Raw genomic sequence first — 111,205 nt, forward strand, 5'->3', positions numbered from 1 at the left:
CGACGCCCAGGTCACGCTGATCGTCAGGGACGGCCGGACGTTCGTGCCCACCGACACCACCAGGATCAAGGTGGACGACCAGCTCCTGGTCGTGACCACCGCCGCCTGCCGCGACCCGGTCGAGCGGCGGATCAGGGCGATCAGCCGCCGGGGCAAGCTGGCGGGCTGGTTCGGCGAGCTCGGGCACTGACGGGCCGACGCCTTCCCTGACCAGTCGGCACCTCCATGACCGGCCGACGCCTTCCCTGTTCGAATGACGCCTTCCCTGGCCGGCCGATGCCTTCCCTGGCCGGCCGATGCCTTCGCTGACCAGTCGGCACCTTCGCCGACCGGCTGGCGCCTTCGTGGCCGGCGGGTGCTTCGCTGACCGGCCGACGCCTTCCCTGACCAGCGGGTGCCTTCGCTGACCGACGGAATGGCAAGGGCCCGACTCGCGTTCACCCCTGTCAGCCGAATACCATTAGCAGTCGCGTCTGTAGAGTGCCAACCGGCGTGAACCAACGAGGAGGAGCGCGTGCCCACTTACCAGTACGCCTGCAACACGTGCGGCAACGAGTTCGAGATCGTCCAGAAGTTCTCGGATGACGCCCTGACCGAGTGCCCGTCCTGCTCCGGCCAGCTCCGCAAGGTGTTCTCGGCGGTCGGCATCGTCTTCAAGGGCTCCGGCTTCTACCGGACCGACAGCCGGTCCTCCTCCTCCAGCACCGTGGGTTCCTCCAGTTCGTCGAGCTCCTCCGGGTCGTCGAACTCCTCGGACTCCTCGGGGTCGTCGAGCTCGTCCGGCGAGTCGAAGCCGTCCGGCTCCTCGTCCGAGTCGAAGAGCACCGCCTCCACCCCGGCGAGCAGCTCGGCCCCCGCCGCCTGAGCCCGTCCGCTCCCACCCGGGAGCGGACCCGCGGCAGTCGTCCACAGGCGCGGCTCGGCGCCCGCCCGTTGTCCACAGGCACGGTCCGGCCTCATCGCCGGGCCGCCGGCCGCGCTAGTCTCGGCGCCATGGTCACTCGCGCGGAAATCGGGGTCATCGGCGGCTCCGGCTTCTACTCCCTGCTCGACGACGCCACCGAGGTCGAGGTCTCCACGCCCTACGGCCCGCCCAGCGACGTCATCACCGTCGGCCGCATCGGCTCCCGCACGGTCGCCTTCCTCCCCCGCCACGGTCGCGACCACCGTTTCGCTCCCCACCTCATTCCCTACCGCGCCAATCTGTGGGCCCTGCGCTCCCTCGGCGTCCGCCAGGTCCTGGCCCCCAGTGCGGTCGGCTCCCTGCGCCCCGAGGTGGGTCCCGGCGCCCTGGTCGTCCCCGACCAGCTCGTCGACCGCACCTCTGGCCGCGTCCAGACGTACTACGACGCCGACGGCGTCGTGCACGTCGCCTTCGCCGACCCCTACTGCCCGGCCGGGCGCGCGGCGGCCGTCTCCACCGCCCGCTCCGCCCAGTGGGATCTGGTCGACGGCGGCACCCTCGTGGTCATCGAGGGCCCCCGGTTCTCCACCCGCGCGGAGTCCCGCTGGTTCAGCTCCAACGGGTGGACGATCGTCGGCATGACCGGCTTCCCCGAGTCGATCCTCGCCCGCGAGCTGGCCATGTGCTACACCTCGCTGTCCCTGGTCACCGACCATGACGCCGGGGTCGAAGCAGGCGAGGGCGTCACCCACGAGGAGGTCCTGGCCTTCTTCGCCGCCAACGTCGAGCGCATGCGCTCCCTCGTCACCGAGGTCGTCACCGCCCTCCCGGAGGAGCGCGCCTGCCCGTGCTCCAGCGCCCTCGACGGCCTCAAACTCCCCTTCGACCTCCCCGAGTGACCATCGCCGCCGTGCGGTGACGGCCGAGAGGTCGCCGGAACCGCACGGTGCCGGCGGAAAACACCGTCTCCGCCGTACGGCCCCGCTGTACGGCGGGACGCTGCCATCACGGGTACCGCGCCACCCGGCTCTTCCAACTCTCACGATGGAGTCCGTCATGCGCGCGTTCCGCCGCCTTCTCGGCCGCTACCACCGCCTCGCCGCCACCGCCGTCGCCGCCCTGGCCGCCGCCTGCGCCGTCGTCGCGCTGCGGCCGGAGACCGCCTCGGTGACCGTCCTGGTGGCGGCCAAGAACCTTTCCGGAGGCGTGCTGACGGCGCGCGACGTCACCACGGCCGCCTTCCGGCCGGGGACGGTCCCCGACGGCGCGCTCCGGCCCGGCGTTCCGGTCGCCGGGAAGGTGCTGGCCGGGCCGGCCCGCCGGGGGGAGCCCATCACCGACGTCCGCCTCCTCGGTCCGGGCCTGCTCGCCGCGCACGGCCCGGGAACGGTCGCCACGCCGGTCCGCGTCGCCGACTCCGAGGCTGCCCGGCTGCTGTCGACCGGCGATGTCGTCAACGTCCTCGCCGCCTCCGCCACCTGGGAGGGCGCGGTCCCGGCCCGGGTCGTGGCCGAAGGGGTCACCGTCCTGGCCGGTCTCGGCGACCGGTCAGATCACGGTGCACTGGTCGTGCTGGCCACCACCGCCGAGCAGGCCGTCAGGCTGGCCTCGGCTCAGGCGGGCGGCCACCTGTCGATCACCATCGGCCCGCGCGGATGACAGGGCCGGCCCAGACCGGCCGGTCCTCCGCCCAGCCCGGGAGAGCCGGGAAAACCGAGGAAGACGGGAGGGCCGGGGAGGACGTCACAGCAGCGACCCGAGCTTGGGGTCGTACTCCCAGTGCCAGGGCTCGAAGGGGCTCACGTAGGCCCACTTCGGGTGGAACCACCCGTACTTCTTGCTGTTGGCCTCCACCCAGTTGAACTGGGGCGACCGGAACTGCTGCACCCCGCCGCACAGGTCGACGGCGAGGCCGAGACCGTGGTTGCTCCGCCCCGGGACGGCCGCGAAGCCCGGGCGGCGGTAGTAGACCGACTGCTGCTCGGCGAGGCTCCGGTAGCTGTCGGTCACGCACATCGGCTTGCCGAACTGCTTCTTGTACGCCTCGTTCATGCTGATGAACGCGAGCGCCGCGTCCCCGCGCAGCTCGCTGCCGGGCTGCGGGAGCGGGCAGAGGTATGCCTTGGGGATCAGCCCGTTGGAGAACTGGTCCGACATGCCCACCTGGACCGGGTTGCATCCCTGGGCCGGCTGGCCCGACTTGTCGACCTTGACGCCCAGCTTCACCAGCGCCTGGGTCAGCGACTTCACGATCTTTCCGGACCGGGCCCGGAGCGCCTCGATCTCGGCGTTCGCCTGCGCCTCGGACAGCAGCCTGTCGGCCCGCAGCTCCTGGGCCTGGGCGGCCAGCTTCTCGCGCTCGGCCTGCAGGCGGCTGCTCTCCGCCAGAATGAGATCCCGTTCGGCCACGATCTGGGTGACGTCGGCCATGGCCTGCAACGTCGCGTCGTTCGTCTCCCCGGACAGGAAACCGGCCAGGTCCCCGCCGGTGGGCTGCTGGTAGAGCAGGCCGACGATGTCCGACAGCGGCTGCCGCATCTGGGCGAAGGCGCGGTCGGCGGCCTGGAGCTCGCGCAGCTTGTTCGACAGCTCCTTCTCCGAGGCCCGGATCTTGGCCTGCCGGTCCCGGAGCGCCTTCGTGGCGTCTTCCAGCTCCTTGGTCGCCTTCTCGGCCTCGCGGCGCAGCTCCAGGAGGCTCGTCGGGTCACGGCGCAGTTCGGCGGAGGCCGGGAATCCCGCCTGGGCCTGGGCGGAGACCAGGGACCCAGACTGGGCCTGAGCGTAAACCGGAGAACCCGGCTGGGCCTGGGCGGAGATCGGGGACCTCGACTGCTCCTGGGCGGAGGCCGGCGGTCCGGATCGTGCCTCGGCGGCCCCGGGGATGAGGGAGGTCATGGTCGCGACAACGGCGATCAGACCCGCTGATCGACGAGGTGGCACTTTACGACCCCTCCGTTTGCGAACTCGTGACCTGGGTCAGGCACGCACGTTACTACAGCTCCCCAAGTGTCCGAGCCAGAGACGGTGCAGCCGTTATGCGCGGAACTCACCTTTTGTCAGCCTGCTGCCTCAAGCACCCTCCCGCTCCTGTTCCTCGCACACCTCCCACAACCAGGTCCCCCACCACTCCTTCGGACACTCGAACACGGCGTCCGCGCTCTCCGGCCGCGGCGTCCCCGACACCTCGGGCGTCGGCTCGGCCTCCGGCCGCGGCGTCTCGGTGGGCTCCGCCGTACGCTCGTCCCTCGGAACGGCCACCCTGGGGGCCGTCAGACGCGTCCTGGGCTCCCTGGCGACCTCCACCGGGCGGCGCGGCCGGGCCACCACGACCCCCGGCATCCACCCCTCGTACACCCGGTCGGGCCGAGGTGGAGGAGGCACCCACCTCGGCCCGAAGGCCGCGTCCGGAACGGGGACGACCACGTACGGCAGAGCCGCGATGACGCCCCCCTCAGGCACCCCGCCGACGCCGGCGTCCCGGACGGCCTCGCCGTACCCGGTGAGGTCGGCCACCAGCAGCCCGGTGGCGAGAAGCGCGGGAGCCAGCATCGCCCCGCAGAGCACCAACGGCCGCAGCGCGCGACGCTCCCGGCTGCGAACAGGTCGCCGTTCGATCACGCAGCGTGACAATAGCCAGGCCCGCCACGCGGCCACGCCGCCACTTGCCACGCTTTTACCGCAGCTCAGCGAAGGGATGACGCGCCCTTCGCCCGCCACCCGCCCACCCGGCGCGCACGCACGCCGAACTTTCGCTACCCTTGGAGGGAGTCCCTGCCTCCGTAGCTCAGGGGATAGAGCACCGCTCTCCTAAAGCGGGTGTCGCATGTTCGAATCATGCCGGGGGCACTCTTCTGACCAGCGATCACGCCCTTGACCTGGGCGTTCGCGTCTTCCCTCCATCCGGTTCCATGCAGCCGTGTGCCACGGTGGGCAGCCGTATGTCAGCGGCTGTGGGATATGCGTGGGATGGATCTTGGAGCGTTTCCGCAGGTCGTCTCTCTTCCCAGTGGGCCGCGGCACCGATCCCACAGCATCGGCCGGCGGCCGGAGCACGGGGCTACAGGGCGAAGCCGGCCCCGCCTAGGATCGGGCCTCGTGCAGCGATTGGCGCTCTTCGACCTGGACAACACACTCATCGACCTGGACGCCGCCTTCCTGCTGTGGGCGGAGGAGTTCGCCGAGGAGCATCGGCTCAGCCGGAAGGCCGTCGACCACCTGGTCAAGCTGGACCGCAACGGCCTGCCCCACCGCGAGCTGTTCTTCACCAAGGTGCGCGAGCGGTTCAAGCTGTCCGCTCCGGCAACGGAGCTGTGGGCCGCCTACCGCCGGCGGATGCCCCATCTCGTCGAGTGCCGCCCCGAGGTCAAGGCCACGCTGGCAGGTCTACGCGCGTCTGGATGGCGCGTTGGAATCGTCACCAACGGTACGGCGGACAACCAGCTCGGCAAGATCCAGCGGACAGGCCTGGTCGATGTCGTCGACGGCTACGCGCTCTCAGGCGTCGAGGGCATCCGCAAGCCCGACGTCGGCCTGTTCGAGATCGCCGCCAGACGATGCGGGATGAGCCTTGCCGATGGGGGTTGGATGGTGGGAGACCACCCTGTCGCGGATATCGACGGAGGACGGGCAGCCGGCCTGCGTACGGTCTGGATCGACCGCGGGACGCACGCCGACCATGAATGCTCCCCGGACCATGTAGTCAGCGATGTGATCCAAGCGGCGGACGTCTTGCGCGACATCGACGGACGACTTCCCAAGAAGCATCGGTAGCCGCGAACACACCAGTAGAGTCCTGACCATGGGCCGCCGGATCGACTTCTACGATGACCCCGCCGCGCCCAGGCCTAACAGCCTGGTTCCCTCGGTGAACGTCGTGGTCACCAACGAGGCAGGCGACATCCTGATGATCCGCCGCAGTGACAACGGCAACTGGGCCGTTCCCGGCGGTGCGATCGACCTCGGGGAGTCCCTGCCCGACGCGGCGGTCCGCGAGACGCTGGAGGAGACCGGGATCAAGTGCGAGATCACCGACCTCGTCGGGACGTACACCGACCCCAGGCACGTGATCCTCTACACCAGCGACGGCGAGGCCCGGCAGGAGTTCTCCATCGTGCTGGCCGGCCGAGCCGTCGACGGCGAGCCGACGCCGAGCGAGGAGTCCCGTGAGGTGCGTTGGATACCGCGGGACGAGGTGCTCTCCCTGCCGATGGACCGGTCAATGCGCCTGCGGATCGGCCACTTCCTCGAAGGCGCGAGCAAGCCGTACATAGGCTGAGGCCCCGGCGTGTGCCGGGGCCTGGAGCCGAGTCTCTATGAGGATCACTCGTCGAGGGCGCTGCTGATCTTCCCGTTCATCCGTTCCTGCTGGCCCTCCATGCACTTGGCGTAGACCCGGTGGAGGACCTCCACGCTGTGCCCGGCGCGCTTGGCCACCTCGGTGGCCGGCACTCCCGCGTTGAGCCAGAGGGACAGGGCGGCATGCCGCAGGTCGTAGGGGCGGGCGGCGAGCGGTGACCTCACCTGCTCGTCGGTGAGGGCGAGTGATCGAGCTTCCTGCCAGACGTAGGAGTATGCCGAGCTGGAGTAGGAGCCACCGTTGGCTGTCCGGAACAGCCGGCCGTCACTTTCGATGCCGTAGGCGTCGATGTGCTCTCGAAGGAGGACGACCAGAGCCGGCGGGATGGGGATCTCCCTGGTCTCCTTCTTCGCCCGGTGCTTGAGGCTGCGCGACTCGTGGGTCTCCCCCGAGTCGGTCCACCGCTTGTTCGCCTGCGGCCGTGCCTTCTCCAGGATGATCTGACCCCATCCCGATTCGGGCAAGGTGCAGTTCTTTAAACGGAGGTCCGCCGCTTCCTCCGGCCGTAGACCCGCGTAGTAGATGCAGGCGAACATGGCCTTGAGTCGAGCGCCCCGGGTACGGCCGACCTTCGGCATGGCGGCCAGGAGCTGCCTCGCCTGAGCCGGATTGATGACCGTACGGGGGTCGACGACGGTGACGGCCTTGGGCGGCTTCCACTTGATCTCGTGCAAGGGGTTGGTCGGGAAGATCTTCTGTTCCACCGCCAGCTCCAGGAGATGGTGAAGGATCGCCCGCTTCCGCCGTACGGTGTTGGCAGCGGCTTCCCCACCGTCGAAAGTGACCGAGATGGCGTCGAGTGCCATCCTGACGATCCGCGCCTCCTGGAGATCCGCCAGCGGAAGGGACGCCTTCTCCAGCCAGCGCAGCGCCATGGTCTGCGCGCGGGTCAGCGTCCCCCGCCGGCTCTCGGGAAGCAGCACGTGGTTACGTAGCACCTGCCGCAGCTCGTCGTCCTCCGGCCGGCCCAGAACGTCGACTACCAGCGCCGGAGTCAGCGACAGCAGCGCGTACGCCTCGGTTTCCCGCGTTCGGGGAGCCGTCGTGCGCCACCGGTTGACCACGTACGACTGCGCGAACTGCATGAAGGACGGCCCCGAAGGCTCGACATCCGCCAGCATCGAGACCGGCAACCCCGTGGCGACGTCGAACGCCTCTCCCTTTCTCGCCGCCTGGCGAAGGTCGGACAGGAAGTTCTCGGCCAGCGCCTTGGTCCTGAAGGTCTTGGATCGCGACTTGCTGCCGACCTTCCAGCGCGCTTCGAAGGACGGCGCCTTGCTGGACTGGTTCCGGCGGACTTCCCAGATGCGCACTTCATAGGTGACGGTCACGACGCCTCCCGCAGCGAGTCGAGCCACGCTTCCAGGTCGCTGCGCCGGACACGCAGCTCATCATTGGGGTACTGGATGCAGACCGGCGCCTTGCCGAGCTCCCGCCACCGGTAGAAGGTGCGGCGAGAGATTCCGTTCAGCACGGTGAGCACTTCGGGCACGGTGAGGAGCGAGTCATCAGACCGACGCATCGTGCACCTCCTCGGGCGCCGGAGACGCGGGTAGCGATCTCCCGGTCAGCGCCGCGGCGAGAACGGCGTCCCCGAGGGAGTAGCCCTGTCCGGCGTACTCCCAGTGGGAGATGACGAGGACGGTGTCCTCGTCGAAGAGCGGGAGCCGGCCGGTGTTGACGGCCTCGTCGCGCATGTAGTCGGCGCGTTCGGCGCGGATGTCGCCGAGGGTGGTGGAGTAGCGGCGGCTCTTGGTGGAGAAGTGGCCGCGGAAGCCGAGCATGTGCGCCCACTGGGCAAGACGGAGGTCGGCCAGCTCGTCGAGGGCGCCCAGGCGCAGGCACTCGGCGATGAGCCGCCGGGCGTGCTCCCGCAGCGGCAGGGCCGCCAGGTCGTCGAGGGGACTGACGCGCCGGTCGAGGGTGCCGACGCATTCGGCGGCCTTGGTGGCGTACTTGGCGATGTAGCCGGCCACCGCCTGATCGGTGAGGTCGCCGTCCAGGGTGATCGGGCGGACGTCGAGCTGAGTGCCCCAGCGCAGTACCCGCGCCGGTTCGTCCCCTGCGGCCGGGGCGGTGACCGTCACTGCCGAGACGGCGTGCCGTACGGCGTCGGCCAGGACGTCGGCGCTCGCCCAGGCCGAAGGCAATGAGGCGGGTCCGTCGGGGCCGTCGAGGCGGATGACGGCGTGGAAGTGGACGACGCCGCGCCGCTGGTACTCGGCGACCTTGGCGAAGGAGACCACGGCCTGCTCGCGCAGCTCCCGCACGGTCAGGCCCGCGGCCCTGGCGACGTTGCGGCGGAGCGCCAGGGTGAAGCGTCGCCACAGCTCCGGCGACAGGGCGTTGAAGAGGACCGAGCCCGCGTAGTCGTAGCAGTCCGGGCACAGCGGCTCACCGAGGCACGTCTCATCGGTGCCGTGCCGGGCGATGCAGGACATGACCCGCCCGTGCGGACAGGTCGGGGCGTCGCGGCGAGCGTGGCAGGGCAGAGGTTTGCCATTGCTTTCCCGCCGGGTGTGGACGGTGCCGAAGGAGGGGGCGGTGAGGGTGACGAACAGGCACGGGTGGCCGGTGACCGTCTGCGGGACGCCCTTGCCGCCCACCAGGCCGGCGCGGATGAGCTGGTAGGTGTCGGCCCGGTAGGTCTCGGCGCAGGCCGGGCAGCGGGAGGCCCGGCGGGTCTTGCACGGGACACGCAGGACGCCGTCCGGTTCGGTGGCGGTGGTGTAGGAGTGGAGCCGCTCACCGGTGGCGGGGTCGAGGTGATGGACGTGGCCGCGCAGGTGGATCGGCTGACGGCAGCCGCCGGTGGCGCGGATCTGGGCGGCCCAGCGGGCGTAGTGGGGATCGTGGAGCCGGGTGATGAGTCCGGCTATCGCGTGGGTGCTTGGCATGATGGGGTGCGTCCCTTCCGGGTCGAGAGGTTCGGTTCGGGATGGCCCCCGACGTGACAGACGTCTTGGCGGATGTGTGGTCACGCCGGGGGCGCCAAGGGCTCAGCAGAAGCCGAGGCCCTCGCAGTGCTCGCAGGTCTCGCCGTAGCCGTCGACGCCGGTCCCGCCGCAGTGGCAGCACTGCCAGCGCTGGGGAGCGATGCCGGGGAGTTCGGCGGTCGGGGCGTTGGGGTCGTCGGTCATGTGATCCATCTCCCGGTGTCGCGTCTGGGGGCGGTGTTGAGGAACACCCGCCAGGTATGAGGCCGCTCGCGCAGCTTCATGAGCGGCGATATCTGCTGGATCGGCAGGAGCGTGCGGATGGTGTTGGCGGCGTGGACGACTTCGGCGTAGGTGCCGTCGATGCGGATGCGCATGGGGGTTCTCCTTCAGGGGTTCAGGCGGGGTCGGGTTGCTCGTGTAGGGCGTGGAGCAGGTCTGCGGCGAGCTGGTTGGACACGCCGAGGCGGGCGCGCAGGGTGTCGCGGGTGATAGGCCGGCCGTGCCGGGCGTGGTGTTCGGCGGCCACCCGGCGGGCGTAGTCGACGAGTTCACCGGTCGGCCCGCTGTCACCGCGGTCGCTGGGCGGTTCGGTCCGGGCCGGTACGGCGGGGCCGGGTGAGGGGACGAGCGCGGCGGGTTCGGCCGCGGGTTCCGGGGTCGGTTCGGGTCGAGGGGCCGAAGCGCGCCGTTCGAGCATGGAGACGGCGATGAGGAAGGCGCCGGCCGGGGTCGCGGCGCAGATCCATCCCCAGGGGGTCGGCTCGGCCTGGGCGAGGTTGGCGGCCAGGGACAGGGTGATTCCGCCGACGAGGACGAGGGTGGGCCAGGAGATCCAGCCGTCCGGGCGGCGGCCGGTCTTGCGGTCGCGCTGGCGTTCCCAGGCGGCCATGACGCAGGTGAGATCGACGCAGACGGCCACGGCCCACGCCATCGGCCCGTTCTGGCCGTGTTCGGTGGCGGTGTCGCGGATGTGGGTGAAGCTGCCCGCTCCGGCGATGAGCGCGAGGATCAGCACCGGTCCGGCGTCGGCGAGCCGTACGGCCAGCCGGGGCCTGCTCGTGGTCATCGTTACCTCCTTCCGGTGGGGTCGAGGGGGTTCAGGCGGCGAGTTCGGGGGTGTCGTCGGTGGCGGGCAGCTCGTGGCCGAGGCCGGAGGCGGCCACCTGGCTCCAGGAAGGGGTCAGATGGGCGTAGGCGGTGGCCGCGTTCTCGGCGGCGTCGGTGGATACGTAGCCGGACCGCGCCCGGTACCAGCGGCCATCGCTGCCGGTGATGACGGCGACGCCAGGCAGCTCCGGCGCGATGGAGCGGGCGGCTACCAGCGCGTCGGGATCGAGGTCGCCGAGGGTCATCACCGCGGTCTCGGGGTCGTTGACCCGGTGGCAGACGCGTCCGCCGATCTGGGCGCGGAGTGCGGTGACGCCGGGGCCGAGGTCGGAGCCGATGCGCTGGCCGGACAGCACGAGGTGGATGCCGAAGGCGCGGCCGAGCTGGGCGATGCGCAGCAGCACGGTAGCCGTCCGGGTGACCTGGTCCTTTTCGGCCTTGTCGGCGGTGAGGTACAGCTCTGCCAGCTCATCGACCAGGACCACGACCGGGATGGGCCTGCATGCGTCGGGGAGTTGCCAGATGTCGCGGACGCCGTAGCGGCGGCAGGCGAGCATTCGGGTGCCCATGACCGCGATGAGGTCGCTGAGCAGGTTGAGGCATTCCTCGCGGGTGGTGGCCAGGGCCGTGAGGCGGTCGGCGTAGGCCGACAGCTCCACTCCGCCCTTGAGGTCGAAGCCGACCAGGGCGACCGGTTGCGGGGCCAGGCCGACGATGAGCGCGTTGATCAGGTTGGACTTGCCCGACTGGGTGGCGCCGGCGTTCATCCAGTGCGGGATGAGCCGGAAGTCCATCCGCCAGGCCGCGCCGGTCTCCAGCACCCCGACGACGGGGCGAAGCAGGTCCTCAGCCCGCCAGCCGTCTCGGGGCTCCGTCGGGGGTACGGCCGACGCGACGTGGGCCAAAGGGTCGCGGGTGATCCCTTGGAGGGTGACGCGGCCGGGCCGGGAGCCGACGACGCGCACGGCCTCGATGCGCCAGGCGTGCGCGAGCCGTTCGCAGACCTTGGCGTAGTCGTCGGGTACCTGTCCGTCGAGGAGGTGGAAGGTGACGCGGAAGCCATTGCGGGTGGGGTAGGGCAGGCCCATCCAGGGCTTGGTGTCGACCTCGACCCGCTGGAAGCGCCGCCGGACCCGGACGACACCGGTCGAGGCGACGAGGTTGGGGATGACGGTGAACCACCAGCGGCGGCGCTTCTTGGTCAGCCCGCAGCCGGAGGCCACGTGCCGCCAGGACCAGCGCAGCCATAGGGCTTTGCGCGGGAAGACCAGGACGTACCAGTAGGAGACCGGCGCCCAGCGCCGCCAGAGGATCAGGACGAGCAGGGCGGCGAGGACCTTGAGCAGGGGGTGGCCGAGGTCGATCACAGGTCCGCCCCCGTTCTGACCGGAGCCACCGGAGCGGCCGGGGCGCTGTAGCCGGCGGAGGTGGCGGGCAGGAAGGAGGCGGCCCGGTAGGCGATGCCCCAGCGGCCGGCCTGCTCCCAGACGTAGCCGACCAGGTTGACCGGGATGATCTCCTCGCCCGCGGTGATCTGCGGTTCGGGGGTGGTGGTGACCTTGACCAGCTCCATGCGGTTGAACTCGTCCTCGATGAGGAGGGTGAGTTCGTACATGACGTTGCCGTCCTTGTCGCGCTTGATCTCGCCGGTGTCCCTGCTGACGAGGCGGGGCTTGGGCGGCTTGACGCAGGTGATCTGGAGCTTGGAGACGTCGACGGGGATGGGGATGGTGCGCATGGCTGATGTCCTTTGCTCGGGTGAGATGGTGGAACTCTTAGAATACATGGAACGCTTGGAATTCTAAGTTGTCAAGGAGTGCTTTGGCGTCCTGGTTGGTTTCTTTGCCGGGCTGTGCTCAACTGGAGATGAAGCAAAGTGGAGCAAGACGAAGCACTGTGAAGCGCGACGAAGCGAGACGAACGCCGATGGTGGAGAAGACCGGCCGACCGGCCTACCTGCAGATCGTCGACGAGCTGCGCGGGCAGATCCGCGCCGGCTCTCTGCAACCCGGTGCCGCTCTGCCGTCCACCGCTCAGCTCTGCGAGCGCTTCGACGTCTCCGCCAGCGTGATCAAAGCCGCGATCAGCGTCCTAAGGACCGAAGGGCTCGTAATCGGCCAGCAGGGCAAGGGGGTGTTCGTCCGCCAGGCCCCCGCCGAGCCGTCCGAGCCGGTCGCCCCGGAAGTGGCGTCGGAGATCCTGGAGCAGCTCACCCAGATGCGCCACTCGCTCAAGCAGATGGGGGACCGTCTCTCCGCTCTGGAGGCGAGAGTCTTCGAAGAGCGAGGCTGATCTCGCCGAGCCGGCACGCCAGCTCATCCAGCTCCGCCCGGATCGCGTTCAACTCCCAGACGATGCGCTGAGGGTCCGGAATCATCGCTTCCTCCCCTTGGTCGGTGGTGTCCTTACCGCCTTGCGGCGTGACCTAATTCCACCGTGAGCTGCGGCTTCCCGGTATCACGTCGAGCTGGTTAAGCTTCTTCAGCTGCTCTCAACGTCCATTTACACGAGCGTTTTCACATGCACGACCGCACACCGCGCACGACCCTCCATAGCGTGAAGGCGAAGGTATGCAATGAAGACGACCCAGCGCCCCGGCTGGACCCCTTCCCGCCTGCGGGAACACCGTGAAGCCCACGGCCTGACCCTAGAGGCCGCAGGCGAACGGCTCCGCCAGGCGGCCGGCCGTCACGGCCTCGCCGTACCGGCCGCCAACTTCCAGACCATCTGGTCACACGAGCAAGGCGCCGTCTATCCAGGCCCGCATTACCGGCGCGCATATTGCCTGCTTTACCAGGCCACCGAGCCCGAACTTGGCTTTCGACCCCCCTTGCCCGGTGAATCCCAGAAAGCGGAAATCATGATTTCCGATTTGCCCGCGCCCGCCGACCCCGCCGCGGACAACGCCGCCGCCCAGGTCATCGAGGAAGCCTTCACCAAGGTCTCCGTCGACGACATCGCGGCCGGCTCCCCGCAGGCCCTACTTCGCAACCGGGTGGTCGACGCCTGGCGGCGGCGCCACGGCGGCGGCAGCCCCAAGCCCATCCTCGTCCTCGTCGGCGGATACGCCGGATCGGGCAAGACCGAGTTCTCCCGCTTCCTGTCCGACATCACCGGCTGGGCGTTCCTGGACAAGGACTCCCTGACCCGCTGCATCGTGGAACGGCTGCTCATCTCCCTCGGCGGCGACCCCCACGACCGCCACACCGAGCTGTATCTCAAGGAGGTCCGCCCGTTCGAGTACCGGTGCCTGATGGAGACCGCATGGGACAACCTCAAGGTCGGCACCTCGGCCATCCTGTCGGCCCCCTTCATCGCCGAACTCAAGGACGCGGAGTGGTTCGCCCGGCTGGAGAACCGGTGCGCGGCCAAGGGCGTGGACGTGGCCGCGATCTGGGTCCGCTGCGATCCCGAGTCGATGCGGGAGTACATCGAGTTCCGCGGCGCCGCCCGGGACGCCTGGAAGCTGGAGAACTGGGAGCAGTACGTAGCCGGCCTGGACGTCGAGACCAGTCCGCCCACCGCCCACGTCACCGTCGACAACCGGCTCGGGTCAGCAATCAGTCTCGCCGACCAGACCCGCGAAGCCCTCAAGCGGATCTTGTCGTGAGCCCGGCCGGAGTCGTTCTGTACGGCCCGCCGGCCAGCGGCAAGGACACCATCACCACCGCCCTCACCCGAGCCGATCCGCGGTTCGTATTGCTGCCCAAGCTCAAGGTCGGCACCGGCCGCGCCCAGGGGTACGAGTTCATCACCGCCGAACGCCTCACCGAGCTGCGCGCCGCCGGGCGGCTACTGGCCGAGACGCACCGCTACGGCAACGTCTACGCCGTCGACCGGCAGACGATCGCCGAGCTGACCGCCGCCGGAGCCGTACCGGTCACGCACATGGGCAACCTCGCCGACCTGCGCCGCCTCGTCGGCCGCGAGCCGGACGGATGGCTTCGCGTACTGCTGTGGGTACCGCGCGAGGTCACCGCCCAGCGCTCCCGGGACCGCGGCGACGCCGACACCGAGCGGCGCCTTGCCGCGTGGGACGAGACCCTCACCGACCTTGAGACCGCCGCGGACGCGGGATTCTTTCACCTGCGCCTCCACACCGACCGCATCAGCGCCGAGGCCGCCGCCAAGGGGATCATGGGCGCCTATGACCGGTTGCGCACGGCCGGGCGCTCTCGCGAGGAGGCGCACCCCCGGTGAGCCGCGCCGCCACCTCCGGCGGGATCAGGTCCAGCCGCCACCAGGTCCCGCAGCCGGCGCACCGCGCGCCGGTCCATACCCCGTCCGGGGTCGACGTCCACGACACCGAGCCGTGCGGGCAGCCGTCGGAGGAGAGCCGGTCCGTCACCCCTCCGTCTCCTCTCACGGTGGCCGCCTGACCGCCAGATGTCTCGCGCTTCCCCCGCCCCTGCCGGGCCGGCGGTGTCTCCTCGGATGGTCGGCCCCGTCTACGGGGAACGCGCAGAGCGGTGACCGACGGGGGCGACGGACACCGCTCCCGGGGCCGACATCGAGACCGAGTCACCATTGGGGACGGCCGACGAGGGGCGGGGGAAGTCTGGGGGCCGGGAGCCGTGTGGGACGGGTTCCCGGCAGGCGGGGCGGCGAGATCCCCTCCGTTCTCGCCGCCCCGCCCGTCTTTCAGCAGGCGTGCCCGGACAGCAGCGCCGTCCAGGTGGCCTGAGCTTCCGCGATCGAAACGGGCGTGGTCTCCTGGATATGGGGCGCGCCGTCGAGCTGGACCGTCCGGCGCAGGAACGCCCGCCCACCACCGACGCACAACTCGTAAACCGTCGCCCGGCATGAGCAAGTCCAGGCCACCGGCCGCACCCGCACCAGCGACCGGCACGGCGCCCGCCACACCAACCGCTCACAGCCGTGCTGCGGCCTTGCCGCGTGCGGGCTCAGGCAGTGGCTCACTGCGGGCATGCGCTGCGCTCTTCCGGCCGCGCCGGGTGCTCGCGGCGCAGGTCGGCATAGCGGAGGGCGACCCGTTGGGCGGCCTGGACGGGTTCCAGCGCCGAGTGCCAGGCGTAGATCGGGCGGCGCTGGCGGGCGTTCCATTCGGTGCGCCACCAGAAGCGCCGTCCATCGCACCAGACGAGCAGATCGGCCCACACCGACACCACCGCCAGGCCGTATCCATCGTGAACATCTGCGGTGATCTCATGCTCGGCCAGGGCGGTGCGGAGCGCCTCGGCGGCATCCACCGGCCCTACCTCACCCACGAAAAGCGCGGTCACGCCTCACCTCCTGTCGCTCACTGACTCACCATGCGGCGGCATGGGCAGACTCATTCACGGCCCCAGATCCGGCCGCCGCATGACACGACAGTAGGTCAACCTGTCCTATCCTGTCTACACCATTCCTAGGAATTGCTGTTCTATGTTCGCAGGTAGAGGCATACCTAGAGTCGTCTTGTGATCGAATGGGACCCCAGGCTCTACAAGTGGGAGCAGATAGCGAAGATTGTTGCCGAGCGCATCGAAGACGGCACCTATCCGCCCCTGACCCTGATCTCCGAGGTGAAGCTTCAGGAGGAGTTCGACGTCGCCCGGGTCACCGTCCGCAAGGCGATGGAGGCCCTGCGCGAGCAAGGGCTGATCACGACCAAACCGGGCAAGGGATCGATCGTCACCCCGGCCGACGGTTCATAGGCGCGCGAGCACCGATGCTCCTTCACGTTCTTGATGACCCCTCCGGACTCTCGCCACGAGCGCAACGGTTCCTCCGGGAGAAAGGCCGGCGTGAATGGGGACCGACTGCCGAGGAGCTGCGTAAGCACTGGGAACGGCACGGCAGGACCGGCCCCTTGGTCGACCTGATGGTGGACTACCAGGCCCGGTGGGGTGGTCTCGCCCTCCCTGAACTGGCTGTGCCTCTCTATGACGGTGGTATAGCCGTCATGTCCACAGACGACCCGGGTGACATCGAGGGCGTGGATCCGTGCTTCAGCGCGGGCACGGATCACTACTCCGTCGCTCACTGGTTCTGTGTCGACCTTCAGGGCCGGTTCGGCATCCTGTACGAGGACTGGGTACCGCTGCACTCCTCCGTGTCCGGATGGATCGAGGCGTACGCCCTCGCCGATGCAGCACAGAGGATGCACAGGGTCGAAGTGTGGAAGGGCGGGGAAGCCGCTAACCGAGCACGGGCTCTCATAGACGCTCTGCCAGAGCTGACCGCGGTTTCCGAGGTCGAAGGACTTGCCGACAACTGGTGGCAGGGTGACGGAGCGTTACTCGCCGTCTATGAGGGTGAGGCCAAGGTGTTCCGGAACGAAGAGGCAGCCTTCGCCGCCCTGTATGCCGAGACAGCGCAACGAGCCGAAGAACTCCGAGTCACGCTCCACAGCATCGATCCCTGACCCCTCGACCCACAGGCCTGTCATGCAGCAGGCCGACACGGACAACCCGATCAGATCAAGATCGTCAAGGTCTCGGTTCGCGGATGAGAACTTTCTCTACGTCTTCAAGGGCGGTCCGCTTCGCGGCCCGCCGCGCGTGGACGGTCACCGGCCGCGCTGCGGCTCTTCGGCCGGTCGCGACCGGCGCCGCCCACGCGCCAGGTCCATCAGAGAACGCCTTGAGACAAAGGTCTTTCGGCAGTCATGGCGATCCCCGTAAGGCTGCCGCACCGCTTCCGTTCCTCGGGCCTTGACGGCCCTGCGGTACGGGTCGGTTTGCCATCGAACAAGCTTGCGATCTGGCCGTAAGACCTCCGGAGGATGGAGACGCTCAACCATCGAGTGACCGTCCGGCGCGCGTGTAGCGCAGTGTCGTTGTAACGATCGCCATCATTTTCCCGGAGTAGCCGACCGGTCCCTGCTGCACCATTCATCATGAGGCTGTGACCAATGGATGGCCACCGAATGGCGCACGGTAGGATGCCCCATGCCCGAAGTCGTTCATCGCTGGCCACCAGCCGGGGGCTCCAGCATGGCTAAACCCTGGCCGTCCACTGACGACATTGCCGCCCGCCTCGGCGTCATGAAGGACATGATCTACCAGATCTCAGACAAGGGGATGGCGGCCCACGGGGTCGGACGACTCTGGAAGTTCCAAGCAAGCGGGGTCGACGCCTGGGCACTCAGCGGTAGCCCGGTACCTGGAAGCTCACAGGGCGAAGTGGAGTGAGCCCAGATGCGGATCATCGACAACGTCAACGAACTGCTCGGGGATGACCTCAAGGCCGAAATCGGCCCGGGAACGAAACTGCGGATCGCGGCGTCAACCTTCTCGATCTTCGCGTTCGAGGCGCTACGCAAGGAGTTGGAACGGATCGAGGAGTTGGAATTCATCTTCACCTCCCCCTCGTTCGTGACTACAAAAGCCACCGACCGGCTACCCAAGGAGCGACGAGAGTTCTTCATCCCGCATGGGCGGAACGGGGAGTCAATCTTGTACGGCTCCGAATTCGAGATCCGCCTACGTAATAAGATGACCCAGCGGGCAATTGCGCGCGAGTGTGCGGAGTGGGTGCGCCGCAAGGTCCGCTTCCGATCAAACAAGACCGGTGCGCCGATGCAGCAATTTGCGATCCTTGGCGACAAGGCGGCTTACCTGCCGCTCCAAGGATTCACTTCGGCCGACCTCGGTTACGAGCGCGGCAATGCCGTGTCGAACATGGTCACCAAGGTTGACGACGCACCAATGACGTCACAGTACGTCCAGCTCTTCGATCAAATCTGGCACAACGCTGACCAGCTCGACGACGTGACGGATGCCGTATATGACCACATTGCCTCCGTGTATGCAGAGAACTCTCCTGCTCGCATCTACTTTTTGATCCTTTATAATCTATTCGCCGAGTTTCTCGACGACGTCAGCGAGGACACGCTGCCCAATAACCTAACCGGTTACCAGGACAGTGCGATTTGGAAGAGTCTCTACAACTTCCAACGAGACGCCGCGACGGGCATCATTAACAAGCTTGAGACGTACAACGGCTGCATCCTCGCCGACAGCGTAGGGTTGGGGAAGACGTTCACTGCGCTGGCCGTTATCAAGTACTACGAGCTGCGCAACAAGTCTGTCCTGGTGCTGGCCCCGAAAAAGCTGGCGGAGAACTGGACGAACTATAACGCGAACCTGACAACGAACATCTTCGCATCCGACCGGTTCAACTATGACGTGCTCGCCCACACCGATCTGTCACGCACGAAGGGCGAGTCGCTGGGCATCCCCCTGGACCGCGTGAACTGGGGCAACTATGACCTCGTCGTCATCGACGAGAGCCACAACTTCCGCAATGCGGACTTCACCACCGAGAAGGAGACCCGCTACCAGCGGCTGATGCGGCAGGTCATTCAGCAGGGCGTGAAGACCAAGGTGCTGATGCTCTCCGCGACGCCCGTGAACAACCACTTCACCGACCTGCGCAACCAGCTCGCGCTCGCCTACGAGGGCGAGTCCCAGAACCTCTCGGCGAAGCTCGACATCTCCACGAGCGTCGAAGAGGTGTTTCGCCAGGCGCAACGGGTGTTCAATGAGTGGTCTAAGCTGCCCGCTGAGCAGCGCACCACCGACACGATCCTTGCCAAGTTGGACTTCGACTTCTTCGAGTTGCTCGACGCGGTAACAATCGCACGGTCCCGCAAGCACATCCAGGCGTTCTACGACACCTCAGACATCGGCGCGTTCCCCAAGCGGCTCTCGCCTGAGTCGATCCGACCACCGCTGACGGACCTGCCCGGCGTGCCGTCGTTCAACGAGATGTTCGAGCAACTGTCGTCGCTCACCCTTGCCGTATATGCGCCGCTGGCCTATGTGTTCCCGAGCCGGCGCGAGAAGTACGAGCTGCTGTATGATAAGGCAGACAGTGGGAGCCTGGGGAACCTCGGCCACGCGAACCGTGAGCTCGGCATCCAGAAGCTCATGACGGTGAACCTGCTCAAGCGGCTTGAGAGTTCAGTCGAGGCCTTCCGGATCACCCTCACCAAGCTCGCCTCCACTGTCGAACAGGCGATCCAGGCGATCGACAATCATTCCGCTTCTGTCGCAGACCTGACTGCGCAGATTGGTGACCTGGAAGCCGACGACGATGACTTTGAGTTGCCGACCAGCAACACGGTCGGCACAAGGGTGCAGATCGAGCTTGACGACATCGATATCGAGTCCTGGCATCGCGACCTTGTCCACGACGCTGGTGTCATCGACGAACTGCTCACCGGGGTCAGCGTCATCACCCCACAGGACGACCTAAAGCTCCAAGCATTGAGGCAGCGCATCCAGGACAAGATTGCCATGCCGATCAATGCCGGCAATCGCAAGGTGCTCATCTTCTCGGCGTTCGCTGACACTGCCGCCTACCTCTACCGCGAACTCGCTCCGGAACTCGAACGTGCCGGTCTGCACTCTGCGGTGGTGACCGGCAGCGGTGCACCTCGCACCACCCTCGGTAAGGGCTTTGCCTTCCAACAGGTCCTGACGCTGTTCTCACCAAGGTCGAAGTCCCGTGACCTTGTGCTACCTAACGAGAAACGCGACATCGATGTGCTAATCGGCACCGACTGTATCAGCGAAGGCCAGAACCTCCAGGACTGCGACTACTTGATCAACTACGACATCCACTGGAACCCGGTCCGTATTATCCAGCGGTTCGGCCGCATCGACCGCATCGGCTCGACGAACGCGCAGATCCAACTCGTGAACTTCTGGCCCGATATCTCGCTGGACGAGTACATCAACCTCAAGGACCGCGTCGAGAACCGCATGGTCATCGCCGACCTCGCCGCGACTGCTGACGACAACGTGCTCACCCAGGAGTCCAGCGACACGGCTTTCCGCAAGGAGCAGCTGCGTAAGCTCCAGGAAGAGGTCATCGAGCTGGAGGACGTGCGTACCGGCGTGTCCATCACTGACCTTGGCCTCAACGACTTCCGCATGGACCTCCTCGGCTACGTCAAGGAGTACGGCGACCTGGCCGCGTCGCCCAAGGGACTCCATGCCGTCGTGCCAGCGCGACCAGACATGGGGCTGCGACCCGGCGTGCTCTTCGCGCTTCGCAACGTCAATGCCGATGAGACCATCAACCGAGGAAACCGCCTGCACCCGCATTACCTCGTGTATCTCGACAACGACGGCAACGTCATCGCCGACCATACGGAGGTCAAGCATCTGCTGGACCTTATCCGCGCCGGCTGCCGCCTCTACGACGAGCCCGTTATCGAGGTCTGCCGCATCTTCAATTCCGCAACCCATGAAGGTGCGGACATGGACCATTATTCCGACCTGCTCACCGCTGCTATCAGGTCAATGATCGACATCACCGAGGAACGCGATCTCGACAGCCTCTTCAGCGCCGGGCCTACCACTGCCCTCACTCAGACCATCCGCGGGCTCGACGACTTCGAACTGATCGCGTTCCTTGCCGTCGTTGATCCGGCCGCCGGAGTCGTTGGATGAGCGGGCCTCTGTACCGTTGGCCAGCGGCTGCCAAGTTCGGTCGCGTCATCCCCAAAACCAAGTTCTACGAGCACGCCACCATCTCGACCATGGTGCGTGAGAAGTTCGTCAATGAGGTCCAGCGGATCACCTGGGCGTACAAGCTCGCCGACGAGACGATCCACCTCCGCGGCAGCAGTATCCTGCCCGAGATCCAGGTCTTCACTGTCGACGCCAAGGACAACGGCGTGAGTGAAACCGTGCTTACCGCTATCGACAAGGCCGTGCCGTTCCCGATCATCTTCGAAGTCAACCGAGGCACGGGCGGCTACGCCCGAACGTGCATGATTGCCGCTCACAAACAGCTCGAGAGTACGCCGCCACGGTTGAGTACGTACTTCGCGACAGACTGGCTTCCCTCGGACACGCCCCGCGCACCGTTGCCTCCAGCTATCGACCTACCGGGCCTTTACGCAGGTCTCCTGACCCCAATCCTCCCGTTCGCAACCCGTCCTGGGGAGAAAATGTCGGAGGTGATCGACAGGATGGACCAGGCACGCAAGCTCGAACGCGAGATTGCCGACCTGGAGAGGCGAATCCGAAGCGAACCACAACTCAACCGCAAGGTCGAGCTGCGCCGACAGCTTCGCGACCGGATCACTGCGCTTGCCGCACTGACTTGACCCCTGCAGCACCGACGACTGAGGACGCCCCATGGAGAAGCTGAGGATGCATTCGCCTGACCTGACCGAACAGAATATCGACAAGATCGCCGGCCTGTTCCCGACGGTTATCACTGAGGGCCTTGATAAAGAGGGAAACCCCAAGAAGGTCATCGACTTCGACCTGCTTCGCCAGGAGCTGTCAGACCATGTGATCGAAGGTCCGCAGGAGCGCTACCAGCTCGACTGGCCGGGCAAGCGCGAGGCACTCTTCGCGGCGAACGCGCCGATCGCCAAGACGCTGCGTCCCGTCCGCGAGGAGTCCGTTGACTTCGATACCACCCAAAACCTCTTCATCGAAGGAGACAACCTCGACGCCCTCAAGCTCCTCCAGGAGTCCTACCTCGGTAAGGTCAAGCTCATCTATATCGATCCACCCTACAACACCGGCAATGACTTCGTATATGACGATGACTTCGCTGAGTCGACCGAGGAATACCTAGCAAAGTCTGGTCAGGTCGACGACTCGGGGAACCGGCTCGTAGCCAACACGGAGTCCAATGGGAGGTTCCATTCTGACTGGCTCAGCATGATGTACCCGCGACTTAAGCTCGCGCGGAACCTGCTGGCCGAAGATGGCGTGATCGCAATAAGCATCGATGACAATGAGGTCGCTGGCCTTCGATTGCTGTGCGATGAGGTGCTGGGCTCCGCCTCCTTCCTTGGCGTCCTCACCTGGCGGCGGCGCCCGACATCGGACAGTCGGAACTACAGTCGTATCTCCGTGGATCACGAGTACGTATTGATATACGGCCGGACGCAAGCAGCCAGATTCCGAGGTCGCAACATCGACGAGTCCAAGTACAAGAACCCGGATAATGACCCACGGGGACCGTGGACTAGCGAAAATCTCACAGGCTTGGCAAGTGCAGATGCTCGCCCCAACCTTCACTATGACATTGTCAACCCTGTAACAGGATTGAGCTACCCGCCGAGCCCAAGCCGCGGATGGGCGAAAAGTCGCGAAACTGTAGAGCGACTGATATGTGAGGGTCGAATCCTCTGGCCCTCGTCACCAGACGGTCGCCCACGGGAGAAGAAGTTCCTGCGAGAGCTTCAGTCCAACGTGACTGGATTCTCAACCTGGCTGAGTTCAGAAGACATTGGCTTTAACTACATGGCCACACGCGATGTCCGAGACTTGCTCGGGGCGAAGGTCTTTGACTTCCCCAAGCCGGTCGCCCTGATCGAACAACTATGTGCGCAAGTCACTGCCGACGATGACCTCGTGCTCGACTTCTTCGCCGGTGCTTCTACCACCGCTCAAGCAGTCTTGCGAAGCAATGCCAACGACGGAGGCGACCGTCGCTTCATCATGGTCCAGCTCGCTGAGCCGTGCGCGCCGGGATCGGAGGCGGCCAAGGCTGGCTACGCCAACATCGCTGATCTCTCGAAAGAACGAATTCGTCGTTGTGCGCGGAGAGTCGCTGAGGACGCTGGCCTTGTTTCACAAGAGCTTGACTTGGGTTTCCGCGTACTGCGGGTTGACTCCACGAACCTAACGGACGTCTTGCGCACCCCCGATGCGCTTGGTCAGAGCGAACTGGACCTCTACGTGGACAGCGTGAAGCCTGACCGCACGGGCGAGGATCTTTTGTTCCAGGTGCTTCTGGATTGGGGGCTCGAGTTGACGATGCCGATCATCATCGAGCAAATTGACGGTTACGAGGCATTTGTCGTCGAGGACGGCGCTCTGATCGCGTGCTTCGACACCGAGGTGAGTCCTGCCGCCGTGCGCGAGGTTGCGAGCAGGGAGCCGTTGCGTGTGGTCTTCCGCGACTCGGGTTTCGCTACGGACGCTGACCGCATCAACGTCGAACAGGTGTTCAAGGAGGTTTCGCCCGCGACTGATGTGAAGGCGATTTGAGCCCGATGAAGCTCCAGTTCAAGATTCAGCAGTACCAGACCGAGGCCGTGGACGCGGTCGTCGGCTGCTTCGCTGGTCAGCAGCGTGACGCTGGCGTGTCCTATCGGATCGATCCTGGCCGTCGTGCGAAATCTGTTCAGCCGACGCTTGAGTTTCCTGAAACGTCGGACTCGGGGCTGCGGAACGCAGAGATTACACTAAGCTCTGCCCGATTGCTGGAGAACATCCAGTCCGTGCAGCAGAGTCGGAACTTACCGCTGTCGAAAGCGCTCGTTCCGAGCAAGGCTGCGTCGACCCCGAACACACCGAATCTCGACATCGAGATGGAGACGGGGACTGGTAAGACCTACGTCTACATCAAGACCATCATGGAGCTAAAAAAGCGCTACGGCTGGTCGAAGTTCATCGTCGTGGTCCCGAGCGTGGCGATTCGCGAGGGTGTGAAGAAGTCGTTCGACATCACCGCGGAGCACTTCCAGAAGATCTACGGCACCAAACCGCGCTCCTTCATCTACAACTCGTCACAGTTGCACGAGCTGGAACGATTTAGCTCCGACGCCGGTGTGCAGGTGATGATTATCAACATTCAGGCGTTCAATGCCACAGGCAAGGACAACCGGCGTATCTATGACGTACTGGACGACTTCCAGTCGCGTCGGCCGATCGACGTGATCAGCGCGAACCGTCCGATCGTTATTATCGATGAACCACAGAAAATTGGAGCAGTCAAGTCGCTGGAGGCGCTGTCGCGGTTTAACGCTCTGATGGTGCTCCGGTACTCGGCCACCCACAAGGTGGAGCACAACAAGGTCTACCGGCTCGACGCCCTCGACGCATACAACCAGAAGCTTGTAAAGAAGATCTCGGTGCGCGGCATCACCGTAAAGGGTCTAGCCGGCAGCAGCGCCTACCTATACCTGGACGCCATCGAGATCGCCAAGGGCGCCAAGCCGCGTGCTCGGGTCGAACTGGAGGTGCAGACGAAGTCGGGGATCAAACGACAGGTCAAGCGGCTCGACCAGGGAGCGAACCTCCACGACGTCTCTGGCGGCATCGAAGCGTACAAGGGCTTGTTCATCACCGATATCGACGCCAACCGCGACGTGATCGAGCTGAGCAACGGCGACATCGTGATCGCCGGCCAGGTTACTGCGGACGTGACCGAGGAGGCCAAACGGCGTATCCAGATCCGCGAAGTCATCCGTGCCCACCTGGACAAAGAGCGCGAGCTCTTCTCCCAGGGCATCAAGGTGCTGTCGCTGTTTTTCATCGACGAGGTCGCCAAGTACCGCGACTACGACCGCGAGGACACTCTCGGCGACTACGCACGCGTGTTCGTTGAGGAGTACCAGCAGCTGGTAGCCGACGAACTCAGCCAGTTGGCCCTCGACGAGGACACCGAGGTGTACCGACGCCACCTCGAGGCAATCGCGGTCGAGGCGACCCACCAGGGGTACTTCTCGATCGACAAGAAGACCAAGCGCCAGGTCGACGGCGAGGTGAAGAAGACCGGCGACGAGAAGGGGCAGTCCATCGATGTCGATGCCTACGACCTGATCCTGCGCGATAAAGAGCGCTTGCTGTCGTTCGCCGAGCCAGTGCGGTTCATCTTCTCCCACTCCGCTCTGCGAGAGGGATGGGACAACCCCAACGTGTTCGTCATGGGGATGCTCAAGAAGAGCGACAACACGGCCTCCCGCCGACAGGAGATCGGCCGCGGCCTGCGCCTTGCCGTCGACCAACACGGCGAGCGGATGGACAACCCGGTGACCGTGCACGACATCAACGAGCTCACCGTCGTAACCGACGAATCCTACACCGACTTCGTCGCCGGGCTTCAGAAGGAGATCAGCGAGTCTCTCACCGCGCGTCCCCGCAAGGCGAGCGTCAATTATTTCGTCGGCAAGACGTTCACCACCGAGTCCGGAGAAAGCGTCGTCGAGGAAACGCTGGCGAACGCCTTGTACAAGTATCTCGTCAAGAACGACTACATTAATGACGACGACACCATCTCCGACGCTTACAAGGCGGCACGTGACGCGGGCACCCTTGCCGAACCGACGTCGGATGTGCTCAAGCCCGTCATCGACTTCGTCTGGCCGCTCGTCGACGCGCTCTACCTGAACGTCGACTTCATCACCGACGGACGCAAGCCGAAGCGGATCCCACTGAACGAAGAGAACTTCGCCAAGAAGGAGTTCAAGGAGCTGTGGGCCCGCATCAACCACAAAGCGGTCTACCAGGTCGAGTTCGATTCGACGGAGCTGATCGGCAAGTGCGTGACTGCCCTCGACGCCCATCTGAACGTCGCTGCGATGCAGTACGTCGTTCAGTCAGGCCAGCAGCGAGCAGCGCTCGATGCCGACGAGCTGGCGGCCGGGGAAGGGTTTGCGGTGAGTTCCACGAGCACGCACACGGAGACCGTTTCGGCGTCGTCGCAGGTAGAATACGACCTGCTCGGTGAGATCGCCGAAAAGACCCAGCTCACGCGGCGAACAGCCGGCGCGATCCTCAGCCGCATCAAGCCGACGACCTTCGCGAAGTACCGGCAGAACCCTGAACAGTTCATCGCCGAGGGTGCGCGTCTGATTAACGAACAGAAGGCCGCCGTCGTCATAGAGCACCTGACCTACGACACCCTTGCTGAGCGGCACGACACGGCGATCTTTACCGAGAACCAGACCAAGCAGGACTTCACCAAGGTCGGAGAGAAGCTGAAGAAGCACATCTACGACTACGTGGTGACCGACTCCAAGGTCGAGCGCGCGTTCGTGACCGAACTGGACGCCAGCAACGAGGTCGTTGTGTACGCCAAGCTGCCTCGCGGCTTCTTCATCCCGACCCCGGTCGGTGATTACAACCCGGACTGGGCCATCGCGTTCAATGAGGGCACCGTCAAGCACGTTTACTTCGTTGCGGAGACCAAGGGCTCATTGTCCTCGATGCAACTCCGCGGCATCGAGAAAGCCAAGATCGAGTGTGCTCGCAAGTTCTTCGCTGAACTGAACCACAAAAACGACGGGAACGTCACGTACGACGTTGTCAGCGACTACAGCCAGCTCATGCAGCTAGTTGGCACGTAGTCCCTGGGCGCAGAGCGGCCTCCGAATCACCCGTAGGCTGCTCTGCGTCACTGAGCGACCACGCCTCTGCACCATTGATTAAAGGGAGCGGATGTCGATGACCTCACGGGCATGGCTGGTCCGACTCGGCGAGACCGGGCAGCGAGAAAACATCGCCTTGGACGAGGGGCGAGCAATCTTGGGCTGGTCGAAGTTGGGTGATCTTAGCGCCTGCGAGAGCCGGACCGATATCGCAGCGATAGTCAAGGAGAACTACCCCAGCGAGGGAAAAGCAACTCTGTCCAACTGGACGGGACAGTTATGGCGGTTCCTTCACGAAATCCGTGAAGGTGACCTTATCGTGTGCCCATTGAAGACACGGACGGCCGTTGCCGTGGGACGGGTCACCGGGCCATACCACTACCAGAGCGACGCCGATCCCGGTTTCCGCCAGGTACGACCGGTGGAATGGCTGCGTACGGACATCCCTAAAAACGCCATCGAGCAAGACCTACGCAACAGCATGAGTTCCCTGTTGACGGTCTGCGCTCTCAGCCGCTTCGGCGCTCCCCGCCGAATCGCTCATCTCGCTGAGAACGGCGTTGACCCTGGTCCTACGTCGGACGAGATGGCCATGCTGGAAGGCTTCGCTACCCCGCATGAGCTTCTTGACGGAGTGATCGCCAACAGTACAGGGGATCCCATCCGGCTCACCATCCGCGAGTTTCTCAAGCGATGGGGGGTCACCCGTCGTACATCCGAATCAGTGGCCCGCATCGAGGCGGACCTTGTCGCCAAGGGGGTGACGACGCGGCCATCGTTTACCGAAGGATGGTTCGACAACGTTATCGAACTCCTCCCTGTTGGCGAAGAACCCGACAGTACGGCCCAGGTTCTCAGCCAGTCATTGCAGCCCGATGTCGAGGATGCCCCGGATCTGCCCGCAATCACCTTGCAGGTCGGCGTCCTGGAGTCCGCGAACAAAGGTGTGGCCTCCGTTCATTTGGAGGATAAGCTAAGCATCGCCCACACCAAGATGCTGAGCGGTAAGTACTCACAGCTCGCCGTGGTTGACGAGAATGGGACACTGCGCGGAGCGGTGAGCTGGGAGTCCATCGGCAAAGCCTCAATGCGGAAGCAGGAACTCTTCACCGTCTCCGACGTGGTCGATCGGACCGTCCGCTCCGTCGATCATCATGAAGACCTGCTGAGCCAGGTGACCGAGATCTACGAAAAGGGGTACGTCTTTGTCTGTGACTCGGACAAGAAGGTGATCGGGATCATCACCGCGGCCGACCTGACACAGCAGTTCGGCCATCTGGCCCGGCCCTTCGTCCTGGTGGAGGAGGCCGAGCGGCGACTGCGGAGGCGTGCGAACGAGGTCTTCACTGTCGATGAACTCCGACAGGCCGCGCCTAAACACCTGGCCGCCAAGGTCAGCTCAGCGAACGACCTGATGCTTGGGGCGTACAAGTATCTGCTCGCGCCTCCCCCGCACTGGGACCGTCTGGAATGGCCACTCGACCATAAGCTCTTCCTCGACCTGCTGAAACTCATCCAGAATGTTCGTAACGAGCTTATGCACTTCGCTCCCGATCCACTGGACGGAGAGACCCTCACGAGGGTCGAGGGCTTCATCGAGATGCTCCGCATCGTAGATCCACGTCCTTGATGGATTGGCCCCTCGCGTCCGGTCCCGAGTGTTCCGGCATCGACGGAAGCTCAGGTGCGTTTCGAGAACCGCTTGGAGGCCTCGTGTGGCCGTCTCGGCGGGCGCGGGACATACGCGGGATGATCATACAAACGGCGAGTGCCGCGCAGGGTGTTTTTGCAGGTCAATCTTGGTGAGCAAGCAGTACCGTCCGCGCTCTCCTAAAGCGGGTGTCGCATGTTCGAATCATGCCGGGGGCACCATCTTGGCCTTGGCGTCCACTGCCTGACCTGGGGTTCTCCCTAGGTGCGACGTGCGCCCCTGTGCAGCCACAGGCCACCGGATGCAGCTCCGACTCACTGGTCGCGATCCGTTCACGGGATGATCTTTGAGCTGTCCGGCCAGGTTGAGCTGGACAGGGACGCCTCGAACCGTCAGCTCAGGGAACCAGCCGAGGTCCGGATCTCAGTCGCGGCCGACGAGCAGCATGTTCAACGGTTGACGATTCGCAGGAACACGTCGCACACTGGCGGCAGCAGAAGGAGGGGAGTATCCCTTCGCGGCGATGTCGTCATCACGGGCGGATCTTCGGAGACCCTGGTAATTCCGAAGATACGCATTCCCGGCGTCGTTGGCCCCTGTATCAGGGGCGGGAGAGACCTCCAGCCATCGGGACGCCCGTCCCCCGAGGAAAACCGTATGGGATTCACAATCCCGTCTGAGAACCCAGCCAGGGCAGGGAACTCAGCTTGCCAGTGTTGTCTACTGGTCGAGCTGAGCCCTGTGCGCCCTGCTCGATCAGAGCCAGGGACGAGGGGTATGGGTCATGGTTTTCTCGGTTCTCACCACCTGGTTGGCTGTAGCGATCGTCGTGCCCACGCTAACGATCACGATCGTGTCGATCGTTGCTCTTCGAGGCACGCAGCCCGACCAGCGACCCGAGATCTTGCGCGCCTTGGCGATACTCGCGAGGGCCAATCAGAGGTCTTTGCCCACCCTCAGGCGGAGGTCAGGTGACCAGCAGCTCCCGCGGCAGTCGATCTGACTTCAGTGATCCAGGGCGTTCAGAATCTTGGCGTTGGCCTGATGCCGCCGGCCATCAATGCGCACGGCCATCTCCGGCGGGGGCCTCAGCGACCTGATCAGCGCGGCAGGCACCTCGGACGAAAGTCACTTCCTCAAGACGTACGGATGTCGCGGCGGCATCGCCGCGCGGTCTCCCATGGCCCACGTCGGCCGGGTGACCGCGCTGGCGCTGCTCCTCCACGAGGAGGATGACGATCAGACCGGGCAGTGGTTCGCCGCCCTGCGCGAGCGGGGCGTGCCGGTCCGGCCGGCCCGTTACCCGGGTGGCTCCCGCCTGTTCATCCTCAACGGCCGCCCGTACCGTCGGGTGGACTGCAACGAAAGGATCGTCGAGTGGCTGCAGCAGTGGATCCCGGTCGATGGCGGGCCCGTCTCGCCGAGCTGATCACCCGTTTCGAGGTGCCCGGTGCGGGCCTGGCCTTCCTGCACGAGGGTGAGGTGCACGAGTTCGCCGCGGGCGTGCTCAACACGGCCACCGGTGTGGACGTGACCACCGACTCCCTCTTCCAGATCGGTTCGGTCACCAAGGTGTGGACCGCGACCCAGATCATGCTGCTCGTCGAGCGTGGCGAGTTGACGCTCGACACCGCGGTCGCCGAGGTGCTGCCGGAGTTCCGGGTCGCCGATCCCGAGGTGAGCAGGACCGTCACGATCCGGCATCTGCTCACGCACACCTCCGGCATCGACGGGGACCTGTTCCTCGACACGGGCCGCGGCGACGACTGCGTGGAGAAGTACGTGCGGGCGTGCGCCGACCTCGCGCAGAACCACCCGCTCGGCGCCACCCAGTCGTACTGCAACTCCGGGTTCACCATCGCGGGGCGCGTCATCGAGCGCCTCACCGGGAAGGTCTGGGACGCCGCGTTGCGCGAGCAGGTCATCGAGCCGCTCGGCCTGACCCACACCTGGACCCTGCCGGAGGATGTGCTGCGCTTCCGCGGTGCGATGGGCCACATGGACGGCCGGCCCGCCCCCGTCTGGGGCCTGATGCGCTCCGCCGGCCCGGCCGGGCTGATCTGCGCCCGGCCCGCCGACGTCGTCGCGTTCGCCCGCGCGCATCTGGGCGCCGAGTTGCTCGCCGACCCTCGGGCGATGTGGGAGCCGCAGGTGGACATCCCCAACCCGCACACCATGGGCAGACAGTGGGGCGTCGGCTGGATCCTGGACGAGTGGCAGGGCCGCCGGGTCCTCTCCCACGGCGGGAACACCATCGGCCAGGCCGCCATGCTCTGGGTGGTCCCCGAGACGGAGACGGTGGTGTGCGTGCTGGCCAACGGCGGCCACACCGCCGCCTTCCAGCGCGCCCTGGCCACCGAGCTCTTCGACGAGCTGCTGGGCCTGGCCGTGCCGCCCGTGCTCGGCCCTCCCGCCGAGCCGTTCGAGACCGACGTCGAGCGGTACGCCGGCGTGTACGAACGGGCGGGCGCCCGGATGACGATGTCGGTTCGCGACGGCCGGCTCTCCCTGCACAACGAGCCCACCGGCGCCCTCGCCGGGATGCAGCCACCCATGGAGTTCGACCTCGTCCCGGTGGACGACACCACCTTCGTCGGCCGCCCGGAAGGGGAGCCGCAGTGGGTGTCGGCCGTCTTCTACGAGCTCGCCGACGGCTCGCCGTACGTCCATCTGGGTGTGCGTGCCACGCCCAGAACCGCCTGAGCGGTCATGACGGGTGTGGTGATCGGCGGGACGGTCCCCCGTTGATCGGCTCCACTCATGGGTGATGTCCGTTCATGTTCACTGTCGTGAGCGGATGAGGGATCGGCCACGTGGAGCGGGGCCACGGCCCCGGGAGGAACCGCCGGAGGGCGGGCTCCGGCGGTTCGTGCGGCGGCCTTTGGGAAGCGATGAGCCTCGGGAGCTCAGAAGCAGATCAGGTTGACGTCGCCCGGCTTGCAGGGGCCCTGGTTTCCGCCTCCGTCGATCACATCTCGCGACGACGCCCAGATGAGGTAGTCCGCGTTGCCCGAGCCGGTGTTGCGGGTGAGCGTGATCGCGGGAAGGTAGGGCGGTCCGTTCTCCACGCTGGAGTTCACGACGTGCAGGCCGCCCTGGAGGAGGTCGCCCCAGCGGTCGACGGCTCCGCTGGGGGCCTGCCCGTTGTCCAGGAAGACGTTGTCGGAGACCGGGTAGGACTGCCGGGGCGTCACCCGGTTGTCGATGTACAGGCCGACCGTCGTGTTGCGGGCGAAGGTGTTGTTCCGCACGGTCATCGTGTCGAAGTACGGCGCGGCGTGCATTCCGATGGAGTTGTCGTTGAACTCGTTGTTCTCGACCGTGCCCGAGGACCAGGGACCCCGCGCGACGCCGCCCATGTCGAGGGCCGTTCCGGCGTTCTTGAAGACGTTGTTCCGGAAGATGAAGTCGACCGACTCCCAGCCCACCTCCACCGGGGCGTTGTCGAAGACGTTTCCGGTGAACAGACCGTTGCCGGATTCGGTGAAACTCAGCCGGCCGTTGCTCACCACGCTCGACCTCACGGTCGGCGTCCCTTGGTAGAAGGTGCCCCCGTGCAGGGTGCAGTCGTCCACCGTCAGGCGGGCCTGCGTGAGGTTGATGGAATCCACCTCGCAGGTGCTCGGCGTTCCGTTGGCGGTCACCGTCGCCCGGTTCCTGATGGTCAGTTTCACCCCCCGCACGTCGGTGAGGGTCACGGTGGTGCTGTCGGAGGCGGTGAGTCCCGAGAGCCGCCCGTTCTTCACGAGCACGCGGGAGGCGGTGTACACCAGGATGCTGCCCGCCACGGTGTGGCCCGCGAGGTCGAGGGTCACGAGGAAGGCGTTGTCCGAGTTCATGGTCAGGGCGTAACCCGAGGGGCAGTTCAGGTCGTTGTCGAGGGTGACGGTCAGGGGTCTGCCGGACACTATCGAGTCGCCGCACTTCAGGACCGTCGCCCCGGCCGGTACGGCCTGCGTCAGGGCGGCGAGCAGGACGAACGCGAGAATTCCCGCCACCGTTCGCAGGCGCCGCGGCCACGTTCTTCCCACACGAGTTCTGGTCATTTCTCTCCTGACTTTTCGGCGCGTCCCGTCCGATTCTCCGCCGGGGCTCCCCGAAATGCCCTCCGGCGGAACAGATCACCGTCCAAGGTGCCTGGGAAGTGATTACCGGAAAAGTCAGTAAAACGGCCTTCGGGTCCCATGAACGAGACCGCTCCGGTAGTTGCTCCGCGATCACAGATGGTGATCACAAATTTGGACGGGTGGATGAGCGTGATTCGGAGGCGTCGACGGCCGGGAGAGGCGTCCCGGTTTCCGAAAACACCGAAAACCGCCTGGGGTGCGAACTGTAATCGATATCGGTCGGCGCCTTTTTCTTGATGGCGCGGAAAGGGCCTTCGCATCTTTCTCCCCCGGCCCCGGGTCGACGACCAGAGCGCTTCCTCCCTCCGTGCTCCGTTCCCGCATCCCGAGTGGAGGGTGTGAGAATTCTCCGGTCCCTGTTCTCGGAGGTTCCAGCCCCGCTGATCGCCCAGGCGGGTGGACGGAAGCCTCCCTCGCCCCGGCGAGAGACGGTCAGAAGGAGAGGACCGCCAGAACGGCGAGGCCGATGCTCAGCGCGATGAGGGCCGGCGTTCTGGGCCGCCGGGCGGCCTCCCTCCGCGAGGAGACCACCAGCACCGCGCCCACGGCCAGCGCCGTCAGCAGGTGCAGGCCGTACCACAGGGGGACGGGCACCTTCCCGAGGACGGTTCCGGACAGCAGGTCGTCGACGGCCCCGTACCCGGAGAGCGCGGAGAGCGCACCCAGGCCCAGTGCCACGAGGGCGTACCGGAACCGGCCGAGCAGGGCCCAGAGGATCGTCCCGAGGACGAGCAGAACCGAGGAGGTGTGGTGCAGTTGCCGGATGAGGAGGCCACCGCGCACGTCGAGGCTGATGTCCAGGGCCGAGGCGTAGGCTTCGCTCATGGGAGTGCCCCGAAGGGGCTCGTAGGAGCCGCTGTAGGGGATCATTTCGTCGCCGGGCACGTGGAAGAAGGCCAGGAAGCCCCCGGTCAGCAGGAGGACCGCGAAGAAGCAGACCAGCATCTCGCCTATCAACTGTCTCACGCGCTCCATTCAGCGTATTTCACCACAGAGGCCAGGTTCGGATCAGGCGATCGGCATCGCCGGGCCTCTCCCGGGAGGTACGGCGAGGCATGGCGCTAATCGGCGACGAGAGTGGTGAATGTGAGGGTCTCCTCGCCCGGAGGGCCGGCGAGGCGGACGGACAGTTCCCACCCGCCGCCCATGGAGAACAGGTCGCCCTCGGCGACGAAGTGGCCGGGGGCGGCTTTCCTGGCGGTGACCTCGGGCATCGCGTGGCCCATGGCGGGCATCACGGCGGCGACGGTGACGGTGTCGGCCTCGCCCCTGTCCAGCCGTACGTCTACCGTGTTCCGGTCGGCGGTGACGGTGACGGTGTATCGGGTGCCCGCCGTGGTCACCGGGTCCCCGCCCGAGGTGCGGGCGACGACGAACGCGACCACGACGACCGCCAGAAGCCCGGCGAGCACCAGACCTCCCAGCCCCTTCATGCCTTTCGTCCGGATCATCGGGGGACCTCCACGGTGAAGGGCACGGTGGTGATGCCGCGCTCTGTGGCGTACTGCGCCCAGGCGAAGTAGCGGCCCGGCGCGGGGAAGCCGAACGTGAAGCGCAATCGGCTGCCGGGCGTCCCCATCTCGTGGACGTGGCCGAGGAACTCACCGTCCTCGGCGCGCACGATGAGGTGACCCGCCATCCCGAGCCACGGCCGCGGCGTTCCGTTCACGGCCACTTCGACGGTGGCGGGCCGCCCCGCCCGCGGTACGGCGGGCGTCACCGTGATCGTCCCGGCCGCGGCGTCCTGACCGTCCGGGTCGGGCGAGGTCGTGGGCCTCGCCGGGCCGGCGACCGTGAAGGAGCCGGTGAGGAGCTGGCCGCCCGAGTCGGTGCGTTCCAGCTCGACGTAGGCGAGGTAACGGCCGGGGCGGTCGGCGCGCAGTCGTACCTCCAGGCGTCCCGGCGCGGTGCGCAGCGGATGGACGTGGCGGAAGTAGCGGCCGTCCTCGCTGGTGACCACCAGGTGGGCCATGGCCTCGTGGTGGACGGCGAGGTCGTCGACGGGCCGTCCGGTGGACCCGTCGAACAGTTCCACGCGCGTCGTGAACTCCTCGCCCGCGGCCGGGTGGGCGGGGACCGTGGTCACCACCCGCTGAACGTACGGCCGGCCGAACGCCGAGCCCGTGGGCCGCGGTTCGGCGCCGTCCGGCGACCCGGCGGGCAACCAGGGTTCGAGGACCACGATCAGCGCGGCGACCGAGATCCCCGCGGCGGCGACCGCGGTCACCACGAACGCCGGCCTGCCGCGCCGGTTGAACGCCCCGGTGAGCAGGCCGCCCACCAGAAGCAGACCGGCCACGAACAGGCCGCCGTAGATCAGGAACTCCCATCCCGAGCCGCGGTCCACCAGGACCCGGAACGGGATCACCGCGGTCTCGCCCCCGGCTCCGACGGTCAGCTCGTGCGGCCCGGTCTCCTCGACCCGGAACTGCGCGGGGCGCCCCGGCGCCGCCGTACCGTGCGTGACGCGCCCGTCGGCCGTCGACCGGAGCCGCAGGTCCAGCGCCGGGGCGGAGGGGAAGCCGATCACCTCGACGCGCAGCGGCCCCGGCACCCGGGTCGTGGCCCTGATGACGAGGGTCAGCTCCGCGCCCGCGATCGTCTGCGCGATCCGCAGGTCCGCCCCCGCCCTGACGTCGTGCGCCGCCGCGGGCGACGCCGACACCACCACCAGCAGAACGGCCAGGCAGAGCAACCGGAGCAGCCGGATCATGCCTGTCGGACGCCGGACCCACCGGCCCCCGCGGGTGTGGCGTTCGGGAGGAACAGGGCGCCGAGTGCGAGGCCGACGAGACCCGCCACGATCGGCGCGCCGGTCCACAGCTCGGGTACGGCCGGCAGCCGTCCCACGACCAGGGACGCGACCGCGATGTACAGGGACCAGGTGACGAACGCCGACAGGCCGGCGAAGGCCCAGTAGGCGGCCCGGCGCTCCCGGGAGGGACGCAGCCACCGGATCAGCAGGTCGCCCGCCAGTCCGGCGGCGACGAACGTCAGCAGGATCGGCATGTTGCCGAAGGACGTCTGCGCGCCCGGCATCAGGACGCCCACCGCGGACAGCACGGTCACGCTCCCGAACGGCAGCTGCCATCTCCGCTGGAGGAACAGCACCGGGGCGAGCAGCACCACGTTCGTGACGATCATCGATGCGGCCAGTTGGTCGACGCCGCCGTCGTCCACGCTGGAGAAGGCCCGGACGACGCTCTCCGCGCCCCACTGCATGGCGTTGCCGTACGACACGAACAGCGACACCAGCGCGGCGCCGAAGCCGAGTCCGACCAGCGCGGGCAGCAGCCGCGACAACCGGGGCCGGTCCCCGATGTCCGGGGCGTTCCAGGCCGAGCGGAGCGGGCTCGTGATGATGAGCATCATCGTCACGACCAGCCCCAGGTGGGAGGGGCTGAACAGGATGTCGACGGTCTGCTCGATGCCCAGGAACGTGTGCCACGTCAGGTCGGCGAACCCGAAGGCGGCGAACCCCGGGATGGCGAGCAGCCCCGCGAGGTACCCGTCCGGCACCGTGGCCAGGCCGCTCCGGCCGGCGCGCACGTTGCGGTAGACCTGCCAGATGATCCACCCGGACACCGCCGCGAACCCCGAGTAGAACGCCGCGTGCCAGGGCGTGAAGAACGTCTCCAGCTCGGCCAGGTTGCTGTGCGCCCAGGCGTCGATCATCAGCCCGACGCCGAACCAGACACCGAGCAACGCCGTGACCAGGTCGGTCCGGGGGCTCACCCGTGTGCGCGCCTGCCCGGAGTCCGCGAGCAGCCGCCGTACCCCAGCGTCCACCGCCATCAGCGTGCTCCTTTTCCTCGGCCCGATCGCCGGTGATTCCGCCGGCGGCTTTCCGCAGATGACTTCCCGTCGATGACTCTCCGTCGGTCCGATCATCGGTGACGGCCACCGCCGGGGGAACCCGGCTGGTACTCTCCCGGAGGTGCGGTTATCCGCACCTCCGCGCCTCCGCGCACGGCCGGGCGCCGTGATACCGCGCGCCCGCCGGTGACCGTACGGGCACCCGCCCCCTCACCCGTTCAGATGTCGCGAGGCCGCACGGACCCGCCCCTCACGCGTTCAGGTACCGCAGCACCGCCAGCACCCGCCGGTGGTCGTGCGCGCTCGCCTCCAGGTCGAGCTTGGCGAAGATGCTCGTGCAGTGCTTCTCCACGGTGCGCTCGGCGATGGCCAGCCGTTCGGCGATCGCCATGTTCGTGCGGCCCTCGGCCATCAGCCGCAGTACGGCGCGCTCCCGCTCGGTGAGCCGGCCCAGCGGGTCGCCGGGCTGCCGGTGGCGGCCGACGAGCTGCTCGACGACGACCGGGTCCAGCACGGACCCGCCCGACCCCACCCGGCGGATGGCCGCGGCGAACTCCGCCAGGTCCGACACCCGGTCCTTCAGCAGGTAGCCCACGCCCTCGGTGCGGCCGCCGAGCAGCTCGACCGCGTAGCTCACCCGGACGTACTGCGACAGCACCAGCACCCCCACCTCCGGGTGCCGTTCCCGCAGGGTGACCGCGGCGCGCAGCCCCTCGTCGGTGTGCGTGGGCGGCAGCCGGATGTCGAGCACGGCCACCTCGGGCGGGTCCTGCGCCACGTGGGTGAGCAGTTCATCGGCGTTGTCGACGCACGCCGCCACCGCGAACCCCGACTCGGCCAGCAGCCGGGCCAGGCCCTCGCGGAACAGCGTGGAGTCCTCGCAGATCGCTACGCGCACGGCAGGACCACCCTCAGCACGGTTCCCTTCCCCGGTGGGCTGTCGATCGTGAGTCTGCCGCCGTTGGCCTCGGCGCGGTCGGCGAGTCCGGCGAGCCCGGAGCCGCCCGCGGGGTCGGCGCCGCCCGCGCCGTCGTCGCCCACCTCGACCAGGAGGTGGCCGTCGTGGCGGGCGAGCCGTACCCATGCCTTCGACGCGGCGGCGTGCCTGGTCACGTTGGCCAGGGCCTCGTTGACGATGTAGTAGGCCGCGGTCTCCACGGACTGCGGCAGCGGCCCGGCCGGCGCCAGGTCGCAGGTGACGGTGACGGGTGAGACCGCGGCCAGCTCCTTGACCGCGCCCGCCAGACCGCGCTCGGTCAGCACCGGCGGATGGATGCCGTGGCTGACCGCGCGCAGGTCGTCCAGCGCGGTGAGCACCGCCGCCTTGGCCTCGCCGATCAGCGGCACGGCCCGCCCGGGGTCGGTGCCCGCGGTCTCGGCCAGCCCGAGCGTCATCGCCACCGACAGCAGCCGCTGCTGCACGCCGTCGTGCAGGTCGCGTTCGATCCTGCGGCGTTCGGACTCGCCCCACTGCAGCATCCGCCGTCGCGAGGCCGCGAGCTGCCGCAGCCGGGCCCGCAGGTCCGCGGTGAGCCGCTCGTTCTCCAGGGCGAGCGCCGCGGCGGCGCAAGCGGCCTCGACCAGCAGGGGCTGCTCCAGGAGGGCGGCGTCGTGCACGAGTACGGCGAGCGGTGCCTCGCCCTGGTCGACGCGGGTGACGGCCCTGCCCGGCCCCGGGTCCAGGTCGACCGGGCGGCCGTCGGCGTCGACGTAGCGGTCCTGCTCGGCCGTCCAGTAGCCCACGGTCAGCCCCGGGTCCCGCAGGGTGGCGGCCAGCTCGTCGCGCAGCGTGTCCGGCCGTTCGCGTCTGCTCAGGTGGACCACGAGCTCGGCCACGCGGCCGTGGTCCATCCGGCTTCGCATCAGCCCGGCGAGGTACGCCAGCGGGACCGCCACGAAGGCCGCCAGCATGACGAGCGCCGCGGGGAGCTGCAGCGGGTTGGGTGGGAAGAAGTCAGCCACGCGGTCCCCGGTGAAGGCGACCGTGGCGACGATCGACGCGCCGGTGACCGGCGCGATCGCCCGGCGCTGCGTCACGCTGGCCCGCCGCCAGCGTTTGACCGTGAGAACGAGCAGCGCGCCGGAGATGAGGACCGCCGCCTGCCAGGAGGAGTCGTCGAGCGCGACGGCGATGTGCCGGAGCGGCTCGGGCAGCGGAAGGAGGACGAGTGCCTGGGCCGCGGACAGCACGAGGGCGGTGACGTACGCCAGGCCGGTCACCACCCGATGTGGAAGGGAGCCCAGCCTGCCGGTGGGAAAGGCGAGGAACAGGTGGCAGGCGACCCCCGCCCACACGCCGCACAGCGCCAGCGCCCACAGCGGGTCCTCGGGCAGGAACAGCATCTGCTGGGGGATCCAGGCGACCCCGAGCAGGATCATGAGCGGGCCGACCTGGTTGCGCGGATGCTCCCGGGCGATCACGACCCCGATCATGAGGAAGGAGAGGCCGGCCAGCGCGCCGAGCGCCCATATCAGGCCGTTCCGCCAGATGACCTCCTGGCCTGCTCCCAGGACGGTGACGACCAGCAGCCACGTCCCTCCGGCCGCGACGGCGAGTGACGCGGTGGTGCCCGTGGAACGTGACGCGGCGGTGCGTGTAGAACGCGGTGACGCGGTGGTGCCCGTGGAATGCGTGGCCATCGCCCACCCCCGATGGGATTGTACGGACGAACCACCCGGGGCGCGGCTGACAACGGGATGACGGCGGAGGAATCTCACCGTCGCCCCCGGCGTCCGCGATCGGCGCCGGGGACGACGGGAACATGATCGGTCATCCGTACGGGCGGCCCCGCGTCCGGGCGGACCGGCGGCTCCCCGTCGGCCGCGGTCCGCCCGGAGCGAGTGCGATGGATCGTGTGGTGGTCCGCCCCCGAGCGGGTGCGAGGAACCGTACGATGGCCCGTCCCCGAGCGGGTGCGAGGAACCGTACGATGGCCCGTCCCCGAGCGGGTGCGAGGAACCGTACGATGGCCCGTCCCCGAGCGGGTGCGAGGAACCGTACGATGGCCCGTCCCCGAGCGGGTGCGAGGAACCGTACGATGGCCCGTCCCCGAGCGGGTGCGAGAGGCCGTGCGGTGGTCCGTCGCGGTCGTCACGCCCTCTCGTGCGCGAGGGTCCGCGAGGGCGTCAGCAGCGTGGACAGCGCCCAGCGGCCGGGCCCGAAGACGGCGATGAGCAGGAAGCCCCAGCAGAAGAGGGCGGCCTTCTCGCCGCCGTTCTGGATCGGGAACAGCGCGTGGGCCTGGTGGACGGTGAAGTAGGCGAACGCCATGGTGCCCGAGCAGACGACGGCGGCGGTACGGGCGCCCAGTCCGAGGATGACGAGGATGCCGCCGATCAGTTCGATGACGGCGGCCCACCACGAGGGCCACTGCCCGACGCCGGGCGCCTGGCCTTCCGGCCCTCCCAGGACGTCGAAGAGGGTCGCCGCGCCGTGGCAGGCGAACAGCAGTCCCATGACGAACCGGTACAGGGCCAGGAACAGTCCCTGGTTCTTGACCACCATGTCCACGGCGGTGCCCTTTCTCAGCGTGGGACGGAGACGTCGTACCGGATCAGGGGCCGGTGTTCGGCGCGGTGTGGCCGGAAGCGTTTCGCGTGGTGATGACATGCCGGGTCTGACCCCCAGATGTGGAGCCGAGAGGATGTGGGAGCGCTCCCATGAGACTTTTGGAGTTCGGGCACCGTATGTCAACGCCGCGCCGTCCGGTGGACGGCCCCCGGGCACTCGGCACACGCGTCACGTGGGCGGACACCCGGGAACGGGACTCCGCGATCGTGAAATTTTCAACTATCGCCTGAAAGCATCGACGCGCATCCGGTAAAGCGCCCGGGGACCCGCCCGGCTCGCGGCCCCGGGGCTACCGGGAGAACCGTGCCGCGGGCTCGCCCGTGAGCCGGCCCGGCGGCAGGCGCCGTCCGCAGACGACGAGCAGCAGGTCCTGCGCCAGACCCTGGAGCGGCGTCCCCGTGCCGTGGCTCCAGTCGATGTCGGTCGCCTGCAGCCTGACCCCCGTCAGGTCGGTTCCGAAGAACGCTATGTTCTTCGGCCGCATCCCGGCCAGCACCATGGCGACCCGCTCCGGCGGCACCCGGCGGTCGAGTCCCAGGCCCACCGTGATGTCGAGCCCGTGGATGACGTCGTGCGACAGCGCTCCCCCGGCGCCTCCGCCCGGCGGCGTCCACGGGTGCGCGACGTTGTCCCGCAGCGAGGCGAGCAGCCTCTCGGGCGGCAGTTCCGTGGCGTCGCGACGCGCGCACCGGTCGGCCATGCGGTTGAAGTCTCCGCGTGCCTTCACCAGCTCCAGCAGCGTCCTGCCGAGTGAGGCGCGGAAGGGCATGGTCGTGTGGGCGACGACCTCGCGCACCCGCCACCCCTCGCACAACGTGGGCGCGTCCCACTGCTCCGGGCTCAGGGCGGCGAGCAGTTCCGCCTGCTCACCGCGCTCCGCCGCCACCGCTTTCCGAAGGTCGTCCTCGGTCATCGCGATCTCCCGTATGTGTGTCCGTACCGTGGTCTCGACAGGTGTACGGGCGCGGAGCCGGGAACTCATCGGTCTCGTCCCCCGGGATGTGTCGGTGGCGGTGCGTATGGTCGGGGGATGTCCAAGACGCCGACCGGCGAGGAGTCCCGGCTGGAGCCGTTCCGGACCGAGCTGACCGGTTACTGCTACCGGATGCTCGGCTCCGGCTTCGATGCCGAGGACGCGGTGCAGGAGACGCTGCTGCGCGCCTGGCGGTCGTTCGACCGCTACGACGAGCGGCGGGCGTCGCTGCGCACCTGGCTCTACAGCATCGCCACCAACGTCTGCCTCGACATGCTGCGCAGCGCACAGCGCCGCGCGCTGGCGATGGACCTCGGCCCGGCGGCGGAGGCCGGTTCGGGCATCGGCCGGCCCGCGCCGGAAAGCGTCTGGGTCCAGCCCGTTCCGGACGCCCTCGTGCTGCCGCCGGACGGTGACCCGGAGGAGCTGACCGTACTGCGCGAGACGATCCGCCTGGCGTTCGTCGCCGCGCTGCAACACCTGCCGCCCCGGCAGCGGGCGGTGCTGATCCTGCGCGACGTGCTGCGGTGGAAGGCGGAGGAGGTCGCGACCCTCCTGGAGACCACCGTCGCGTCGGTGACCAGCGCGCTGCAGCGGGCGAGGTCGACGCTCCGGGCGGTCGGCACCGGGCCCGGCGAACCGTTCCGGCCGTCCGACCCCACCCAGCGCGAGCTGCTCGCCCGCTACTGCGCCGCGTTCGAACGGCACGACGTCGCCACGCTCGTCGCCCTGCTGCACGAGGACGCGATGCTGTCCATGCCGCCCTTCGTCTGGTGGCTGCGCGGCCGGGACCGGATCAGGCGGGTGCTGCTGGCCCCGGAGTCGTCCTGCGAGGGGGCGCGCCTCGTTCCGGTCGCGGCGAACGGCTCGCCGGCGTTCTGGCAGACCAGGCCGGGTCCCGGCGGCGCCCACGTCCCGTTCGGGCTGGTGGTCCTCGACGTGTCCGAGGGGCTGGTCATCGGCAGCACCACCTACCTGGGCGCCGACCGGCTGCTTCCGCTCTTCGGCGCCTCGGCCGGTTCCCCCCTGGCCGCGGCGAACGTCTCCGGCTGACACGCGTCCCCGGCCGCCGACGCTCCCGGTCGCTCCGCCCCGGCCGCCGCGGAGGTTCCCGGCCTCCGCTGCGGCCCTTCCGTCACGAGCGTTCTCGCCCCACCGATGACTTCCGCGTCGCCACGAGCGTTCTCGCCCCACCGATGAGTTTCGCTGCGCCACGCCGTACCACCGTGGACAGTGACATGAAGCGAACGAAGGAGCGGCCATGGCGACCGTCCAGCCCATCATCATCACTCCCGACCTGCCCCGGCTGCAGGCCTTCTACGAGCGGCTGCTCGGCGCGGTGGAGGTGCGCCGCTTCCCGGAAGACGGCCCCGTCTTCTTCGTGGGCCTGAGGCTGGGCGACTCCGAGCTCGGCCTGGTCAGCGAGAAAGTCGATCTGTCCACGCCGCAGCGGTTCGCACTGAGCGTGCAGGTCGACGACGTCAACGGCCTGCTGGAGCGGGTCGAGGCGGCCGGCGGGCGCGTGCTCGGCCCGTCGAACGACATGCCGTGGGGAGAGCGGGTCGCCCACGTCCACGACCCCGACGGCAACATGGTCAACCTGACCCAGCCCCTCTGAGGAAAGCACGGGCCGGAAGGCCGTCCGGGACGGCCTCGGGCCGATCGGCCTTCCGGTCCGGTTGGACTCTCCCACCGTGGGAGCCTCCATGCTGAAGACGTGAACGAGGGATACCTGCCGATCGGGCGGTTCGCCCGGCTCTGCCGGCTCAGCGTCAAGCAACTGCGCCACTACGACGAGCTGGGACTGCTGGCCCCCGCCCACGTCGATCCGGACAGCGGCTACCGCTACTACCGGCCCGACCAGGCACGCGCCGCCCTGCTGATCGGCCTGTTGCGCTCCCTCGACGTGCCCCTGCCGTCGATCGGGCGGGTGCTGTCCGACGGGACGGACGCGCTCGGCGGCGTGCGCGACCGCATGGAGGCCGACCTGGCGCGCCGCGAGCGCAACTTCGCCGCGCTGGAACGCATCCTCTCCCACGGCCTGCCCCGCTCGGAGGTGACCGTCGTCCGCGAGCCCGCCCGGCGGGTGGCCACCGTACGGGACACCACGTCGCAGGAGCGGATCGGCGCCGTCACGTCGGCGAACGTGGCCCGGCTGATGGCGGCCGTGAACGCCATGGGCGCCGGAGGCGGGCCGGAAGGGACCGTGGGCGTCACAGGTGGGCCGACAGGGACGCCGATCGGGTTGTTCCCGCTCGACCTCACCCGGGAGATCGCCGTGACCATCGCGGTGGAGACGTCCGCGGACGTCCCGGGCACCTCTCCGGACGTCCTGCCGGGCGGCCTGTACGCCTCGGTCACCCATGTCGGGCCGTACGACCAGATATCCCTCACCACGCACGCGCTGTTCGCCTGGCTGGGTGAGCGCGGGCACACGCCCGACGGCCCGCTGCACGAGGTGTACGTCTCCGACCCCAGAACCACGTCACCGGACCGGCTGGTGACACACCTGATGATCAAATTGGAGGACCCCGAATGAGCCTGAACTGGTACTCGGCCGCCGACGATCCCGAAGTGGTCGAGTTCGGCCCCGTACGCGCGCTGTCGATCACAGGACAGGGCGAGCCGGGAGGGGCCGTCTACGGCACGAGCGTGGGAGCGCTGTACGCCGTCGCGGGGGAGCTGATCGGCGTCGCGGCCCGCCACGGGCGGCTGTTCGAACTGCCCTGTCTCGAAGGCCGGTGGTGGGTGGAGGACGAGCGCCCGCCGTTCGACGTGCCGCGCGAGGAGTGGTGGTGGCACCTGTTCCTGCGGCTGCCCGACGCGGCGGGCGTTGCCGGGAACGACCCGGTTGACGTGACGTCGGACGGCCCGGTGGGCACGGTGTGGGATGACGCGTGGGTCGACGAGGCGCGTGAGGCCGCGCGGCATCCGGCCGCCGCCCGGGTGCAGCTCGTCACCTTCACCGAGGGCCTGTGCGTGCAGGCGCTGCACCGCGGGCCGTACGCCGAGGAGCCGAAGACCCTCGCCCGGATGGAGGCGCACATCCGCGACGCCAGCTTCGTCCCGAACGGCCTGCACCACGAGATCTACCTGTCCGACGTGCGGGAGACCGATCCGGAGAAGATGCGGACCATCCTCCGCCAGCCGGTCCGCTCCGCCTGACGACCGGCGTCGCGGCCGGCGACCGGTCCCGGTTCTGTTCCGCGGATCTCCCCGCCCGCCGCGGCCGGCCGGGTGGAGATTCGCGGAACGGAACCTAGCGGCGCCGTCCGCCCGTGCTCTCGTCACTCGACTCGCTCAGCCCGCCGCCGCTCCCGTCGCTCGGCTCATCCACCCCGCCGCCGCTCCCGTCGCTCGGCTCATCCACCCCGCCGCCGCTCTCATCACTCGGCTCGTTCAGCGGGCGCAGCGCGGCCGAGGCCTCGTCGTGGTCCATCCCGGTCGCCTCCAGCAGGTCGACGGCGATGGAACGCAGCTGCGCGAGGGTGACGTTCGCCGAGAAGCCCAGGTTCGTGGGCCGCTCCCGCTCGGCGACGGCGAGCAGCGCCTGCCGGGCCAGCATCGGCTCGCGTCCGGCCCCCAGTTCGAGCTGAAGCAGCAGCGCCGCCTCCGAGACCTCTCGCAACGAGTCGGCCAGCACGACCGGCGGCGGGCTGGTCTCCCCCAGCGCCGCGAGCGTACGGCGGGCCAGCACGCGAGCGTTGCGCAGCGCCAGGTCCACCGGCATGGCGGCGGTCTCGTACCTGGTCAGCTGGGCCCGGTGGTGCCAGCGCAGCGGCGAGATCATGATGATCTCCTTGCTGTTCTCCAACGCCGCCTCGAACTCCTCGACCGCCTCCTGGGTCCTGCGCCCGCACTCCAGGGCCTCGGCGGCCATGTCCATGTCGTTCTTCTCGATCGCCTCCGCGGCCTGCTCCAGCACGGTGGAGAGGGCGTCGAGCACGCCGGACAGGTGCCGGCCCGCGATGGCGAGCGGGCTGGCGGGCAGTAACGCGACCGCGACGATGCCGACGATGCCGCCGGTGAGCGCGTCGGCCATCCGGTCCAGCCCGCCGACGTCCTCACCCGGCACCAGCATGGCGACCAGCACCGCGGACGACCCGACCTGCGACACGAACAGCTCACCGCTGCTCAGCAGCCCCGCGACGGTCATGGCCAGTGCGATCACGAGCGCCATCTGCCAGGGGCCCGAACCGATCCAGGACCCCAGCAGGTCCCCGATGCCCACGCCCAGGCTGACGCCGACCACCAGCTCGACCACCCTGCGCAGCCGCCGCCCGAGCCCCACGCCCACGCAGATCATCACGGAGATGGGCGCGAAGAGGGGATGGGCGTGGCCGAGCAGATGAACGGCGACGATCCAGGCCAGCGCGGAGCCGACGGCACACTGCGCGATGGAGGGCACGATCGGGCTGAACGTGCTCAGCCGCTTCCTGACCTGATCACCGAGCCACGTTCGCACCCTTCCACCATGGCGGATCTTTATGACACTGGGGTCACATTTGCCCTTGGTTCTTCTGTTACGGGTGATTCGACGGGAAGCAGGCGCCATGGTTGAGAGTCACCAGGCTTGGTCATGCATGGTCGCTCTAACTGTCTCTGTTGCCGTTACCTCGGCTGCCAGGGTCCTTGATCCCCACTGGGACGGAACGCAGGCGGTGGCCGGATGGTTCGCCGCGGCACCGGTCACGGCGCGTCGACGATGCACCTGCGAGATCCCACAGTGACGGCCATGCCCAGACAGGGCACACCCCGTCATCACCGGTCATAACAGCGCCGGTCCCGTGTTTTGACGAAGTCTGCACCACTCAGCGCGGTATGCCACAGGGACCGGCCCGACGGTCGCAACCGCCTTGCCCCCTGCCAGCCCGCAGTCTCGACCTTGACGCGCCCAACCCCAGCCGCCATTTCCAGCGCCGGCTCCAGGTCCGTGTCATGGGAGGCCAGGACGACGATGTCGTATCGGCCGAACTGCGCGAGCTGGACCACCTCGAGAGCGACCATGACATCGATGCCCTTCTCCCGAGGCCTCTCGACACAGGATCGCTGCCCCCAGTCGGCCGGGTAGCGCAGCGGACGGTAGGTCACCTGGACGCGCGCGTCCCGAGTCCACTCAGCCCGGTGCCGCTGGGTCACGCTGTAGAGGATGGGCTCCCGAGCGTTACTTGGAGAACCCCGGAAGACATGGACCTTAGCCAAGGTCACAAGCTTCGGCGTAGGAAGGGTCTGAAGCTCGGCGCGTACCTCCAGGACTCGCTCGGCGAAGGCGAGGGGATCCACGAGAGTGTCTTTGACGTGTGTCCCATAGGGGGCGAACAGGCCGTCGGCCGTGAGGTGGATGTTCTGGTAGTCGATCACCATGCATGCCGAGAGGGGGGCTCCGCTCGCCATCGAGCACCTCACATGAAAAGGCCCGCCAGTTCCGGAGAACGGCGGGCAGCAATGGACTCAGGATAGGCTGCTTAGGCGCGTACTCGCAACACGTCTCCGCCAAGGGTAGGTCAAGCAACCTGAACGCACAGCGTTAATCAGCGGCAATCTCCACGTCGCAACCCGGGTTTTCCGTTACTTTCTGGTCAATGTTCGACAGATTTGCATCACCTCGAACAGCGACCTGAACTCAATGATCCCGGCAAATCAGAACGAACTCACTCCTGGCTTGGAGGCGCGGCAAGGCTTCATGCCATGTGAGTGCCCATGGGCGGTGTCCAGACGATCGGCAGCAGTTCCGTCGCCCTTCGGTAGGCGCCCTTGAGAGTGGCGCGCCGGAGGGCCGCGGTCGCGCCGGTCTGGGCCATGAGGACGTCGCGCAGCGGATGACGCGATTCGATGAGGTCGTTGTTGCGCTGTTCCAGCCACGGCATCCAGGACTCGTGTGGTGCTCGATCCCGCTTCGCGACGTTGCAGGGCTCGCAGGACAGCACCAGGTTCCAGACGGCGTCGACGTCGGGGCCGTTCCAGTCGCGGGTGAGCAGCTTCCAGGGCAGAACGTGCTCGACGATGGGTCCGCTTCGCTCCTGGGCCATGAGCTGGTTGCAGTAGGCGCAGCGGCCATCCTGATATCCGTTGAGGGCCGCGACGACTCCGGTGACGCTCTTACGGCGATGCCCGGCCTGCAGGACCAGGTGCTGGGTGCCGGAGTCGTAGACCAGCGAGGGTGTCGAGGACGGCGAGGAAGCGAGGAGGGCGCCGGACACGCCGGTCGCCCATACCGTCTCCACCAGCCGCCACCGGGCTGCGGTCTCGGCGTCGAGGTCGGGGGCGTGCACCGATCGGGCGAGTTCGAGAAGCTCGTCGCGCAGCACCAGGCCCGGGGCGGGGCTCTTACGCCGGTCCTCGTAGTAGCGCACCGGCGCCTGTTCACCGCCGAGCTTGGGAAAGGCGTCGATGACATTGACGAAGCCGAGCTGGACGGTTCGCCGGCGCAGTGTGTCGAGGTCGAGGTCACCGGTATTGAACGCGCGGCAGGCGTCCAGGAACTTACTGCGGCCGGAGGTGCCTTGCCGGGGCTGGCGCTGGAGGGCCTGACAGAGCAGTTCCGCGTACCGCGGCGCCAACTCATCCAGCGTGACGTGGTCACGACCGGTGGCGGCGATCTCCAGCAAAGTCGCACCGAAGGCGAACTTGTAGGTGGCCGAGTTGGCACCGTACAAGACGATGGCACGCCATACGCTCTCACCGGTGATCACGCCACGCTGGTAATCCACATGCGGAGTATCCGCTAGGAGGATGACATTTTCATGCAAAAACGGACAATCAAGTACGGCAAGCTGGTCCGCGATCGGATCCCGGAGATCATCGAAGCCAGCGGCGAGACGGCCAGAGTGCGTGTCCTTGACGAGTGGGAAGTGATCCCCGCGCTGACCGCCAAGCTCGCCGAAGAGGCTGAGGAGCTGCGACAGGCCGGGCCCGATGATCGACTGGGGGAACTGGCCGACATCCACGAGGTGCTGGCGGCCCTCACCGAAACGCTCGGATTCTCCGAGGAGGAGGTCCGGGAGGCGGCACATCACAAGCGGGCCGATCGGGGCAGCTTCAGCCGCCGGTTGTGGCTTGACGAGGTGACGTCGAATGAGTGAATCGCACCGGTCTTCGGCAGCGATGCGCTTCCACTTGCAACCTGGACGCTTTCCGGACAACAAGGTAGACGGCGGACTCCTCGGTGTGACGAGTCGCCCCCTTGGCCGACGCGGGAAACCGCGTAAAGCGCTCTCCGTCGTTGCCGGACCCCGGCTCGGGCCTGGGTAAGGGATCGCCTGTGCACCCGTGTCGGGAGTTGTCAGGGCTCAGTCGTAGGACAATGGTTTCAGGGCACATGGTGAACGCCCCGCATTCGCTGATTCGGCCCCGCCGCGCCGGCGTTCCGCCACCGAACCGGTCACCGGTGTCCCAGGACGTTGACCACGCGGCCGTTCGGGTCGCGGACGAAGAAGCGGCGGACTCCCCACTCCTCGTCCCGTAGCGGATGGACGATCTTGGCGCCGCTCTCCCGCACGGCGGCGTCCACGTCGTCCACCTCGATGCTCATGTCGGGGATGACGGGCGCGGTCTTGTCGCCGGTCATGACGCTGACCTGCGCGGTGGGAGCGGACGGGGAGGCGAAGGTCATGATCCAGCCGTGGTTCATGACCTCCTCCAAGCCCAGGAGACCATAGAACCTCGCGCTCTCCTCCAGGTCCTCGGACTGCACGTTGGGGACGATCCGGCGTACGGACATCGGCGACTCCTTCGGCTGATGCTGACGCTGACGAGGGATGGGAGTTCGATTCTCATGAGGTCGCGCGTGCCGTGGGACCGGATGCCACGGGAGCGGCGCTCCGCGGGCACCGCCGTTCCGCTCCGCGCGGAGTCTTCATCCCGGCGGCGGTCATGGCCGGGCGGCGAGCAGACGGGCGGCTCGTCTCTCCGGGGATGGCTGCAGCTTCAGCGCGAGCCGGTACAGCCCCCGCGTCCGGGGCGGGTGCTCCTGCACGTACCGCAGGGCGCGGTGGATCGACTCCTCCCCGCAGACCTCGGCCACCCGGCGGTCCATCGCGTATATCTGCCGCCGCATCATGACCGGCAGCACGACGAGAATGAGAAGCGCCAGGGCCGTCACCGCGACCGGGACGAGCGAGTCGAACAGGAAGACCAGCGGAGCGCACACGAGGCCGACCAGGGTGCCGAGGCCGACCGAGACGCGGGTCGGCACGCCTTCCTTCCGGAGGTACGCGCGATCGGACGCCGTGACGGCCCATGCCAGGTCGGTGTCCCGGGCGTACTCCGGCAGGGCGTCGAAGGTGGGACCGACGACGATCACCTGGTTCCTCCCCTGCCTGCGCAGTATGCAGTCCACGCCCTGGGGCGGCTCGCCGCGGACCACGTCCGGCGCGTGGGCTCCGAACCCCCGGGACAGTTCCTCGACGCGGAGACGGATCTCGTCGATGTTCACCGGATCATCTTCGGGGGCGAAGATCACACAGTGATCGCGACGGACGACGGAAGGAGTGCACATGGACGGGGACCGATCCGAGGTCCAGCCGTACGTCGTGGTGACCGGGGGTCCCGGTGCCGGGAAGAGCACCTTGATCGACCGGTTGCAGGAGGCCGGATTCGCGCGGTCGTGCGAGGCGGGGCGCGGCGTCATCCAGGACCAGGTGGCGATCGGCGGGCGCGCGCTGCCCTGGGCCGACCGGGAGCTGTTCGCCGAGCTGATGCTCGGCTGGGAGCTGCGCTCCTACCGGATGGCCTCGGCGGCGGCACCGGACACGGTGAGTGCGGAGAAGGCGGCGGACGCGGTGAATGCGGAGGGGATGACGCGTACGGCGGAGGCGGCGCCGGTCTTCTTCGATCGCGGGATCCCCGACATCGTGGGCTACCTGCGTCTGGAGGGGCTTCCCGTCCCGGAGCACGTCCACGCGGCGGCGCTCGGGTTCCGCTACCATCGGAGCGTGTTCGTCGCGCCTCCCTGGCCGGAGATCTACCGGCGGGACGCCGAGCGCAGGCAGTCCTACGAGGAGGCCGAGCGGACCTGCGAGTCCATGGTCGCGACCTACACCGAGTACGGCTACGAGCCGGTGCCGCTCCCCCGCGCGCCGGTCGAGGAGCGCGTCCGGTTCGTCATCGAGCGGCTGCGGCGGGCCTGAGGCCGCGTCAGGTGCCATGGCGATCCGGCGGGCCGGCGGCCTCGGCCCTACGGTCCGGCGGTTCGCCGAGCCGTCGCCCGGCCGGCCGGCCCTGAAAGTGGTCTGTGAGACGGCCCGCGAGGCGGTCCGTGCGCGCCGGTGCATGTCGATACGCGTCGGTGCACGCCGATGTGCGCCGATGTGTTCCGGTGGGCGCCGGGACGCGTGCGGGCCGCCTCGCCGGAGGACTCCGGGAACCGGGGCGGCGCCTCCCTACCGCGCGACGACCTGCCGCATCGCGTCCGGCCGGTTGGTGATGATGCCGTCCACGCCGTAGGAGACGAGGCGGCGCGCGACCGCGGTGTCGTTCACCGTCCAGGTGAGGACGCCCATGCCGTGGGAGTGGACGCGGCGGACGTAGTCGCGGGTGAGCCCGCCGTACGGCGGGTTGATCAGGTCGGCGTACTCCGCCAGCTTCGGAAGGTCCGCGATCGGCGGGGTGCCGAGCAGGCCTATCGGGACCTCCGGCATGAGCCGGTGGAACGTCCGCATCGAGTTCCAGTCGAACGACTGCACCACGAGGCGGCCGGGGCTCAGCCACGACGGGTGGTCGCGCAGCTCGTCGGCGACGCGGGCCTCGACGCCCGGGTAGAGCCGGGGTTCCTTGACCTCCAGGAGCAGACCGAGGGCCTTGTCCGCCATCGCGTCCAGCACCTCGCCGAGGGTGGGCACCGGCTCGTCCCGGTAGTCGACGGAGAACCACGAGCCCGCGTCCAGCCTGCGGATCTCGGCGAGGGTGAAGTCACCGACCCTCCAGGGCGCCCGACCCGGGAAGACCTTCTCGACGTCGGTGGTGCGGGCCAGCGTGGTGTCGTGCATCAGGACGAGCTTGTGGTCGGCGGTCTCCTGGACGTCGAGCTCGAACATGTCGGCGCGCTGCCTGGCGGCCAGTTCGAAGGCCGCGACGGTGTTCTCGGGCGCGTAGGCGGACGCCCCGCGGTGGGCGACGTCGGCGACCGCCGGAGCCGCCGAGGCCGTCAGGGCCGCCGAGATCGTCGGCGTTGCCGGGGACGGTACGGCGGCCGTCACCGCGGCGGTCACCGTCACGGCGGCCAGCGCGATCCTGGTCACAAGGCCGGGTCGTCGGAACATGGGTCTCCTCGGGGTGGTGAGGTGGCCTGGGAACCGACCTTTACAAGATCAGATGACGGGGAGTTGAGGACCGTACGGCACGCGGATGCAGGGGAGATGAGCATCGGGGAGGAGGGCGGGTGCGGTGGCCGGCGCCGTGCGGGCCGTACCGCCGGGAGCCGCGGACCGTACGGCTCAGCCTCGCGAGCCGTACGAGCGGGGAGCCGCGGACCGTACGGCTCGACCGCGTTGGTCGTATGAGCGGATGGCGCGGGCCGTACGGCTGGATGGCGGATCCGTACAGCTCAGCCGCGTGGACCGTACGGCTGAAAGATTCACCGGGCAGGCGGTCGGCGGGACTCGCCGCCCGGGAGAAACCCCTGGTCCCGGCGTCGGTCGGGGTCCGGTGACGCGCCGGGGGCGGGGCGGGCGTTGACGGGCGGGCGGCGCGGTACGAAACATCGTCGTCGTCCCGGTTCGCCGAGTCCGAAGGGTGCGATGTCATGGCGCTTCCCGCTTCGTTCGCCGTCCGGCTCCGGGCGGTCGTCGTCTCGGCGGCGCTGGTGCTGGGAGGTCTCGCCGCGTCGGCGGCCGGCCCGGCGGCGGCCCTGCCGGACACCGGCTGCCGGGTGGACTACACCGTGAACCAGTGGCAGGGCGGATTCACCGCCCAGGTGAAGGTGACCAACCTGGGAGCGGCGGTCAACGGCTGGCGACTCCGGTGGACCTTCGGCGGTGACCAGCGGGTGACGAACGCCTGGAACGCGCAGGTCGGGCAGAGCGGCACGACGGTGACCGCGACGAATGTCTCGTGGAACGCCTCCCTGCCCACCGGCGGGACCACCGACTTCGGCCTGCAGGGCACCTGGACGGCGGCCGGCCCGGTGCCCGCCGACTTCACCCTCAACGACGTGCCCTGCAACGGCACCGGTTCCCCGAGCCCGAGCGTCACCCCGACGGCCACGCCCACCGCGACACCCACCGTGACACCGACCGTCACGCCCACCGTGACGCCGACGGTGACGCCGACGGTGACGCCGACCGGCGGGTCGGGGTGCGCGGGGGCGGCGGTCTGCTCGGGGTTCGAGGACCAGGCGGGCGTCCCGGCCGGTGACTGGCAGGTCGTGACGCCCAACTGCTCCGGCTCCGGCACCGCCGTGATCGACACCTCGGTCGCGCACGGCGGGAGCAGGTCCCTGCGGATCAACGGCGGCGGCGGGTACTGCAACCACGTCTTCGCCGGTACCACCCGGGACGTCTCCGCCATCGGCCCCGTGGTCCACGCGCGGATGTGGGTCCGGCACACGACGGCCCTGCCTGCCGGGCACGTCAGCATGATCACCATGGCGGACTCCCGGGACGGCGGCCGGGACCTGCGCGTCGGCGGCCAGAACGGGGCGCTGCAGTGGAACCGCGAGTCCGACGACGCCACGCTTCCCGAGCAGAGCCCGGCGGGGGTCGCGCTCAGCACCCCGCTGCCGGTCGGCCGCTGGGTCTGCCTGCGGTACGAGATCGACACCACCCGGCAGTCGATCCGCACCCTGGTGGACGACCAGGAGGTCGCCGGGCTGCGCGTGGACGGGGTTCCCACGCAGGACGTCGACTCCCAGTGGCTTCGCCGTACGACCGCGCCGCGTCCGACGACGCTGCGGCTGGGCTGGGAGAGCTACGGGGGCGACCAGGACACGATCTGGTACGACGACGTGGCCCTGAGCTCCTCCCCGCTCTCCTGCTGAACCGCTCCCCCGCCGGGCCGGTCACCTCCCGAGCCGCTCTCCCGCCGAACCGGCCCCCACTGAACCGGCCCCCGCCGAACCGCTCCGTCTCCGAACGCTCTCCCGCCGGGCCGCTTCCCCGCCGGGGAGGCGGTCCGGTTCAGGGGCGGCCGGGGGCGGTGTCCGGGGTGGGGAGGGCGGCGCGTACGGCTTCCAGGCAGCGCTCCACCACCGGGCGCGGGTCGAACGCGTAGGTGCCGTCACCGAAGAGCTCGAAGGTCATACGGCCCCGGTACCCCCGGCGGTCCAGGGCGGCGAGGTAGTCGGCCAGCGGCAGTTCGCCGTCGCCCCACGCCAGGTGGCCCGCGGGCCGGCCGTCGATCAGGTGGACGTGGCGGACGCGGTCGCCGAGCGCGTCGAAGTAGTCGTCCACGCTCTCGCCGGCGACGGCCATGCCCACCGTGTCGAGCACCGCGCCGAGGTTGGCCGCGCCCACCTCGTCGATCATCCTGGCGAGCGCCCGGGAGTCGTTGAGGAGGTTCGACTCCACGCGCTGCAGGGGTTCGAGCACGCAGGTCACGCCGAGGGTGGCGGCGTAGGCGGCGATCTCGCCGATCGCGTCGGCGGAGCGGCGCCAGGCCGCCTCCACCGGCTCGTTCTCGAAGCCGCGGCCCGGGGTCAGCAGGAGCAGCTCGGCTCCGAGCTCGGCGCACAGCTCGGCCGCGCGACGGAACATGCCGATGCCGGCGGCGCGCAGCCAGGTGACGGGCGAGGCCACGTTGACCGGGTACATCACCTGCTCGGGGGTCAGGCAGCGGACCGTGAGGCCGCGCGACTCCAGGCGGCGGCGGACGGCTCGCGCCTCGGCGTCGCTCACCTGCGGCACGTGGAACTGCGGCGCGATGCCCCACAGTTCCACGTGTTCCCGGCCGAGGGCCGCGGCGTCGTCGAGGAACCGCTCGAACGGCTGGTGCTGGTAGGAGAAGTTCGAGGCGGTGATCTGGCCGAGGGAGAGGGTCATCGGTGCTCCTGTCGTGTGGGGTGCGGCGCGGACCGGGTTCGGGGACCTGGTTCGGAGCCGGGTTCCGGGGCGGGCCGGGTTCCGCCCCGCCATCGTCCTCCGGCCGCGCGGCGCCGTCCTGGGTCCGCGGTCCCGGGTCCGTCGTCCCAGGACCGCCGTCCCAGGTCTGCCGTCCCGGGTCCAAGGTTCCGGGACCGCGGTACGGCGGTGCCGACGCCGTACGGCGGGACCGGTCACTTGCCGATGCCGTCGGCCATGCCCTTGACGATGTAGCGCTGGCCGAAGAAGAACAGCAGCATGACCGGGATCGCCGCGATGGTCATGCCGGCGAAGACGACGGGGAACTCGGTGCCGTGCTTGCTCATCAGGCTCATCAGGCCGACCGGGAGGGTCTGCACGCCGCTGCCGCTGGTGAAGATCATCGCGAAGAGGTACTCGTTCCAGGCGAAGAGGATGTGCAGCAGGACCGTCGAGGTGATGATCGGCTTGCACATCGGCAGGATGATGTGCCAGAACGCCGTCCACCGGCCGCAGCCGTCCATCTCGGCCGCCTCGTCGACCTCGCGGGGGAGGTCGAGCATGTAGGCGCGGATGAGGAAGGTGGTGAAGGGCACCCGGAAGGCGGTGTAGAGGATGAGCAGCGCCCAGAAGCTGTTGTACAGGCCCATCGCCTGGAACATCTTCACCAGCGGGACGAGCGCCACGCTGGGGGCGAGCATGAGGCCGCCGAGGATCGTCCCGGTGACGAACCCGCTGAACGGGATCTTCACCCGGGTGAGGCCGTAGGCGGCCCAGGCGCTGACGAACACGGTGGCGACCGTCGAGGTCACCGTGACGAGCACGCTGGTGGTGAGGTAGTCGCTCACCCCCCGGTTCCACGCCTTGCGGTAGTTCTCGAAGCTCCAGTCGACGGGGAGGGCGAAGGGGTTCCCGAAGAGCTGCGAGTTGGTCTTGAACCCGTTGAGCACCATCCACAGCAGCGGGTAGACCACGACCACGGCGAGGCCGAGCAGGAACACCCACAGGAAGACGCGTGCGATCACGCCGAGGAAGCCGATGCGGCTCACCATTCCACCCTTCTCCTGTTGGCGACCCACAGCTGTGCCACGGCGATGGCGAGCGTGATCACGAAGATCACCGTCGCGATGGCGGCGGCGTAGCCGAAGTCGTTGCGGACGAAGCCGCTCCGGTAGAGCCAGGTTCCGAGCACCTGGCTGGAGTTGTCGGGGCCGCCGCCGGTCATCACCATGACCTCGTTGAAGACCTGGAACGCGCCGGAGATGGTGACCATCATCATCAGGCCGGTCATCTCGCGCACCAGGGGGACCGTCACGTGGAAGAAGCGGCGGACGGGGCCGGTGCCGTCGAGGGCGGCGGCGTGGTAGATCTCCGCGGGGATGCGCTGGATGGCGACGGCGAACAACAGGGTGGAGTAGCCGAAGCCCTGCCACTGGCTCATCGCGATGATCGCGGGCATCGCGGTGCTCTCCTCGCCGAGCCAGGAGCGGCTGAGGTCGCCGAGTCCCACCGCCTCCAGCAGGTGGTTGAGCGGGCCGAGGTTGGGTTCGTAGATGAAGTAGAACAGCAGGCCCGCCACGGTCAGCGAGATGGCGCAGGGGATGAAGTAGATCGACCGGAGGATCCGCTGCCACCGCTGGCTGCGGATGCCCTCGATGAGCGCGGCGAGCACGAGCGCGCCGCACACCTGGAAGGCGATCGAGACCACCGCGTACATCACGTTGTTGCCGAGTGACCTCCAGAAGACGGGGTCGTCGACGAGCTTGCGGTAGTTCTCCAGGCCGACGAACTCCTGGCTTCCGCTGTAGATGTCCCATTTGAGGGTGCTGAACCCGAGGTTCTCCGCCAGCGGGAAGTAGACGAACACCCCGACCAGCGCGAGCGCGGGGAGGACCCACGCGAGCCCGAGCGCTCGTTTGACGATGGTGGGCACCGGCATGCTCTCCTTACACCGAGCGGCTCGTGTGCGGGCGGGTCACTTGGCCGACGCCGATGCCTGGCGCACGCTTTCGAGCACCTGCTCGGGGGTCTTGCCGCCGGTGATGAGCGCCTCGCCGCCGGACAGCCACGCGTCGGCGACCTCGGGCACGGTCACGGTGTCGAGCCAGGCGGCGAGCCTCGGGGCGTTGTTGACCGCCTCGATGCCCTCGAACACGGCCTTGCTGGAGGTGTCGGTGGTGACGGCGCCGATGACCGTGCTGGGCTGGCCGTACGGCGGGGCGGAGAGCGTCTTGGCGTTCTCCTGGTTCGTGACGAACTTCATGAAGTCGACGGCGAGCGGCACGCGCGGTGAGGCGGCGTTGATCAGGTATCCCTCGGGCGCGCCCTCCAGCGTCGCCGCGTCACCCGCGGCGCCCTGGGGGACGGGCAGCGGGAAGATGCCGAACTCGGCGGGGTCGAGCTTGCCCTTGGCGGTGGCGTTGTCGAACTCCAGGATCTCCTGGTAGTACATCGCGGCCTTGCCGCCGGCGAACGCCTCCTGCGCGGAGCTGTAGAGGACGCCGTTGGTGCCGGTCCCGGTGTCGGTGCACTGGGTGACGAGGGTCTTGAACTGCTTGAGCGCGGTGACGTAGCCGGGGTCGTCGAGCTTGGCCGTCCCGGGCTTGAGGTCGGCCTGGAGGGTGGCGGGCGGCACGTTGTAGGCGAAGAGCTGCTGCAGGTAGTGCAGGGCGGGCCAGCCGTCCTTGTTGCCGAAGGCGATCGGCTCGTAGCCGGCCTTGCGCAGCGGGGCGCAGCTGCTGATGAGCTCCTCGAAGGTGGTGGGCACCTTGACCCCGGCCTTGTCGAAGGCGGCCTTGTCGTACCCCATGAACTTGCCGTTGTTGTAGAGCGGGATGCCGTAGTACTTGCCGTCGTAGGCGAAGGCCGACAGCGACCCCTTGCCGAAGGTCTTGCCCCAGGGGGTGTCGGGGCCGATCACGTCGGTGAGGTCGGCGGCGCGTCCGCCGCGGATGAAGTTCTCCGCCCAGTTGCCGGTCCAGGTGAAGTAGATGTCCGGCAGGGCGTTGGAGGCCGTCAGGGTCTTGGTCTTGTCCTTGATGCTCTGGTCGGTCTCCTGGATGAGCTCGACCTTCACCCCGGGGTGCGCCTTCTCATAGTCGGCGGCGACCTTCTCGAAGTACGGCTCCAGCGGCTCGCCGGCGAACTTGGTGAGGATGCTCAGCGTGCCGGAGTAGTCCGGTTTCGCGGCGGCGTCGGCGGCGGGGGCCTTCGCCGGGGTGCCGCCGCCGGTGCAGCCGGTCAGTGTGAGCACCGAGGTCCCGGCGATTGCCGCGAACGTCGTCAGTACGCGAGAGCGCATGGGCTTCCTTTCTCTCGTGAGAGGAGAGGGACCACCGGTGCCGTGGCACCTCGGATCCGCGCCGTGGGGGTGTCTGCGACCTGGCCCGCCCGGTTGTCGGCTGACTGTACAGAGAATCTGATACCGGTACCAGACCTAAAACAAGATCTTATTTTTCGAGAGTGCCAGCCGAGACCCCATCGTGACCTGAGAGCGATTTGACCAGGTAAATCAACGGATCAAGGGCTCGGTATTGACGGCCCGCCGCTCGCTGTGCCAGCGTGACCCCTGCGTGATACCGGTATCAGGTCGCAAGGCGACACCGGTCGTGGCATTCCCGAAAGGACGCGTAGATGCTCCGCTTCAACGAGCCCGAGTTCCTCTCCCGGACGGCGAGCGCGGCGGCGCTGCGCCCGCAGATCGAGGAGCTCGTCGACCGTCTGGTGGACGAGGGGTTCGACAACCTCCTCCTCGTCGGCGCCGGCGGCACGTACGCCCAGATGTGGCCGTACGAGCACCTGGCCCGGCGCTCCTCCACCTTCGACGTGCGCGCCGCGATCGCGGCCGAGCTGGTCGTCTCCGGCGACGCGCGGCTCGGCGAGCGCTCCGTCGTGGTCTTCACCTCGGTCTCGGGCACCACCGAGGACAGCATCCGTGCCATCGAGTACTGCAAGGCCCGGGGCGCCTACACGATCGGCTTCACCGGCTACCCCGACTCGCCCATCGCGAAGCTGGTGGACGCCGCCCTCGTCACGGAGCCGGAGACCTGGCCCTTCGACCTCCAGATGCTGTTCTTCATGGGCCGGCTGCTCTCGCGCCGCGGCGAGTTCGACGGCTACGACAAGCTCGCCGACGAGCTGGCGGACATCCCGCGGATCCTCGTGGACGTCGCCAAGCAGGCCGAGCCGGTGGCCGCCGCCTTCGCCGAGGCCCACCGGGACAACGACTACCACTTCCTCATCGGCGGCGGGAACCTGTGGGGCTTCACCTACCTGTACTCCATGTGCATCCTGGAGGAGATGCAGTGGCTGCGCACCACCCGGGTGCACAGCGCCGAGTTCTTCCACGGCTCGCTCGAACTGCTGGAGGAGGACACCAGCGTCGTCATCTTCCAGGGCGAGGACGAGACCCGCGCCCTCACCGACCGGGCCGAGGCGTTCGCCAAGCGCGTCTCCAAGGACGTCACCGTCTTCGACACGCGTGACTACCCGCTCGACGGGATCAGCCCGGAGTTCCGCGGCCTGCTCTCACCGCTCGTGCTCGACACCGTGCTGAGCCGGGTCAGCAAGCACCTGGAGCGGGTCCGCGACCACTCGCTCGACCTGCGCCGCTACTACCGCGTCATGGACTACTGAGCCCTCCTCCTCGTCCCCGGGTACCCGCTCCCCCGGATACCCGCCCCGGCCGTACGCGCGGGCCGGCGTCGTGCCGGCCCGTACGCGTGCCCTCCCCCTGTCCCGCGCCGCGGTGCGCGGAACCCGCGCACAGGAGAACCCATGAGAGTCCTCGGTTTCGGCGACAACATCGTCGACCGGTTCGTCGACCGCGGCGTCGACTATCCGGGCGGCAACAGCGTGAACGTCGCCGTCTACGCCCGCCGACTCGGCCTCGACGCCGCCTACCTCGGGGTCTTCGGCGACGACGACCTCGGCCGGTTCCTGCGGGAGGCGATCGCCGCCCAGGGGGTGGCCGTCGACCGGTGCGTGGTGCGGGCCGGCGAGAGCGGCGTCTCCACCCTGCGCGTCGACGACGGCGACCGCGTCTTCCTCGGCTGGAACGGCGGCGGGGTGACGGTGCGGGAGCCGCTCGTGCTCGACGACGAGCTGCTCGGCTACGTGTCGGGTTTCCACCTGGTGCACTCCAGCGTCTACTCCGGCAGCGAGAGCGAACTGCCGAAGCTCGCCGGGCTCGGCCCGCTGGTGAGCTTCGACCTGTCCAGCGAGGAGGAGTTCCGCTCCCCCGCCTACCTCGACCGCGTCTGCCCGCACGCCGACCTCGTCCTGCTGTCGTGCTCCCACCTCGACGAGGCCGCCACGCGCGACCTCCTCGCCGACGCCGTACGGCGGGGCGCGCGGCTGGCGCTCGGCACCCGCGGCGTGGACGGCGCGATCGCGCACGACGGCGACGTCGCCGTCGCCGCTCCGGCTCTTCCGGTGGCGGACCCCCGGGAGATCGTCGACACGATGGGCTGCGGTGACGCCTTCCTCGCCGGGTTCGCCGTATCGTTGCTGCGCGGCGGCTGGTCGGCCGGGGCCCGGCCACGGCGTGACATGATCGAGCGGGCGCTGCGCGACGGCGCGGAGGCGGCCCACGAGCAGTGCCTCGTCGAGGGCGCGTTCGGCCACGGCCGTCCCGCCGTACCGCAGGGTTAGCCGGGAGCGGCGAGGCATGCCCCGGGTCCTCTCGGCGGTCCTCGCCGTAGCGCGGGGCCGGACGGGTGACCGGGGGAAACGCGCCCGGCCCATGAGAAGGATCTAGCATGTGGCGAGCCTCCGAACGCGAGAAACGAGGGACGCGATCCATGCCAGGTGAGCGGAGCCAGGCGGGACGGCCGACGATCTCCGAGGTGGCCGCCGAGGCCGGTGTCGGCAGGGCGACCGCGGCCCGCACACTCGGCGGGTACGGATACGTCAGCCCCGAACTGCGCGAGCGGGTGCTCGCGGCGGCCGAGAAGCTCGGCTACCGCGCGAACGCGCTGGCGCGCAGCATGTCGACGGGCGTGAGCCACACGCTGGGCGTGATCGTCGCCGACATCGGCAACCCCTTCTTCGCGGGGGTGATGCGCGGCATCTCCGACGCCTCCCGCGCCCGCGGCTTCGACACTCTCGTGCTGAGCACGTACGAGAACCTGGATGATGAGGTCGCGGCGGCGAACGTGCTCATCGACAAGCGCGTCGACGGCGTCATCCTCGCCTCGGCCGCGGTCGGCCGCGGCGACGTCGCGCACATCAGGGCCGCGCTGGACCGGGGCATCCCCGTCGTGCTCGTCGACCGGGCGGTCGCGTCGGTCGACCTCGACGCGGTCGTCATCGACAACCGCGACGCGGCGCGCCGGGCGGTCGAGACGCTCATCGCCTCCGGGCACCGCCGCATCGGGTTCGTGTGGGGCCCGCCGATGGCGGAGCCGCCCGCGACCCGGCGGGCGCTGCTGGCGGCGGCGTCCCGCAACCTGTGGACCGACGGGGAACGGCTGCGCGGCTACCTCGACGCGCTCGACGACGCGCGCATCCCCTTCGACCCCGACCTGGTGATGATGGGACGCAAGATCGAGGAGCGGGCGACCCAGGAGGTCTCCCGCATGCTCGCCCTCCCCGACCGCGTCACCGCGCTGTTCTGTACCGAGACCGAGGCGGTGACGGGGGCGCTGCGCGCCCTGCGGACCTCGGGGCTGTCCTGCCCGCGCGACATCTCGCTGATCGGCTTCGACGACAGCGCCTGGGCGGCGGTCATGGAACCGCCCCTGACGATGATCGAGCAGCCGGTTCACCAGCTCGGCGCGAAGGCCGCCGAGGTGCTGCTCGACATCGTCGAAGGGGCCGAGCCCCGCCGCGAGATGCACACCCTCCGCTCACGCCTCATCACCCGGTCCTCGGTCGCCCCGCCCCCGTCCCCGGACGCGTGACGGGCACCATGTCCGGCCGCCTGGCGCGGGTGGACGCGGCGGGCGGCACCGGGGCGGAGCCGCGCCCGGCCCGCCTCGGATGACGCCAGGCCCGTCCTGTCCCCGGGCGGAGCCGTGTCGGCCCTACCCCCGGGTGGCGCCGGGGCCGGGCCGCGCCGCGGCGATCCGGTCCGCGCCGGCGATGACCCGCCTGGCCAGGGCGGCGACGTTCCTCGCGTCGGTGACCACGGCGTCGGCCACGGGGCCGAACCGCTCCGCGAAGGAGGCGGCCCGGTCCGCCCGTACGGCGATCCGCCTGGCCTCGGCGGCGACCCTTTCGGCGTCCCGGCCGTTCTGCAGCGGCATGCGGCTGAGCTCGGTGGCCTGGGATTCCAGCCTCTCGGCGTCCGAGGAGATCCGGTCTGCGGCGGGGCTGGACCGGGCGCCCCTGCCGAAGATGAGCCTCAGCAGGTCGCGGGCGTCCCGTACCAGCTTGCCCGTGTCGTCGAGAAGTTTGATCGTGTCCCTGCCGACCTGGACGATGTCGCCGAAAACGCGCTCGACGGGCGCCGGGCTGGGCGGGTAGGGCTGGCGTCCCGGCGCCGTCACCACCGGGTGTCCCGGCATCGTCACCACCGGGCGGTCCTCCGCCGCCGCCATCGGGTGGCCCGCCGCGACCACCGGCCCGGCGACCACCGGCCTGGTGACCACCGGCCCGAGGGCCGGCCCCGTACCGGTGATCGGCACCGCACCGGCGACCGGCCCTCCGCCGGCGAGCACGGCGCAGGCGAGGGAAACAGCGTGCCTTCCGGCTACTCGGATCACTCCGGCCTCCGTACTGTCCAACGGCGCGAACCACGTGATGACGTCCCTGAGGCACGACGGGCGCGCCTCCCGGACATCATGGAACCCCGCCGCGAACCGTGGTCTCCCGGCTCGCGCGACTTACCCAAAGATCATTTCTTGCTTCCCATCGGATGACGGAGGGCCGGGGCCGCGCTCAGATCCCGTCGCGGTCCTCCAGCTTGGTCGTCACCTTGCTCGCCGGCGGGGCCTTGATGGAGACCCGGCTCCCCCAGCCGGTGTAACGGGTCTCGACGCTGATCGTCCTGCTCTCCCAGTAGGGGGTGTCGAAGATGCCGCCGGCCGAGAAGGACGTGGTCAGCCGCTGCGGCAGGTCGTGGCGGTCCAGGGTGAGCTTGAACGTCACCACGGTCTTGTCGCTCGACCGGAGCGGCAGGGTGGCGCGGAACCAGGGCGAGACCTTGGCGAGTCGGCCGAAGGTAGTGGTGCCGGAGTAACCGCGACCCGACTTCTTGGCCCCCTTGAGCAGGGTGGTGAGGGTCTGGGGTTCGGCGACGTTCACGAGCTGGCTGAACCAGCCGCTCACGTCACCCGGCGTGGGCCGCGGCCTGGACGGGGACCGCGGCCCGAGCGGGGGCCGCGGTTCCGAGCGCGGCCACCGCGGTCACGAGGACGCCCGTGACGACTCGTTTCATATGGATTCCTTCGGTCCGGTGACGGAAATGGAGAGCCTGCCGGACCTTGATCACGATCGCGTCGCGAAATTCACGGGTTTCTGTGAAAACAACCGCCATTTTCGGCACACCGGTAATTCACGGCACGTCGTTCTTTCCTGTCGGGCGGTGTTCGACGCGCCCGGGCGGACCGGCTCGGCTACCAGGGGACGACCGGGTACCAGCCGTAGCCGAACATCGACGGCAGCCGCAGGTCCCAGTACAACAGCGTGAACGAGCCCGCGACGAGGAAGGCGACCGCGGTCACGGTCACCAGGCGGGCCGGCTTCGCCGCCAGCCACCGCGCGAACCGGCCCCGGGCCGCGAGCATGAGCGCGGCGAACAGCACCGCCATCACCGCGATGTTGCCCACCGACTGCAGGATGAACACGGCCGCGCCGTACATGGGGTTGTGGGTCTCGGCGGCGTAGGTGAACAGTTTGTGGAAGAGCGGGAACGGCCGGCCGATGAGGAAGCCGCCGACGAACGCGCCCAGGACGACGAGACGGACGTTCGGGAAGCGGCGCTCCAGCCGCGCCAGCGGGTCGGGCACGAGGCGCAGCGCGGCCAGGCCGAGCCAGATGAACGCCAGCCCGATGATCCCGAACACCACCGACGCCTGGAGCAGCCGCACCGGCATCCCGTCGCCCACGGTCGCGGTCGAGAGCTGCGGCAGCCGGTCACCGAGGAGCGCGCCGACCGCGCCGTACACGCCGCTGACCGCGACCATGCCGATGGCGAGCCGGCCGAGCGGGCGCAGCGTCTCCCGGAGCCTGACGCGCCAGGAGTCGCCATGCCGGACGAGCGGGACGACCGCGCCGAACGCGGCCACGTTGCAGGCGGTGAACGTGCCGGCCAGCCCGGACACGAACGCGAACACCGCCCCGGCCACGGCACCGGTGATCGCGGTGCCCTTGGCGTCGTGGCCGAGCAGCGTGTTGGCGACGTTGTCGCCGATCACGCTGTCCACGAAGTGGTAGGACCACAGGGAGGCGAGCGCCGCGCCGGCCAGCACGCTGAGAAGGACCAGGCGCCCTCGGCGGCGCGGTGCGGGGGAAACGGGGCCGGGGGCGGAAGCCGGGTCCGTGGCCCGGTGGCGGCCTTCGGCGGAGCCGGTGAACGTCATGTCGGATCCTCGATCCTCGCGGGGGACGGATACCGCGTCTGCGCCGGTCGGCGCCTCGGCACGCCTCTTCGAGAGACCTCGGGCCCCCTTCCGCCGCGCCCCGGCGGCGGCCGGGGGCGAGGATCGGACCGGCGTGGCAGGGCGCGTCCCGGCACCGGGTATCGGGAGCACCTTCATGGTCACCGGCCCCAGGCTTCCCTGTCGTCTCCGAACGTGCGGGGATCACGCCGTGGCCGCCGTGGGGTGCCGGTCGCGGAGCGCGCGGACGGGTACGGTCGGAACATGACCGAACGCAGCATGCCGCATGACTTCGCCTCCTGGGCATGCCCTCACGGGCAGGACGCGCGCCAGGGCTGCGCGGCCTGCTACGCGGAGTCGGCCGCCCCCGGCGCCGGGCCGCCGGGGTGGGAGGTCACCGCCTGGTTCACCACCGAGCAGCCCCTGCCCATCAGGACCCTGCAGGACGTCCACCACCACGGTCGCCGGTTCTCCATCGACCAGCCGTCCACGCCGCTGGTCTACCTGCTGACCGGCCGCACCTCGGCCCGCGACAGCGTCCAGGCGGTCGCGAGCGTCCTCGGCTTCCTGCTGCACGAGCGGTACACGGTGGGCGGGTTCACCGCGACCGAGACCAGGGCGACGCCGTTACCGGCCGCCGAGCCGGGCACGGACCGGCGGACCGACGCGTGGATCAGCGACCGCGACCGTTCCCGGTGACCTCCGGGCCGCGCGACCGGCCCGTGTGCGGCGATCGGCCCGTGTGCGGCGATCGGCTCGTTTCCTTACGAGGTGCGAACGTCATCGCCGAGCCCCTCCTCCAGCCTGCCGGGGCGCGATTACCGTCCCCGCATGAGAACACTGGTCACCGGCTCCGCCGGGTTCATCGGAAGCCACGTCGTCGAGACGCTGCGGGCGGCCGGGCACGAGGTCCGGTGCTTCGACCTGCGGGACGGCGGGCGCGACGTCAGGGACGCCGGGGCGGTCGAAAAGGCGCTGGACGGGATCGACGCCGTGGTGCACCAGGCGGCGAAGGTGGGCCTCGGCGTGGACGTGTCCGACCTCCCCGACTACACCTCGGTCAACGCGTTCGGCACCGCCGTACTGCTGGCCGCCATGGCGCGGCGCGATGTGCGGCGGCTGGTGCTCGCCTCGTCGATGGTGGTGTACGGCGAGGGCGCCTATGACTGCGCGTCGCACGGCCGGGTACGGCCCGGTCCCCGGCGGGAGGAGGACCTCGCCCGCGGACGGTTCGAGCCTCGTTGCCCGCACTGCGACCTGCCGCTGGACCCGGCCGACATCGGGGAGGATGCCCCGGCGGACCCGCGCAACGCCTACGCCACCACCAAGCTCGCCCAGGAGCATCTGGCCGCGAACTGGGCCCGCGAGACGGGCGGCACCGCCGTCGCGCTGCGCTACCACAACGTCTACGGGCCCGGGATGCCGCGGGACACCCCCTACTCCGGGGTCGCGGCGATCTTCCGGTCGGCGCTGGAGGCGGGCCGGGCCCCACGCGTGTTCGAGGACGGCGGCCAGCGCCGGGACTTCGTCCACGTGCGGGACGTGGCGCGGGCCAACCTCGCGGCGCTCGGCGGGGGTGTCCCGGGCACGCCGGCCGCCTACAACATCGCCAGCGGGGAGCCGCGCACGGTGGGTGAGATGGCCCTCGCCCTCGCCGGGGAAGGGGACGGACCGGCACCCGTGGTCACCGGTGAGTACCGCCTGGGCGACGTGCGGCACATCGTCGCCAGCCCGCGGCGGGCCGAGGCGGAGCTGGGCTTCCGCGCCGGGATCCGCTTCGCGGACGGCATGCGGGAGTTCCGCACCGCCCCGCTGGGCGCCCCGGCCTCGCCGCGCTCACCACGGTGACAGGACGAGCCCCTGCAGCAGTAGCCCGATGGCGGCCTGGGCGGCGAGCCACCGGCGTCCGGGGACGGCGGTGGCGGCCAGGGAGATCCAGACCGCGTAGGGCACCCAGATGCGCTCGACCTCTCCCCTGGTCACCCCGCTGACGTCGAGGGCGAGCACGGCCACGGCCGCCGCCGCGACCAGCGCGCCGACCCCGCCGCGTGGCCACCGCACCGGGCCGGCGGCGGCTCCGAGGCGGTTCGGAACCCGACCCACCGGGATGACCGGGCCCGCAACGGTCCGACCCACCGGAACGACCCGGCCCGCAATGGTCCGACCCACCGCGATGACCCGACGCGCAACGGTCCGACCCACCGGAACGGCCGGGACCGCAGCCGCCCGATCCGTCAGGACGGCCAGCCCCGCCGCGGTCGCCGGGCCGGTCAGCAGGGCGAGCACCGCGAGGTTCGCGACGAGGAAGTACAGGTAGGGCCGGGCGGCCCCGGGATCGGCGGCCCACTCCACGTGGGTGGCCGCCACACCGGCGGGCCACCGGAAGCCTCCGGCGGCGAAGGCCGCCGTCACCGCCGCCGCGCCCACCAGGCAGCCGACCACGGCCGCGCGGGTGACCCGTACCGCGACGGCGGCGACCACCGGAACCAGCAGGTACGGCACGAGCCCGTAGCTGAGGTACGGCAGAGCCCCGAGCAGCACACCCGCCGCCGCGCCGTACAGCACTCCCGGCAGCCCTCCCCCGGTCCCGCCGCGCACCAGCAGGGCGACGCCCCAGGCGCCCACCCCGGCGAAGAAGGCGTCCATGGTCGTGGCGATCCAGACGGCGGCCGGGGTCAGCGCGAGGTACGGCAGGGCGCGGCGGGCCGCTTCCTCCCCCGCGACCCGCCGGACGGTCAGCGCGACGGCCACAGTCGCCGAGCAGCCGGTCGCGACGGCCAGCAGCGCGGCCGGGAGCGGTCCTGGCAGCCCCACCCGGGCCAGCACCCACAGCACCAGCACGGGCAGCGGTGGATGCCCCCGCACGTGAGTGGGGTAGGCGGGCAGCCGCTCGGTGAAGGACGCCAGCCAGCCGAGCGGGTCGCCGCCCACGGCGGGCAGCACGGCGAGATACTCCTGCCGGTGGGTGAACGGCCAGGCGAGTCCCTCCCCGGAGGAGGCCAGTAGCACCGCCCAGGCGAGGGCCGCACCGTACGAGACGAGGAGGGCCGCGCCGAAGCGCAGCCGTGTGACCAGGGCCGGGAGCGCGGCGACCGCGAGGGCGGCGAAGGCCAGCGGCGGCAGCAGCGCGGCCGACGGCACGCGGAGGTGCCCGTGCAGCGGCGGCAGATGGTCGATGCGCAGCACGCCCGCGCCGTGCAGCACGGCCCCCACCGCGAACGCCGCGACGATGAGAGCCGCCCAGCCGGCGAGGGCCTTCCCGGCGGAGCCGGCACCCGGTTCGCCCGCTGGACCGTCGTCCGGGCGGAACCCCGGACCGGCGCCCGCCCCGGCGGAAGAACCCTGATCCCGACGGAACCCCGGACCCGCGCCCGCCCCGACGGAAGAACCCTGATCCGGACGACCTTCGAGGCCGGTTCCCGGCCCGCCTCCCGAACCGCTTCCCGGGCGGGCCGGGTGGTGTCCGGCGCGTGGGCCACCGGGCCGCCACGGAAAGTCGATGATCACTTTTTCAGCGTAGGCGCGGCCCGGTCCCCCGCCCGGGACGCGTCATCACACCGTAAGAGTTGGCGGCCTCCGGCGGACCTAACGTCGCAGACATGAAGATCGATGTGGTGCTCCCCTGCCTGAACGAGGCGGCGGCCCTGCCCTGGGTGCTGGAGCGCATGCCGCACGGCTACCGCCCGATCGTGGTGGACAACGGTTCCACCGACGGGTCCGCGCGGATCGCCGCCGAGCTGGGCGCGCTCGTGGTCGAGGAGCCCCGGCGCGGTTTCGGAGCGGCGTGTCACGCCGGGCTGCTGGCCGCCACGGCCAAGGTGGTGTGCTTCATGGACGCCGACGCCTCGCTGGACCCCCGCCAGCTGCCGAGGGTGGCCGGGCCGGTCGTCTCGGGCGAGGCCGACCTGGTGCTCGGCAGGCGGGTTCCGGGTCCGGGGTCCGCATGGCCGCCGCACGCGCGGCTGGGCAACGCCTTCCTGGGGTGGCGGCTGGCCCGCCGTACCGGCGCCCGGCTGCGCGACATCGGGCCGATGCGTGCCTGCCGGCGCGCCGACCTGCTGGGCCTCGGGCTGACCGACCGCCGGTTCGGCTACCCGCTGGAGATGGTCCTGCGGGCGGCGGACCGGGGCTGGCGAATCGCCGAGACGGGGGTGGACTACCTTCCCCGCGCCGGACGGTCCAAGGTGACCGGCACGGTGCGCGGTACGGCACGCGCGGTCGCCGACATGCGGAAGGTCCTGCGCGGCGATACGGACGACGCCCGCAACGGCGGATCGGTGCGGGCTCTGTCCCTGGTACGGGGGAAGGGTACGCCCCCGGCCCCGAAGAGGGGCATGTTCCCGAGCCGGGAGAAGGTCGCCTCCCCGACCCCGGAGGAGGGCACGTCCCCGGCCCGGGAGGAGACCGCACGAAAGGTGGCGAGCGGGCCGGGGGGTGGGACGTGACCCCCGAGCGGAACGACGTACGGCGAGGCGTGAACCCCGAACAACACGACGAGCGACGGGGCGTGAACCCCGAACAGCACGACGAGCGAGGGGGCGTGAACCCCGAACAGCGCGGCGTACGTCAGGGCATGACCCCTGAGCGGAACGGCGTGCCGGATGACCCGGCCCCCGGCGGGGGCGAGGGACAGATCGTCGTCATCGCCAAGGAACCGGTGCCCGGCCGGGTGAAGACCAGGCTCACCCCGCCGTTCACCCCGGTGGAGGCCGCCGCCCTGGCCTCCGCCGCGCTCGCGGACACCCTGGACGCGGTGGCCCGCGCCCGGGTGCGCCGCCGGGTGCTCGCGCTGCGGGGACGTACCGGGCCGTGGCTGCCGCCGGGCTTCACCGTGCTGCCACAGCGGGGCGACGGACTGGACGAGCGGCTGGCGGCCGCCTTCGGCGACGCCCACCGTGCCCACCCGGAGCCCGTCGTCCTCATCGGCATGGACACCCCGCAGGTCACCTCACCGCTTCTGGTGTCCGCGATGGACGCGCTGACCGTCCGCGACGCGGTGTTCGGTCCGGCGGCCGACGGCGGGTTCTGGCTGCTCGGCCTGCGCCGGCCCGATCCCGCGCTGCTGCTCGGCATCCCGATGTCCCTGCCCACCACCGGCTCCGAGCAGTTGCGGCGGCTGCGGGCGGCGGGGCTTTCGGTGGGCCTGCTGCCGGTGTTGCGGGACGTGGACACCGCGGAGGACGCGGCGGCCGTGGCGGCGGAGACCCCGTCGTCCCGCTTCGCCGCCACCCTGGCCGGCATCCGCGTGGGAGCGGCCCGATGACCCGTCACCCGCACGGAACCCGCCTCGCCACCCGCCATCCGCGCGGGCCCCGCACTGCCACCCACCACGCACACGGGCCCCGCCCCACCGCCCGCCCCCCGCATGGCCCCCGCCCCACCTCCCGCCCCCCGCACGAGAATCGCGTGGTGGCCGGGCCGTCCGGCGGGCGGGCGGCCGGAGCGCCGCGGTGATCGGGCGGCTCTACGAGCGGTCGCTGGCCGGAGCCGAGGTGGAGGTGGAGTACGCCGACGGCCGTACCGCACCGCTCGACGCCACCCGCTGGCTCGCCCCCGTCGACGGCGACGAGGCGATGCTGTCCCGGTGTCACGGCCCGACCCTGGACGTCGGTTCCGGGCCTGGGCGGCTCACCGTCGCGCTCGCCCGGCGCGGGGTCGCGGCCCTGGGAGTCGATGTCACCCCCTACGCCGTCCACCTCACCCGGCGCGCGGGCGGCCGGGCGATCTGCCGGAACGTCTTCGAGCCGCTGCCCGGGGCGGGCCGCTGGGCGACCGCGTTGCTGGCCGACGGCAACATCGGCATCGGCGGCGACCCGGACGCCCTGCTCCGCAGGGTCCGCGAGCTGGTCCGGCCGGGCGGCGAGGTGATCGCCGAGGTGCGGCCGCCCGGTACGGCGGGCCGGGTCGAGCGGGTACGGCTGCGCGGTCGCGGGCTCACCGGCGCGTGGTTCACGTGGGCCACCGTTTCCGTGTCCGACCTGGGCTCCCTGGCCGGGCGTATCGGCTTCACCCGCGTGGAGGCGTGGAAGGAGGCGGGACGGTGGTTCGCGAGCCTCCGTTGACGCGACGCCCGCCGTACTCCTCGGGCATGCGCCCGTCACGATCCTGGGCGCGTGACCCCGTTCGCGCGATGGCGTGCGGGGTCAGGCGGCCGTACCGGGGCTACGCCGGGGCGCTTGTCACCTGGGCGATCAGGACGCACGTGTCGTCGGCCTCGTTGCTGGGCGCCATGGCGTCCATGACGGCCGTGAGCCGGTCGCGGGGAACCGGTGGCGTGAACGGCGGCGCGGTCGGTGCCACGCCGAGGGCCGGGACCACGGGCGGGAGGAGTGCGGCGACCGCGGACGGGAGCGCCGGCGGAAGCGGGGACGAGGCCACGGGAGCCGGGCCGATCGCCCCGGCCACCGCGCGGCTCAGCATGTCCAGGCCCTCGTAAAGGTCGCCGCCGCGCTTCTCGATGAGCCCGTCGGTGAACATCACCAGCAGGTCGTCGGGGTGCAGCCGTACGGAGCCGCAGGTGTAGGTGGCGTCCTCCGAGACGCCCAGCAGGACGCCCGGGTGCAGCAGGCGCTCCACCCGGTTGCTCCGGGCGAGGAGCATCGGGGGGTGGCCGGCGTGGGTCCAGCGCAGGGTCCGGTCGGCCGGGCGGTAGCGGGCCACGAGCGCGGTCGCGAGCACGTCGGGGCGCAGCCTGCACAGCATGCGGTTCAGCACGCCGAGGATCTCCGCCGGGTCGTGGCCGGCGAAGGCCAGGCCGGTGATCGCGTGGCGCAGCTTCGCCATGGCCGAGGCGGCGGGCAGTCCGTGGCCGGCCACGTCTCCCACCGCGAGCAGCACCTCGCCGTCGTCCAGGGGGATCGCCTGGTACCAGTCGCCGCCCAGGTACGCCTCGGCGACGGCGGGCTGGTAGCGGGCGGCCACCCGCATCCCGGGCAGGACCCGGGGCTCGTCGGAGGCGGGCATGATGAGCTCGTGGAGGCTGGCGGTGAGCCAGTTCTCCTCCGCCCGCCGGGCCGCGCCCTCCCGGCTCCCGGACGGCTCGGCGGCGGCCTCTCCGGCATCGGGGACCGGTCCCGCCGCGGCGGCCCGCTCGGCCCTGGGAGCCGGCTCGGCCGCGGCGGCCCGCTCGACCTTGGGAGCCGGTCCGGCCGCGGCGGCCCGCTCGGCCTCGGGGGCCGTTTCGATGACGTCCGGCCCGCCGGGGAGCAGCAGGCGACGTTCGTTGACGGATTTCAGGATGGCGTCCTTCCACGCGGCCAGGCGTCGGCCCGGAGCGATCCGGCCGGCCACGAGGCCCGCACAGGGATGTCAGACGGTGAAGTACGCGCGGACGGTGGTGCCGTCCCCGCCGGTGTGGATGCGAACGAGGTCGCTGAGCAGGTTGGTCATGAGCAGGCCGCGGGAGCCCTGCTGTCTGGCGGCGGCGGGTCTGCGACCAGCGAGGAGGTCGACGATGTGACCGGCGTCGCTGATCTCGATGACCGCCCGGCCGTCCTCGAACCAGAGGCGCAGCGTTCCCGATCCGCCGCCGTGGTCGAGGCTGTTGGAGGCGAGTTCGCTGGCGATCAGCCTGAGGTCCTGGAGGCGCTCGCCGGAGAGCCCCATGCGTGAGGCGTGCTCGACGGCGAAGGCCCGCACCTTGAACAGGTCGGTCTCACCGAAGGCGAGCTCGACGGCGTTACCGGGGGCGGGCAGCGGCCGGTTGTACTCCTGGACGGCGTGCTCGGGCGCGTACTCCTCGCTGATGTGCAGCCCGGAGGCGTCCATGATGGTGGGGTGGGTCATCCTGGCGTCACGGACGACCTCGGGGTCGAGCCCGTCGAGGTCGTACGGGCACAGGATGGTCACGCCGCGGCCCGCGAAGGCGAGGTTGATCAGCGCTTCGTGCTGGACGCACGCGGGGTACTCCGTGGCGGACCGCTCGGGCCAGATCGGCTCGCCGATGATGCGCACGCGGCGGCCGGGGTGAAGGTCGACGAAGGCGGTCAGGACGGCGGGGATGATGCGCCCGGGGTTGCGGCCGGCCTCGCTCATGTCGATGAGACGCACCTGGGAGGCCAGCTCGCCCAGCTCGTCACGGATCAGCCGGAGGTTCCGCTCCGGCACGGCCACCGCGACCGGCTCGCCCGCGTCCAGGCCGCCGAGCACGAACGGCGTCGTCCCCTGGAGGTATTGCCTGCTCCCCCGATAGAACAACGCCGGATGGACGAAAGGGTCCGCCTCGGTCGTCGCGGTGGTGGTGGTCATGAGATCTCCACTTGGATGGGAGAGGGATCCGATCCGATCAGGGTGAGTACGGATCGCAGGCAGTAAGGGGAGTGGTGCAGGTACACCTTCTTCCCCGAGGGAAGGTTGCGCGCGGCCTCCGTCAGCAGCCAGACCCCCCTGACGTCGATGAACGTCAGCTCGGAGAGGTCGAGGTGCATGTCGTCGCCGCCGAGGGTCAGGCCGTCCAAGGCCTGCGCCCAGGGCGCCCTGGTCGTCCGGTCGATCTCACCGCTCACCTTCAGGCGGACCGGCGCGGCGAGCACGCTGATCCGCAGCCCGTGGAGGAGCTGCTCGCCCGCGTCGTGCGGAAGATCACCACTGCTGGGCGGGGGTTGTCCACGCGGTCTCGCGCCCGGCCGGATCGGCATGATGACCACCCTGAGGTTGACGATGGGCATCTCCAACGTACCCGCTATCCCGTATGAGGTCGAAGGGATGGACTGCGGAGTGTCATCGGAATGGACCGCTCCCGGCTCGTCCCCCTTCGCCACCTGCGGCCCCTTCGGCACGGACGAACAAGTGATCCTTTTCAGCGGCATCGGGTGGGAGCGGCAGGCCATACCGATGATTACCCGGCTCTCCGCTCGTTATGCGAAAGGTTTTCCCTATAGGAAAAGATGGGGGACATGCGCATTCTGATCATCGGCGGCACCCGGTTCGTCGGCCGGCACATCACCGAGGCCGCGATCGCGGCCGGGCACGAGGTCTCCCTTCTGCACCGCGGCAGGACCGGCGCGGACCTGTTCCCCGAGGCCGAGCACCTCGTCGCCGACCGCGACGGTGACCTGTCGCTCCTGCGGGGCCGCGGGTGGGACGCCACGATCGACGTCACCGCCTACGCGCCGTCGCAGGTCGAGTCCCTCGCGTCGGTGCTGACCACCGGCCAGTACGTCTTCATCTCGACCTGCGCGGTCTACGCCGTGCCCAAGGCGCCCGGCGGCTACGCCGAGGACGCGCCGCTGGCCGAGACCGCCGGCCTGACCTCCGAGGAGGTGACCCCCGCGTCGTACGGCCCGCTGAAGGTGCTGTGCGAGCGGGCCGCGATCGAGCTGTTCGGCCCGGGCACGCTGATCGTCCGCCCGACGTACGTCATCGGCCCCCACGACCACACCGGCCGGTTCACCTACTGGGTGAACCGGATCGCCCGCGGCGGCGAGGTCCTGGCCCCGGGCCACCCCTCCGACCCGATCCAGGTGATCGACGGGCGCGACATGGCCACCTGGATCATCTCGATGACCGAGCGGGCCGCCGCCGCCCGGACCACCGCCGGGGAGAAGGGCCAGACCGCCGTGACGGACCCGCTGGACGGCACGGGCGTCTTCCACGCGGTCAGCCCGGCTCCGCCGTTCACCTTCGGCGACATGCTCCAGGCGATCGCGGACGAGGTCGGCCCGCCCGGGACCACGCTGACCTGGGTCGGGGAGGACTTCCTGCTGGCCGAGGGCGAGAACGGCCGGTCACTGCCGCTGTGGTCGGGCGGCGGCCACCGGGGCGCGCTCAACACCGCCGACCCGGCCGCCGCCAACGCGGCGGGACTGGTGCCCCGTCCCCTGGCCCGTTCGGTGCGCGAGATCCGCGAGTCCGAGGCGGGGTACGCCACGGGCGCCGAGATCACTCCCGAGCGGGAGGCGGAGCTGCTGGCCAGGTGGCGTTCGCGCTCCTGATCCTCTGTACCCGCCGTCCGTCCGGGGCCGCCGCGGTCCTCGTACGCCCGGCCGGGTCACGGGTGGCGGCGCGGTCCTCGTACGCCTGGCCGCGTCGCGGGCGGCGGCGCGGGGTGACCCGCTCACTCGCCCAGGTCGCGGGCGGTGTTGTCCAGGCAGTTCGCCAGGGCGTCGAGCTGCTCTCCGGTGACGGTGTCGCCGGAGAGCGACCCCGGCAGGTCCCGGCGGCGCGCGACGATCAGCGGCCGGTGGTCGTCGTCGATCTGCCCGCTCGTGAGGACCAGGCACTCACCGCGGACGAACACCAGGGCCGTGTCGGGGTCCTCGGCCTCCAGCAGCTGCCGGACGCACTCGCGGTCGATGAGCGCCATGAGCCACCTCCCCTCACCGGTGACCTGGCCATACCCGGGCTTTTCCCCGGCTTAACAACCGTCCGGGTCAAACCACCGCGTGCGGCTCACGACCCTCGAAGCCCGGCCACCCGTCACCGCACACCACCGCCGCGCCGTTCCTTGCGCGCCGCTTCCACGCCGCTTCCACGCCGCTCCCGCGTCGCTCATCGCGCGCGGTTCCCACGCCGCTCCCGCGTCGTTCACCGCGAGCGGCTTCCGCGCCGCTCCTACGCCGTTCGCCGTCAGAGATCGCCGGGGAGAATTCCGCAAACGAGTGAGTGAGCAACTCACTCACTCGCTATGGTGGTCGCGTGATCTCCACCTCCCAGCGCGCCGCGCCCCTCCCCCCGGAGGAACGGCGGGCCTCCCTCATCGAGTCCACCCTCTCACTGATCCTCGACCACGGCCCCGCGGTGAACACCCGGCAGATCGCCCAGGCGGCCGGCGTGGCCGAGGGCACGATATTCCGGGTCTTCGCCACCAAGGACGAACTCGTCGACGCCGCCGTGGCCAGCGCCTTCGACCCCGCCCCGCTGGTGCGCGAGCTCGACGCCGTCGACCGCTCCTCCCCGCTGGAGGCCCGGCTCGCCACGGCGGTGCGGATCCTGCAGCGCCGTGCGGCACGCGTCTTCCGGCTGGCCGACGCGCTGGGGGCGACGGGTCCGGCCGTCGCCCACCACCACCGCCAGGCCTGCGCCGACGAGAGCGTCACCGTCCAGCGGGCGCTCGCCGACCTGATCTCCCCCGACCGCGTCCTGCTGCGCTGCGAGCCGTACGAGACGGCGCGGCGGCTGCAGCTGCTGACCGTCGCGTGCAGCCACCCCCGGCTCACCGAGGGCGACCCGCTGCCGCCCGAGGAGATCGCCCGCATGCTCCTGCACGGCGTCCTCGTCCCTGAGCACGCCGCCTGCCGTCCGGCCCCGAGTGGCGCCTCCGGAGAGGAGGTCCCGTGCTGATCCGGCTGCTCCGCACCCATCTCCGCCCCTACACCGGCTCCCTGGTCGCCGTCGTGGTGCTTCAACTCCTCGGCACCATCGCCTCGCTGTACCTGCCGAGCCTGAACGCCGACATCATCGACCGGGGCGTCGCCACCGGCGACACCGGCTACATCCTCACCACCGGCGGCTGGATGCTCGCCGTCTCCTTCGCGCAGATCGCCTGCTCCATCGCGGCGGTCTACTATGGCTCCCGCTCGGCGATGGGCTTCGGCCGCGACGTCCGCGCGGCCGTCTTCCACCGGGTGGGCACGTTCTCCGCCCGGGAGGTCTCCCAGTTCGGCGCACCGTCGTTGATCACCCGCAGCACCAACGACGTGCAGCAGGTCCAGATGCTCGTGGTGATGTCCTGCACGATGCTGGTCGCCGCACCGATCATGGGCGTCGGCGGCATCGTCATGGCGCTGCGCCAGGACGTCGGCCTGTCGTGGCTCATGCTGGTGTGCGTCCCGGCCCTGCTGGTGTCGATCGGCCTGATCATCTCCCGGATGGTCCCCCAGTTCCGCGCCATGCAGGACCGCATCGACACGGTCAACCAGGTGCTGCGCGAGCAGCTCACCGGCATCCGCGTCGTGCGCGCCTTCGTGCGCGAGCGGGAGGAGACCCGGCGGTTCGCCGAGGCCAACGAGGCGCTGACCGCCACCGCGCTGCGCGTCGGGCGGCTGACCGCGCTCATCTTCCCGACCGTGATGCTGATCCTCAACGCCTCCAGCGTCGCCGTGCTGTGGTTCGGCGCCGCGCGGGTGAACACCGGCGAGATGCAGGTCGGTGAGCTGACCGCGTTCCTGATGTACCTGATGCAGATCCTGACCTCGATGATGATGGCCACCTTCATCTCGATGATGATCCCGCGCGCCTCGGTCTGCGCCGAGCGCATCGCCGAGGTGCTGGACACCGAGTCCTCGGTCCTCCCGCCCGCCGACCCGGTGCGCCAGGTGCGCGGCCGGGGCGAGCTGGAGATGCGCGACGTCGGGTTCCGCTACCCGGGCGCGGCGTCCCCGGTGCTGTCCGGCATCTCGTTCCGCGTCGAGGCGGGCCGGACCCTCGCCGTCATCGGCAGCACCGGCTCGGGCAAGACGACCCTGCTGTCGCTGGTCCCCCGGCTCTTCGACGCCACCTCCGGCACGGTGTCGGTCGACGGCGTCGACGTGCGCGACCTCGACCCCCAGGTCCTCTGGCGGCGCATCGGCCTGGTGCCTCAGAAGCCGTACCTGTTCACCGGCACCGTCGCGAGCAACCTCCGGTACGGCAATCCCGACGCCACCGACGAGGAGCTGTGGGAGGCCCTGGAGGTCGCCCAGGCCCGCGACTTCGTCGAGGCGATGCCCGAGGGTCTCGACGCCCCCATCGCCCAGGGCGGCACGAACGTCTCCGGCGGGCAGCGACAGCGTCTTGCCATCGCCAGGGCGCTGGTCAGAAAGCCGGAGATCTACCTGTTCGACGACTCGTTCTCGGCTCTCGACCTGACCACCGACGCCCGGCTGCGCGCGGCCCTTCGCCCGCGCACCTCCGACGCCGCCGTCGTCATCGTCGCCCAGCGCATCTCCACCGTCGCCGACGCCGACCAGATCGTCGTCCTCGACGACGGCGTGATCGCCGGCATCGGCACCCACGAGGAGCTGCTGGCCTCCTGCCCGACATACGTCGAGATCGTCGAGTCCCAGCGAGCCGTGGAGAGTGCGGCATGAGCGACCGGTCCGTATCCTCCGCCTCCCCGGCCGCTCCGGCCGCGCCGGGGGCCGCCCCCGCCGCGGCCCCGGCGACCCCGGCGGCCTCGGCCGCCTCTCCCGCGGCCGCGCGTCCCCGTCCCCCGGCGGGCGGCGGGCCCTTCGGGCGCGGCCCCTTCGGCGGGATGCCCGCCGAGAAGTCGATGGACTTCGGGCCGTCCGCGCGGCGGCTGATCCGGCGCCTGGCCCCCGAGCGGCCCCGGATCATCGCGGTGATCCTGCTCGCCGTGGCCAGCGTGGTGTTCTCCGTCATCGGCCCGAAGGTCCTCGGCCGCGCCACCGACCTCATCTTCAGCGGTGTCATCGGCGGCCGGCTGCCCGCCGGGACGACCATCCAGCAGGCGGCCGAGGCGGCCCGCGCGTCCGGCCACGGCGACTTCGCCGCGCTGCTGGAGAAGATGGACGTCGTCCCCGGCCGCGGCATCGACTTCGCCGCACTCGGCACGGTCCTGGCCTGGGCGCTGGCCCTCTACCTCGCGGCGACGGCGTTCGCCTGGCTGCAGGGCCACCTCCTCAACGACGTGGTGCAGCGCACCGTGTTCCGGCTGCGGTCCGACGTCGAGGACAAGCTGAACCGGCTCCCCCTGCGCTTCTTCGACGGCCAGCCGCGCGGCGAGCTGCTCAGCCGGGTCACCAACGACATCGACAACGTCTCGCAGACCCTTCAGCAGACGCTGAGCCAGCTGCTGACGTCCCTGCTGACCGTGGTCGGCGTGCTGGCGATGATGTTCGTGATCTCGCCGCTGCTCGCGCTGATCGCGTTGGTGACCATCCCGCTGTCGACGATCGTCACCGGGCAGGTCGCCAAGCGCTCGCAGAAGCTGTTCGTCGCCCAGTGGGCCCACACCGGCTCGCTGAACGCCCACATCGAGGAGGCGTTCACCGGCCACGAGCTGGTGAAGGTCTTCGGGCGGCAGCCGGAGGTCGAGGAGGTCTTCCGGGAGCGCAACGAGGAGCTGTTCAAGGCGAGCTTCGGCGCCCAGTTCGTCTCCGGGATCATCATGCCGGCGATGATGTTCATCGGGAACCTCAACTACGTCGCGATCGCCGTCGTCGGCGGCGTGCGGGTGGCCACCGGGTCGATGAGCCTGGGCGACGTGCAGGCTTTCATCCAGTACTCCCGGCAGTTCACCCAGCCGCTCACCCAGGTCGCCTCGATGGCTAACCTCCTGCAGTCGGGGGTGGCGTCGGCCGAGCGGGTCTTCGAGCTGCTCGACGCCGACGAGCAGACCCCCGACCCGGCCGAGCCCGCCCTGCCCGAGACCAGGCGCGGCCGGGTCGAGTTCGAGCAGGTGTCCTTCCGCTACGACCCCGACCGGCCCCTCATCGAGGACCTGTCGCTGGTGGCCGAACCCGGGCAGACGGTCGCGATCGTCGGCCCGACCGGCGCGGGCAAGACCACCCTGGTCAACCTCATCATGCGCTTCTACGAGCTGGACGGCGGGCGCATCACCCTGGACGGCGTCGACGTCACCGCGATGCGCCGCGAGGACCTGCGCTCGCGGATCGGCATGGTCCTGCAGGACACCTGGCTGTTCGGCGGCACCATCCGGGACAACATCGCCTACGGCGACCCCTCGGCCAGCGAGGAGCGCATCCTCGCCGCCGCGCGGGCCGCGTTCGTCGACCGGTTCGTGCGCACCCTGCCGGACGGCTACGACACCGTCATCGACGAGGAGGGCGGCAACATCAGCGCCGGCGAGAAGCAGCTGATCACCATCGCCCGCGCCTTCCTCTCCGAGCCGTCCCTGCTGATCCTCGACGAGGCGACCAGCTCGGTCGACACCCGCACCGAGCTGCTGGTGCAGCAGGCGATGGCCGCGCTGCGCGCCGACCGCACCAGCTTCGTCATCGCCCACCGGCTGTCCACCATCCGCGACGCGGACCTCATCCTGGTGATGGAGGAGGGCCGCATCGTCGAGCACGGCAACCACACCGAACTGCTCGCCGCGCGGGGCGCCTACCACCGGCTGTACTCGGCGCAGTTCACCGGCGCGGCGACCCCGGACGAGGAGGAGGCCGCCGTCGGCTGAACCGTCCGAACAAGCCGCCCGGGCGGGCCGTTCCTGACGAGCCGCCTCCGGTGAACCCGCCCGGGTCGGCCCGCGGCCCGGACCGTACTGCCGTCACGAAGCGGCACGCCACGCGATCGGCCCGCTCACCGTACGGCGCCGTACCAGGCGGCGCCGTACGGTGGGGTCATTCGCCGGAGGGCGGTTGCTCGTCGGTCCAGCCGCTCTCCTGGTAGGCGGTGACGGCGCCGACCCGGACGGTCCGCCCGTCCGCGAGCCTGCCGTCGTACCGCTCCTCCCCTCCGAGGGGCCGCCCGCTTCCCGGCTCGATCACGAAGAGCAGGTCACGCCTGCCGTCCTCGCTGCGGTAGCCGACCGCCTGCCCGGTACGGCCCAGCGGATCGGTGACCTCCCCCTCCGAGCGCATGCCGGGCAGCGCGGCGAGGATCTCGTAGGCGGCGGCCCGCACCTCCGGCGTGACCGGCAGCTGCACGATGAGGTCCACGCAGCTCTTCTGCAGGACCCGCTCCATCCGCAGGTCCGGGTCCCCGCCGTTGCCACGCACCAGTTCCTCGGTGATGCGCTCCTCCAGATAGGCCCGCAGCCTCCCCGCGTCGTCCGGGACCTCCCGCAGTTCGTCCCAGGTGAGCATCTTCGTGAGCAGGGTCCCGCCCGTCCCCTTCGACGCACTGGACAGCGGGGTCGTCACCGGCGCGCCAGGCGAGGAGCGCAGCCTCTCCTTCGGGAAGACGTATCCCATGTCCCGGGTGTCGGCCGGATACCGCCAGGTGCGGGGGGAGCCCGCCGTGCGCCAGGCCGCCTCGTCCTCCGGGGTGGCGGGCCGGGTGCCCAGGTCCCGGTGGACCCGTACGCTCCGCCCGTCGGGCCGCCGTGCCAGCCACGTCTCATCGGAGACGCGGTGCCGGAGGAGGTAGCGGCCGGTCGGATCGACGACCGGCAGGTCGGTGACCGTCCGGACGCGCCAGTAGGCGCCATCGGAGGACGCCTTCGCCGCTCCGGTCACCGTGGCCGACGCTGCGGCGAGCAGGATCCGCCGGGCGTCCGGCTGTCCGGCCTGCGCCGTGGCGGACGTGCCCGCCCCGGGCGACAGGCGCACCGGGTCGCCTCCCGGGGCGGCCACGGTGACCACCAGGGCGGCCGCGGCCGCCGCGACCAGCCCGCCCCCACGACCGTCCACGACCGCGGTCGCGTCCCCGGCCGGTGCCACCGGCCGGTTCTCCTCCCGGCGTCGGTCCGCCGGCCCTCATGTCCGGCGGTCCGGCCGGCCCCGGCCCCGGCCCCGATCCCGGCCCCGGCTCCGGCTCCGGTTCCGGCTTCGACGGGATCCGCGCCCGCCGTGGCCGGACCGGTACCGGCCGCCGCGCCGGCCGGGCCGGAGCCCGCGACGATCGACGCCAGCAGGGTCCGCGCCCCCGCGGTGGACGCCTGCCCGGTCAGCTCGCCGTCCCGGACCCGGGCCAGCCGGCCCACCATCTCTTCGGTGTCGTTCACAGCGACCCTCCTGTCGGGATCCGCGTCGGCCTGCTCATCAGGGGTGTCTCGACGTCCGCCACGGCCAGCGCACGGGAGAGACGCCTGCGTGCCCGGTGAATCCGGATGCGCGCGGCGTTGCGGGAGCAGCCCAGGACGCGGGCGATCTCCCCTGCGTCCAGGCCCTCCCAGGCCACCAGGGACAGCAGTTCCCGGTCGTCGTCGGACAGCGCGCGGAATACCCGGCCCACCGCCTTCAGGTCGGCACGTTCGGCGGGCGGCGCGGTACGGGCGTAGAGGTCCGCGATGTCCTCGCGCAGCTCCGCCTGTCCGGCGTGGCGGCGCAGGTTCCCCCGGCGCTGGTTCGCCAGGACGTTGCGGGCCACGCCGTACAGCCAGAGCCTCGCCTGGTCGCCCGGGGGCAGGTCGTCGATCCGGCGCCAGGCGACCTCGAAGGTCTCGGCCACGACGTCCAGCGCGTCCTCGGGGGAGTCGCAGCGGCGCGTCGCGTAACCGAGGATGCGTTCGTAGGCGTCGAGATACGCCTCCTCGAAGCGACGTCTCCGGTCGTCACTCACGGGCGGTCCACATGGTCGGCCTCCTTGGAGTCGGGATGTTCGGACAGCCCTTCATGTCGGGGAGCCCGGGATCATTTCATCCGGGAGGGTCGTGGCCGGAGCGGGCCACGCCGCCGGGCCGGACCGCCGTTGACCTCTGTACGGCGAGCGGGCGGCCGGAAGGCGCGCCGCACCGTACGGCGGGCGGGCGGGAGGCGGGCCGTACGGTGGGCGGCCGAGGAGACGCGCCGTGCCGTACGGCGGGTCGGGGCGGCTCAGCGGACCAGGCGGAAGAACTCCTGGATGTCACCCGTCAGCAGGTCCGGCGCCTGCAGCGCGGCGAAGTGGCCGCCACGGTCGAACTCCGACCAGTGCACGACCCTGTGCTCCCGTTCGGCGAACGGCCGGACGGTCGAGTCGCCCGGGAACACCGCCAGGCCGGTCGGCACCGGGCAGAACTCCACCTCCCGGCCCCACGACGCGGCGGCCTCCCGGTAGAGGCGGGCCGCGGACCCGGCGGTGCCGGTCAGCCAGTTCAGCGTCACGTTGGTGAGGATGGCGTCCGGATCCATCGCGCCGACGCCGTGCCCGTAGTCGTCGAACCACTCGGTGTTCCAGGCGAGCTGGCCGACCGGCGAGTCGACGAGGGCGTAGGCGAGCGTCTGCGGCCGGGTGGACTGGATCTGCGCGTACCCGGACCGCTCATCGCTCCACCGGGTGATCTTCTCCAGCCGCTTCCGCTCGGCCTCGCTCAGGTCCCCGGCCTCGGCCGGGTCGCTCGGGAAGGCCACGAAGGAGTTCATGTGCAGCCCGGCGACGTGGCCGGAGTCGATGCGGGTCAGCTCGGGGGAGATCCGCGCGCCCCAGTCGCCGCCGTGGGCGCCGTAGCGCTCGTAGCCGAGGCGGCTCATCAGCTCCGCCCAGGCCCGCGCGACGCGCGACACGTCCCATCCGGTCTCCGTCGTCGGCCCGGAGAATCCGTAGCCGGGGATCGACGGGATGACGAGGTGGAAGGCGTCGGCCGGGTCGCCGCCGTGCGCGCGGGGGTCGGCGAGCGGCCCGGCCACCTCCAGGAACTCGGCGACCGAGCCCGGCCAGCCGTGCGTGAGAATCAGCGGGAACGCGTCCGGCTCCGGCGAGCGGACGTGCAGGAAGTGCACGTTCTGCCCGTCGATGGTCGTGGTGTACTGCGGGAACGCGTTCAGCCTCGCCTCGTGCCGGCGCCAGTCGTAGCCCGTCCTCCAGTACTCGGCCAGCTCCCGCAGCCGGCCGAGCGGCACGCCGTACGACCAGCCCACGTCGGGCAGTTCGTCGGGCCAGCGGGTACGGCCGAGCCGGTCGCGCAGGTCGTCCAGGTCGGCCTGGGGGATGTCGATGCGGAAGGGACGGATCTCGCGGTCGTCGTTCATACCGGAACGGTAGGACCGATCACGGAAGATTCGCTTCCGCGATCGGCCGGTCTTCGTTGACCGGTCCGGCCGCGCTTGGAAGCATGCGATGTGAACCGCCGGGCTCCCGGCCCTCCTCCTGCCGGGTTCCCGGCCTCCTCCGCGACGAGAGGCGGCGATGCGCCGGGCAGCGTACCTCGTCATCGGAGCCGTCCTGCTCCTCTTCGGGCTCGTGCTGGGGATCGCCGCCTACGGCGACACCGCGTCCTACCGGGGAGCCGCCCGCTGCGCCGACCTCCCGCCCGGCGGGCGGGGCGACTGCGTCGCGACCGTGGACGCGTCCGTCGTGTCGCGCTCGGAGTCCACCACACACGACCAGGACTTCCCCGACACCCCCGTCAACCCGTTCCCGCAGCCTCCCGTCCCGCCCCCGTACGTCCCGCCGCTGCGCCTGCTCGGACCGGCGGGCCCGCTCGTCTCCGCCGGTGTCGCCGCGCTGGACCGCACCTCCTACGAGGTCGTCGTCGAGGTCTCCGGCCGCCGGTACACCGTCTCAGCGGGCGAGACCCTCTATGACCTGGCCAGGCCGGGGACGAGGTGCCGGGCCGACATGTGGCGCGGCCGGCTGCTCAGCGTCACCGTGGGAGAGGCCACCGGGTACGCGTATCCGCCCTCGATTCCGTTCATCGTGGGCTGGATGCTCGCCTGGGTGGGCGCCGTGTTCGTGATCGGGGCGACCGTCCTCGACCTGGGGAACGCCTGGTACGGCCACGACACCTCGTTCATGTGGGTGCTCGCGGTCGCCGGGCCGGTGTTGTTCGTCGTCGTCTTCGGCTTCCTGGGCTGGTGGCCGGCCTGGTGGGTGCTGCCCCTCGCCGTCCCGCCCGCCGTCGCCGTACGGCGGGCGGCCACCCGGAGACCCTGACCGGCCGCCCGAAGACCGGCCGGCACGGCCGTACGGTGTCAGGACGTCGCGCGGAGGTCGTCGACGGCCTGCCGGTACGCCTCGGCCGCCCGGGTGAAGTAGTCGAAGAGCACGTCGAGCTGCTCCGGCGAGTAGCCGCGCAGGATCTTCCCGACCTCCTCCCTGGCCGGGGTCATCACCTCGTCGAGCCGGACGGGCTTGCCGATCGGCTCGACGATCACCTTGCGGCGGTCGTCGGGCGATGGGACACGGCGCACGTAGCCCGCCTCCTCCAGCCGGTCGATCATGCGGGTGGTCGGACCGGTCGTCAGGCCGGCGCGGGCGCCGAGCACGCCGGGGGTCATCGGCCCCTCCAGTTCCAGCAGGTTGAGCGCGTAAAGGTCGGTCGCCCCGAGATCGCATGCCTTGGCGCTGGCGTGGCCGTGCAGCATCACCGCGCTCAGGTAACGGCGGTAGACCGCGCCGGCGTCGGTCCGGCTCTCCGGTGTTGACATGATCCACCCGGCTCTCTAATCTCTTCCTCAAGGAAGAGAAATCTTCAAGGAAGAATCTTCTGTGAAGAAGATATCACGGGAAGGAAGAGATCATGGGTGACACCGCCGCCGTCCGCGCCCTGCTGGAGGAGACCAAGGAAGCCTGGGACCGGGGAGACGGCATCGCCTACGGCGCCGCCTTCACCGACGACGCCACCGACGTCACCTTCGTCGGCACCGTCTACCGCGGCGCCAAGGAGATCGGCGCGGCGCACCAGGCCCTGTTCGACAGTTTCCTCAAGGGGACCCGGCTCACCATGGAGATCCTCGACGTCCGCTTCTACGGCCCGGACACCGCCGTCGTCGTCAGCCGTGGCGACGTCCACAAGGGCAGGCCGAAGAAGCTCGGCAAGCTGCAGACCTACACCGTCGTCCGCGGCGCCGACGGCCGGTGGCGCATCGCCGCCATCCAGAAGACCAAGCACAACAGGCTGATGGAGGCGTTCTCCTTCGCCCTGCAGCCCGCCACCCGCCCGCGTACCCGGAACTGACCGGATGCCGCCCCGCGACGCGCCCGGCCGGGCACCCGACGGTCCGGCCCACCCCCGCGGCAGAACCCCGTTTCCAGAAGTAGAGGAGCCCCCGCCATGTCATCCATCGCCGTCGTCGCCGCGACCGGCAGAACCGGCCGGATCATCGTGGAGCGGGCGCTGGCCGCCGGGCACGCCGTCACCGCGGTCGCCCGGAACCCACGGGCCCTCGGCCTGCGCCACCCCCGCCTGACGGTGAAGGAGGGTGACGTCCTCCACCCCTCGTCCCTGCGCGACGCGCTCACCGGCCATGACGCGGTCATCTCCGCGCTCGGCTCCTCCGGGCTCGGTCCCACCACCGTGTACTCCGAGGGCACCGCGGCGATCATCTCGGCGATGGCTCCCACCCACCGGCTGGTCGTGCTGTCCTCGGCGGGCCTCGCCGTACCGGACGGCGCGGGCCTCGGCACGCGGATCCTCAGCGGTGTCCTGAAGCGCGTCATGCGCCATCCGTACGCCGACATGACCCGCATGGAGCGGCTGCTCGCCGACAGCGACCTCGACTGGACGGCGGTGCGCCCGACCCGCCTGACCGACGACCCCGGAACCGGGCGCCCGCGCGTCTCCATCGGCGCCACCGGCGTCGTCGGGTCCAGCACCACACGCGCCGACCTCGCCGCGTACGTCCTCACCGCGCTCGACGACCCTGCCACTCACCGCATCCCCGTGGAGATCTCCTCATGACGCGTCCTCGTGGTGGTCTCCTCTGACGGGTTCCCGTGGCGGTCTCCTCTGACGGCTTCACCGCACGCGACCGCCGGCCCTTTCAGACGACCGGCCTCCTGAGGGGACGGTCGCGGGCGCACCGCGCCGACCGAAATCCGGGCGGAAACCGGCAAGACGTGTGCGCGAATCGCCAACACGCGGACCCTCGCCAATGACATGATCACCCGAGCGGTTCCGTGCCGGCCCGAGCCGGGAGACCCCAAAAGGTCCCGGGAGGCCGGGGGAACCGGAAGGAGTGACCGCACGAGCACGTGTCGGAGGCGGGTGCCACATGGACGCCGGAGGATACGAGCGGGCCGGACAGGCCGCGCGAACCGATCGCGCCGGGCTAATCGCGCCAGGCGGACCGCGCCGGCCGATCGCGCCGGGCAGGCCGCGCAGATCGATCGCGTCATCCGCGCCGGGATGTGATCGGCCGTGAGACTCGACGGAAAGCCGATCCCGGGCTGGGCCGAACCCTACGTCGACTGGATGGTCGGCCAGGACTGGCCCGAAGGCGACGAGGAACGGTGCTTCCGCCTCGCCGACGCCTGCGTCGCCGCCGCCCACCGGATCGTCACGAAGACCGAGGCCGGGCCCGTCATGAGCGACGAGAAGACGGGACGGACGTGGGACGGCGCGGCCCACGCCGCCTTCGCCGAGCACGTCGCCGGGGCGGTGGGCGGGCGGGAGGCCGAGCTGGTCGTCCGGCTGGTCGGCACCGCCATAGCGATCAACGACGCCGGGGTGCGGGTCCGGAACGCCAGGCACACGATCGAGGCCACCGTACGGCTGGCGATCGCACAACTGGGTCACCTGCTGGCCGCCGCCATGACCGGCGACGCCTCCACCCTGGCGCTCGTCTCCGCCCGGCTGCGGCTGGCCCGCCTGACCGTCGCGCACATCGGCGAGCGGACCCTGAACGACATCGCGCTGTCCACGGCCGTCACCGGCGACGCCGTCCCCGCCGGTGGACTCGCCCTGGCCGGGCAGGACCACCGCGACGCCCTCGACGCGCGACGCCCGGCGGCCAGCACGCTCGCCGAGCTGGCCGACCACGTCACCGCCGCCGATGACGTGATCACCGAGGAGCGGTCCGCCGCGGAGCGGCACATCGGCGGCGAGGCCCCCGGCGTGCCGGACACCGACGGCCGGTACCTCGCCCCGTTCCTCTACCCCGGCCTCATGTACACCGGCCTCATGGGTGGCGGCCCGTACGGCGGAGCCACGTCCCCGTCCCGCTCCCCCGCCGGCCGCCGGGCCGCGGCCGTTCCTTCATCGCCCGACCATCCCACGGGGCGTTCGGCCCCGGCCGTTCCTCCGTGGCCCGGATCCGCCTCCTCCGCCGCTCTCACCACCGATCGCCGCTCCTCCGCCGGCCGTTCCTCCACGGCCGCCGCTTCCTCCTCCGCCCCCACCCGTTCCTCCGCCGCTTCCGCCCGTGACACCACGCCGGGCCATGCCTCCGCCCCGGGTACGGCGCGCCCTTTCTTCGGCCTCGACCTCGACCTCATCCGCCGCAGCGTCTCCGCCCCGGCCGTGACGCCGGGGGCCTCCCGGGCCGGCCGTCCCCGCAGGACGCCCCGGCCCGTTCCCCGCACCGGTCCCGAGGCACGGCAACCGGCCGAGACCGAACCCCGGCCCGGAGCCGCGACCGGAGCCGAACCCGCGGCCGAAGCCGGGTCCGGATCGGGGTCGGGGTCGGGGTCGGGATCCGGAGCTGGGACCGGGACCGGGACCGAAGCTCAAGGCATGGCGGCTCAGGGAACGGCCGAGGCGACGGCCTCCGACCCCTCCTACAACAAGGTCCAAGAGGCCCTCACCCCGGCGGCGGACGAAGCCACCGCCTCCGTTCCACCGGGTGGGTCCGCACCCGCGAAACCGTCTGCCTCCACGTCCGTATCCCCCGCTCCGGAACCTTCCTCCACGTCCGAGGTTCCCTCTCCGGGACCTTCCTCCGCGTCCGGGGCTCCCTCTCTGGAACCTTCTGCGGCGGGGCCTTCCGCCCGGGAATCTCCCGCGTCCGGCTCACCGGCCCCGAAACGGCCGCGCGTGCGGTGGAAGCGCCGCAGGTGAACCCGGAGGCGGCGGGGCACGCCGCGGCCTGCTCGCCGGGCGGGACGTGAGGGCGGTCGGCTTGACCCGCCCGGTCGGCGTTGACCCGTCCGCCGCGATGGGAGCACCGCCGGCCTGATCGTCGCGGTCGAGCACGCGGGAAACACGGGCGGGAAACGCGGGCGGTGGCTGATCCCGTCAGCCACCGCGTCCAGGCGCCCCGTCCGGCCGCCTCGGCCAGGCTGCCCCGGTCAGTCGTCCCCGGTCAGCAGGAACGCGGGCGGCGAGCCTTTCCACTCGGGGACGTCCAGGGAGTTGAGGGCCTCGACGATCTTCTTCTCCTCGTAGCGGAAGTGCGTCTCCAGGATGGCGCTCAGGCCGTCCAGTTCCTCCCGTACGGCCCGCGCGTCGACCGCGCCGGCCGCGCCGGTCCCATCGGCCGCACCGGTCCCGCCGATCGCGCCGGTTCCGTCAGCCGCGCCGGTCCCGTCGGCTGCTTCGGACAGGCCGGCACGCGGCGCGAGGCCGCTGAGCAGCTCCTCCACCCGTGACAGGATCCCGGTGACCATCCGGTGGTCATGCTCCAACTGCTCGATCACGGGACGCAGTTCGGGGAACCGCTCGGCGAGGGCGGGGAACGCGCCGCCGTCCTCACCGGTGTGATGCCTGGTCAACGCGGAGCAGAAGGTCATGCAGTGCGCCCACAGCATGCGCGGGCGTTCGCCGCCGTCGAGGTAGGAGTCGAGATCCTCGCGGATCCGGTCGAGATCCTCGCGGAGCTGGAGGTGAACTTCGACGAGCTGGTTGCCGAACGCCGCGAGGCGGTCGCCCGGCCGGTCAGATGAGGTCATGGCTGTCCCATGATTCGGCGCCTCCATGCCCACGGCGGTCTCTTTGCCGGGTGCACCGCGACGCTGAGCCGAGATTCCACCATCCGGACGGCGAATCGTCAACCGCCGCCCATCCGGGGACGGCGCCGCGCGATCCCGGAACCGTCGTACCCGTCCGTTATGGTCCTGCCCCCTGGACGAAGGAGACCGGATGGCACGCGGGATCGACCTGACGATGGACTGCTCGGACGCCGGCAGGCTGGGCGAGTTCTGGAAGCTGGCGCTGGGGTACGAGGACGAGCCGCCGCCCGCGCCGTTCGCGACCAGGGACGAGTGGGTGAAGCACTTCGACCCCTCCGACAGCGCGGAGGGCGGGGCCTGGCTGCGCGATCCGGCCGGGGTCGGCCCCCGCCTGGTGTTCCTGGAGGTCCCCGAGCCGAAGACGGCCAAGAACCGGCTGCACATCGACGTCCGGGTGGCCGGGACGGGCGGTCCCGAGGAGCGGTGGGCCAGGGTCGTCGAGGAGGTCGAGCGGCTGACGGCGGCCGGCGGCGCGGCGCTGCACGAGTTCCCCGGCCACCACGTGGTCATGGCCGACCCCGAGGGCAACGAGTTCTGCGTCTGCTGAGCACCCGGCGGACGGAGTCCGGAGACCGGGCGGGTCCGGGGGATCAGACGGCGAACAGCAGGGCTGCGCTGAGCAGGACGACCACGGCGGTGGCGAAGTGGATGCCGAAGGCCACCGCCTTCGTGCCGCCGTGGCGCAGGACGATGAGGGTGTCCCCGAGGGGCAGCAGGGCGACGACGAGCATGAACCATGCTTCGGCACGGGCGCCCGCGAAGATCAGCAATGCGAGGCCGAGGATGCCGTAGGTGAGGTCGCGCAGGCCCTTGATGGTCAGGTAGGCGGCGTCCCCGTTCTCCTTGGCGGGGACGCCGTAGCCCGTGGCGGCGGGCCGCGGGGACAGCAGGAACCGCGCGCCGATGAAGAGGACGAACAGGTTGAGCACGACGGCGAGCCCGTAGGCGATGGGGGTGAGCATTGCCCCTCCTTTTTCTAGCACTGCTAGGAACTAGAGTGACGCTAGCATAGCCTCGACAGTTCCGCTAGCGCCGCTAGAATGAGGAGCATGTCGATCCAGACGCGCCGGGAGCGCGAACGAGCGGAGCGGGAGCGGCTGATCATCCGGGCCGCGCGGGAGCTGGCCGAGTCGGAGGGCTGGGACGCGGTGACCACGCGCCGCCTCGCCCAGGAGATCGAGTACAGCCAGCCGGTCCTCTACAGCCACTTCAAGGGCAAGGACGCCATCATGGCGGCGGTCGCGATCGAGGGCTGCGCCGACCTCGCCGTCGAGCTGCACGCGGCCCGTACGGCGGCGGCCGACCCCCGGCGGACCCTCGCCAACGTCGCCGCCGCGTACGTCGGATTCGCCGAACGGCGGCCCGCCCTGTACGACGCGATGTTCACGCACATCGTCGATCTGCCGTTCGCCACCGCCGAGGCCCCGCCCGCCCTGCAGGAGGCCTTCGGCGAACTGCGTGAGACCGTACGACCGCTGGTGCGGGACGACGAGACGGAGGCCGACCTGGAGGCGCTCACCGAGGTCTTCTGGAGCGGAATGCACGGTCTCGTCACGCTCACGCGCAACGGTAGGTTCCGGCCCGAGCACCACGACCGCCGGATGGCGCTCCTGCTCGACCGCCTCTCCCGCTGACCCGCCCACGCTCGCCGCACCGGCCACCCGCCGACCAGCCCACTCGCCGTGCCGGCCTCCCGCCGACCAGCCCACGCTCACCCGCCGCACCGGCCTTCCGCCGACTCGCCCGCGCCCGCCGTACCGGCCGGGCGGGTCAGGGGTTCTGGAAGGTCACCTCGGGGTCGGCGGGGGACGGCCCGTCGAGCAGCGGCTGGGCCTTCCCACGCAGGTGCCGGTCGAAGAAGGCGCCCACGTAGGACGTGGTGATCTTCGCCGACCGGCTGCCCGGCAGCGGCGCCCCGGGGTCGGTCACCCCGAGCTGCTCACCCAGGACCGGGATGTCGATGAAGGAGAAGTGCCCGGTGTCCTTCACGGTCAGCCAGCGCTTCCAGCCGTCGAGGCGCACCCAGTCGCGGGCCCAGGAGGTGTCCTCGGAGCCGGGCGAGTGCCCGGCGGCGGTGCCGAGCATCATGAAGGGCCGGCCGCCGAGCCCGGAGTCGGGGACGGGCGCGAAGAACGTGCCGTCCATGTCCACCCCGGCGCGGACCCGCCGGTCGCCCGCCATGAGGCTCGCCGCGGCGTTGCCTCCGAGGGAGTGGCCCACCGCCCCGATCCGCCTCGTGTCGATCATCCCCGAGCGCTTCCAGACGGGCCGGCGGCCGGTCAGCGCGTCCAGGACGAAGGAGAGGTCGGCCGCCCGGCCGGTGGCGGCCCTGGCCAGCAGCTCCTTCTCGGCCGCGTCCGTCGGCTCGCCCTCGACGGTCTCGCAGGCCACGCAGGTGAGGGTCCGGCCGTCCGGGAAGGTGGTGCCGAACGACTCGTAGGCGTGGTCGACGAGCGCGACGACGTAGCCGCGCGAGGCCAGGTCCTCGGAGAGCACGGTGAGCGTGGCGCGGTTCAGCGAGAAGCCGGGTGAGACCAGCACCAGCGGATGCCTGCCCCCGGTGGGCCGGGCCCCGGACCGCGCGTTCGTCCGGGCCCCGGCGAGCACCTCGGGCGCGAGGAGCTTGTCCTGCCCCTGGGCCTTCAGCAGCAGCCGGGCCTCCTCGACCGTCATGTACGGCGCCAGAGCGCCGTCCCCGGCGGTGCGGGCCGGGTAGTACACCGACACCATGAGCCGCCGCGCGCCCGCCGACGGCACCCACGGGTCGGTGCGCGCGGTGTCGGTGAGGTGCAGGACGTCCCGGCCGACCGCGTACGGGCCGCTGGGCGCGGGAAGCCGCAGCTCCACACCGGCGGCCCTCCCGCCGCTCGACGCCGCGGCGGCGTTCGACGGCACGGCCGTTCCCGCGAGGCGGGAAGGCGACGCGACGGCTCCAGCGGCATCGGGCGGCGTGGCGGCGGCCGACGCGGCGTTCGACGGTGACGCGACGACGGCGGTGAGAGCGGCGACAGCCGACAGGGAGAGCGTCAGGGCGGCGGCGCGGCGCACGGGCATGACCACGGGAACTCCGTTCTGCGGGGCGAAAGGGGGGTCGGAATCGAGCCCCTCCGAAGGGGCCGAGATCGAAGGTAGAAGCCCGGTGGGTCCCGGCACATCGGCCGATCGGCACGCCCGCCTCCCCCACTTTCGTCAGGGGTGCGCCCGGCGTTCCCGGCGGCGACGGCCACGCACGGGCCGGGCAGACGTCCCAGGCCGGGCAGACGTCCCAGGCCGGTAGGCGTTTCAAGGCCGGTAGGCGTTCCAGGCCGCGGGCGCGAGAGACCGGCCGCCCGGCCAGTGCCTTTCTCGCGGCGGACGCGACGCGTTCACGATGTCGAGCGGCCGGCATCTCGGGGCTGGGAAGCGGGGACGTCGCTCTGCTACCGTTTTCGGTATGCAGCGTGCCGCCATGACGACGACGCCGGAGAGTGTCCCGGCGCGCTGACAGATGTCTTGATCCGAAGCCCCGGGGCGAGTGCCCCGGGGCTTCGTCTTGCGGTCGCTCGCCTCCTGGACCCGCATCCGCGAGGAGACCGCCATGCACGACCACCGCAGACTCGGCCGCGAGCTCGGCCTGTTCGACACCGACCCGCTGATCGGCTCGGGCCTGCCGTACTGGCTGCCCGACGGCGCGGCCGTACGGCACGCGCTGGAGGAGTACATCCGCGAGGCCGAGCGGAGAGCCGGCTACCGGCACGTGTACTCGCCGGTGCTGGGCAAGCGGGAGCTGTACGAGATCTCCGGGCACTGGTCGCACTACAGCGACGACATGTTCCCGCCCATGGACCTGGGCGGCGAGCAGGTCGTCCTGCGGCCGAGCCTGTGCCCGCACCACGCCCTGATCTTCCGTTCCCGCTCGCGCAGCTACCGTGAGCTGCCGCTGCGCATGGCCGAGCTGGGTGGCATGTACCGCTCGGAGCTGTCGGGCGTGCTCGGCGGGCTGACCCGCGTCCGGGCCATCCAGCTCAACGACGCGCACATCTTCTGCACCCTGGAGCAGGTCGCCGACGAGGCGGGGGCCGCGCTGGAGATGATCCGCCGGGCGTACCGGGCGCTCGGCATCAGCCCGGCCCGCTACCGGCTGTCCCTGCCCGGTCCCGGCGGGAAGTACGTCGCCGCCCCCGAGCTGTGGCGGCGCTCCACCGAGTTGCTGACCGAGGTCCTCGACCGCTCCGGCCTGCCGTACGAGGCGGCCGAGGGCGAGGCGGCGTTCTACGGTCCCAAGATCGACATCCAGGTGGCCGACGGCGCCGGCCGCGAGTCCACCCTGTCCACCGTCCAGGTCGACTTCCACCAGCCCGAACGGTTCGGCCTGCACTACATCGGCGCGGACGGCGCCAAGCATCGGCCGGTGATGGTGCACCGCAGCATCATCGGCAGCGTGGAGCGCGCCGTGGCCCACCTCATCGAGTACCACGGCGGCGCCTTCCCCGCCTGGCTCGCCCCCGTCCAGGTGGCGGTCCTCCCGGTGTCCGACGCCGAGCTGCCGGACGCCGCCGCGCTCGCCGAACGCTGCGCCGATCTCGGGCTGCGGGCCGAGGTCGCCGGGCCGGAGCACGGCAGCCTGGGCGCCCGGGTACGGCAGGCCCGCCTCGTGCCCTACCAGGCGGTCATCGGTGCCCGGGAGGCCGCCGCCGGCCACGTCGCCCTGCGGCTGCGCGACGGCCGCCGGCCGGAGGGGCTGCCCGCCGCCGAGGCGCTGGCCCGCATCCGTGCCCTCGTCGAGTCTCATGGCACCGACCTGTGGGACACCGGTGCCGATGCCGACACCGGCGCTGACGCGGGCACCGGCGGGCGGGCCGGCCTGACCGCGGGCTGAGCCGAGTCTCCGGAAGCGCCCCCGTGGTCTCGGACCGGTCCTCGGGGTCAGGTGACGGCGAGACTGCGCTCGACCGCCTTGACCACCAGCTCGTCCACTTCCTCGGGGGCGAACAGCTCCGGGAGCGTCAGCGTCTCCACGATCAGCCAGTTGAGCGCCAGCATGAGGAGCTTGACCGAGATCACATCTCCCGGCAGGCCCCGCTCCACGTGATAGGCGACGTTCGCGTCCACATCCGCGCGCACCCTCTCGGTGAGCACGGCGCGCAGCTCGGGCCGCCGGGTTGACTCCAGTCGCAGCTCCAGCATGGCGAGATAGCCGCTGCGGAATCCGGCGACCCGCCCGACCGTCTCCCGCATCAGCTCGACCACCTTGGCCCTGTCCTGCGGTCCCGCTTTCGCGGCCGCCCAGGTGGCCTCGTCGGGCATCCACCGCTGGTAGACCCGCTCGGCGATCTGCATGAGCAGGTCGTCGCGGTTGGCGAAGTAGTTGGTGGCCGTGCCCACCGGGGTGCCCGCCTCGGCGTCGACCGCCCTGAAGGTCAGGCCGCGCGCGCCTTCCTTGGCCAGCACCTCGATGGCCGCGTCGAGGAGCGCGTTCCTGCGCTGGTCGTTCTTTCGCATGTTGACAGCCTAACGGCGTAGTACTACGTTTGCACCACTTCAACTGAAGTACTACATAGGGAGTGACCAAGTATGCGAAAGCTCGTCTACTACGTCGGCGTCTCCATCGACGGCTACATCGCCGGCCCCGGCGACGAGATCGACTTCTACCCGGTGAGCGACGACATGGCCGCGTGGATGAACGAGCGGTACCCCGAGGTGATCCCCACGCACATCCGCGCGCACGTCGGCCTGGCCGACGCGCCCAGCAAGAGGTTCGACACGGTGGTGATGGGCCTCGGCACCTACCGGCCCGCCCTGGACGTCGACATCACCAGCCCCTATGCCCACCTGCGGCAGTACGTGGTGTCCTCGACGCTGGAGAAGATCGACGACCCGTCGGTCGAACTCGTCTCCGGCGACCCCGTCGGGCTGGTCCGCGAACTCAAGGCGGAATCCTCCGGCAAGGACATCTACCTCGCCGGAGGCGGCAAGCTGGCCGGGGCGCTGCTTCCGGAGATCGACGAACTGATCATCAAGTGGTACCCGGTGGTCGCCGGCGCGGGCATCCCGGCCTTCCAGGGCGGGTTCGACCCCACGCTCTTCACCCCCGTCCAGCGGGAGTCGTTCAGCAACGGGGCGCAGGTGACCTGGTTCCAGCGCGCCGCCTAGCCGCCGGGCGACGACCCCGCGAGATCGAAAACTCCTCTACGAAGGGCTCATATGCGAAAGCCGATCCAGATCAAGCTGCCCGCCTCCCTCACCGTCGCCACCGCCCGTCCCGGCGACCCGCGCTCGCCGCGCCGCTCCGCCGTACCGGCCCGTGCCCTGAACCCCACGGCGCAGCCGCACCTCACGCGCCGCTCCACCGCCGCCCCGCGCCGTGCCGCGTACTGACGCGTGACCACCGGACCGCCCGCCGAAACCAACGACCGCGTCGTCCGTCGGGAGCCGAACCTGCCCTCGCCGCACCTTCGGTCACCACGGGCTCAGTGCCCTCCCCGTTCCGATGGCCGCGCACCCGGCGCGGCCCGGAACGCCCGGCGGTAGGCGCCCGGTGTCGTGCCCAGGGTGTTGAGGAAGCGCCTGCGGAGATTCGTGGCCGAGGAGAGGCCGACGCGGCGGGCGACGGCGTCCACCGGGAGGTCGGAGGACTCCAGCAGGTCGCGGGCCGTGGCGATCCGCTGGGCGAGCAGCCACTGCCCGGGGCTGGTGCCGAGCTGCTCGGCGAACCGCCGGGCGAGAGTGCGCGTCGAGACGCCCGCGTGCGCGGCCATGCCCTCGACGGTCACCGGCTCACCGAGTCGCCCGGTGGTCCATTCCAGCAACGGCGCGAGTGTTCCGTCGATCTGGGCGGGGTGCGGCGGCGCCGAGTACTGCAACTGCCCGCCCTCGCGGTGGGGCGGCATGACCATGGTCCGCGCGACATGCGCGGCGTACCCGGCGCCCTGGTCGCTGCGGACCAGGTGCATGCACAGGTCGAATCCGGCCCCGGCTCCGGCGCTGGTGGCCACGTCACCGTGGTCCACGTACAGCACGTCCGGATCGACCCGGACGTTCGGGAAACGCGCGGCGAGCTCTCCCGCCAGCGCCCAGTGGGTGGTCGCCCGTCGTCCGTCCAGCAGACCGGCGTGCGCCAGCGCGAAGGCGCCGGAGCAGATGCTGACCACCCGCGCTCCGCGGGAGTGCGCGCGGCGCAGCGCCCGGACGACCGCGGGTGAGGGCGGCTCCCCGGCGGGCAGCCAGCCCGGGACGACCACGGTGTCCGCCCGGTCGAGCGCGTCCAGCCCGTCGGTCACGAGCATGTCGTACCCGGCGTACGTCGCGACCGGGCCGGGGCGCTCCGTGCACACGCCGAAGGCGTACCGCGTCGGAAAGCCCGGCCGATCGATCCCGAACACCTGTGCCGCGCAGGCGAGCTCGAAGGTCGACTGCGGCGGACGGACGAGCGCCACCATCCGATGCATGGCAGGAAAGTACCTCAGGATGTCTTTCCTGACACTCGGCCGGGCGGCGTGGTGCCCGTCAGGCTGATCTCATGACGACAGAACAGAACACGCCCGCCTACGTGTGGTCCTCCGTCCAGGACGCCCCGGTCCGCGAGATCTTCCCGGGCATCCGTGCCCGCATGCTGTGGACCGGGAGCAATGGGGCGAAGGCATGTGTGCTGGAGATGGACGCGAACACCCGCTGGCAGGGGATCGACGTCCACGAGCCGGGTCCCGAGGAGGTCTTCGTGGTCTCCGGCGTCTTCAACGACGGCGACCGAGACTACCCGGCCGGCTCCTTCATCCACGCCCCCGCGGGCAGCTCGCACGTCCCGCAGACGACGACGGGCTGCACGCTGTTCCTCTTCTACCCGGAAGGTTAGGCCGCCCGCGGTTCGCGACGTCGTCTCGTGACCGCCATGAGGGCGTCGTCTCGTGACCGCCATGAGATGGGCGAGTGGGTCCGCGGACCCGGCCGATGGCCGTGGGCTGCCACCGGCCGGGGGACGCCCCGGGCCGGACGCCGGGGCGCTACGAGTGAGCCGCCTCGTGCTCGGGAAGCGCGGCCGGGGTGTCCTGGGCCGCTGGGCGCATCGTCAGGACCAGTACGGCCAGCCCGGTGAAGATGACCGCGGTGACGACGCCGGTGACGTGCAGGCTCGCGGTGAACGCCTCCCGCGCGGCATCCAGCAGCTCCGCGCCCTGCCCGGCGGGAAGGCGCTCGGCGGCGGCGAGCGCGGCGGCCAGCGAGTCGGACGTGCCGCCCATCCGGTCGCGGTAGACCACCGCGGCCACCACGCCGAGCAGCGCGAAGCCGAGCGAGCCGCCGAAGTAGTTGCCGGTCTCCGACATCGACGCCGCCGAACCGGCGCGCTCCGGCGGCACGGACCCGAGGACCAGCCCGGTGCCCAGCGCGAACAGCGGGCCGGTGCCCAGCGCCAGTACGGCGATGCCGGTCATCACCAGCGGCAGGGCGCTCACACCGCCGACGCCACCGTCACCGCTGACGCCGACCAGCAGCAGGCCGCCCAGCGCCGACCCCGCCAGCCCGCCCGCGATCGCGGTCGCCGGCCTCATCCACCGGGTCAGCGTCGGCGCGGCCATGGTGCCGGCCGCCACTCCCAGGCCCATCGGCGCGAACAGCACCGCCGACGTGAACGGCGAGAAGCCCAGCACGCCCTGCAGATACTGGGTCACCATCAGCCCCGTACCGGCCATGGCGACACCGGCGAAGACCAGCCCGACGATCACGGCTGTGAACGGGCGGTTGCGCAGCAGCCTCAGGTCCAGCAGCGGCGTCTCCAGCCGCAGCTGCCGCCGTACGAACACGACCCCGACGGCCGCGCCGGCGACGAGTGCCACCGCGGGCACGGCCGACACGCCCTCGACGGTCAGCTGCTTGACGCCGTAGACCATCGCGAGCACCGCCACGAGCGACAGCCCGACACTGGGCAGGTCCAGCCGGCCGCCGGCCCGGTCGTCGCGGAACTCCGGCAGCAGGAACGGCCCGGCGAGCAGCAGCACCGCCATCGCCGGTACGGCGATCAGGAACACCGACCCCCACCAGAAGTGCTGGAGCAGGAACCCGGCGAGCACGGGCCCGAGCGCGCCGCCGGTGAACTGGCAGGTCGCCCAGATCGCGATGGCCTTCCCGCGCTGCCGCTCGTCGCGGAACATGTTGGTGATCAGGGCGAGCGTGCACGGCGCCAGGGTCGCTCCGGCGACGCCCAGCAGCGCCCGCGCGACGATCAGCATCAGCGGGTCGGCCGCGAAGGCCGCCGCGACCGACAGCACCGCGAACGCCGCCGCGCCGATCAGCAGCAGTCGCCGCCGTCCGATCCGGTCGCCGAGCGTGCCCATCGTGATGACCAGCCCGGCCACCATGAACCCGTAGCCGTCGCTGATCCACAGCTGCTGGACGCCGGTGGCCCCCAGATCGGCGCTCAGCTGCGGGAGCGCGAGGAGCAGCGCCGTCGCGTCTATCGCGACGAGCAGTGTCGGCAGCGTGAGGAGCGCCAGTCCCAGCCATGCCCGGTCGACTCTCATATCGGAAAACCCCTGTTCTCTCGACGTCTCGCCGCTTGGTCGGAGCGGCCGGGGACTTCTTGACATCCGTACGGCGGGCGATCGCCGGTGCCCGCCACGTACGGCGGGGGTCACCCGGGACGGCGGCCCCGGAGGCCCCGGCGGCACGCCGGTACTGCGGCGTTGCGGCGCGGCGCGGCGGCGAAAGGCCCCTCGCGACATGGCGGCGAAAATCTTGTGCGAAAGTTCCGGCGGGGATGTCAAGACGGCGGCGGCCGCTCCGACCGACCGGCGAAGGGCCCGGACGGGGCCCGCGAACCACGAGGAGTACGGGATGCAGTTCCTGATCAGCATGCACATCAACCCGGCCGTGCTGGACGCGCTGACCGACGAGGAGAAGACCGCGATCGGCGACGGCCACGGCAGGTTCATCGAGATGCTGAAGCGGTCCGGTGAGCTGATCACCACGCAGGCGCTGGCCGACCCGTCGCAGGCCGCCGTGGTGTCCGTGCGCAACGGCCAGCCGGTGGTGACCGACGGCCCCTTCCTGGAGGCGAAGGAGTACCTGGGTGGCTTCTACCTCGTCGACTGCGAGAACAAGGAGCGGGCGATCGAGCTGGCGGCGCAGATCCCGGACGCCGCGGTCGAGGGCCTGGGGATCGAGGTGCGCCAGGTCATGTTCGCCGATGGACAATTGGAGATGTGACCGCACCACCCATCGAGGACCTGCTGCGCGAGCTCGCGCCGCAGGTCCTCGGCACGTTGATCCGCCGGCACGGCCGTTTCGAGGAATGCGAGGACGCCGTCCAGGAGGCCCTCCTCGCCGCCACCGTGCAGTGGCCCGCCGAGGGGGTGCCGGACAACCCGCGCGGCTGGCTGGTGACCGTCGCGTCCCGGCGGCTCATCGACCAGATCCGCAGCGAGCACGCGCGCCGCGAGCGGGAGACGGCGACGGCCACCGCCGAGACTGTGCCCGAGGACGTGCCGGACACCGACGACACGCTCGTCCTGCTGTTCCTGTGCTGCCACCCGACGCTGACCCCGGCCTCCCAGACCGCCCTGACGCTTCGGGCGGTCGGCGGCCTGACCACCGCCGAGATCGCCCGCGCGTTCCTGGTGCCGGAGGCCACGATGGCGGCCAGGATCAGCCGGGCCAAGCAGCGCATCAAGGCCGCCGGCAGCTCGTTCGGCCTGCCCGAAGGCCCGGAACGCGAGGAACGGCTCAGGGTCGTCCTGCACGTGCTCTACCTGGTCTTCAACGAGGGCTACACCGCCTCCTCGGGCAGTGAGCTGCACCGCGCCGACCTCGCGCACGAGGCGATCCGGCTGACCAGGATGGTGCACGCGCAGCTCCCCGACGACGGCGAGGTGGCCGGGCTGCTCGCACTGATGCTGCTGACCCACGCCCGCCGTACGGCACGCACGACCGCGGCCGGCGACCTGGTGCCGCTGGACGAGCAGGACCGTACGCGCTGGGACCGCGAGATGATCGACGAGGGCCTTGAGCTGGTCAAGGCGTCGCTGGCCGGCCCGGCGCTGGGGCCGTACCAGCTGCAGGCCGCCATCGCCGCCACGCACGCCGCCGCGGCCACGGCCGCGGAGACCGACTGGCGGCAGGTGCACGCGCTCTACCTGATCCTGGGGCGGATCGCACCCAACCCGATGGTCACCCTCAACCGGGCGATCGCGCTCGCCGAGGTCGAGGGCCCGGCGGCCGGGCTGGACCTGCTGTCCACGCTGGACGGCGACGAGCGGATGGCCGGGCACCACCGGCTGCTGTCCGTACGGGCTCACCTGCTGGAGAAGACCGGCGACGCGGCCGGGGCGTACGAGCACTACCGGCGCGCGGCGAAGGCCACCGCCAGCATCGCCGAGCAGCGCTACCTGGAGTCCCGCGCCGGGCGGCTGCGAACGTAGCGCCCTGAACGCCCCTCCCGGAAACGTGGCGCCTTGAACACCCCGTTCCGGAGCGGACGGGTTCGTCGCGAACTCCACGGGCACGGGCGGGTAAGGCGTCCCCGGACAGGGGTCCCGCGTTCTATGATCACGGGCCTATGAGCCAATCGCCCACACTGTCCGCCGCGGAGATCCCCTCGGAGCGGCTCCTGCTTCGCAGAGCGCTGCTCGACACCGATCGTGAAGGGCTCATCGAGCTCTCGACCGATCCCGACGTACGGGCGTACATCGGTGGTCCCCGGCCCCGGAGCGAGGTCGAGCAGCACTTCGATTCGGTCCTGGCCGCCGACGCGACGACCAGGCCCGGCAGTTACGTCATCGCGGACAACGCGACGAACCGGGTCATCGGGATGGTGATGCTCTCCCGCCGGTCGGCCGGCAGCCCCGGGCCTGTCACCGGGGACGGCGAGGAACTGGAGCTGGGCTACGAACTGCGGCGCGGCGCGTGGGGCGCGGGATACGCGTTCGAGGCCGCGACGGCCGTGTTGCGCGCCGCGGCCGGCGAACTCCCCGACCAGCCGGTCCTGCTCACGACCCAGACCGCGAACACGCGATCCCTGAACCTCGCCACCCGCCTCGGCTTCCGCCCCGTCAGCACGTTCGAGGAGTACGGCGCCGAGCAGACCCTCTGCACCGCTCGTCTGTCCATGTTCCGACTCTGATCCCGGCCCCCGCCCCGACGCCGCCTCGCACCGGGTGGTCGGCACCCGGTAGCGGAAGGCGGGACGGATCGCGGATCCGGGCGCGGCGAGGCGGGTGGCCGGTCAGCCGCGTCGGCGCAGTTCGGCGTTGATGCGCAGGGCTTCGGTGAGCTGGTCTTCCAAGATGATGATGCGGCAGGCCGCCTCCAGGGCGGTGCCCTGGTCGACCAGTTCCCGGGCGCGGGCGGCCAGACGCAACTGGTAGCGCGAGTAGCGGCGGTGGCCGCCTTCGGAGCGCTGCGGCTCGATCAGCTTGGCTGCGCCCAGGCTGCGCAGGAAGGCCGGGGTGACGCCGAGGATCTCCGCTGCCCGGCCCATGCTGTAGGCGGGGTAGTTCTCATCGTCGAGTTTTTGGCCGGGCTTGTCGTCGGCCGTATCGGAAGGCGTCCGTGCCGCCTCCGTCTTCGCTTTCCCGGCGGTGTTCCGGGGGTGGGTGACTGTTTGATCCATAAAACCTTCCCTAACGCCGACAGGGGCCCCGGCGCCATGATGCGCCGGGGCCCAGTTGAGGTTCAACACCATCTACCGGTCCTGTGACCGGTTCACTGCTTCCGCACCGGCCTCCCGAGAAGGCGGGGGTGCGGGGATCGCGTATGCGTGACCGTAAACCACCATCCAATCCGTGGAGGTGCGGTACCCGTGCGGCGAACTTCAGCCGACGACGGGCGATCCTGATGGCGTTCAACGCTCCCTTCGTTATCTCTACTTCGACTTCATCTGCCACTGCTCCGGCAGCGCGTCCACGGCCAGGACCCTTCAACCTCGTCGGCCCCGGCACGTCCGACCTTCTGCCGTCCATCTACCTCATCTTCTGCTGTCCACGTGCGTCCGGGCAGTTCGTCGTGATGCCTGATACTGCTCTGCCCTCGTGGATCCGTCCCTTGCGATGCCAGAAACCCTACCCTCCCCCATCGCAAATGTCTACCGTCGTCACTACAGATTTTCGGTAGCAGAGAAGGCAGACCCTCCCCCGGGTCCGTGCGACCAGGGGCGAAGTGACGAGAAGGACCGCGGGATGGAGGAACAGCGGGACAGCCGTTCCTGGAGATTCAGGGGCCCGCTATGTCGAGGCGGCGCGCAGCGTCGCGATGACGGCCGCCGCGTGATCGGGGTCGGCCATGACCCGATCCCCGTAGACCAGGTTGAAGTGGGCGTCGTAGGCGGCCTTCCTGGCGTCGGGCGACAGAGCATGGCGCGTCGATATCGCCGCCTGCCAGCGCGGCCGGACCGCCTCCCGCTCCTCCTCGCCCGGACGGTGATGCCACCCGCAGCTCGGGCAGGCCGGCATGCCGGTCGCGGTGTCGAAGGAGAAGATGTTGCGCCCGCCGTCCGGGGAGCGGTGCGGACCCGCGGACGGGCCGGCCATCCACTCGCCGGTGGCCTCGTCGATCGGATGGCCGGTCAGCTCCGACTCGTAACCGCGGATGAGCTCGGCGAGCGGGGAGCCGTGCCCGACCGGCGTCGTCTCGCCCCGCTCGGCCGAAGCCAGTGCGGCGGCGAGCACCGGATGGTCGGCCACGCCGGCCACCCCGCACTGGCGGCGGGCTTCGGCGACCGCGGCCCGCCGCTGGAGGTCAGGGGAGGCGTCGTCGATGGCCTCGGCGAGCTTCCGGTTGACGATCCGCAGGGCGTGCCGGGCGAAAGGGTCGCCTTTCCGGGGATCGTCGGGAGCCCGGTCGGTGATGACCCCGCCCAGCAGCGACCCGCCCAGCAGTTCGGGGGTGAACAGCACTCCGGAGATACGGCTGGCCAGGGCGAGGGCCGCGGGAACGGAGTCGGGCAGGTACTGGAACTCCTCGTCCGGTTCGGGTTCCAGGCCCAGCTCGCGCATGTCCTCGTTGAGGGCGTCGGGGTGGCTGCCCCAGCGTTCCTGGGGCGTCTGCGGGCGAAAGGCCGTGCGGATCCGGCCGTCCGCGGCGTGTTGGAAGTCATGCGAGGCCGCGTAGTTATGGCGCATGACGGAGACGGCCTCACCGCCGTCGCGGGTCAGCTCGCGCAGGGTCTCGGGCCGGGTCCCCTCCCAGCCGTCGTATTCATAGGCGATCGTCCAGTCACCGGCCCGGGTCACCATCACCATGTCGCAGCAGCCGTCGGTCTCCAGGACGCGCTCCATGACCTCCTCGTCGTCCACCGGATGGATGTTGCCGTCGACCACGCCGAACCGCCGGAGCGTCTCGCGCTCGTCCAGGCCACGGACGAAGGTGACGGTGTAGATCTCCATCGGCCAGCCGGGCTCCCACGCGTAGTCCGCGGGCATGATCTTGCGCATCGGTCTCCTCGGCTCTTCCCTTTCATGATCACGGTGAGTGTGGCAGGCGGATCCGACATTCCCGGCGGCAGGAGGGATCGGCTCGTCGCACGTCCGGCCCAGGAGTCCCACCTCGGATCCGGGACGATGAACGAGCCGCGGATGGCGCCCGTCCGGTGAGCGACAGGAGTTGTTCAGCACCGATGAGCAGGACGGTCTCACGGATGCCGGGGCCGGTGTGGCGGAGAAAAGGACCTAACCATATTGGGTGGTCGGGCAGTTGGGCCGCCGGTACAGTTCGTTGGGAATGTATCGCCGCCACTCTTCAGGAGTGAACGACCGGCCCGCGATATCGCATACCGCTTGCAGGAGACCCTGAAGGTCATACGGTAGCCCGACATTCCAGATCCGCACCGTGCCGTCGATTCCGGCGGAGGCCAGACGGGTGCCGTCCGGACTGAAGACCACCGAGGACACCTGACCGGTGTGTCCGGTGAAGGGGATGCCGACCTGCTTTCCGGTGGCCACATCCCACAGGCGCACCGTGCCGTCGGCTCCGGCGGAGGCCAGACGGGTGCCGTCCGGACTGAAGACCACCGAGGACACCTGACCGGTGTGTCCAGTGAAGGGGATACTGATCTGCCTGCCCGTGCTCGCGCTCCACAGGCGCACCGTGCCGTCGATTCCGGCGGAGGCCAGACGGGTGCCGTCCGGACTGAAGACCACCGAGGACACCTCGCTGGTGTGTCCGGTGAGGGAGGCACCGGCCTGCTTGCCCGTGGCCACATCCCACAGGCGCACCGTGCCGTCGGCTCCGGCGGAGGCCAGACGGGTGCCGTCCGGACTGAAGACCACCGACTGCATCACTCCGACGTGTCCCGTGAGGAGGGCGCCGGCCTGCTTGCCCGTGGCCACATCCCACAGGCGCACCGTGCCCTCGACTCCGGCGGAGGCCAGACGGGTGCCGTCCGGACTGTAGGCCACCGAATACACCCAACCGGTGTGTCCGGTGAAGGGGGCGCCGACCTGCTTTCCGGTGGCCACATCCCACAGGCGCACCGTGCCGTCGACTCCGGCGGAGGCCAGACGGGTGCCGTCCGGACCGAAAACCACCGAATACACCCAACCGGTGCGTATGGCGGGAACGCCGATCTGCTTGCCCGTGCTCACATCCCACAGCCGCACCATGTTGCCCATTCCGCCGCTGGCCAGGCGCTTGCCGTCCGGACTGAAGGCCACCGACTGTCTCACTCCGACGTGTCCAGTGAGGGGGGTGCCGATCTGCCTGCCGGTGGCCGTATCCCAGAGCCGAATCGTGTTGTCGTCTCCGCCGGTGGCCAGGCGTGTGCCGTCCGGACTGAAAACCACCGAATACACCCAACCGGTGTGTCCGGTGAAGGGGGCGCCGATCTGCTTGCCCGTGCTCACGTCCCACAGTCGCACCATGTTGTCCATTCCGCCGCTGGCCAGGCGCTTGCCGTCCGGGCTGAAGACCACCGAGGACACCGAGAAGGTGTGTCCGGTGAGGGAGGCGCCGACCTGCTTGCCGGTGGCCGCGTTCCATAGCCGCACCGTGTCGTCGACTCCGGCGGAGGCCAGGCGGGTGCCGTCCGGACTGAAGACCGCTGATAACACCACACCGGTGTGTCCGGTGAGGGGGGCGCCGACCTGCTTGCCCGTCGCCACATCCCAGATCCGCACCGTCTTGTCGCCCCCGGCGGAGGCCAGGCGTTTGCCGTCCGGACTGAAGGCCACCGAATACGCCCAACCGGTGTGTCCGCGCAGGGAGGCGCCGACCTGCTTGCCCGTGGCCACATCCCAGATCCGCACCGTCTTGTCGCCTCCAGCGGAGGCCAGGCGTTTGCCGTCCGGACTGAAGGCCACCGACTTCACCATTCTGAGATGTCCGGTGAGAGGGGCGCCGACCTGCTTGCCCGTGGCCACATCCCAGATCCGCACCGTCTTGTCCATTCCGGCGGAGGCCAGGCGTTTGCCGTCCGGGCTGAAAGCCACCGAATACACCCAACCGGTGTGTCCGCGCAGGGGGGCGCCGACCTGCTTGCCCGTCGCCACATCCCAGATCCGCACCATGTCGTCGCCTCCGCCGGTGGCCAGACGGGTGCCGTCCGGACTGAAAACCACCGAGGCCACCGAGTTGGTGTGTCCGGCCAGGACAGCACGTGCCGGTCTGCTGAGAAGCGCGGCCAGGCTCACCCGTGCCTCGTCGGTGTCGGCGATGGCTTGCGCCGCGAGGGCCAGACGCGCCGACGTCTCCGGGTCGTCGGACAGAGCCTGGCTGTAGGCGGCCGTCTCCCGGGATGCGGCCTGAGCGCTGCGGTCCAATGCCCAAGCACGTTGCCGGTCGGCCTCGGCGCGCTGCCGTTCGGCGTCCTGGCCGAAGCGCACCGCGGCCACCGCGGTGATGACCGCGACCACCAGCAGCCCCGCCAGCACCGTGAACCGGAGCCGCTGGCGACGCCGGGCCCGGGTGGCGGCGCGGCTGCCTTCATGCAGGAAGGCCGCGGCGGGGCCGGGCAGGCCGAACCCGGCATAGCGGCCCGGGTCGGCCCGCCAGCGCGCGACGGCCTCTTCGGCGGCCTGCAGGCGAATCCCGCCGTACAAAAACGACGCATCCCGGCCATGCCGGTCCCACTCGGCGGCGTCCTGCAGGATCTCGGTGTGCAGGACACGGTCGGCGCGCTCGTCGGCCAGCCAGCCGCGCAGCCGCGGCCAGGAGCCCAGCAGCACGTCATGGGCGATCTGCACCCGGCCGGCGTCGACGACGACGAGCCGGCTGCGGGCGAAGACCTCCAGCACCTCATCGACCGCGGCGCGCCCGGCCTCGGTGCGGCCGGCGTGCAAGGCGGCCCGCTCGACGGTACGGCGGGCCAGCGCGCCGTCGCCGGTGACGGCCGTCAACCGCTCGAACACCCGCCGCGCCGCCTCCTGCCGGTCCGGGGCCAGAGCGGCATAGACGGCATCGGCGCTGGAGGCCACCGCCTTGGTCACCCCACCGGTGCGGGCATATCCCCGGCTGGTGAGCCGGTCGTCCTCGCGGTGTTCCCAGACGGTCAGCATCGTCTGCGACAGCAGCGGCAACGCCCCCGCCTCATACCCGCCGCCCGCGGCGCGCAGCTCGCTGAGGATCACATCGACCAGGCCGGGCTCGATGGCCAGGCCGGCGGCGTCGGCGGGGCCGGTGATCGCCCGCCGCAGATCCGGCTCGGTCATCGGGCCCACGACGAACGCCCCGTCCCGCAGGGCGGCGGCCAGACGCGGATGGGCGGCGCAACGGTCGACGACGTCGCCGCGCACCGCGAGCACCACCAGCGCCGCCGCGGCGCCGTGCGGCCCGCACCCGGCGGTCGCGGCCTCATGCAGCGCGGCGATGAACGCCTCCCGCTCCGCCACGGCCCGCTCATCGGCGTCGGAGACGAGCGTGAAGACCTCCTCGAACTGGTCGACGACCAGCACGAGCCGGCCCCCGGCCACGGCCGACGACGGCAGGGCGCGGCGGCGGGCGTCGGCCTCGACGGCCTGGCGCACCAGCAGCGGCGCCTGCCCGGGATCCTCCCGCAGGCCGCGCACCACCTCCGGAGCCGAAACACCCGCCAGCGCACCCAGCGCGGCCGCCAGAGCGACCAGCGGAGAGCCGGCCGGCTCCAGGACCTGCACCGGCCAGTGGCGGGCCGCCGCCGTCAGCTCACCCCGGCCGATCGCCGGCAGCAGGCCCGCGCGCAGCAGCGAGGACTTACCCGCCCCTGAGGCGCCGGTCACCACCACCAGGCCCGGGGCGGCCAGCCGCCGGGAGACGGTGGTGAGCAGTTGCGCGGTGGTCACCTCCCGGCCGTGGAAGACCTCGGCGTCGGCCTCGCCGAAGGGCACCAGCCCCCGATACGGACACCCGTCACTCCAGCGCGCCCGGACGGCACCGGGTGCGCCGCCGGGGGGTTGCCGGGGAAGCTCGGCCACCAGCTGCAACAGCAGCCGGATGTCGGTCGCCTGCCGGTACTGCAGATCCACCACCAGGCCCAGCTGCGCCCCCTGCGTATCCTGGCCGTCGCGCAGCACCCGCAGCTGATCTTCGACGGCGGTCAGCGTGAAGGCGAACTCGGCGAACTCCCGGCCCAGGCCGGCCAGGCCACGGGTCAGATGCTCCTGCAGGTCACGGTCCCCGGCCTGGATCGTCGCCTCGATCGCGGCGCCGACCGCGCCGACCTCCTCCAGCAGGTGCGCGATCTCCGCGCGCAACTCCTTCGCCTCGGGCCCGCCGCTCTCCAGGACCTGCTGGATGCGCCGCTCCAGCTCCGCCTCCAGCGCCTGCCGCGACGCCTCACCGCCGCCGGCGTCGGCGCCGTCGCCGCTGTTTGGGCCGAGGCGGGCGATGCCCGTTTTGACGATGTCGGTCAGCAGGTTCCCGCCGACCGCGGTGGCGGCTCCGAGCATCGCGGCCCCCGCCGTGGCCTCACCCGGTTCCAGGAACGCCCCGAACGCCCCCGCCGACAGCAGCGCCAGCAGCGCCGGAGGCGACCAGCGGCGCGCTCCGGAGACCGAGGTGCGGGCCAGCCGCGCCACCCGGGCCCGCACCCCGGCCCGCATCAGCTCCGACCGAGCCTCCCGCCCCTCCCCCTGGTGCTCCTGGTGCTCCTCAGCGCTCACCCCGCCACTATCACCCACCCCAGGCCGGAAAGTCCGCACAATCCCCGATCATCTGCCGCCCCCAGAGGGTGCCGGCTGACAACCCGCCCGGACCCGCCCCGGTTTCCGCCCCGTCAGCACGTTCGAGGAGTACGGCGCCGAGCAGGCCCTCTGCACCGCTCCCCCGTCCATGGTCCGAACTAGATCACCTCGACCCCGTCAACTGCGATCAGCAGCCCGATAAGGTGCCGATCGCCACATAACAGTCGGCGTCACACATCGGGGAAGTCCTCCGGTCCGCCTGCCAGCCGCAGGACGCCGGATGGACATATCAGTTGGGAGTCCGTCATGACCACCGCACTCATCATCGGTGACATCCAGCGGGGCATCACGAGCAGCTATCCGTTCGCCAGGCAGGTTGTGCCACCGCTCACCGAACTGCTCCCGCGCGCCCGTGCGGCCGGTGCTCTCATCGTGTTCGTGCACTTCGCCGTCCGGGGCAACGGAGCCGACCTGCCGCCGGGCAACGCGATGTTCAGGACGTTCTACGAAGCGGGGGACGCCTTCCACGAGGGATCGGCCGGAACCGAGATCGATCTGCCGGTCGCCGACGAGGACGTCGTCGTGACCAAACGCCGCGCCAGCGCGTTCGCCGGCACAGACCTCGACCTGGTACTCCGCGCGGGCGGCGTCGACACTCTTGCGATCGCCGGTGTCGCGACCAGCGCGATGGTGGCCGCGACGTGCTACGACGCGGCGGACCGTGGCTACCGGCTGACCGTGTTGCGTGACGGCTGCGCCGACGGCGACCCGGCGATGCACGACTTCTTCATGGATTCCGTCTTCCCGAGCCGGGGGGTTGAGGTCGTATCCTGCGCCGGTTGGCGGCCGGCCGGCGAGGACATGTGACCGCGGTCGGCCTGACCCGCTCCGGGAGCGGGTCCGCTCCCCTGAGTTCCGGTGGCCTGACATCGACCGGTACGGCGCTGCCCCGTACGGCGTCGAAGGGGCGATCCACGCCAGGCTGAATCCGGACGCCGCGCGAGAAGGACTCCTCATGGCCCGTCCGGCCGCCGATTTGACCTCAACCGTGATTCAGGTTGGAGGCTGAGCGGGACGGTCTCTCCCGATGAAGGGTGCTTCTCATGCGTGCGATCCAGGTGGCCGAGTTCGGCGGTCCGGAAGTGCTGACCCCGGTGGAACTGCCCGACCCGGTGCCCGGCCGCGGCCAGGTCGTCGTCGGCATGGCCGCGGCGGACGTCATCTTCCTCGACACCCTGCTGCGCAGCGGCTGGGGCAAGGAGATCTTCCCGCGTGAGCTGCCGTACATCCCGGGCGGCGGCGGAGCCGGCGAGGTGGTGGCGATCGGCGAGGGCGTGGACCCGGCGTGGATCGGCCGGCGGGTGGTCACCCGTACCGGCACCGGCTACGCCGAGCGGGTCGTCGCCGACGCCGATGAGATCATGCCGATCCCCGACGGAATGGCCTTCGAGACGGCGGCGGCGCTGGTGCACGACGGCACGACCGCGATCATGATGGAACGGCTGGGTGTGGCGGAGAAGGGCGAGTGGGTCCTGGTGACGGCGGCGGCCGGCGGAGCGGGATCGCTGCTGGTGCAGCTGGCGATCGACGCCGGCGCCCGGGTGGTGGCCGCCGCGTCCAGCGACGCCAAGCTGGCGCTGGCCCGTGAACTGGGCGCGGAGGCCACCGTCGACTACACGCGTCCGGACTGGATCGAGTGGGTCCGCGAGGTGACCGGCGGCGGCGCCGCGCTGGTCTACGACGGCGCGGGCGGCCCGCTCGGTACGGCCGCCCTGAACGCGCTGGCCGACGGCGGGCGGTTCGTCACCTACGGCACCGCCGAGGGCTTCGCCGCCCCGGACCGGGAACTGGCCGCGCGTCGCGGTCTCCGGGTGTTCACCCCGCTGCTCGACGGCCCGCCGGCCCGGGAGGCCGCGCGTGAATGGCTGGCCCTGGCGCTGGAGCGGGCCACGGAAGGACGGCTGCGACCCGCCATCGGCGCCGTCTACCCGCTGGAGCGGGCCGCCGACGCCCACCGCGCACTGGCCGAGCGCGCCACGGTGGGCAAGTCACTGCTGCTGCCCGGCGCCACCGGGGCCTGACCGGGCCGCCGAGCCGCCGGGCCGGCATGGCTGAGATCGAGCTCGCTCAGCGTGCCGGGGCCGTCTCGTGCAGGAACCGGATCAGCAGGTCCGTCACTTCGGCGGGCCGCTCCAGGCTGGGCAGGTGACCCGCCCAGGGCAGCTCACTGTGACGGGCATCGGCGAGTCGTTCCGGTAGCCGGGCGGCGGTCTCCCGGAAGTCCACCAGGTCGTGGCCGCCGGAGAGAGCCAGGCACGGGGCCTTGATCAGCGAGAGATCCACCTCCGCCTCGGTCGGCGCGAACTCCTCCACTGCGGCCAGCTGCACGTCGAATGCGTGTCGCTGCATCCGGCGGACCTGCTCCCGAACCGTGTCATCGGCCTCGGGGCCCAGCCAGTTCTCCACATTCAGCTCAACGGCCCCCGCGATGTCACCGGCTTCGATCAGCGCCTCCTCCTGTTCGGCGAAGGATCGCAGCACGTCGCTGGGCGCGTGCCCGGGTGGAGCGGAACAAAGCAGCACCAGGGCCGTGACCATGTCCGGCCGGCGGGCGGCCACCTCCATGGCCACCTGCCCGCCGTACGAGGACCCCACCAGCGCCGCCCGTTCGATGCCGAGGTTCCCGAGCAGATCCACGACATCATCGGCGTCGCCGTACGGACGGTCCGCCACCGGGGACTCGCCGAACCCCCGGAAATCACAGCGGACCACCCGGTATCCAGCATCGAGCAGGGCCGGCCACTGCGGATCCCACATGCGCCGATCGCACACCCCGGAATGCAGCAGCACCAGCACCGGACCATCGCCGGCCATGTCATAAGAGAGCGTCATCCGGCAGACCTTAGGCGGAACCACGCTCGGCGGCATGTCGATATCGCCGCCGATCTTCGTACGCCCCAGGGCACGGAGGTCACGACGGCCGGGCCGGGCCGGTGGCACATCGGCGCGATGGCCTCACCTCCGGGTCAGGCGAAGCAGTCCAGTCCGGTGAGCTCGCTGGAGATGGCCCAGAGCCGGGACGCGGAGTCGGGATCGACCGCCCACGGCTTGACGCCTCCAACGAGCATGTCGTCGGTGGTCGCGGGTTCGGCGATGTCGCAGTCCTGGCAGTAGGCGCCGCCGTACTCGTCGAGCAGAGGCGATGTGGCCGCCCATACGGCCGTCGCCGCCCCCTGCGCCGGGGTCTTGAAGCCGTCGGCCTGGTGGCCTTCCCGGGTCATCCAGCCCTGGGCGATCTGCTCCGCGCGGGGGATGTGCCGTTGCAGTGGGGTGAGGATGCTGCCCGGGTGCACCGCGAAGGCGCGCACGCCACCGGCCGCGCCCAGGGTGTCGAGGTGGACGGCGAACAGGGCGTTGGCCGTCTTGGACTGCCCGTAGGCCCGCCAAGGATCGTAGTCATGACGAAAGTGCAGGTCGTCCCAACGGATGTCGGACAGGAAGTGCCCTGAAGAGGCGACGGACACCACTCGCGCCCCGGTGGGGGCCAGTGCCGGACGCAACCGGTTGACCAGGGCGAAGTGCCCGAGGTGGTTGATGGCGAGGTGCGCTTCCCATCCGGATTCGACGAGCCTCTGCGGGTAGGCCATGACGCCCGCGTTGTTGATGACGATGTCGAGGGTCCGGCCGGTCTCCAGGAACCGGTCACTGAACCTCCGGATACTGTCGGAGTCCGTCAGATCGAGCTCCCGCACCTCCGTCCGCGGAACGTCGCGCAGCGCTTCCATCGCCGCGGCGGGACGGCGGGCGGGCACGATGACGTGCGCCCCGGCGCGGACCAGTGCGCTCGTGGCCTCAAGGCCGAGACCCGAGTAACCACCGGTGATCAGGACGTTCTTGCCGGACAGCTCGATTCCGGCCAGGACGTCGTCCGCCGTGCTGTGAGCGCCGAACCCCGAGCCGATCTTGTGTTGCGTGATTGCCATGCGCTCAACGCTAAAATCTAGAGTGCGAGCTAGGTCAAGCTACGGCGGTACGGCATGAGCAGGAACACGGACGGCCTCTCCATCGGAGACGTCGCGAAGGCGACCGGCCTGGGCGTGCACGCGTTGCGGTTCTTCGAGCGTGAGGAGCTCTTCCTCCGTCCGATTCCGCGCACGGCCGGAGGGCAGCGCGTCTACGAACCGGCGGATGTGGAGTGGCTCCTGCTGTGCAACCGACTGCGGGAGTCCGGCATGCCCATCGCCACCGTGAAGAGGTTCGCTCAACTCGTCCGATCCGGTCCGGGTAACGAGGCGGAGCGGCTCGCACTGCTGGAGGAGCACGAGAGAACCATCCGGGACAGGCTCGCCGACCTGACGGCCAGCCTGGAGATCATCCACGACAAGGTCCTCACCTACCGCAGGCATGTCGAGGACGGCACCGCGGCCGGGCTCTGGTCGCCGGCATCCTCCTCGAAGCCATAGTCACAGCCGAGCCCTCCAAGGAGGCCGGCGCTCAGGTGCGCGGCGGGCCGTACGCGGTCTGTGACGTTCATGTGCTTTTCTGCGGTCAGCCCCGAGTCCCCGCTCGGCGACCGGCCTCCCTTCGGACGTCGGTGACCGACGGATTCGGGGACCGGAGAAAGGAAAGAACGTGTCCGAACAAGAAGTCAGCCGGCGTCGGCTCCTGGCCTCGGCGGCGGCCGTCGGCGGTCTGTCATTAGGGCTTTCACTCGTCCCCACCGGGGCGCACGCCACGTCTTCAGCCGGCGGCCGCCCCCGCCGAGCCGACGCCTCGTGGGAGAACGTCATCAAGAAGTCCTCCTTCAGCAGTTCCTCGGCCTTCAGCCAGAACTGGAACCATCTCTACCCCTGGGACGCCGACGCCGACACCCACAACGGCGCCGCCAGGATGCACTCCGGCCAGGTCTCTCTCGCCCAAGGCGTGCTGACCCTGAAG

General features: G+C 70.3%; 110 protein-coding genes, 2 tRNA genes and 1 pseudogene (2 of these 113 running past the window's edge). 58 read left to right on the plus strand and 55 right to left on the minus strand.

Annotation, left to right across the window (positions count from 1 at the left end):
* A protein-coding gene (locus ACQP10_RS34060; protein WP_346018867.1) for a potassium/proton antiporter crosses the window boundary here: on the plus strand, positions 1-190 show its end. The gene continues 1,316 nt to the left of window position 1, outside the view; the window shows 190 of its 1,506 coding nt (coding positions 1,317-1,506); its start codon lies off the left edge, out of view; the stop codon is at positions 188-190.
* 324 nt (positions 191-514) lie between these two features.
* Positions 515-655 (plus strand): annotated as a pseudogene (locus tag ACQP10_RS34065) (FmdB family zinc ribbon protein); the annotation flags it as partial.
* 14 nt (positions 656-669) lie between these two features.
* Here the strand turns inward: ACQP10_RS34065 and ACQP10_RS34070 are convergent.
* A complete protein-coding gene (locus ACQP10_RS34070; protein ID WP_376770526.1) occupies positions 670-825 on the minus strand; it encodes a hypothetical protein in 156 nt (51 codons plus the stop codon).
* Between the two features lie 168 nt (positions 826-993).
* Between ACQP10_RS34070 and ACQP10_RS34075 the strand changes: the two genes are divergently transcribed.
* Complete coding sequence (locus tag ACQP10_RS34075) at positions 994-1,803, plus strand: S-methyl-5'-thioadenosine phosphorylase (protein WP_189246378.1); 810 nt, start codon at positions 994-996, stop codon at positions 1,801-1,803.
* 157 nt (positions 1,804-1,960) lie between these two features.
* Complete coding sequence (locus tag ACQP10_RS34080; protein ID WP_433540373.1) at positions 1,961-2,563, plus strand: flagellar biosynthesis protein FlgA; 603 nt, start codon at positions 1,961-1,963, stop codon at positions 2,561-2,563.
* Positions 2,564-2,647: 84 nt separating this feature from the next.
* Here ACQP10_RS34080 and ACQP10_RS34085 read toward each other — a convergent pair whose 3' ends face one another.
* Both ACQP10_RS34085 and ACQP10_RS34090 read right to left on the minus strand, forming a co-directional pair.
* Positions 2,648-3,799 (minus strand): D-alanyl-D-alanine carboxypeptidase family protein, encoded by a 1,152-nt coding sequence (locus ACQP10_RS34085; protein ID WP_433540374.1) that lies wholly within the window; start codon positions 3,797-3,799, stop codon positions 2,648-2,650.
* Between the two features lie 174 nt (positions 3,800-3,973).
* Entirely contained in the window at positions 3,974-4,522 is a 549-nt protein-coding gene (locus ACQP10_RS34090; RefSeq protein ID WP_346018864.1) for a hypothetical protein, read from the minus strand.
* Positions 4,523-4,677: 155 nt separating this feature from the next.
* Here ACQP10_RS34090 and ACQP10_RS34095 point away from each other — a divergent pair.
* From ACQP10_RS34095 to ACQP10_RS34105, 3 genes are all read left to right on the plus strand, one after another.
* Positions 4,678-4,750 (plus strand) — tRNA-Arg (locus ACQP10_RS34095).
* Positions 4,751-4,999: 249 nt separating this feature from the next.
* A complete protein-coding gene (locus ACQP10_RS34100) occupies positions 5,000-5,674 on the plus strand; it encodes an HAD family hydrolase (RefSeq protein WP_433540375.1) in 675 nt (224 codons plus the stop codon).
* 28 nt (positions 5,675-5,702) lie between these two features.
* The gene (locus tag ACQP10_RS34105) at positions 5,703-6,179 is read left to right on the plus strand and encodes an NUDIX hydrolase (protein ID WP_433540376.1); all 477 of its coding nucleotides are present in this window, start codon (positions 5,703-5,705) and stop codon (positions 6,177-6,179) included.
* Positions 6,180-6,223: 44 nt separating this feature from the next.
* On the opposite strand, the gene ACQP10_RS34110 is transcribed toward ACQP10_RS34105, so the two are convergent.
* The 8 genes from ACQP10_RS34110 to ACQP10_RS34145 all read right to left on the minus strand — a co-directional run bounded on the left by ACQP10_RS34110 (position 6,224) and on the right by ACQP10_RS34145 (position 12,044).
* On the minus strand, positions 6,224-7,591 hold the full coding sequence (locus ACQP10_RS34110; protein WP_433540377.1) for a tyrosine-type recombinase/integrase: 1,368 nt from the start codon (positions 7,589-7,591) through the stop codon (positions 6,224-6,226).
* A complete protein-coding gene (locus tag ACQP10_RS34115; protein WP_433540378.1) occupies positions 7,588-7,782 on the minus strand; it encodes a helix-turn-helix transcriptional regulator in 195 nt (64 codons plus the stop codon). The genes ACQP10_RS34110 and ACQP10_RS34115 overlap by 4 nt, the downstream gene beginning before the upstream one ends.
* Positions 7,769-9,157, minus strand: a complete 1,389-nt coding sequence (locus ACQP10_RS34120) for a replication initiator (RefSeq protein WP_433540379.1) — start codon at positions 9,155-9,157, stop codon at positions 7,769-7,771. The genes ACQP10_RS34115 and ACQP10_RS34120 overlap by 14 nt, the downstream gene beginning before the upstream one ends.
* Positions 9,158-9,259: 102 nt before the next feature.
* The gene (locus ACQP10_RS34125; protein WP_433540380.1) at positions 9,260-9,400 is read right to left on the minus strand and encodes a hypothetical protein; all 141 of its coding nucleotides are present in this window, start codon (positions 9,398-9,400) and stop codon (positions 9,260-9,262) included.
* Positions 9,397-9,573 (minus strand): hypothetical protein, encoded by a 177-nt coding sequence (locus ACQP10_RS34130; RefSeq protein WP_433540381.1) that lies wholly within the window; start codon positions 9,571-9,573, stop codon positions 9,397-9,399. The genes ACQP10_RS34125 and ACQP10_RS34130 overlap by 4 nt, the downstream gene beginning before the upstream one ends.
* Positions 9,574-9,593: 20 nt before the next feature.
* Positions 9,594-10,265, minus strand: coding sequence for a DUF2637 domain-containing protein (locus ACQP10_RS34135; RefSeq protein ID WP_433540382.1), 672 nt, complete (start codon positions 10,263-10,265; stop codon positions 9,594-9,596).
* A 31-nt stretch (positions 10,266-10,296) separates the two neighbouring features.
* Positions 10,297-11,673: an FtsK/SpoIIIE domain-containing protein gene (locus tag ACQP10_RS34140; RefSeq protein ID WP_433540383.1), complete on the minus strand. Its 1,377-nt coding sequence runs from the start codon at positions 11,671-11,673 to the stop codon at positions 10,297-10,299.
* On the minus strand, positions 11,670-12,044 hold the full coding sequence (locus tag ACQP10_RS34145) for a hypothetical protein (RefSeq protein ID WP_433540384.1): 375 nt from the start codon (positions 12,042-12,044) through the stop codon (positions 11,670-11,672). Before ACQP10_RS34145 ends, ACQP10_RS34140 begins: the two co-directional genes overlap by 4 nt.
* A 188-nt stretch (positions 12,045-12,232) precedes the next feature.
* On the opposite strand from ACQP10_RS34145, the gene ACQP10_RS34150 reads away from it, so the two are divergent.
* The 4 genes from ACQP10_RS34150 to ACQP10_RS34165 all read left to right on the plus strand — a co-directional run bounded on the left by ACQP10_RS34150 (position 12,233) and on the right by ACQP10_RS34165 (position 14,685).
* Positions 12,233-12,598: a winged helix-turn-helix domain-containing protein gene (locus ACQP10_RS34150; protein WP_433540385.1), complete on the plus strand. Its 366-nt coding sequence runs from the start codon at positions 12,233-12,235 to the stop codon at positions 12,596-12,598.
* A 568-nt stretch (positions 12,599-13,166) separates the two neighbouring features.
* A complete protein-coding gene (locus tag ACQP10_RS34155; RefSeq protein WP_433540386.1) occupies positions 13,167-13,916 on the plus strand; it encodes an AAA family ATPase in 750 nt (249 codons plus the stop codon).
* Complete coding sequence (locus ACQP10_RS34160) at positions 13,913-14,506, plus strand: guanylate kinase (RefSeq protein WP_433540387.1); 594 nt, start codon at positions 13,913-13,915, stop codon at positions 14,504-14,506. The genes ACQP10_RS34155 and ACQP10_RS34160 overlap by 4 nt, the downstream gene beginning before the upstream one ends.
* A complete protein-coding gene (locus tag ACQP10_RS34165) occupies positions 14,503-14,685 on the plus strand; it encodes a hypothetical protein (protein WP_433540388.1) in 183 nt (60 codons plus the stop codon). Before ACQP10_RS34160 ends, ACQP10_RS34165 begins: the two co-directional genes overlap by 4 nt.
* Positions 14,686-14,947: 262 nt before the next feature.
* Here the strand turns inward: ACQP10_RS34165 and ACQP10_RS34170 are convergent, their stop codons facing one another.
* On the minus strand, positions 14,948-15,235 hold the full coding sequence (locus ACQP10_RS34170) for a hypothetical protein (protein WP_433540389.1): 288 nt from the start codon (positions 15,233-15,235) through the stop codon (positions 14,948-14,950).
* Positions 15,223-15,549: a hypothetical protein gene (locus ACQP10_RS34175; protein WP_433540390.1), complete on the minus strand. Its 327-nt coding sequence runs from the start codon at positions 15,547-15,549 to the stop codon at positions 15,223-15,225. The genes ACQP10_RS34170 and ACQP10_RS34175 overlap by 13 nt, the downstream gene beginning before the upstream one ends.
* A gap of 177 nt (positions 15,550-15,726) precedes the next feature.
* Between ACQP10_RS34175 and ACQP10_RS34180 the strand changes: the two genes are divergently transcribed.
* The 11 genes from ACQP10_RS34180 to ACQP10_RS34230 all read left to right on the plus strand — a co-directional run bounded on the left by ACQP10_RS34180 (position 15,727) and on the right by ACQP10_RS34230 (position 30,738).
* Positions 15,727-15,963 (plus strand): GntR family transcriptional regulator, encoded by a 237-nt coding sequence (locus ACQP10_RS34180; RefSeq protein ID WP_392573269.1) that lies wholly within the window; start codon positions 15,727-15,729, stop codon positions 15,961-15,963.
* A 155-nt stretch (positions 15,964-16,118) separates the two neighbouring features.
* Positions 16,119-16,673, plus strand: coding sequence for a hypothetical protein (locus tag ACQP10_RS34185; protein WP_433540391.1), 555 nt, complete (start codon positions 16,119-16,121; stop codon positions 16,671-16,673).
* A 526-nt stretch (positions 16,674-17,199) separates the two neighbouring features.
* The gene (locus ACQP10_RS34190; RefSeq protein WP_433540392.1) at positions 17,200-17,442 is read left to right on the plus strand and encodes a hypothetical protein; all 243 of its coding nucleotides are present in this window, start codon (positions 17,200-17,202) and stop codon (positions 17,440-17,442) included.
* Positions 17,443-17,448: 6 nt separating this feature from the next.
* Positions 17,449-20,712: a helicase-related protein gene (locus ACQP10_RS34195; RefSeq protein WP_433540393.1), complete on the plus strand. Its 3,264-nt coding sequence runs from the start codon at positions 17,449-17,451 to the stop codon at positions 20,710-20,712.
* Positions 20,709-21,374, plus strand: a complete 666-nt coding sequence (locus ACQP10_RS34200; RefSeq protein ID WP_433540394.1) for a DUF4391 domain-containing protein — start codon at positions 20,709-20,711, stop codon at positions 21,372-21,374. Before ACQP10_RS34195 ends, ACQP10_RS34200 begins: the two co-directional genes overlap by 4 nt.
* A 31-nt stretch (positions 21,375-21,405) precedes the next feature.
* Positions 21,406-23,280 carry a site-specific DNA-methyltransferase gene (locus tag ACQP10_RS34205; RefSeq protein WP_433540395.1) on the plus strand — a complete coding sequence of 625 codons (1,875 nt, stop codon included), beginning with the start codon at positions 21,406-21,408 and terminating at the stop codon, positions 23,278-23,280.
* 5 nt (positions 23,281-23,285) lie between these two features.
* Positions 23,286-26,363 carry a type III restriction-modification system endonuclease gene (locus ACQP10_RS34210; protein WP_433540396.1) on the plus strand — a complete coding sequence of 1,026 codons (3,078 nt, stop codon included), beginning with the start codon at positions 23,286-23,288 and terminating at the stop codon, positions 26,361-26,363.
* Between the two features lie 97 nt (positions 26,364-26,460).
* On the plus strand, positions 26,461-28,014 hold the full coding sequence (locus ACQP10_RS34215; RefSeq protein WP_433540397.1) for a CBS domain-containing protein: 1,554 nt from the start codon (positions 26,461-26,463) through the stop codon (positions 28,012-28,014).
* Positions 28,015-28,174: 160 nt separating this feature from the next.
* Positions 28,175-28,256 (plus strand) — tRNA-Arg (locus ACQP10_RS34220).
* 839 nt (positions 28,257-29,095) lie between these two features.
* On the plus strand, positions 29,096-29,464 hold the full coding sequence (locus ACQP10_RS34225; protein WP_433540398.1) for an alpha/beta hydrolase family protein: 369 nt from the start codon (positions 29,096-29,098) through the stop codon (positions 29,462-29,464).
* Complete coding sequence (locus tag ACQP10_RS34230; protein WP_399501443.1) at positions 29,413-30,738, plus strand: serine hydrolase; 1,326 nt, start codon at positions 29,413-29,415, stop codon at positions 30,736-30,738. Before ACQP10_RS34225 ends, ACQP10_RS34230 begins: the two co-directional genes overlap by 52 nt.
* Before the next feature lie 203 nt (positions 30,739-30,941).
* On the opposite strand, the gene ACQP10_RS34235 is transcribed toward ACQP10_RS34230, so the two are convergent.
* The 9 genes from ACQP10_RS34235 to ACQP10_RS34275 form a co-directional block, all read right to left on the minus strand.
* Positions 30,942-32,033, minus strand: a complete 1,092-nt coding sequence (locus ACQP10_RS34235; protein ID WP_399501444.1) for a right-handed parallel beta-helix repeat-containing protein — start codon at positions 32,031-32,033, stop codon at positions 30,942-30,944.
* 561 nt (positions 32,034-32,594) lie between these two features.
* The gene (locus ACQP10_RS34240) at positions 32,595-33,128 is read right to left on the minus strand and encodes a hypothetical protein (RefSeq protein ID WP_433540399.1); all 534 of its coding nucleotides are present in this window, start codon (positions 33,126-33,128) and stop codon (positions 32,595-32,597) included.
* A 95-nt stretch (positions 33,129-33,223) separates the two neighbouring features.
* Positions 33,224-33,613 carry a hypothetical protein gene (locus ACQP10_RS34245; RefSeq protein WP_433540400.1) on the minus strand — a complete coding sequence of 130 codons (390 nt, stop codon included), beginning with the start codon at positions 33,611-33,613 and terminating at the stop codon, positions 33,224-33,226.
* Positions 33,610-34,875, minus strand: coding sequence for a hypothetical protein (locus tag ACQP10_RS34250; protein ID WP_433540401.1), 1,266 nt, complete (start codon positions 34,873-34,875; stop codon positions 33,610-33,612). Before ACQP10_RS34250 ends, ACQP10_RS34245 begins: the two co-directional genes overlap by 4 nt.
* Positions 34,872-35,957: a hypothetical protein gene (locus tag ACQP10_RS34255; RefSeq protein WP_433540402.1), complete on the minus strand. Its 1,086-nt coding sequence runs from the start codon at positions 35,955-35,957 to the stop codon at positions 34,872-34,874. Before ACQP10_RS34255 ends, ACQP10_RS34250 begins: the two co-directional genes overlap by 4 nt.
* 271 nt (positions 35,958-36,228) lie before the next feature.
* Complete coding sequence (locus ACQP10_RS34260; protein WP_179825797.1) at positions 36,229-36,876, minus strand: response regulator transcription factor; 648 nt, start codon at positions 36,874-36,876, stop codon at positions 36,229-36,231.
* On the minus strand, positions 36,867-38,618 hold the full coding sequence (locus ACQP10_RS34265) for a sensor histidine kinase (protein WP_433540403.1): 1,752 nt from the start codon (positions 38,616-38,618) through the stop codon (positions 36,867-36,869). Before ACQP10_RS34265 ends, ACQP10_RS34260 begins: the two co-directional genes overlap by 10 nt.
* Positions 38,619-39,069: 451 nt before the next feature.
* A complete protein-coding gene (locus ACQP10_RS34270) occupies positions 39,070-39,483 on the minus strand; it encodes a DoxX family protein (RefSeq protein WP_399501552.1) in 414 nt (137 codons plus the stop codon).
* Between the two features lie 355 nt (positions 39,484-39,838).
* Complete coding sequence (locus ACQP10_RS34275) at positions 39,839-40,462, minus strand: maleylpyruvate isomerase family mycothiol-dependent enzyme (RefSeq protein WP_399501447.1); 624 nt, start codon at positions 40,460-40,462, stop codon at positions 39,839-39,841.
* A gap of 117 nt (positions 40,463-40,579) precedes the next feature.
* Between ACQP10_RS34275 and ACQP10_RS34280 the strand changes: the two genes are divergently transcribed.
* The 4 genes from ACQP10_RS34280 (at position 40,580) to ACQP10_RS34295 (ending at position 43,687) form a co-directional block, all read left to right on the plus strand.
* A complete protein-coding gene (locus tag ACQP10_RS34280) occupies positions 40,580-41,575 on the plus strand; it encodes a sigma-70 family RNA polymerase sigma factor (protein WP_346018818.1) in 996 nt (331 codons plus the stop codon).
* A 208-nt stretch (positions 41,576-41,783) separates the two neighbouring features.
* Positions 41,784-42,140, plus strand: coding sequence for a VOC family protein (locus ACQP10_RS34285; protein WP_399501448.1), 357 nt, complete (start codon positions 41,784-41,786; stop codon positions 42,138-42,140).
* 99 nt (positions 42,141-42,239) lie between these two features.
* On the plus strand, positions 42,240-43,061 hold the full coding sequence (locus ACQP10_RS34290; RefSeq protein WP_390000858.1) for a MerR family transcriptional regulator: 822 nt from the start codon (positions 42,240-42,242) through the stop codon (positions 43,059-43,061).
* Positions 43,058-43,687 (plus strand): GyrI-like domain-containing protein, encoded by a 630-nt coding sequence (locus ACQP10_RS34295; RefSeq protein WP_433540404.1) that lies wholly within the window; start codon positions 43,058-43,060, stop codon positions 43,685-43,687. Before ACQP10_RS34290 ends, ACQP10_RS34295 begins: the two co-directional genes overlap by 4 nt.
* Before the next feature lie 94 nt (positions 43,688-43,781).
* Here the strand turns inward: ACQP10_RS34295 and ACQP10_RS34300 are convergent, their stop codons facing one another.
* From ACQP10_RS34300 to ACQP10_RS34310, 3 genes are all read right to left on the minus strand, one after another.
* The gene (locus tag ACQP10_RS34300) at positions 43,782-44,987 is read right to left on the minus strand and encodes an FUSC family protein (protein WP_433540405.1); all 1,206 of its coding nucleotides are present in this window, start codon (positions 44,985-44,987) and stop codon (positions 43,782-43,784) included.
* A 296-nt stretch (positions 44,988-45,283) separates the two neighbouring features.
* The gene (locus tag ACQP10_RS34305; protein ID WP_346018813.1) at positions 45,284-45,886 is read right to left on the minus strand and encodes an NYN domain-containing protein; all 603 of its coding nucleotides are present in this window, start codon (positions 45,884-45,886) and stop codon (positions 45,284-45,286) included.
* Positions 45,887-46,203: 317 nt separating this feature from the next.
* The gene (locus ACQP10_RS34310; protein ID WP_433540406.1) at positions 46,204-47,178 is read right to left on the minus strand and encodes an HNH endonuclease; all 975 of its coding nucleotides are present in this window, start codon (positions 47,176-47,178) and stop codon (positions 46,204-46,206) included.
* A gap of 87 nt (positions 47,179-47,265) precedes the next feature.
* Between ACQP10_RS34310 and ACQP10_RS34315 the strand changes: the two genes are divergently transcribed.
* Positions 47,266-47,604 carry a nucleoside triphosphate pyrophosphohydrolase gene (locus ACQP10_RS34315; protein WP_433540407.1) on the plus strand — a complete coding sequence of 113 codons (339 nt, stop codon included), beginning with the start codon at positions 47,266-47,268 and terminating at the stop codon, positions 47,602-47,604.
* Between the two features lie 299 nt (positions 47,605-47,903).
* On the opposite strand, the gene ACQP10_RS34320 is transcribed toward ACQP10_RS34315, so the two are convergent.
* The gene (locus ACQP10_RS34320) at positions 47,904-48,242 is read right to left on the minus strand and encodes a VOC family protein (protein WP_346018810.1); all 339 of its coding nucleotides are present in this window, start codon (positions 48,240-48,242) and stop codon (positions 47,904-47,906) included.
* Between the two features lie 150 nt (positions 48,243-48,392).
* Positions 48,393-48,956 (minus strand): hypothetical protein, encoded by a 564-nt coding sequence (locus tag ACQP10_RS34325; RefSeq protein WP_346018809.1) that lies wholly within the window; start codon positions 48,954-48,956, stop codon positions 48,393-48,395.
* Positions 48,957-49,017: 61 nt separating this feature from the next.
* On the opposite strand from ACQP10_RS34325, the gene ACQP10_RS34330 reads away from it, so the two are divergent.
* Positions 49,018-49,650, plus strand: a complete 633-nt coding sequence (locus ACQP10_RS34330; protein ID WP_433540408.1) for an AAA family ATPase — start codon at positions 49,018-49,020, stop codon at positions 49,648-49,650.
* Positions 49,651-49,902: 252 nt separating this feature from the next.
* Here ACQP10_RS34330 and ACQP10_RS34335 read toward each other — a convergent pair whose 3' ends face one another.
* Entirely contained in the window at positions 49,903-50,781 is an 879-nt protein-coding gene (locus ACQP10_RS34335) for a glycerophosphodiester phosphodiesterase (RefSeq protein ID WP_433540409.1), read from the minus strand.
* Between the two features lie 482 nt (positions 50,782-51,263).
* Here ACQP10_RS34335 and ACQP10_RS34340 point away from each other — a divergent pair, with 482 nt between their 5' ends.
* Positions 51,264-52,496: a cellulose-binding domain-containing protein gene (locus tag ACQP10_RS34340; RefSeq protein WP_433540410.1), complete on the plus strand. Its 1,233-nt coding sequence runs from the start codon at positions 51,264-51,266 to the stop codon at positions 52,494-52,496.
* 139 nt (positions 52,497-52,635) lie between these two features.
* Here the strand turns inward: ACQP10_RS34340 and ACQP10_RS34345 are convergent, their stop codons facing one another.
* From ACQP10_RS34345 to ACQP10_RS34360, 4 genes are all read right to left on the minus strand, one after another.
* Entirely contained in the window at positions 52,636-53,496 is an 861-nt protein-coding gene (locus ACQP10_RS34345) for a sugar phosphate isomerase/epimerase family protein (protein WP_390000843.1), read from the minus strand.
* Positions 53,497-53,729: 233 nt separating this feature from the next.
* Entirely contained in the window at positions 53,730-54,566 is an 837-nt protein-coding gene (locus ACQP10_RS34350; protein WP_179825829.1) for a carbohydrate ABC transporter permease, read from the minus strand.
* Positions 54,560-55,453: a carbohydrate ABC transporter permease gene (locus ACQP10_RS34355; RefSeq protein ID WP_346018804.1), complete on the minus strand. Its 894-nt coding sequence runs from the start codon at positions 55,451-55,453 to the stop codon at positions 54,560-54,562. The genes ACQP10_RS34350 and ACQP10_RS34355 overlap by 7 nt, the downstream gene beginning before the upstream one ends.
* A 36-nt stretch (positions 55,454-55,489) precedes the next feature.
* Positions 55,490-56,815 carry an ABC transporter substrate-binding protein gene (locus ACQP10_RS34360; RefSeq protein ID WP_346018803.1) on the minus strand — a complete coding sequence of 442 codons (1,326 nt, stop codon included), beginning with the start codon at positions 56,813-56,815 and terminating at the stop codon, positions 55,490-55,492.
* A gap of 332 nt (positions 56,816-57,147) precedes the next feature.
* Between ACQP10_RS34360 and ACQP10_RS34365 the strand changes: the two genes are divergently transcribed.
* From ACQP10_RS34365 to ACQP10_RS34375, 3 genes are all read left to right on the plus strand, one after another.
* A complete protein-coding gene (locus ACQP10_RS34365; protein WP_433540411.1) occupies positions 57,148-58,149 on the plus strand; it encodes an SIS domain-containing protein in 1,002 nt (333 codons plus the stop codon).
* A gap of 141 nt (positions 58,150-58,290) precedes the next feature.
* Positions 58,291-59,166, plus strand: coding sequence for a PfkB family carbohydrate kinase (locus ACQP10_RS34370; protein WP_346018802.1), 876 nt, complete (start codon positions 58,291-58,293; stop codon positions 59,164-59,166).
* 149 nt (positions 59,167-59,315) lie between these two features.
* Positions 59,316-60,416: a LacI family DNA-binding transcriptional regulator gene (locus ACQP10_RS34375; RefSeq protein WP_346018801.1), complete on the plus strand. Its 1,101-nt coding sequence runs from the start codon at positions 59,316-59,318 to the stop codon at positions 60,414-60,416.
* Positions 60,417-60,539: 123 nt separating this feature from the next.
* Here ACQP10_RS34375 and ACQP10_RS34380 read toward each other — a convergent pair whose 3' ends face one another.
* From ACQP10_RS34380 to ACQP10_RS34390, 3 genes are all read right to left on the minus strand, one after another.
* A complete protein-coding gene (locus ACQP10_RS34380; protein WP_346018800.1) occupies positions 60,540-61,220 on the minus strand; it encodes a hypothetical protein in 681 nt (226 codons plus the stop codon).
* A 175-nt stretch (positions 61,221-61,395) separates the two neighbouring features.
* Positions 61,396-61,785 carry a hypothetical protein gene (locus ACQP10_RS34385; protein ID WP_390000838.1) on the minus strand — a complete coding sequence of 130 codons (390 nt, stop codon included), beginning with the start codon at positions 61,783-61,785 and terminating at the stop codon, positions 61,396-61,398.
* A 287-nt stretch (positions 61,786-62,072) separates the two neighbouring features.
* Positions 62,073-63,038 carry a hypothetical protein gene (locus tag ACQP10_RS34390; RefSeq protein ID WP_433540412.1) on the minus strand — a complete coding sequence of 322 codons (966 nt, stop codon included), beginning with the start codon at positions 63,036-63,038 and terminating at the stop codon, positions 62,073-62,075.
* 282 nt (positions 63,039-63,320) lie between these two features.
* Here ACQP10_RS34390 and ACQP10_RS34395 point away from each other — a divergent pair, with 282 nt between their 5' ends.
* Positions 63,321-63,755: a hypothetical protein gene (locus ACQP10_RS34395; RefSeq protein WP_346018798.1), complete on the plus strand. Its 435-nt coding sequence runs from the start codon at positions 63,321-63,323 to the stop codon at positions 63,753-63,755.
* Positions 63,756-63,887: 132 nt separating this feature from the next.
* The gene (locus tag ACQP10_RS34400; RefSeq protein ID WP_433540413.1) at positions 63,888-64,904 is read left to right on the plus strand and encodes an NAD-dependent epimerase/dehydratase family protein; all 1,017 of its coding nucleotides are present in this window, start codon (positions 63,888-63,890) and stop codon (positions 64,902-64,904) included.
* Here the strand turns inward: ACQP10_RS34400 and ACQP10_RS34405 are convergent.
* Positions 64,893-66,260: a hypothetical protein gene (locus ACQP10_RS34405; RefSeq protein ID WP_433540414.1), complete on the minus strand. Its 1,368-nt coding sequence runs from the start codon at positions 66,258-66,260 to the stop codon at positions 64,893-64,895. The genes ACQP10_RS34400 and ACQP10_RS34405 overlap by 12 nt on opposite strands.
* A gap of 395 nt (positions 66,261-66,655) precedes the next feature.
* On the opposite strand from ACQP10_RS34405, the gene ACQP10_RS34410 reads away from it, so the two are divergent.
* The 3 genes from ACQP10_RS34410 to ACQP10_RS34420 all read left to right on the plus strand — a co-directional run bounded on the left by ACQP10_RS34410 (position 66,656) and on the right by ACQP10_RS34420 (position 69,118).
* Positions 66,656-67,501, plus strand: a complete 846-nt coding sequence (locus tag ACQP10_RS34410; RefSeq protein ID WP_433540415.1) for a glycosyltransferase family 2 protein — start codon at positions 66,656-66,658, stop codon at positions 67,499-67,501.
* Positions 67,498-68,319 (plus strand): TIGR04282 family arsenosugar biosynthesis glycosyltransferase, encoded by an 822-nt coding sequence (locus ACQP10_RS34415; RefSeq protein WP_433540416.1) that lies wholly within the window; start codon positions 67,498-67,500, stop codon positions 68,317-68,319. Before ACQP10_RS34410 ends, ACQP10_RS34415 begins: the two co-directional genes overlap by 4 nt.
* A gap of 187 nt (positions 68,320-68,506) precedes the next feature.
* Positions 68,507-69,118, plus strand: a complete 612-nt coding sequence (locus ACQP10_RS34420) for a class I SAM-dependent methyltransferase (RefSeq protein WP_346018793.1) — start codon at positions 68,507-68,509, stop codon at positions 69,116-69,118.
* A gap of 100 nt (positions 69,119-69,218) precedes the next feature.
* Here the strand turns inward: ACQP10_RS34420 and ACQP10_RS34425 are convergent, their stop codons facing one another.
* The 3 genes from ACQP10_RS34425 to ACQP10_RS34435 are packed head-to-tail and all read right to left on the minus strand — an operon-like array spanning position 69,219 to position 71,722.
* Positions 69,219-70,346 carry a PP2C family protein-serine/threonine phosphatase gene (locus ACQP10_RS34425; protein WP_433540417.1) on the minus strand — a complete coding sequence of 376 codons (1,128 nt, stop codon included), beginning with the start codon at positions 70,344-70,346 and terminating at the stop codon, positions 69,219-69,221.
* An 18-nt stretch (positions 70,347-70,364) separates the two neighbouring features.
* Positions 70,365-71,303, minus strand: a complete 939-nt coding sequence (locus tag ACQP10_RS34430; RefSeq protein WP_346018791.1) for a sensor histidine kinase — start codon at positions 71,301-71,303, stop codon at positions 70,365-70,367.
* Positions 71,300-71,722, minus strand: a complete 423-nt coding sequence (locus tag ACQP10_RS34435; RefSeq protein ID WP_346019708.1) for an STAS domain-containing protein — start codon at positions 71,720-71,722, stop codon at positions 71,300-71,302. Before ACQP10_RS34435 ends, ACQP10_RS34430 begins: the two co-directional genes overlap by 4 nt.
* A 228-nt stretch (positions 71,723-71,950) precedes the next feature.
* Between ACQP10_RS34435 and ACQP10_RS34440 the strand changes: the two genes are divergently transcribed.
* Complete coding sequence (locus tag ACQP10_RS34440) at positions 71,951-72,988, plus strand: NAD-dependent epimerase/dehydratase family protein (RefSeq protein WP_433540418.1); 1,038 nt, start codon at positions 71,951-71,953, stop codon at positions 72,986-72,988.
* 122 nt (positions 72,989-73,110) lie between these two features.
* On the opposite strand, the gene ACQP10_RS34445 is transcribed toward ACQP10_RS34440, so the two are convergent.
* Positions 73,111-73,359, minus strand: a complete 249-nt coding sequence (locus ACQP10_RS34445) for a hypothetical protein (RefSeq protein WP_346018789.1) — start codon at positions 73,357-73,359, stop codon at positions 73,111-73,113.
* 332 nt (positions 73,360-73,691) lie between these two features.
* Here ACQP10_RS34445 and ACQP10_RS34450 point away from each other — a divergent pair, with 332 nt between their 5' ends.
* The 3 genes from ACQP10_RS34450 to ACQP10_RS34460 are packed head-to-tail and all read left to right on the plus strand — an operon-like array spanning position 73,692 to position 78,135.
* On the plus strand, positions 73,692-74,336 hold the full coding sequence (locus ACQP10_RS34450; protein WP_346018788.1) for a TetR/AcrR family transcriptional regulator: 645 nt from the start codon (positions 73,692-73,694) through the stop codon (positions 74,334-74,336).
* On the plus strand, positions 74,330-76,063 hold the full coding sequence (locus tag ACQP10_RS34455; RefSeq protein WP_346018787.1) for an ABC transporter ATP-binding protein: 1,734 nt from the start codon (positions 74,330-74,332) through the stop codon (positions 76,061-76,063). Before ACQP10_RS34450 ends, ACQP10_RS34455 begins: the two co-directional genes overlap by 7 nt.
* Positions 76,060-78,135, plus strand: coding sequence for an ABC transporter ATP-binding protein (locus ACQP10_RS34460; RefSeq protein WP_433540419.1), 2,076 nt, complete (start codon positions 76,060-76,062; stop codon positions 78,133-78,135). The genes ACQP10_RS34455 and ACQP10_RS34460 overlap by 4 nt, the downstream gene beginning before the upstream one ends.
* 166 nt (positions 78,136-78,301) lie before the next feature.
* Here the strand turns inward: ACQP10_RS34460 and ACQP10_RS34465 are convergent, their stop codons facing one another.
* The 3 genes from ACQP10_RS34465 to ACQP10_RS34475 all read right to left on the minus strand — a co-directional run bounded on the left by ACQP10_RS34465 (position 78,302) and on the right by ACQP10_RS34475 (position 81,571).
* Positions 78,302-79,342, minus strand: a complete 1,041-nt coding sequence (locus ACQP10_RS34465) for a CU044_5270 family protein (RefSeq protein ID WP_433540420.1) — start codon at positions 79,340-79,342, stop codon at positions 78,302-78,304.
* Between the two features lie 280 nt (positions 79,343-79,622).
* Positions 79,623-80,183 (minus strand): RNA polymerase sigma factor, encoded by a 561-nt coding sequence (locus ACQP10_RS34470; RefSeq protein ID WP_390000809.1) that lies wholly within the window; start codon positions 80,181-80,183, stop codon positions 79,623-79,625.
* A gap of 254 nt (positions 80,184-80,437) precedes the next feature.
* Positions 80,438-81,571: an epoxide hydrolase family protein gene (locus tag ACQP10_RS34475; protein WP_346018783.1), complete on the minus strand. Its 1,134-nt coding sequence runs from the start codon at positions 81,569-81,571 to the stop codon at positions 80,438-80,440.
* Positions 81,572-81,728: 157 nt separating this feature from the next.
* Here ACQP10_RS34475 and ACQP10_RS34480 point away from each other — a divergent pair, with 157 nt between their 5' ends.
* Positions 81,729-82,475, plus strand: coding sequence for a hypothetical protein (locus ACQP10_RS34480; protein ID WP_433540421.1), 747 nt, complete (start codon positions 81,729-81,731; stop codon positions 82,473-82,475).
* Positions 82,476-82,513: 38 nt separating this feature from the next.
* Here ACQP10_RS34480 and ACQP10_RS34485 read toward each other — a convergent pair whose 3' ends face one another.
* Positions 82,514-82,969, minus strand: a complete 456-nt coding sequence (locus ACQP10_RS34485) for a MarR family winged helix-turn-helix transcriptional regulator (protein ID WP_346018781.1) — start codon at positions 82,967-82,969, stop codon at positions 82,514-82,516.
* 92 nt (positions 82,970-83,061) lie between these two features.
* On the opposite strand from ACQP10_RS34485, the gene ACQP10_RS34490 reads away from it, so the two are divergent.
* From ACQP10_RS34490 to ACQP10_RS34500, 3 genes are all read left to right on the plus strand, one after another.
* Positions 83,062-83,499: an SgcJ/EcaC family oxidoreductase gene (locus ACQP10_RS34490; RefSeq protein ID WP_346018780.1), complete on the plus strand. Its 438-nt coding sequence runs from the start codon at positions 83,062-83,064 to the stop codon at positions 83,497-83,499.
* Between the two features lie 96 nt (positions 83,500-83,595).
* Complete coding sequence (locus ACQP10_RS34495) at positions 83,596-84,222, plus strand: NAD(P)-dependent oxidoreductase (protein WP_433540422.1); 627 nt, start codon at positions 83,596-83,598, stop codon at positions 84,220-84,222.
* A 459-nt stretch (positions 84,223-84,681) separates the two neighbouring features.
* Positions 84,682-86,319: a hypothetical protein gene (locus tag ACQP10_RS34500; RefSeq protein ID WP_433540423.1), complete on the plus strand. Its 1,638-nt coding sequence runs from the start codon at positions 84,682-84,684 to the stop codon at positions 86,317-86,319.
* Between the two features lie 230 nt (positions 86,320-86,549).
* On the opposite strand, the gene ACQP10_RS34505 is transcribed toward ACQP10_RS34500, so the two are convergent.
* The gene (locus ACQP10_RS34505; protein WP_346018777.1) at positions 86,550-87,149 is read right to left on the minus strand and encodes a hemerythrin domain-containing protein; all 600 of its coding nucleotides are present in this window, start codon (positions 87,147-87,149) and stop codon (positions 86,550-86,552) included.
* Between the two features lie 190 nt (positions 87,150-87,339).
* On the opposite strand from ACQP10_RS34505, the gene ACQP10_RS34510 reads away from it, so the two are divergent.
* The gene (locus ACQP10_RS34510) at positions 87,340-87,756 is read left to right on the plus strand and encodes a VOC family protein (protein WP_346018776.1); all 417 of its coding nucleotides are present in this window, start codon (positions 87,340-87,342) and stop codon (positions 87,754-87,756) included.
* 43 nt (positions 87,757-87,799) lie between these two features.
* On the opposite strand, the gene ACQP10_RS34515 is transcribed toward ACQP10_RS34510, so the two are convergent.
* Entirely contained in the window at positions 87,800-88,171 is a 372-nt protein-coding gene (locus ACQP10_RS34515) for a DUF4267 domain-containing protein (protein WP_346018775.1), read from the minus strand.
* An 87-nt stretch (positions 88,172-88,258) separates the two neighbouring features.
* Here ACQP10_RS34515 and ACQP10_RS34520 point away from each other — a divergent pair, with 87 nt between their 5' ends.
* A complete protein-coding gene (locus tag ACQP10_RS34520; protein WP_346018774.1) occupies positions 88,259-88,843 on the plus strand; it encodes a TetR/AcrR family transcriptional regulator in 585 nt (194 codons plus the stop codon).
* Between the two features lie 136 nt (positions 88,844-88,979).
* Here ACQP10_RS34520 and ACQP10_RS34525 read toward each other — a convergent pair whose 3' ends face one another.
* Positions 88,980-90,263 carry an alpha/beta hydrolase family protein gene (locus tag ACQP10_RS34525; protein WP_433541962.1) on the minus strand — a complete coding sequence of 428 codons (1,284 nt, stop codon included), beginning with the start codon at positions 90,261-90,263 and terminating at the stop codon, positions 88,980-88,982.
* Positions 90,264-90,723: 460 nt separating this feature from the next.
* Here ACQP10_RS34525 and thrS point away from each other — a divergent pair, with 460 nt between their 5' ends.
* The gene (gene thrS, locus ACQP10_RS34530; protein ID WP_346018773.1) at positions 90,724-92,067 is read left to right on the plus strand and encodes a threonine--tRNA ligase; all 1,344 of its coding nucleotides are present in this window, start codon (positions 90,724-90,726) and stop codon (positions 92,065-92,067) included.
* Between the two features lie 47 nt (positions 92,068-92,114).
* On the opposite strand, the gene ACQP10_RS34535 is transcribed toward thrS, so the two are convergent.
* Complete coding sequence (locus ACQP10_RS34535) at positions 92,115-92,690, minus strand: TetR/AcrR family transcriptional regulator (protein ID WP_346018772.1); 576 nt, start codon at positions 92,688-92,690, stop codon at positions 92,115-92,117.
* Between the two features lie 72 nt (positions 92,691-92,762).
* Here ACQP10_RS34535 and ACQP10_RS34540 point away from each other — a divergent pair, with 72 nt between their 5' ends.
* Together ACQP10_RS34540 and ACQP10_RS34545 are read left to right on the plus strand one after the other, a co-directional pair.
* Positions 92,763-93,341 carry a dihydrofolate reductase family protein gene (locus ACQP10_RS34540; protein WP_346018771.1) on the plus strand — a complete coding sequence of 193 codons (579 nt, stop codon included), beginning with the start codon at positions 92,763-92,765 and terminating at the stop codon, positions 93,339-93,341.
* Between the two features lie 51 nt (positions 93,342-93,392).
* Positions 93,393-93,566 carry a hypothetical protein gene (locus tag ACQP10_RS34545; protein ID WP_346018770.1) on the plus strand — a complete coding sequence of 58 codons (174 nt, stop codon included), beginning with the start codon at positions 93,393-93,395 and terminating at the stop codon, positions 93,564-93,566.
* A gap of 92 nt (positions 93,567-93,658) precedes the next feature.
* On the opposite strand, the gene ACQP10_RS34550 is transcribed toward ACQP10_RS34545, so the two are convergent.
* Positions 93,659-94,627: a GlxA family transcriptional regulator gene (locus ACQP10_RS34550; protein WP_399501553.1), complete on the minus strand. Its 969-nt coding sequence runs from the start codon at positions 94,625-94,627 to the stop codon at positions 93,659-93,661.
* Between the two features lie 80 nt (positions 94,628-94,707).
* Here ACQP10_RS34550 and ACQP10_RS34555 point away from each other — a divergent pair, with 80 nt between their 5' ends.
* Positions 94,708-95,040, plus strand: coding sequence for a cupin domain-containing protein (locus ACQP10_RS34555; RefSeq protein WP_433540424.1), 333 nt, complete (start codon positions 94,708-94,710; stop codon positions 95,038-95,040).
* A gap of 148 nt (positions 95,041-95,188) precedes the next feature.
* On the opposite strand, the gene ACQP10_RS34560 is transcribed toward ACQP10_RS34555, so the two are convergent.
* Positions 95,189-96,703 (minus strand): MFS transporter, encoded by a 1,515-nt coding sequence (locus tag ACQP10_RS34560; RefSeq protein ID WP_433540425.1) that lies wholly within the window; start codon positions 96,701-96,703, stop codon positions 95,189-95,191.
* A 313-nt stretch (positions 96,704-97,016) separates the two neighbouring features.
* Between ACQP10_RS34560 and ACQP10_RS34565 the strand changes: the two genes are divergently transcribed.
* The 3 genes from ACQP10_RS34565 to ACQP10_RS34575 all read left to right on the plus strand — a co-directional run bounded on the left by ACQP10_RS34565 (position 97,017) and on the right by ACQP10_RS34575 (position 99,300).
* Positions 97,017-97,388 carry a YciI family protein gene (locus ACQP10_RS34565; RefSeq protein WP_179825917.1) on the plus strand — a complete coding sequence of 124 codons (372 nt, stop codon included), beginning with the start codon at positions 97,017-97,019 and terminating at the stop codon, positions 97,386-97,388.
* Entirely contained in the window at positions 97,385-98,599 is a 1,215-nt protein-coding gene (locus ACQP10_RS34570) for an RNA polymerase sigma factor (RefSeq protein ID WP_399501476.1), read from the plus strand. Before ACQP10_RS34565 ends, ACQP10_RS34570 begins: the two co-directional genes overlap by 4 nt.
* Before the next feature lie 137 nt (positions 98,600-98,736).
* Positions 98,737-99,300, plus strand: coding sequence for a GNAT family N-acetyltransferase (locus tag ACQP10_RS34575; protein WP_346018766.1), 564 nt, complete (start codon positions 98,737-98,739; stop codon positions 99,298-99,300).
* 102 nt (positions 99,301-99,402) lie between these two features.
* On the opposite strand, the gene ACQP10_RS34580 is transcribed toward ACQP10_RS34575, so the two are convergent.
* The 3 genes from ACQP10_RS34580 to ACQP10_RS34590 form a co-directional block, all read right to left on the minus strand.
* Positions 99,403-99,657 (minus strand): MerR family transcriptional regulator, encoded by a 255-nt coding sequence (locus ACQP10_RS34580; RefSeq protein ID WP_428837511.1) that lies wholly within the window; start codon positions 99,655-99,657, stop codon positions 99,403-99,405.
* Between the two features lie 742 nt (positions 99,658-100,399).
* Positions 100,400-101,608, minus strand: a complete 1,209-nt coding sequence (locus ACQP10_RS34585; RefSeq protein ID WP_346018765.1) for a DUF6461 domain-containing protein — start codon at positions 101,606-101,608, stop codon at positions 100,400-100,402.
* A 234-nt stretch (positions 101,609-101,842) separates the two neighbouring features.
* The gene (locus tag ACQP10_RS34590) at positions 101,843-106,246 is read right to left on the minus strand and encodes an AAA family ATPase (protein WP_433540426.1); all 4,404 of its coding nucleotides are present in this window, start codon (positions 106,244-106,246) and stop codon (positions 101,843-101,845) included.
* Positions 106,247-106,573: 327 nt separating this feature from the next.
* Here ACQP10_RS34590 and ACQP10_RS34595 point away from each other — a divergent pair, with 327 nt between their 5' ends.
* Together ACQP10_RS34595 and ACQP10_RS34600 are read left to right on the plus strand one after the other, a co-directional pair.
* A complete protein-coding gene (locus ACQP10_RS34595) occupies positions 106,574-107,134 on the plus strand; it encodes a cysteine hydrolase family protein (protein WP_346018763.1) in 561 nt (186 codons plus the stop codon).
* A 236-nt stretch (positions 107,135-107,370) separates the two neighbouring features.
* Positions 107,371-108,348, plus strand: a complete 978-nt coding sequence (locus tag ACQP10_RS34600; RefSeq protein WP_399501478.1) for a zinc-binding dehydrogenase — start codon at positions 107,371-107,373, stop codon at positions 108,346-108,348.
* A 46-nt stretch (positions 108,349-108,394) separates the two neighbouring features.
* Here the strand turns inward: ACQP10_RS34600 and ACQP10_RS34605 are convergent, their stop codons facing one another.
* Both ACQP10_RS34605 and ACQP10_RS34610 read right to left on the minus strand, forming a co-directional pair.
* On the minus strand, positions 108,395-109,159 hold the full coding sequence (locus ACQP10_RS34605; RefSeq protein WP_399501479.1) for an alpha/beta fold hydrolase: 765 nt from the start codon (positions 109,157-109,159) through the stop codon (positions 108,395-108,397).
* Between the two features lie 134 nt (positions 109,160-109,293).
* Positions 109,294-110,250, minus strand: a complete 957-nt coding sequence (locus ACQP10_RS34610) for an SDR family NAD(P)-dependent oxidoreductase (protein WP_433540427.1) — start codon at positions 110,248-110,250, stop codon at positions 109,294-109,296.
* Positions 110,251-110,304: 54 nt separating this feature from the next.
* Between ACQP10_RS34610 and ACQP10_RS34615 the strand changes: the two genes are divergently transcribed.
* Positions 110,305-110,730 carry a MerR family transcriptional regulator gene (locus ACQP10_RS34615; RefSeq protein ID WP_433540428.1) on the plus strand — a complete coding sequence of 142 codons (426 nt, stop codon included), beginning with the start codon at positions 110,305-110,307 and terminating at the stop codon, positions 110,728-110,730.
* A 169-nt stretch (positions 110,731-110,899) separates the two neighbouring features.
* Positions 110,900-111,205, plus strand: the beginning of a protein-coding gene (locus ACQP10_RS34620) for a family 16 glycosylhydrolase (protein ID WP_433540429.1). 591 nt of this gene lie beyond the right edge of the window; the window shows 306 of its 897 coding nt (coding positions 1-306); the start codon lies at positions 110,900-110,902; the stop codon falls past the right edge of the window.

This window comes from Streptosporangium sandarakinum, assembly GCF_050942225.1.
GTDB classification, from domain to species: Bacteria; Actinomycetota; Actinomycetes; order Streptosporangiales; family Streptosporangiaceae; genus Streptosporangium; species Streptosporangium nondiastaticum.

What these genes read in the sequence shown, in the direction of transcription:
- ACQP10_RS34170 (WP_433540389.1), bottom strand. Translation starts at nt 15,235, where the DNA reads ATGCCCGCAGTGAGCCACTGCCTGAGCCCGCACGCGGCAAGGCCGCAG.
- ACQP10_RS34560 (WP_433540425.1), bottom strand. Translation starts at nt 96,703, where the DNA reads ATGAGAGTCGACCGGGCATGGCTGGGACTGGCGCTCCTCACGCTGCCG.
- ACQP10_RS34145 (WP_433540384.1), bottom strand. Translation starts at nt 12,044, where the DNA reads ATGCGCACCATCCCCATCCCCGTCGACGTCTCCAAGCTCCAGATCACC.
- ACQP10_RS34130 (WP_433540381.1), bottom strand. Translation starts at nt 9,573, where the DNA reads ATGCGCATCCGCATCGACGGCACCTACGCCGAAGTCGTCCACGCCGCC.
- ACQP10_RS34370 (WP_346018802.1), top strand. Translation starts at nt 58,291, where the DNA reads ATGAGAGTCCTCGGTTTCGGCGACAACATCGTCGACCGGTTCGTCGAC.
- ACQP10_RS34435 (WP_346019708.1), bottom strand. Translation starts at nt 71,722, where the DNA reads ATGCCCATCGTCAACCTCAGGGTGGTCATCATGCCGATCCGGCCGGGC.
- ACQP10_RS34155 (WP_433540386.1), top strand. Translation starts at nt 13,167, where the DNA reads ATGATTTCCGATTTGCCCGCGCCCGCCGACCCCGCCGCGGACAACGCC.
- ACQP10_RS34270 (WP_399501552.1), bottom strand. Translation starts at nt 39,483, where the DNA reads ATGGTGGTCAAGAACCAGGGACTGTTCCTGGCCCTGTACCGGTTCGTC.
- ACQP10_RS34460 (WP_433540419.1), top strand. Translation starts at nt 76,060, where the DNA reads ATGAGCGACCGGTCCGTATCCTCCGCCTCCCCGGCCGCTCCGGCCGCG.
- ACQP10_RS34115 (WP_433540378.1), bottom strand. Translation starts at nt 7,782, where the DNA reads ATGCGTCGGTCTGATGACTCGCTCCTCACCGTGCCCGAAGTGCTCACC.
- ACQP10_RS34540 (WP_346018771.1), top strand. Translation starts at nt 92,763, where the DNA reads ATGCGAAAGCTCGTCTACTACGTCGGCGTCTCCATCGACGGCTACATC.
- ACQP10_RS34195 (WP_433540393.1), top strand. Translation starts at nt 17,449, where the DNA reads ATGCGGATCATCGACAACGTCAACGAACTGCTCGGGGATGACCTCAAG.
- ACQP10_RS34345 (WP_390000843.1), bottom strand. Translation starts at nt 53,496, where the DNA reads ATGACCCTCTCCCTCGGCCAGATCACCGCCTCGAACTTCTCCTACCAG.
- ACQP10_RS34280 (WP_346018818.1), top strand. Translation starts at nt 40,580, where the DNA reads ATGTCCAAGACGCCGACCGGCGAGGAGTCCCGGCTGGAGCCGTTCCGG.
- ACQP10_RS34485 (WP_346018781.1), bottom strand. Translation starts at nt 82,969, where the DNA reads ATGTCAACACCGGAGAGCCGGACCGACGCCGGCGCGGTCTACCGCCGT.
- ACQP10_RS34315 (WP_433540407.1), top strand. Translation starts at nt 47,266, where the DNA reads ATGCAAAAACGGACAATCAAGTACGGCAAGCTGGTCCGCGATCGGATC.
- ACQP10_RS34585 (WP_346018765.1), bottom strand. Translation starts at nt 101,608, where the DNA reads ATGCGCAAGATCATGCCCGCGGACTACGCGTGGGAGCCCGGCTGGCCG.
- ACQP10_RS34390 (WP_433540412.1), bottom strand. Translation starts at nt 63,038, where the DNA reads ATGACGTTCACCGGCTCCGCCGAAGGCCGCCACCGGGCCACGGACCCG.
- ACQP10_RS34535 (WP_346018772.1), bottom strand. Translation starts at nt 92,690, where the DNA reads ATGCGAAAGAACGACCAGCGCAGGAACGCGCTCCTCGACGCGGCCATC.
- ACQP10_RS34545 (WP_346018770.1), top strand. Translation starts at nt 93,393, where the DNA reads ATGCGAAAGCCGATCCAGATCAAGCTGCCCGCCTCCCTCACCGTCGCC.
- ACQP10_RS34350 (WP_179825829.1), bottom strand. Translation starts at nt 54,566, where the DNA reads ATGGTGAGCCGCATCGGCTTCCTCGGCGTGATCGCACGCGTCTTCCTG.
- ACQP10_RS34295 (WP_433540404.1), top strand. Translation starts at nt 43,058, where the DNA reads ATGAGCCTGAACTGGTACTCGGCCGCCGACGATCCCGAAGTGGTCGAG.
- ACQP10_RS34575 (WP_346018766.1), top strand. Translation starts at nt 98,737, where the DNA reads ATGAGCCAATCGCCCACACTGTCCGCCGCGGAGATCCCCTCGGAGCGG.
- ACQP10_RS34275 (WP_399501447.1), bottom strand. Translation starts at nt 40,462, where the DNA reads ATGACCGAGGACGACCTTCGGAAAGCGGTGGCGGCGGAGCGCGGTGAG.
- ACQP10_RS34330 (WP_433540408.1), top strand. Translation starts at nt 49,018, where the DNA reads ATGGACGGGGACCGATCCGAGGTCCAGCCGTACGTCGTGGTGACCGGG.
- ACQP10_RS34490 (WP_346018780.1), top strand. Translation starts at nt 83,062, where the DNA reads ATGGGTGACACCGCCGCCGTCCGCGCCCTGCTGGAGGAGACCAAGGAA.
- ACQP10_RS34600 (WP_399501478.1), top strand. Translation starts at nt 107,371, where the DNA reads ATGCGTGCGATCCAGGTGGCCGAGTTCGGCGGTCCGGAAGTGCTGACC.
- ACQP10_RS34135 (WP_433540382.1), bottom strand. Translation starts at nt 10,265, where the DNA reads ATGACCACGAGCAGGCCCCGGCTGGCCGTACGGCTCGCCGACGCCGGA.
- ACQP10_RS34375 (WP_346018801.1), top strand. Translation starts at nt 59,316, where the DNA reads ATGCCAGGTGAGCGGAGCCAGGCGGGACGGCCGACGATCTCCGAGGTG.
- ACQP10_RS34200 (WP_433540394.1), top strand. Translation starts at nt 20,709, where the DNA reads ATGAGCGGGCCTCTGTACCGTTGGCCAGCGGCTGCCAAGTTCGGTCGC.
- ACQP10_RS34595 (WP_346018763.1), top strand. Translation starts at nt 106,574, where the DNA reads ATGACCACCGCACTCATCATCGGTGACATCCAGCGGGGCATCACGAGC.
- ACQP10_RS34255 (WP_433540402.1), bottom strand. Translation starts at nt 35,957, where the DNA reads ATGGCGGTGGACGCTGGGGTACGGCGGCTGCTCGCGGACTCCGGGCAG.
- ACQP10_RS34080 (WP_433540373.1), top strand. Translation starts at nt 1,961, where the DNA reads ATGCGCGCGTTCCGCCGCCTTCTCGGCCGCTACCACCGCCTCGCCGCC.
- ACQP10_RS34340 (WP_433540410.1), top strand. Translation starts at nt 51,264, where the DNA reads ATGGCGCTTCCCGCTTCGTTCGCCGTCCGGCTCCGGGCGGTCGTCGTC.
- ACQP10_RS34120 (WP_433540379.1), bottom strand. Translation starts at nt 9,157, where the DNA reads ATGCCAAGCACCCACGCGATAGCCGGACTCATCACCCGGCTCCACGAT.
- ACQP10_RS34565 (WP_179825917.1), top strand. Translation starts at nt 97,017, where the DNA reads ATGCAGTTCCTGATCAGCATGCACATCAACCCGGCCGTGCTGGACGCG.
- ACQP10_RS34510 (WP_346018776.1), top strand. Translation starts at nt 87,340, where the DNA reads ATGGCACGCGGGATCGACCTGACGATGGACTGCTCGGACGCCGGCAGG.
- ACQP10_RS34320 (WP_346018810.1), bottom strand. Translation starts at nt 48,242, where the DNA reads ATGTCCGTACGCCGGATCGTCCCCAACGTGCAGTCCGAGGACCTGGAG.
- ACQP10_RS34205 (WP_433540395.1), top strand. Translation starts at nt 21,406, where the DNA reads ATGGAGAAGCTGAGGATGCATTCGCCTGACCTGACCGAACAGAATATC.
- ACQP10_RS34555 (WP_433540424.1), top strand. Translation starts at nt 94,708, where the DNA reads ATGACGACAGAACAGAACACGCCCGCCTACGTGTGGTCCTCCGTCCAG.
- ACQP10_RS34440 (WP_433540418.1), top strand. Translation starts at nt 71,951, where the DNA reads ATGCGCATTCTGATCATCGGCGGCACCCGGTTCGTCGGCCGGCACATC.
- ACQP10_RS34150 (WP_433540385.1), top strand. Translation starts at nt 12,233, where the DNA reads ATGGTGGAGAAGACCGGCCGACCGGCCTACCTGCAGATCGTCGACGAG.
- ACQP10_RS34365 (WP_433540411.1), top strand. Translation starts at nt 57,148, where the DNA reads ATGCTCCGCTTCAACGAGCCCGAGTTCCTCTCCCGGACGGCGAGCGCG.
- ACQP10_RS34210 (WP_433540396.1), top strand. Translation starts at nt 23,286, where the DNA reads ATGAAGCTCCAGTTCAAGATTCAGCAGTACCAGACCGAGGCCGTGGAC.
- ACQP10_RS34475 (WP_346018783.1), bottom strand. Translation starts at nt 81,571, where the DNA reads ATGAACGACGACCGCGAGATCCGTCCCTTCCGCATCGACATCCCCCAG.
- ACQP10_RS34125 (WP_433540380.1), bottom strand. Translation starts at nt 9,400, where the DNA reads ATGACCGACGACCCCAACGCCCCGACCGCCGAACTCCCCGGCATCGCT.
- ACQP10_RS34335 (WP_433540409.1), bottom strand. Translation starts at nt 50,781, where the DNA reads ATGTTCCGACGACCCGGCCTTGTGACCAGGATCGCGCTGGCCGCCGTG.
- ACQP10_RS34395 (WP_346018798.1), top strand. Translation starts at nt 63,321, where the DNA reads ATGACCGAACGCAGCATGCCGCATGACTTCGCCTCCTGGGCATGCCCT.
- ACQP10_RS34480 (WP_433540421.1), top strand. Translation starts at nt 81,729, where the DNA reads ATGCGCCGGGCAGCGTACCTCGTCATCGGAGCCGTCCTGCTCCTCTTC.
- ACQP10_RS34250 (WP_433540401.1), bottom strand. Translation starts at nt 34,875, where the DNA reads ATGATCCGGCTGCTCCGGTTGCTCTGCCTGGCCGTTCTGCTGGTGGTG.
- ACQP10_RS34445 (WP_346018789.1), bottom strand. Translation starts at nt 73,359, where the DNA reads ATGGCGCTCATCGACCGCGAGTGCGTCCGGCAGCTGCTGGAGGCCGAG.
- ACQP10_RS34580 (WP_428837511.1), bottom strand. Translation starts at nt 99,657, where the DNA reads ATGGGCCGGGCAGCGGAGATCCTCGGCGTCACCCCGGCCTTCCTGCGC.
- ACQP10_RS34605 (WP_399501479.1), bottom strand. Translation starts at nt 109,159, where the DNA reads ATGACGCTCTCTTATGACATGGCCGGCGATGGTCCGGTGCTGGTGCTG.
- ACQP10_RS34410 (WP_433540415.1), top strand. Translation starts at nt 66,656, where the DNA reads ATGAAGATCGATGTGGTGCTCCCCTGCCTGAACGAGGCGGCGGCCCTG.
- ACQP10_RS34265 (WP_433540403.1), bottom strand. Translation starts at nt 38,618, where the DNA reads ATGGCCACGCATTCCACGGGCACCACCGCGTCACCGCGTTCTACACGC.
- ACQP10_RS34285 (WP_399501448.1), top strand. Translation starts at nt 41,784, where the DNA reads ATGGCGACCGTCCAGCCCATCATCATCACTCCCGACCTGCCCCGGCTG.
- ACQP10_RS34360 (WP_346018803.1), bottom strand. Translation starts at nt 56,815, where the DNA reads ATGCGCTCTCGCGTACTGACGACGTTCGCGGCAATCGCCGGGACCTCG.
- ACQP10_RS34525 (WP_433541962.1), bottom strand. Translation starts at nt 90,263, where the DNA reads ATGCCCGTGCGCCGCGCCGCCGCCCTGACGCTCTCCCTGTCGGCTGTC.
- ACQP10_RS34615 (WP_433540428.1), top strand. Translation starts at nt 110,305, where the DNA reads ATGAGCAGGAACACGGACGGCCTCTCCATCGGAGACGTCGCGAAGGCG.
- ACQP10_RS34520 (WP_346018774.1), top strand. Translation starts at nt 88,259, where the DNA reads ATGTCGATCCAGACGCGCCGGGAGCGCGAACGAGCGGAGCGGGAGCGG.
- ACQP10_RS34245 (WP_433540400.1), bottom strand. Translation starts at nt 33,613, where the DNA reads ATGATCCGGACGAAAGGCATGAAGGGGCTGGGAGGTCTGGTGCTCGCC.
- ACQP10_RS34075 (WP_189246378.1), top strand. Translation starts at nt 994, where the DNA reads ATGGTCACTCGCGCGGAAATCGGGGTCATCGGCGGCTCCGGCTTCTAC.
- ACQP10_RS34085 (WP_433540374.1), bottom strand. Translation starts at nt 3,799, where the DNA reads ATGACCTCCCTCATCCCCGGGGCCGCCGAGGCACGATCCGGACCGCCG.
- ACQP10_RS34505 (WP_346018777.1), bottom strand. Translation starts at nt 87,149, where the DNA reads ATGACCTCATCTGACCGGCCGGGCGACCGCCTCGCGGCGTTCGGCAAC.
- ACQP10_RS34225 (WP_433540398.1), top strand. Translation starts at nt 29,096, where the DNA reads ATGCGCACGGCCATCTCCGGCGGGGGCCTCAGCGACCTGATCAGCGCG.
- ACQP10_RS34515 (WP_346018775.1), bottom strand. Translation starts at nt 88,171, where the DNA reads ATGCTCACCCCCATCGCCTACGGGCTCGCCGTCGTGCTCAACCTGTTC.
- ACQP10_RS34190 (WP_433540392.1), top strand. Translation starts at nt 17,200, where the DNA reads ATGCCCGAAGTCGTTCATCGCTGGCCACCAGCCGGGGGCTCCAGCATG.
- ACQP10_RS34550 (WP_399501553.1), bottom strand. Translation starts at nt 94,627, where the DNA reads ATGGTGGCGCTCGTCCGTCCGCCGCAGTCGACCTTCGAGCTCGCCTGC.
- ACQP10_RS34610 (WP_433540427.1), bottom strand. Translation starts at nt 110,250, where the DNA reads ATGGCAATCACGCAACACAAGATCGGCTCGGGGTTCGGCGCTCACAGC.
- ACQP10_RS34105 (WP_433540376.1), top strand. Translation starts at nt 5,703, where the DNA reads ATGGGCCGCCGGATCGACTTCTACGATGACCCCGCCGCGCCCAGGCCT.
- ACQP10_RS34355 (WP_346018804.1), bottom strand. Translation starts at nt 55,453, where the DNA reads ATGCCGGTGCCCACCATCGTCAAACGAGCGCTCGGGCTCGCGTGGGTC.
- ACQP10_RS34305 (WP_346018813.1), bottom strand. Translation starts at nt 45,886, where the DNA reads ATGGTGATCGACTACCAGAACATCCACCTCACGGCCGACGGCCTGTTC.
- ACQP10_RS34495 (WP_433540422.1), top strand. Translation starts at nt 83,596, where the DNA reads ATGTCATCCATCGCCGTCGTCGCCGCGACCGGCAGAACCGGCCGGATC.
- ACQP10_RS34430 (WP_346018791.1), bottom strand. Translation starts at nt 71,303, where the DNA reads ATGACCACCACCACCGCGACGACCGAGGCGGACCCTTTCGTCCATCCG.
- ACQP10_RS34215 (WP_433540397.1), top strand. Translation starts at nt 26,461, where the DNA reads ATGACCTCACGGGCATGGCTGGTCCGACTCGGCGAGACCGGGCAGCGA.
- ACQP10_RS34400 (WP_433540413.1), top strand. Translation starts at nt 63,888, where the DNA reads ATGAGAACACTGGTCACCGGCTCCGCCGGGTTCATCGGAAGCCACGTC.